We start from the raw sequence: 112,038 nt of genomic DNA, 5'->3' as shown, positions 1-112,038 counted from the left end.
GACGCTGCATGAGCGTCTGGACAAGGAGGGGCTGAGCAGCCAGGTCGGCGGACTGGCCTATCTGGCGGAGCTGGCAAAGAACACCCCGTCCGTGGCCAACATCAAGGCCTACGCTGCGATCATCCGCGAGCGGGCGACCCTGCGCCAGCTGATCAGCATCAGCACTGACATCGCGGACAGTGCCTTCAATCCAGAAGGGCGGAATGCAGCGGAGATCCTCGACGAAGCCGAACGGCAGATTTTCCAGATCGCTGAAGCCCGGCCGAAAACCGGCGGCCCGGTGGGTGTCAAAGACCTGCTGACCATGGCCATCGACCGTATCGATACGCTGTTCAACTCCGACAGCGACATCACCGGTGTTTCTACCGGCTTCACCGACCTGGACGAGAAGACCAGCGGCCTGCAGCCGGCCGACCTGATCATCGTTGCCGGCCGGCCTTCGATGGGCAAGACCACCTTCGCCATGAACCTGGTGGAGAACGCTGTGCTGCGGTCCGAGAAGGCGGTGCTGGTGTTCTCGCTCGAAATGCCAGGTGAGTCGCTGATCATGCGTATGCTGTCGTCGCTCGGCCGCATCGACCAGACCAAGGTGCGATCCGGCCAGCTCGACGATGATGACTGGCCGCGACTGACCTCAGCGGTGAACCTGCTCAACAACCGCAAGCTGTTCATCGATGACACCGCCGGCATCAGCCCCTCGGAAATGCGTGCGCGCACCCGGCGCCTGGCCCGTGAGCACGGCGAGATTGGCATGATCATGGTCGACTACCTGCAGTTGATGCAGATCCCGGGCTCTGCCGGCGACAACCGGACCAATGAGATTTCCGAGATCTCCCGTTCCCTCAAGGCCCTGGCCAAGGAATTCAATTGCCCAGTCATCGCCCTATCGCAGTTGAACCGCTCCCTGGAGCAGCGCCCGAACAAGCGCCCAGTGAACTCCGACTTGCGTGAGTCCGGTGCGATCGAGCAGGACGCCGACGTGATCATGTTCGTTTACCGGGATGAGGTGTATCACCCCGAGACCGAGCACAAGGGCGTAGCTGAGATCATCATCGGCAAGCAGCGTAACGGCCCTATCGGCTTTGTGCGGCTGGCGTTCATCGGCAAGTACACCCGCTTCGAGAACCTCGCGCCGGGCATGTACAACTTCGACGATGATGAGTGATGACTCCATGATCAGTTAGTGCCAGCCGCTATCCCAGCCTCGCCCTCTAACGTGGTCGCTATGATCGCGGTAGGACGGGAGGGGTGCGGCTCATCATGCCCTGCTGCTTTCATGCTCAATGTTGAGCATCTCCTGGATACGAAGCCTACATCCTCCTGGAGATGCCACATGCACAACCTGAACGTATCTGAACTGACCTGGCCCCAACAGGTAGCTCTCGACGACTACGTCCTCTACACGCAGCGCCTTCCTTGCCAAGGTGTCGCAGCTGAGCAGTGGTTGGAGCGGAAGCGAAAAGACTTTATAGAGCACATCATGCACATCAACGAGCAGGCCAGTTACACAGCCTTCCTTGCTCGCCTGATCAAAGAAACTCCCTCGCCCGCCGCCCGCCGAGCTGAACTGGCATCACGCCAATGAAGCCTCGGCTGCAGGTCCTGGTCCTGATCAAAGGAAAACCCCGGCAGACTGATGTCCAGGGTCTTTTCCGCTTAGCCATCACCGCACGCAGCTCTGACGAGTACCCCTGTTGCGTGGTCAGCTTTCAGTAAACGCTTCACCCACCCCGGCCAAGGCTGGGGTTTTTTATGGTTGGCGGTTTCCTCTGGTTACCTGGACTGGAGCCTGGGCGGGCGGTCTGCGCGTGCAGCTGTTTTGTGAAAGCGCAACCCGCGCCGTATGCGATGCGCTTGCACCGGCGTCAACTTAATTTACTAGTATTATGCGTACGTGTTACGCTTCGTTGGATTTCATTTTGCGCGAAGCACTCCGCGCATGCCGATGCCGAGTGACTGAGCGACTTGGTGTCAACGCCCAAAGTCGAAGGGAAAATACCGATGAATGAGTACGCCGATTGGAAGCAGGCGGTCGTGGAAGCTGTAGCAAGTAAGGGTCAGATCCCCCGCGACATCGCAGCGAAGGTTACCGAGGACAATAGCCCTGTCCTCCAGCATGCATGGGGCCTGCAGCTCGATGTCAACGTGGCTGCAGTAAGGATCATCGAATCTGAGGAAAGTGCGGCGATTGAACAGCACAAGGCCAGCCTGACCATGATCTGTCGTGTCGCGCCGTGGGTACTCCTGGCTTCCGGTGGTATGGCTGTGATTGCTAAGACGTTCCATCCGCTGGCCGGCACTCCACTCGCAATGATCGATTCACTGGCAGTTTTTGCGGGAGGCACTGGGGGCCTTTGCGCCCTGTGCTTCTACGCAGCTGCGCGTCTCAAACTGGAAGAGTTTCAGAAGACTGAAGAAAAAACCTAAGGAAGGTCTGAAAAAGACTTCCCGAATCTGGTGAAATACGCCGATCCCGCCAGCCGAGTTTTTCCATGAAGCAGATGACCTTCGCCGACGCCGAGTACGCCGGCAAGCGCAAGCAGACCCGTAAGGAATTGTTCCTGATCGAGATGGATCAGGTGGTGCCGTGGAAGGGATTGATTGCCCTGATCGAGCCACACTACCCAAAGGGTGAAGGTGGTCGTCCAGCCTATCCGCTGATGGCCATGTTACGTATCCATCTGATGCAGAACTGGTTCGGCTACAGCGACCCGGCCATGGAAGAAGCGCTCTACGAGACGACCATCCTGCGTCAGTTCGCCGGGCTGAGCCTGGAGCGCATTCCCGACGAAACCACCATCCTCAACTTCCGTCGTTTGCTGGAGAAACATGAGCTGGCAGCCGGCATCCTCGGCGTAATCAATGGCTACCTGGGGGATCGCGGCCTGTCGCTGCGCCAGGGCACTATCGTCGATGCCACACTGATCCACGCACCCAGCTCGACCAAGAACCAGGACGGCAAGCGCGACCCGGAAATGCACCAGAGCAAGAAAGGGAACCAGTATTACTTTGGCATGAAGGCGCACATCGGCGTGGATGATGAGTCGGGGCTGGTACACAGCGTGGTAGGCACGGCAGCCAACGTGGCGGATATCACCCAGGTCGACAAACTGCTGCACGGTAACGAGAACGTCGTCTGCGCCGATGCCGGCTACACCGGCGTCGAAAAGCGCCCCGAACATGCGGGCCGCGAAGTGATCTGGCAGGTCGCAGCACGCCGCAGCACCTACAAGAAGCTCGATAAACGCAGCGCCCTGTACAAAGCCAAGCGCAAGATCGAGAAGGCCAAGGCACAAGTGCGAGCGAAGGTCGAGCACCCGTTTCGAGTGATCAAGCGCCAGTTCGGTTACGTGAAGGTGCGCTTCCGTGGCCTGGCCAAGAACACCGCTCAGCTGGTGACGCTGTTCGCGCTGTCGAACCTATGGATGGCGCGCCGACATTTGCTGACTACCGCAGGACAGGTGCACCTGTAATGCGGAAAATGGCTGCTGCGAGGTGCTCGCGGCGGCCAAAAACGGAGAACTGAGCGGGTTACCTGGTCGATTTTGATCGACGGCCCGCTTTCAAAAGCAGCAAGGGCTGAAGTCGACCGGAAATACAGGGTTACTTCAGACCTTCCCTAAAGACCTACGATGACCCCGACCATCACCGGAAAGGAACAGTGTGGATGAGTACCCTGAACAACTATTCCGAAGCGGACCTGGACACCGAAATTTCGGTGAAGCTGACCCTGCGCGACTTGCTAATTCTGAGCTGGGGGCACGAGAGCGTTTCCTTCGTGCCTGGGGAAGCGTCCGACAAAGAATTCAAAGCTGCTGAACAGAAGATCGACAATGCCCTCAACCAGCTTCGTGTACAGATCTCCCGGGCAGAGCGGCCAAATCTCATGGTTGATGAGGGGCAGAGAGCGCCGCAACTCAGTGCTGATGCCATCCAAACCGTGTTGAAAACGAACACCAGGAACTGATCACGGTAAACGCTCAGGTGTACCCCAAGCCCCGGCCTGATAAACCGGGACCGAGGCCGTAGAGACAGGTGTGATTTTCGCGCCCGCATAACCATAAGGGACCTGTATGAGAAGAGAAATGGATCCAACCCGTCCAGTGACAAGAAATCGCGTTCTTTCGTTTTTCGGTGCGGCCGTGATCTGGTTCATCCTGATAGCACTTGACAGCCGTTCTGAGCACATCAGTGCGTTACTGTTCTTTGTCTTGGCGTCATATATGGCCCGTAGTATTTCGGGAATTAAATCGAATTGAACCAACTTACTTATGTGCTGCTCGCAGCCGCTGCATTGTATTTTTTCTTTGCAACCCTCCTGAAATCAGCCGGCGCTTTGTCATCAGCAAATTTTAGGATTGGCGGCACGAAGGTGCCTGTGTTACCTGGTATTCTAGTTTTCTGGCTAATTGCCCTTGTCGTTTGGGCGATTTTTGATGCCTTCGGCGTGAGGGTGATTGCCTTTACGGCGCTAGTAGCAATTGAAGCCGTTGCGTTCTTCTCGTTGGAGAGGGGAGAGGCCGCCAGTGATAATGCGTTTCTTTGGCTTCTCAAAGCATTCACGCTTGGCGGTCTGTTCATAGTGGCGCTGACGATGTTCGCGGCGTAACGCTGCCATCAATCACCCCAGATAACGGACAATTCCACTATGCGCCAATCCACGACAGACCCCATTGAAGGCGAAGTATGCGCCGCACTGGCAGCTTACAAATGGGCTTTGGTTCAGACGAGCTACAGAAGCCTCTGGCATCGCCTGTTGTGTAGCGCGGGTGACAAGGCTGCTATCAGCCATTCTGCCGCTCTTGATCGAGCAGAAAAACACGCTCAGCAGGTTGTCAGCAAAACGCCTGAGCATCGTTCGGCATTGGAGCGAATCGTTAGGCAGCAGCCAGAACACGTTGCCAAGAAGGATCGCTTTTTCGACCTGCTCAACACAACGTTTGAACCATAGGGAAGCCATGAAATTGCCGTCAATGCAATTTCGGGGCTCTCAGGCATAAGATAGGCAGCTTTCACCCCTATTTAACCCATTTCAGTGAGGCAGCAGGATGCGGGCGTTAGAAGAGATCGTTACCGAGTTTTTTCAAGGCTGGGACGGCAAACACATCAGCGAGCCAGCTTTTGGAGCCCTACGCGAGCTGGCGAAAGATGGGCGCTTTGATCAAATGACAACCCTGCTGGAGGCCTGCGTTGAGCTGCACGGGCGCGTAGCAATGGGTTTTGTGTTGGATCATCTGCCAGGGGTCCTGCTCAATAATTACGTCTACGGGCAGGCCGAAGCATCTGCGACGATTGTTGAGAACTATTGGCGCGACGAAGATGTTGCCACCACGATCAGAGACGCTGCACTGAAGCCTGGCAAATTATCTGTGGTCGTTCCGAAGATTCTCAGTGACCTTGGTAAAATGGCCGAGTCGAGCCGCTAACCTCACTAGACCCGCTGCTCCTGCCTTGCTCGGCCGTTGGCAGGGCAAGCAGTGTGTAAAGGCGCGGTTATCGCGCCTCATCATTTGACTGCGACAGGAGGCATGCCATGACAGTATCCCCGCAAGCAGATTCTTCGGAGCGCTCGCCAACCGCCGATGAGGCGGCGGGTATGGCATGGTGGAACTGCATGCCCGACGTCGAACGTAGCCAATGGCTAACTGCTTCAGGTACCGGTTCGGTGGCCGACGCATGGGCAGTGCGTAAGGGTGCCCAGGCTCATGAAGCTGCCGACGCTGCGGTCTATTTCAACCATCTGTTTTGGTTCGATCAGCTCGCCCAGCGACGCCTGGCTGTCGACGCAGCCCCTGATAATGCGGAAGCCGCTGCAGCGCTGCAGAGCGTTGAAGAACTGCTGCGGTTGGAAGAGTTGGAGCGCCACTTGCCTCTGCGCGCTTGGTGCATCGGCGACGACTATGTGGTCGTCGCCCGTTCAGTGGAGCAGGCGTTGGCCGTGGTCGAGGCCGAAGGGGGCGAGTTCCCAGGCGGATGGGCCGATCCCAGGCTAGTGGAAGAACACATTCCCGACCCTGCGAGCTCGCGGCGCACAAGCTTTGAGGATGCGCCGGACGTCAAGTTGACGTTCGCTGAAATACTTCCGCGATTTCGGTTCCCCAGGATTATTTGGGTATGCCCCTTTGGCAACGAATGGACCGATCCCGAGTACGATGAATGAGCGGTACCGCACACGGTGAAAGCTCCCGAATCACAGTGGCAGGCGTGGCCGCCGAGACATGAAGGTGAGGCATGAAGCTGGATCGCATCACAGGAAATACTGAGAACTACGGGCATCACCTGCAAGGGTTCTGTACCAATCCGGCGTGTAAACCCGGTGCGCTTGGCCGGCAGGTAGCTGAGCACCCAGAAGGCAGCCAGCAGCTGCCAGACGGTGTGCACCTGTTTGAGTGCTGCAGTTGTAAGCATCGCTTTGAGGTTCAGGAACAGTCATCAGCGCCGGCAGAAGTAGCACCTGTGATTACGTCTGGGCTTTCGAGCCTTACCGTGCCATGTCCATGGTGTGGTCACCGCAACGAATACAAAGCTGAGGTGTGGCCCTTGCTGAATAGCGGCGGCGTATTCGCTATTACACCCATCACAGCGTATGCGGTGGATTGCAGCGAGTGCCATGCCGTCTACACGCTTCGGCCGCAAGCCGAGTAGCGACGGATAACGCCATGTTGAATCTTGTAACTGACCAGCGCCCAGGTGAGCCAGACGTGCTTTCTGCGGTGAAGCATGCAGCTTTTGAAATCCGTTCTCTCGCAGGCGATGTGCTCCTAGCCATTGCCGCACCCCCAACGGGCTGGACGCATCAGCAGCTGATAACCGTTGCGTACGAGCATGTGGCAATAACCCGCGACGGGGCCGATGGCTACCTCGGCGGCGAATGGATTGGCAGTAGCGAAATCTGACCAGAGTCGTTCAATTGAGCAGGAGATCACCATGCAGTCCAATAACCACCCCGCGGCGCCTGACAGCTTTGAGCGTTCCCGTTTGACGGATCTGGTAGCGCTGCATCAAGCAATCGCAGCGCTTGGCCAGGCGCCTGACTTTATGGCGGTAATTGAGCAGCGTTCGGCGCTGTATGACCGTGTGCGCGCTCTTCACCCGACTCTGGTAAGTGCTGAGGAGGTTTCTGCCCTGAACTTGCTAATTGGATCAATGGCCGAAACGCGCAAGGAAACGCTCGGCCTCTAAATTTTGCGCGGGCGCAAGGGCTCGGGCCTACGCCCGCCCACCTGGTTACGCCGCCCCCGGCCCATAGACTGACCCGACCCCCCCATCCATTTTTTATATCGAGGATCCCGCCGTCGCTTTCGCGGCTGCGCCCGACAGGAGAAACGCAACATGGCCAACCTGACCACGCCACAGATTCACGCCATCGGCGATTGGTGCGCCGAGCGCGGAATGTTGCCGCAGCGGATTGATGCCGCTGATATCAAGGCCGCGTGTGCCAGTCTGGGCATTTTCTTGGTCGGAGTGCTGAGTCAATACGAGGTCGAGGCGATTAGTGACGTTTGCGAGGACGCCGCCGGCTGACGGCACAGGGCACTCACTATGCACGTACGTGGTTTCTGTTAAATCCAGGCTCCCAGTTATAGAGCGATGCAAGTCTCATGCGATGCGGCGCCCCATTGATAACTAATTTATCAGGTTGACTAGGAACGTTATGCTTGATTCACCTTTTTCTTGCAGCAATTCAATAGTTTGGTTCTGCGGAATTGCGATATTTATTCTTGTTTTCCAGTTCGTTAGGCCGAAAGTTTGGGCAAAACCTTTCGCAATAGTGGGGATTTGCCTAATGATGGTGAATTTTGCGGCGTTTGGGCAGATACCTTTGCGCTATGCATTCGCTGATAAACTCGAACTCTGCCGGCCTTATGGTCTCTGAGGCGCGTTTCACGGAGCGACAGCATGGTTAAAGACACGAATGCTAGCGAGCGGATCAGCCGGGCTGAAAAGCACGTCAATGAGCAGTTGAGCTACGGCGGGATTTTCCCTGGTACCGGGCCTTTCGGCGGCACGCTTGAATATCGCTATCATGATGGAAATTTGGCAGACGAAATCGGCCAGATGCGCCGCCTTGCTGATGCGTTCAGCCAGCTCGCTGATGCGCTGGAGTCGGACTCCAGGTTGAGTTCATAGAATTCCTTAATATCGGACTGGGACTGACAAATCTGGCTGCACCATCAGCCCGCTCCGTCACGGTTTCTTGCAGTAGCGTGTCTTCCAGCTCTAGGCACATCCTTTCTCTTGCGGCCTAACTGTCAACCCTTTAGGCTCAGTACCCGCCCGCAGTCTGCGCGCTGCGAGCATGTGATCACCAAGAAATAATCAGTTTTATGCTAGGGATTCTGGGGTATGAGGCGGCAAAAAGCAGATCCGCGCAATGCGCATATGGCTAGCTACGAGCAATTTGCCTGGCAGGATGCACTGGCCTTGGCAACTTGGTTGAAGAGTGCCTTCGATCTGGTGCAGGTAAAAGAGGCCTTCGATGCCCTTTCAGTTGAGCAACTTCATGCGTTCGAATCAGAATCCGAAATCTTCATCCGGGAGCTGTTAGCCAAACCTGTGAGTCAGCGTCCAGCCTACTTGCGCAAGGTCGGCAAGAACGTAGGTGCAATGACCCAAGCCATGCTAATTGTCCTGTCGATCATTGCCCAGGTCCGGGTTATGGAGGTAATTGAAATTCGTGACCGGTTTCGCTACTCGCTGTCTCCAGGCAGCGGAAATCGGGCCACCTGCGCCAGCATCTACGCATTTAACAACGAGATGAGGGATGTCACCTTCATGGATTGGCCTACGCGTGTGTTCGAGGTGCTTGCTGAGCAGGAAGCCGAGCACAAGGCTTTCTTGGCGACGCATGGAGACATTCTTGAGCAGTGGGCGGCTGCAGTTCGCCCTCTCCCCCCTGAGGCAGACTGATCGAATACCTCAACGGCTTTTCTTTTGCCTCCAGTCAACAGCTAGTGGCCTGAGGCCAGTGAAACAGACCCACGGTTTTGTGCGGCCTGTTTTCATAGGCAAATCCCCAACCGAAAGTCTGGCACCGGGCGTGTACAACTGCAACGATGATGATAGTGACTCCTAAGGGTGTTGGGTGGGGGGGGATGTCATCAAGTTCAAGAATCATGCTCGGTGTTGAGCATCCCCAGGATACGAAGCCTACTTCCTCCTGGAGATGCCAATATGAATCAGATGCTTGTACCCGAATTGATCGCCGTAAACGACTACACCCACGCAGTTCCTGCCTTGGGCAGTGCTGGTCGCTTTGCCCGGATCGTTGCGCGGGCGGAAGCCTGCATTGCGCGCATCGACCAGATTATCGATCAAGGCTTCACATGTAGCTCAGCGACCTCGTTCGGTAAGGACAGCACGGTTGTGCTGGTACTGATGCTAGAGGCCATCCGGCGCCGTGTCGAAGCCGGATCGTACGTGCCGCCGGCTTTCGTCAGTCATGCCCAGACCACCGTAGAGAACCCAGCAATGGAGACTTACGCCGAGGCGATGATCACTGAGCTGGAGGCGCACTGCACGAGGCTCGGACTGCCAATCACGGTAGTCAAAGTGCAGCCTTCAATGACCTCGACATTCGCTTATGCCACCCTGGGTCGCGGCAAACTGCCGGTTTTCGCTGGCGCCTCTCGAAGCTGCTCGGTCGATTGGAAACTGCGCCCGCAGCAGAAAGCGCTCAAGCAACTGCTCTCCACGCTGCAGTCTCCTGGTGAGCTGGTGACCTTCGTGGGCACTCGTTTGTCAGAGTCGGCAACCCGTGCCGCCAACATGCGCGAACGGGGTGAGGAGGAGGCCGGGCGGCTGGTGCTCAATGAGCATGGCTCGTACAACTGCTCGATCATCGCCGACTGGGAGATGGAGGAGGTGTGGGAGTTCCTCATGGCGTGCGAGGCGAAGCGCGGTGGTCCTTATCGGACCTTCGTCGACAGTTTCGACTGGTGCCTGGAGCTCTACAAGGAAGCTAATGAAGGCACGTGCGCAATCATCACCGGCGATGGTGGTAACAAGGCGGCGTGCGGCTCTCGCTTTGGCTGTGCCTGGTGCACGGTCACCGGAGAGCGTGACAAATCCATGGAAGCAATGATTGCGTCTGCGCCTGACAAGCATGGACACATGTCGGGAATTAACCGCTTCCGGAACCATCTCATCAACACCCGCTGGGACATGGAGCGTCGAGACTGGATCGGGCGCACAACCTCGGACGCCGGCTACATCAACGTCACAGGAACAGCCTACAACGCAGAGATGCGCCGTGAGCTGTTGCGGTACCTGCTGACTTTAGATGTGCTGGAGGAAGAGCGGGCTGAGGAGCACGATGCGCGGATGTTCCGCGGCGAGCTGGAAAGGACGGAGTCCAACGAAATTCTTCGTGGTAGCACCTTCCAATTCATAACGCCGAAAAATCTCCTGGCCATCGACTTTGCCTGGTCACTGAGCTACGGCTTTGACCATGCCTTCCCCGCTTTGTCGGAGTGGTACGAGATCCGTGTCTTAGGGAAGCGCTACCTGATCGATGATGTCGCTCCCACGGAAAAGGGCATCATCCCAGAGCAGCGTTGGTTCAAGTTCGATGACTGGCAGAGCCCGGCGCAGGAGATGGGCTTGCAGGACGCTTAGAGCGCCAGTTAAAGCTGGCGGAGGATAGTCGATGAAAGTTCGATACTGGTAAGAAATGGCGAATCAACCAGACCCCGAGTCATGCATGTTGCACCGTGAGGTGCAGGGTGAAGCGTTGACAGGGGAAACCGATGGGCCAGCCATTGAGCCGCGTAATCAGGAATTCGGGATGCCGATGCTGTTAAGCGAAGCAGAAGGCAATACGGAGCATGGCGTTATACGCCAGTCATGCTCTGATCCCGCGCGGTCGGAGACCCTGTGCACGTCGGGAAGTCCTTCGTACGGAAACTGGGAGATCTCAGCGGCGCCCGGTGCGCAAGCATCGGGCGGAGCAGGAAAGGCCAAAAGCTGTAACCCTGCTGCCTACGCTGCCGAGAAGTCGGATACGTCCGTAGTACCTGAGAAGCCATCGAACAAAGGGCCTGGCCCTGCGGAGATAGTGGAGGAAAGGGACGTAGCCAAGGGAAACACCAACAAGCCTCCCGCGCCCCGGACACTGAGCCGGATCAGTCGCGCGTCGATGGGACTTGAAGGTGTACGTGAAGCAGCCAGAAGAAACAAGGGCATGCAGTTCACGGCTTTGCTGCACCACATCACACCGCAGTTACTGGCGCAGAGTTTCTATGCTCTGCGCCGGGATGCAGCAGTAGGCGTGGACGGCATGTCGTGGCGGGAATACGAGGAAGGTCTTCTCCAGCGGGTAACTGATCTGCACGCAAGGCTCCACGGTGGAGCCTATCGGGCAACGCCATCGCGGCGGGTCTACATTCCCAAAGCCGACGGCAGGCAGCGTCCGCTGGGCATTGCCTCTCTGGAGGACAAGATCGTACAGCAGGCAGTCGTTACCGTTCTGAATGCGATTTATGAAGAGGACTTTCTGGGTTTCTCGTATGGGTTTCGGCCGGGACGTAGCCAGCACGATGCGCTGGATGCGCTGACGGTCGCGCTCAAGGGTCAGAAGGTGAACTGGATATTGGATGCGGATATCACGTCGTTCTTCGATGAGATCGACCATGAATGGATGCTGATGTTTCTGGGACACCGGATTGCAGACCGGCGCCTGCTCGGGCTTATCTGCAAATGGCTTCAGGCGGGTGTTATGGAAGATGGCCGTAGGGTTGCTGCAACCAAGGGGACGCCTCAAGGCGCAGTGATATCGCCATTGCTGGCGAATATCTATCTTCACTACGTGCTGGATCTGTGGGCAAGGCAGTGGCGCCAGCGGCATGCCCGTGGCGATGTAATTATTGTGCGTTATGCGGACGACAGCGTGGTGGGTTTCAGGACGAAAGTGCAGGCTCAGCAGTTTCTGGTGCAGTTGCAGGAACGGTTGGCCAGGTTCGGTTTATCCCTGAACGCCTCGAAGACACGGCTAATTGAGTTCGGTCGTTTTGCTGCGAGAAATCGCAGGAAGCGAGGGTTAGGTAAACCGGAGACGTTTGACTTCCTGGGCTTCACGCACTGTTGTAGTACCAACAGAAGCGGTGGGTTTCAAATACTGCGACTGACGGTCAAGAAGCGAATGCGTGCGATGCTGCTGGCCATGCGGGATGAGCTGAAACACCGACGTCATGAACCCATCTGGGTTCAAGGGCAATGGCTCACACGGGTGGTGAGCGGTTACTTCAATTACCACGCGGTGCCGGGAAACCTGACACGTCTGGGTGGTTTTCGTTCGGCGGTCTGCCGTTTATGGCGGCAAGCCCTCAAACGTCGTAGCCAGCGTAATCGACTTCAATGGTCACGCTATGGACGCCTTGCTGATCTCTACATACCTAGGCCCAGAAATGCACACCCTTACCCTGAGGATCGCTTCGCGTCACATACCCGAGGCAGGAGCCGTATGCGGTAGTCCCGCACGTACGGATCTGTGCGGGGGGCGGCAGGTAACTGCCGTCCCTACCGCGACCCTCGAAGCCACCAACAAGCACCGACACCCTGAACGTCCGGCGCTGCGAACGATCCGAGACCGCTTTGAGGGCAAGGAACGCAATATCGTCTACTACGAAGAAGCCGATGAAATGGAAATCGACCCGGCAGATGCAATGTGCTTGGTCGACTCGTTCGATGAAGCGTTTTACACGTTGGCGAAAAGTCTTTCTCCGACTGACAGCGCCAAGTACTACTTGAACAAAGGCTTGGTCAAACTGGCCAAGGGCAAGGCTGCTGATTACGATGCAATGGCTCGCCGAGCGCAATTCTGGCAACGCATGGAGCGCGATCTAGCTGGTACCGATCTGCGTTCCTACATACGGCATCATTCGATCAGCAACGCCGAGCACGAACAGGTCCTGGAGTCGATGAAGGTTGAGTCCACCAATCAAAATTCGGCGATCTCGGATCTATTTGCTTAACTAATCGAAGGCTACCTCTTGCGAGGTGGCCTTTTTTTTCGACGTCGCTGACGTAGCTCGTATATGGGTTTTCGCGGTCAGGTTGCCAATCTGCTTGTTTCTTAGTTAGCGGTCGCCGCAGGCGTTGTGCCAAACGGCGCCACTTCAGGAGACTATTCAATTGGTGCTAGGTTCTGTACGAAATCCCGAGAAACCCAATTGGCGCCCTTCGGAAGCTGAAATTCTGTAGGGTTCCCGGCCATCTACGGAAAGGAATTCTGTGATGGCAAAGCGTTACGAACTCTCTGACGAGGCCTGGGATGTAGTCTCTGATCTCTTCATCGAAACTCATGGCCGAGGGCGGCCACGCTTAAGCGACCGCCTGATGCTCGATGGCGTGCTCTGGGTGCTCTGCTCGGGCGCTGCATGGCGAGACATGCCGGAGCGCTTCGGCCCATGGTCAACGGTGTATCAACGGTTTCGCGGCTGGCGAAACCAGGGGACGTTCGATCAGATGCTCAAACGCTTACACCTGAGATTGAATGAGCAAGGCTTGATCGATCTGCAAACCTGGATGATCGACTCAACCGCCGTACGTGCAACCCGAGCCTCATCTGGTGCTCGGAAAAAAGGGGGGGCTGACGAACCTGCCGATCACGCTCTAGGCCGCAGTCGCGGTGGCCTGACGACCAAGATCCACATGCTCTGCGACGCTAACGGGATACCGTTGCGCTTCCTCCTCTCTGGCGGTCAAGCCAGTGACATCAGCTACGCCCAACCACTGTTGGACGAAGTCAGCATTCAATCGAACCAACGTGGCCGCCCGCGTAAGCGCTGCAAATGGTTGCTCGCCGACAAGGGCTACGACGCCGAAGCGCTGCGCCGTTACTGCGACCAGTACCGAATGCAACCCGTCATCCCGATGCGCTCAATGAAGCGTAAACCCAAGCCTGGCTTACCCAGACTGTTTGATCGACCCAAATACCGACAGCGCAACATCATTGAGCGCATGTTTGGCTGGCTGAAAGAGAACCGCCGCATCGTGACGCGCTTCGACAAGCTCGCGAAAAGCTATGCAGCCATGGTCTCACTGGCTTGTTCCATGCGGTGTTTGCGACATCTCTTTTCGTACAGAGCCTAGGCTGGTCCAGGTGAGGGCCGACGTAAGCGATCACCATTCTGTCCTCAATGATGTCGAAGTAGATCCGCATCCCTTCCACAGCACCCCACCCGTTGCCGGTTCTTAGTCGGTACTCAAAGAATCGAATCTCGCCCTTGTAATTAAACTCGCGCTGAGCTCTCATCGAAGCGTCTTGAGAAACCGACTGCGACTCTTTTGCCGCGAAGGCTCCTGCGAATAGTTCTCTGCCGACAGTTCCCATAGGTGTGCCAGCACGAACTTGGTCTAGGTAATCGAACACCAGCTTGCAAAGGTGCTCGCTGAGGCGTTCCGGATTAGCGAAGTTCTCAGATTGCCGAGATGACTTCCAGGCAGAGTCGAGTACGAGAAGGCGATCAGGGGCCATGAGGCTGTAAAACCTCAAGAGCTCCTCTGGCTTAAGGCGTTGCCCCTGTACCTGGCGGCGTGCGAGATCCATGAATGACTGATCCAACGTTCCGTTAGAGGTCTCCCCCCGGATTTGAAGTGCCTTGTTTGCAGAGTTGAGACGGAAGATTTCTACCTGCGCGGCCTTGAGTTCAGTTTCGAGGCGAGTATTTGTTTCGAGCAGCTCTGTCTCGATGTCGTTTTTGCTATCTTGTATCGGTGGTGGAGCTTCTTGGATCGAATCAGCACCTTGCAAGTCTGTGGCCGAAGGCGAAATGTTGGACTGTGCAGCCTTAGTGGCATCTATTGCATTGATAAATAACTGAGCTGCTTCTAAGACAGTCTTTGCCTGGCTCAGACCGCGGGAGATCAGTTCGTTCCGTTGTAGGGAGAGATCTGCTCCTTTCTTGCTCAGGCTGCCCAATAATTCAAAGTCGCCATTTCCACCTTTCACTGCTTCCGAAATTTCCTTGTTCACATCCACAAGGGCTCTGGCCACAATCATGGCGTTATCCGCGACAGTCTGATCTTCTAGGACCTCCTTTGTCGCACTTCGAAATGCGCGCGCACGGTCTACCAGGTCTAGATTTATTACCACTGCTGAAAGGGTGCTTTCTGGGATTAGGTCCTGCCCGAAGGTGACGCCAGCCGCCGCAATAGCAGCTTCATCAACATTTAATTCTTCCAGGTCATTGCACAGGTATTCCCACAACTCATTCGCATCCTCAATCACGCTCCAGACCGCGTATCTGGTGAAACGGGATGCTGGCGAGGCCGCCACTGCGAAGCTCTGCAGGGTTTCAAGAACGGAGTCTATACAATCCGCGCTCCTTGTCACTCGCCTTTCCAAAGCGCTAAGTGATGCAGTCAACAGTAACGGTCCCCCCCAATAAATATCCGTCTTAAATATCGGGGAGTAGGGGTTGATCTCTTCGATAAGATCTGAGGAGGCAACATACATTGTTTCGAGCTGTGGGTGGTCCACGAGTATGCAATCTCGGATAAAGCGAACCGGGATCATCTGCAAATAAAGATGAACCACCATCTCAAGACATAACTGAAGCCTCATGCTACTGGCTATAGAACTGTAGTCATTAACAGATCCAAACACCGCCTCAAGCATAAGGGCTGCCGTGGCGATTTCGTGACTGAACCCGCCAACCTCCATCAATTCGCCAAGCTGGGGAATTGCCTTCTCAGTCATCGCCATCAGTTCGCTAGATGAGCTTGAGTAGATTTGTTTCTGGAGATTTTCGTAGAGGTCGTCGCCAATGATTTCTTTGGTTCTGTCTTCAAGCCTGGCCTGCGGCATCAGTTCCCGCACACGCTCTACGCCAAGACTTTTTTCGAGTACTGCGCGTCGGTCATCGTCCAATAGCACAGTCGACAGCAACATGCCATTTGGCATCAGTTTAAGATCACTACGACTGAAACCCTCAAGCCGGATACCCGATTCGATGATCTCGGCCCTTAAATCGGAGACGTTCTCTGTGGCCCCATACCAACTCGACCATGCCTCATCGCACGTAGACGGATGTATAAACTTGGTTGGGGACGTGACGACGGAATGAATCCTCTCATCGCTCATGAGACCAGTCTTGCGGTCTGGTGGTCTTCTGACCTTCTTCTGACGGGCCATCGTTGGTTCCTTGTTATTTGTGTGATGTGGGCCCACTGAGTCCACACCAGAACGCTCTGGGGTTACAGGGTGTCCTCAGATTGTAGAATGCCGTTTCCGCAGACAGGGATTCAACAGATGACCCGCGAGCGAGAGAGGTTACGCCATCAGCCCCTTGACCACTGCCCGACCTTCGGCTGTCTGGGGGCATCAGGTGCCAATACGCAGAAACGCTCGCCAGAAAATCGCCATTCGGGCCTAGGCAAACAGATCATCCGCATTTAGATTATGTCTACGTGTTATGTATCCGAAAACTGAGGTTAAAATGGGCGTGGATCAAAGTACCGATGGATCATCAGCCACGAGCTTAGCTGTAGAGCGCTCTGTGGTGACAAAGCTTGTCATCACGGGAGGTGTAAACCTTGACCCGATCACTGTCTTTCTTGAGGACCTCGGCTGCAGGGTTTCTCCCCGTGATGACGGCCAAGATAGTGTCAGTTGCCAGGGTAACCTCACCGTCCGCTGCGCAGGGGAGAGCTGGACTTCATACTGGGGCGGCATGGGTTCAAGGACGGTGACTGAGTTTGTTGCCAAGTGCAGTGATGAGTACATTCTGAATTGCCTAAGCCGCGGCCTGAGCAGCACTCGATTCAGCGCAAAGGCTCTCAAACAGCTCTCAGCAAGGTGCATCATCGATCGCCGGCGTGAGCGCAGCGGTACCGATTGGGAGCTGGGGTATCTCGACGCTGAAGAGGCTCGTTCGCTTTACGGGCGCCTCGATGAGCTTCGCGATGTTGAGTCGTTGCGGGACTGCTGGAGTCATTCCGAGCTCCTATCTCTTTTGTTCGGTGATGAATGGCATTACCCCGTCGATCGAGCTACTGAACCAAACCCGGACTACATGTACCTGCTGCGCATCGTCCAAGCAGTCCAGCAAGCGCTCACACAACCTGTCGAGGTGGCGGCAGCATGAACAGTTCTGGACAGCTGGCAGGCCTGCCGCCTTTCGCTAACCTGGTCATCCGAAAACTGCAGCGCTTTGACGAATACGCCAGCGATGGCCAAGGCGCTGACATTGGTACCCAGTGGTTTGATGTTCTCACCCAGCTGGGCTTGCTCAAGCGAGTTCAGCGACGCCCGGCCCTATGGCAGGTCACCGATCAAGGGGAGCAGCTCTTGGAGCTCCAGGCAGGCCCCCAGCGCAGCGAGGATGCTGTGCGGGTTGAAGCGGTCGCTGTGACACGGACTGATGAGGAAGGAATGCGGCTTGAGTGGCTGCTTGAGGGCGGCATCGCAGCGCTGGAGCACGCGGACCAAGTCCTACTGATTGCTCATGGCTCGATCACGGACGAGGAGGGCGCTGGCGAGGTCTATCTGAAGGCTCCAGCTGTGCCGTCCGCAGACCAGCGCGACATGGCTCGCGTATACGACGTCATTGGTCTGCACCATGGTCACCCTATGGGCGTGCTGCTGACTAACCTGGGTAACATCAAGCGCTTCTCGGACTACCTGGGAGCAGTGGAGCGCGCATTCTTCATGGTTCCAGGTGAGGCGTCGGAAGAAGCAGAAGATGCAGGCGCACCCATCGACGAAGAGTGCCTGTTGAATAAATTCCCGGCGACCAGTACTGAGCATTACGTTGATCAGTTCCGTGAGGCCTTGATCACGATCGGGGCCTTACCGCGTAATGAGCCTAGTAGCTCGGAAGTCGACGAGCTCAGGTCCGAATGCAGCCTGTTGAGAGCCCAGCTGGCTGAGTTGCCGGCGTACATTGCAGCGCTTGAAAAATTCCAAGCCGAGGATGGCGATTTTGTCCGTCTTGCCGACGTGCTTGCAGCACTTTCCGCCTGTGCCGATCGGACCCAGGCAACTGAATTTCGCCTGTTGGTGCACGGCGAGAAGATGCTTGCTGATGACCAGTTTTTGGCGGATGACGCGACTACCTGGCGCCAGCTTGTAGAAAACCCTGTGTTTATCGGCATGCCCTATTCACGCGGCTTGGTCCCGGTGCGCCGGGTAGCTTCTTCGGCATAAGCAACACCTACCTTCTACCCGGCCTAGCCGGGTTTTTTTATGGGTCGGATCCGGTGCGCAAGCGCGTTCGGTCGATTTTCACTCTCCCGGCACCAGGGCGGGAGGCAGATCTTCATGCTGGGTGTGGTTCATCTCATTGGCACTAGGACAACGTCGAGGTATGCCATGACCTGTTTCATCGCGGTTAGAACCAGCTGCACCATTCCTGAGAAAATGCATGTTCACTCTGTGCTGAATGAGCAAGGCCTTATCGGTAATCGTTACCCCAGGACTATGGAGCAAGTACCTCGCGCAATTCGCGAGTACTTCGAGCAGCTTCCGCTCGGTCCCGAAGCAACGAGTATCTTTTCGAACGAGGTGGAAACTCTGTCTGATCGTAAGGCAGCTGCTGACTCTCTCGGACAGGCGCTTGAAACATTGCCGGATTCGAAAGTACGAGGCCCCGTTAGGACTGCGCGCATTAAATGTAAATTGGCGGCGCAATACGGTAAGTCGCATGTGGACTTGACTGACCGTTACTGCGAAGTGAGCGATCTGCTCCATAAGGGCGGTGTGACAGTCCACTTAAACAAAGGCATGTAAGCGCGCAGCGCTTGATAGGGATCAAACATGAAAGCAGATATCAGCAGTTTCGTTAAGCACGCCCGCCGTGTAAATCGGGTATTAATCCTATTGAAGAAACAGGGTGAATACGACAAAGCAATTGACTGCAAAAGCATTCGTAACCTTTGGATGTCTGAGGCTCGGCGTTCCGCAGTCTGAACAGCTGATTTTCATCAGCGATCGGTCTAACCAATAGGTAACACCATGACCAACTACAATACGGTTAATACTCACATCAACACAATCCGTGCTGGCGATACAGTCCTACACAACGGCGAACTACGCACCGTCTGCAATTCGGACATTAAACGTGGTGGTTTCATGGGTACGTCATTGTTTGGAGACAGCTACCGCTTGGGCACTTTGCCTGTGCAGCTTGTACGCTTCAGCTGTGCCGTATAAACAGGAACTCCAATATGCAATACAAAGTGAACTACCAGCTTGGTGATAAAAAACGTGAAGCCATTATGGCGCAGATAGAACTGGATGAATGCCGAAATCATTGTGAAGTGATTGAGGCGGTAGATCGCAGCTGTCAACAGACGTCTGCCTCGGTTTCTCCCTCAGAGATTCAGGAGGACGATGGTTGGACTGAATTCTCCTATGGCGGTAAGCGCTGGTCGTTCGATTCCGATCAATTGGCACAATGGGATGAGGAGTTAAAGTATTTTGATTTCCTTGATTACCATTTGCTGATTAATCCCACTATTGAGTCAGTCACTGCCTTCATTCATCGTCAAGATTATTAATACCTTCACCCTACCTCGCGAGCGCTTTGTTGCGTGGCGGGATTCCATATCAACGCAATACCCACCCGGCCACAAGGCCGGGTTTTTTGTCCGCGCAATAAAAAGGTACGGTATGACGATATTGACCGAGTGTGCTTGCTAGCGGGTCCAAGCATTAGTAATTTTACTTATCGGCATTGTACTTTCCATAGCTGTTCCCAACTGGTCATGTAGCTGGGACTAAGGAGTGCTCGGCGCATACCCCAATCTGGTGTCAGTGGCACAGCAGCAGTCCGCAAGCAATCATGCCCCCAGCGCCGGTTGATTTTGTCCATGGTAGCCATCAATGCATCTGTGCGCTCCGGTTGGCTGGGGGTGAACAGATCCTGCGTATACTCCCCTCGCTTGCGCAAATCCATTAGAAGGACTTCTGCCTTGCTGTATGCATAGCCCGGCCGGTAGATCCCCTCCAGGGCACGCAGCGCGTAGCGGGTGAGCTGACGGACATCATCTGTTGGGTAGGCTGGGATGATAGTTGCAGCATTGGCGTACTTCGGTCCGTCGCCATGGAATGACGTCTGAATACCGATGCGTAAGGCACCGCAGAGAGAGCGTTGCTTCCGCAGCTTTTCAGCGGCACGGTGAATGTAGGTCGCTAGGGCTTCCTGCAGGCCCTTGCGGGTATGCACGCGTTGACCAAACATCTTGCTGGTGCAGATTGATTGCTTGGGTGGGGCAGATTGCTCCAGGTCCATGCATGATTCGCCCTGCAGCTCTCGGATGGTCCTTTCCAGCACGATGCTGTACTTACGGCCCATTGACCGCGCATCAGCTTGAGAAAGCTCCCACGCGGTGCTGATGCCATCACGAGCAAGGTTGTCGCGCATACGACGACCTATCCCCCATACCTCATCAACCGGCATTCGTCGAAGTAGCCATTCGATTGCCTCAGGCTTGCGCAGGTCTACCACGCCGCCTGTTTTCTCCCTCCACACTTTTGAGGCGTGCTGCGCCGCCTTTGCCAGGGTTTTGGTATGCCCAATGCCGACGCCCACTGGCAGCGCAGTCCATTGCGGATTCCACGCCATCCGGCCACCCAGTCCGCTCTCATCTGGCCAGGCATTCCACGGCCATCTGGCCACCTGTTCCACGGCCATCCGGCCGGGCAGTCGGAGCGCAGCGACGCAGGGGGGGCATTGTTAGTCTGAGGTGCCCGGTGTCGTCAATTTCTTCGTCTGTTTGCGCATCGACTCACCCTTGAGGTTGATCCGATAAGCGTTGTGCACCAGGCGGTCGAGGATGGCGTCGGCCAGAGTCGGATCACCGATCAGTTCGTGCCAGTTGTCCACTGGCATTTGGCTGGTCACGATGGTCGAGCGCTGGCCGTAGCGGTCGTCCAGTAGCTCCAGCATGTCGCGGCGCTGTTCCGCGTTGAACGGGGCCAGACCCCAGTCATCAGGATCAGCAGGTCGGTCTTGGCATAGCCGCTCATCAGCTTGGCGAAGCGCCCGTCGCCGTGGGCTAGGCCCAACTCTTCCAACAGGCGCGGCAAGCGCAGGTAACGCACGCTGTAACCCTCTCGGCAGGCCTGGTGGGCCAGGGCGCAGGCCAGCCAGTCTTACCGACGCCAGTCGGGCCGTTGATAATCAGGTTGAGTCCGTCGCGTAACCACTGACCGCTGCTCAGCTGGAGGATCAGCGCCTTGTCGAGTCCGCGCGGGCTGCGGTAGTCGATGTCTTCGAGGCAGGCGTTGTGCTTGAGCCGGGCCTGACGCAGGCGGCTGCTGAGGCGCTTGTCGTCGCGCTCGGTCAGTTCGCGGTCGACCAACAGGCCGAGGCGTTCCACGAAGCTCAGGCTGTCGATGTCGGGGGTTTTCAGTTGCTCGGCGAGTGCCTTGAGCATGCCGGTCAGGCGCAGGGTCTGGAGCTTGTCCAAGGTCGGATGGGGCAGCATGGTGGGATTCCTTGTGTTCAGTGGTAGTAGCCGGGGCCGCGCAGGTTGGCGTGGTCGTCCGGCAGCAGGGGCAGGTGCTGCTGGGCCAGCGGCAGGTTTTCCAGCCCCTGGCGCAGGATCGATTCGAGGCTCTTGTAGCTGCACGCGCCGAGGCTGAGGGCGCGTCGGCAGGCCAGCTCCAAGCGCACTTCGCCATGGGTCTTGCCCAGGCGCAGGATGCCCAGGCAGGCCCGGTAGCCTTGGGTTGGGTGGATGCGCCGTTCGAGGATGTGGCTGATCACGCCGGCGGTGTGCGGCCCGGTCTGCTCGGCCCAGCGGATCAACCGTTGCGGCGTCCACTCGGCATGCTCGCGATGGCTCTTGGGCATGTGCTCGGTCTGTGTGCTATGCCGGCCCTTGTGTGGCGAGCGCAGGTGGTTGGCCACCCGCTGGTTGGCGTGGAAGCACTCGACGGTGCGCGCCGTCAGCCGTACTTCCAGCTGTTTCTTCACCAACTGGTAGGGCACTGAGTAGTAATGCCCATCGACCTCGACGTGATAGTCGATATGCACGCGCGCCTTCTTCCACTCGGCATAGACGTAGGGCTGCTCCGGCAGTGGGCTCAGCGCTGGACGATCCAGGGCTTCGAAGGCCGAGTGCCGGGAGCCCGGCAGCTTGCGAAACGGTCGTCGGTTGAGCCGCTCCAGCAATAAGGCGATGGCGCTGTTGAGTTCGTCCAGGGAGAAGAACTGGCGGTTCCTCAGCGCGGCGAGGATCCAGCGCTCGACCACCTGCACGCCGACCTCAGCCTTAGCCTTGTCGCGCGGCTTACGCGCCCGCGCCGGCACCACCGCCACGCCATAGTGCTCGGCCAGATCGCGGTAGCTCGGGTTGATGTCCGGCTCGTAGCGATGGCTCTTACTCACCGCGCTTCGCAGGTTGTCCGGCACCACGATTTCCGGCACGCCGCCGAGAAAGGCGAAGCAGCGGACATGGGAGCCCAGCCAGTCCGGTAACTGCTGCGACCAAGTGGCTTCGGCGAAGGTGTAGCTGGACGCGCCAAGCACCGCGACGAACACCTGCGCCTGGCGGATCTCGCCGCTGTGGCGGTCGATCACCGGCACCGTCTGCCCGGCGTAGTCGACAAACAGCTTCTCACCGACGCGATGCTCCTGGCGCATCACCACGTCCAGCTTGCCCTGCCAGGCTCGGTAGTGCTCGCAGAACCAGCTGTACTGAAAGCCTTTCGGCTGGCTCAGGCGATACTCCTGCCAGAGCAGCGCCAAGGTCACGCCCGGCCGGCGTAGCTCGGCATGCACCCAAGACCAATCGGGCAATGGCCGTTGCTCGCTGGGCACCGCAGGGGGCGGTGGGAACAGTTGCTGCTCCAGCTCGGAATCGGACAACGAACAGGGCCAGGCTAGACCGCTGGCGGCAAAGCGGTTGAGGTAATCGCCGACAGTGACACGACCGATCTGCACGCTGACGGCAATCTGGCGAGCCGATAGCCCGACCTCGAACTTGAGACGAAGTACTTCGCGAATCTTACGCATGGATAAACGCTCCACGACGACCTCTCTGCTTCGAAAAAGAGGTCGATGGTAGTGAAGAAATCCTGCGTTACTGCCTGCCCGGTTGAGTGGCCGGATGACCGTGGAATCAGTGGTCGGATACGCGTGGAATGGGTGGCCGGATCACCGTGGAATCGGTGGTCAGATGCTTATGGAATGGGTGGCCAGATGACCGTGGAATCCGCAGTCCATTGCAGGACGCGGGCTTGGATGGCCCGGCCTACCTCAATGATCGGCTCAGGTAGGCCATCGAGCCTGCAGAAGAGCTCATCAATGTAAAGGAAAGATTTCAAGCCATGGACATGGTTCCGTACCTTGCTAACCGGGGATTCAAGGGTAGTCTCATGCTGTCCATGGCAAAACGACATTTTCTGTCGATCTTGCCTAGGTATGTCCATAGATCGTAGTTCCACAGGGCCACACCCACGAGTTGATTTCGTGCAGTCGTTCTGCACGCCAATGAACGCGACGCGATTGCCCTATTGGCGGGCGCTAATTATTTTGTAGGAGTTCAAGATAGATTGGCGAGACGCACATGGAAAATTCGGTCATGACCAGCAACATTGACGAAAAGGATCTCAAGGCTCTAGCCCAACGAGGACTGTCGCTGCTTCGCTTGACTGAGAGCCGCTGGATGGAGCTCGAAGCGTGTCGAAACCACGGTACAAAATTTTCACTTACTTTTCCGCACGTAATTTCCCGTAGTGGTAGACCCAATACTTTGGTTCTGATCGCTACAGATGGAAAAGCTCCCACCTTGCGGTTAGGGCTTATCCGCTCGATTCAAACGATCTCGACGCTCGACTCCCGGGTGATGTTCGATTGTGTCTTGCTGATCGCTCCACAATCACTTAATGCCCTTGTCGCTGGCGTCACTAGCACCACCTTGCGCGGAGCTACCAACAAGCTGAAATCGGAGACCGCCGAGTTTCAACCGGTGTCACAGAAGCTCGGTGAAAAACTGATTGCACTGATTGCGGAAGTACCAGCCAATGTAGCAGTTTTTCATCGTATTCTCGCCGAAGTCGGGCGACCAAAATATTATGAGAATGGCCACGCGCTACAAGTAAATGCCCTTGACCTCGCACTCAAAGCTTTTGGGGTAACGGACGGTGCGACAAGCGTCGCGTTGCCCGGCGGACACACCGCTATTGGCACGGTCCGACTGCAAGAGGACGCGGTCATTGAGCATGACGCACGCTGGATCTCTGGCTGGCACTTGTCCGACAGTGACCTTACCGGCAAAGCCGTATTCACTCGGCGCGGTGAGCAGCTCGAAGTTTTCACCGCCAACAAGCGACCGCTTGAAGAGTTGTTTGGCGTCGACCTTATCTATCTGAACAAGGCACGCGGCTCGTTGGTGATGGTTCAATACAAAATGATGGAGCCAAAAAGCAGTAAGGTGCATCGCATTAAGGCTGACACGCCCGACATTGACCAGCTTGACGCAAAGGAATGGACCGTGCCAATCAATGCTCAGTTCAAGAGTGAGATGGAGCGGATGGAGAAGTTCGACAACGATCTCTCGCCCGAAGGGCCCTATCGACTGAATCCTGGAGCATTCTTCTTTAAGCTTGTCCGCCGCCATTCGGCAATCAAATCTGCGGGAATCATGCTGAGCCTGCAGCATCTGACTGCGGATTCCACGGTCATCTGGCCACCCATTCCATAAGCATCTGACCACCGATTCCACGGTGATCCGGCCACCCATTCCACGCGTATCCGACCACTGATTCCACGGTCATCCGGCCACTCAACCGGGCAGGCAGTAACGCAGGATTTCTTCACTACCATCGACCTCTTTTTCGAAGCAGAGAGGTCGTCGTGGAGCGTTTATCCATGCGTAAGATTCGCGAAGTACTTCGTCTCAAGTTCGAGGTCGGGCTATCGGCTCGCCAGATTGCCGTCAGCGTGCAGATCGGTCGTGTCACTGTCGGCGATTACCTCAACCGCTTTGCCGCCAGCGGTCTAGCCTGGCCCTGTTCGTTGTCCGATTCCGAGCTGGAGCAGCAACTGTTCCCACCGCCCCCTGCGGTGCCCAGCGAGCAACGGCCATTGCCCGATTGGTCTTGGGTGCATGCCGAGCTACGCCGGCCGGGCGTGACCTTGGCGCTGCTCTGGCAGGAGTATCGCCTGAGCCAGCCGAAAGGCTTTCAGTACAGCTGGTTCTGCGAGCACTACCGAGCCTGGCAGGGCAAGCTGGACGTGGTGATGCGCCAGGAGCATCGCGTCGGTGAGAAGCTGTTTGTCGACTACGCCGGGCAGACGGTGCCGGTGATCGACCGCCACAGCGGCGAGATCCGCCAGGCGCAGGTGTTCGTCGCGGTGCTTGGCGCGTCCAGCTACACCTTCGCCGAAGCCACTTGGTCGCAGCAGTTACCGGACTGGCTGGGCTCCCATGTCCGCTGCTTCGCCTTTCTCGGCGGCGTGCCGGAAATCGTGGTGCCGGACAACCTGCGAAGCGCGGTGAGTAAGAGCCATCGCTACGAGCCGGACATCAACCCGAGCTACCGCGATCTGGCCGAGCACTATGGCGTGGCGGTGGTGCCGGCGCGGGCGCGTAAGCCGCGCGACAAGGCTAAGGCTGAGGTCGGCGTGCAGGTGGTCGAGCGCTGGATCCTCGCCGCGCTGAGGAACCGCCAGTTCTTCTCCCTGGACGAACTCAACAGCGCCATCGCCTTATTGCTGGAGCGGCTCAACCGACGACCGTTTCGCAAGCTGCCGGGCTCCCGGCACTCGGCCTTCGAAGCCCTGGATCGTCCAGCGCTGAGCCCACTGCCGGAGCAGCCCTACGTCTATGCCGAGTGGAAGAAGGCGCGCGTGCATATCGACTATCACGTCGAGGTCGATGGGCATTACTACTCAGTGCCCTACCAGTTGGTGAAGAAACAGCTGGAAGTACGGCTGACGGCGCGCACCGTCGAGTGCTTCCACGCCAACCAGCGGGTGGCCAGCCACCTGCGCTCGCCACACAAGGGCCGGCATAGCACACAGACCGAGCACATGCCCAAGAGCCATCGCGAGCATGCCGAGTGGACGCCGCAACGGTTGATCCGCTGGGCCGAGCAGACCGGGCCGCACACCGCCGGCGTGATCAGCCACATCCTCGAACGGCGCATCCACCCAACCCAAGGCTACCGGGCCTGCCTGGGCATCCTGCGCCTGGGCAAGACCCATGGCGAAGTGCGCTTGGAGCTGGCCTGCCGACGCGCCCTCAGCCTCGGCGCGTGCAGCTACAAGAGCCTCGAATCGATCCTGCGCCAGGGGCTGGAAAACCTGCCGCTGGCCCAGCAGCACCTGCCCCTGCTGCCGGACGACCACGCCAACCTGCGCGGCCCCGGCTACTACCACTGAACACAAGGAATCCCACCATGCTGCCCCATCCGACCTTGGACAAGCTCCAGACCCTGCGCCTGACCGGCATGCTCAAGGCACTCGCCGAGCAACTGAAAACCCCCCGACATCGACAGCCTGAGCTTCGTGGAACGCCTCGGCCTGTTGGTCGACCGCGAACTGACCGAGCGCGACGACAAGCGCCTCAGCAGCCGCCTGCGTCAGGCCCGGCTCAAGCACAACGCCTGCCTCGAAGACATCGACTACCGCAGCCCGCGCGGACTCGACAAGGCGCTGATCCTCCAGCTGAGCAGCGGTCAGTGGTTACGCGACGGACTCAACCTGATTATCAACGGCCCGACTGGCGTCGGTAAGACCTGGCTGGCCTGCGCCCTGGCCCACCAGGCCTGCCGAGAGGGTTACAGCGTGCGTTACCTGCGCTTGCCGCGCCTGTTGGAAGAGTTGGGCCTAGCCCACGGCGACGGGCGCTTCGCCAAGCTGATGAGCGGCTATGCCAAGACCGACCTGCTGATCCTTGATGACTGGGGTCTGGCCCCGTTCAACGCGGAACAGCGCCGCGACATGCTGGAGCTACTGGACGACCGCTACGGCCAGCGCTCGACCATCGTGACCAGCCAAATGCCAGTGGACAACTGGCACGAACTGATCGGTGATCCGACTCTGGCCGACGCCATCCTCGACCGCCTGGTGCACAACGCTTATCGGATCAACCTCAAGGGTGAGTCGATGCGCAAACAGACGAAGAAATTGACGACACCGGGCACCTCAGACTAACAATGCCCCCCCTGCGTCGCTGCGCTCCGACTGCCCGGCCGGATGGCCGTGGAACAGGTGGCCAGATGGCCGTGGAATGCCTGGCCAGATGAGAGCGGACTGGGTGGCCGGATGGCGTGGAATCCGCAGAACTGGCTGGCGCCCACTGAAACGGGTGCAATGTTGCGCAGCATGGCGATGGTCACGGGCATGGTTTGCATTGGGTTCTTCCTCAAGGAGTGGGTTGGCCGTATAGCTAGGAATGGCCAACAACACCTGATAAGCCACCCCAGACGGCAGCTCCCGCGGCCGAAGCTGCGGGTATCAGCAGCCGATCGCCGCAGGCTCTTTGAGTTGCCCCTCACTGACATTGCCCTCCTGAGCAGGAAGCGCAGGTGTAAAAAACCCCGAACTGCGTGAGCAGAACGGGGTGGTGCAGCGTTAGGGGATCAGGCCTGTCGGAAGGTACTACCAGTTCGAAGGCCACTGTATAGAATCGTCATCGTCGTAGGGGACAGGCTTCACCTTGAACCCAACAAGCAGAATCTCCAGCAGTTGCTCATCGTCCTGGGGCAAATCAAACCAACCTGCCTTGTAGAAGCGTCTCGCGAAGCTGTAGTCATCCCACAGACGCTCGATATCGTTCTCGCTGGCCATGTAGCCTGCATTCGCCAATGCCGCACGCATGCGGCGAACATCAGCACTGCGTGCCGACGGCGCCGGCGTGTATTGAAGGTATTCCATACTGCTCATCCGCCAATAATCACTTTTTTGCTCGCATTCAAAACGTCACGCAGCGCGTTTGTAGGCCTCGATTCGCTCGTCGGCTGCGGCCAGGTAGCCCTCGACCCTCGCACGCGCTTTGGCCATGTTTTCGACATCATCAGGTTTCGCACGCGAGCACGAAATGTTCGAGACCTCAGTCAAAACCCGTTGGGTCATCTCTTTCCAATGGGAAACTTCATCGGCACTGCAGCAGGCATGGTAGTCATTGACCTTGCGGTGGAGACGGTCGTAGGCACGGCGGTACTCGGCGACAGGGACGGTTTTGTTGCTGCTCATGGGTGGCACTCCTCAGAAGGGAAATCTGGTTGAACTTGCCCATGGATATGGCTCACGCACGCGTGTAACGGATGTGCCGGCGAGCGCCAGCATCCTTGTTCCGCCATGTAACTCATCCCTGAGCACGATGTTCAATTCCCCAGGAGAGAAACCATGACAACACTCGTGAAAGTAGCGACCTGCCTGACCCCGGAGCTTGCACGGACCATCGTCAAGATGGCGTGCATCGTGCGCATCTCCAAGACCGGTGAGGGAGTGGAGATTCGCGACACCAGACCCCTCCTCGATCGCTTGGAGTCCCCAATCGAAGGGCGTGGAGTCGTCCGAACCTTTGGCTCCACGCATTTCATTGTGACCGAGGATCTGGCTCACCGGATCGACGCAAAACACCTACCAGGTGAGCCGACTACAACTTCACCTGTTACCACTGCAGATGACGCCGATGCGCTGAAAACGCTCATAGCTGATCGGTTGGGGTCTCAGGGTTGGCTGATCGTCGACGACCTGAGTTTCAACTGCACCTCTGGTGTGGCCAGAAAGCAGTACCAAACAGCGGTCGGCATCAAAGAGGCAATCGCATACCTGCAAGCCGGGGATGACGGTGCCAGGCGACTGATCGCTGAATACTACAGCGAGGGTAACAATGTGCTGAGCACAACGACTGCGCGCTTCACCCCAGACTGCTCGACTGAGGCAATTGAAGCGGGCACCAGCCGTTTTTCAGCCCAAGTTGACCACGTAGTAAGCGGCACCTATGCAGTGCGGCTGCTTCGCCCTCGCGACCAGGCCGCGGATGATAAATAGCGTCTCCAGGCTCACTTAGGCGAACGCTCCACCACACCCCGGGCTTGCCTGGGGTTTTTTGTTCCCACTGAACGTTATGCCCCGATGTAAGACATCCCACCGTGTAACGAGAACCCTCCAGTTCGAAATCACACAAGGACACCCCATGACTCACCCTATGCAACCAATCATCAAAGACGACAACGGCTCGCTTCGATTCAAGGCGAATGCAATTGTGGTGCACTTGCTGGAACAAGGCGGCATCGACATGAACGCTATTGCCCAGCTAAATGTCAGCGATGAGGACCGTGCTCATTTTGCTCAGCTCATCGGCTACAGCGTCAGCGGCTTCGGAGGCTTGTCGTACGTGAGTAGCGACATGTCTGCGGTGGCTGATCGTATGGCTGATACAGGTGAAACGGAACAGATGGCCAAGATCACGCACTTGCAAGGTGAATTGGCTGCGCTGCGCAGTGCACTACGGGACCCCATAGCCAGGCTCTACGGCTTGCACCCGAACGACCTCCAAGCGGAGTCTGGCTCTGATGAGTAACGCCATCGAAGTGCAATCCCAGAAGGTCCGAGCCGCCTACGCAGTCACGGGCAGCGTCAATCCTGAATACGAGCGCGAGTTCGACATCCTCTCCGATATGCGTCGTGCAAAGATGGCCCAAGAATTCCGCGCAGAGCGTGGCTTGCCTCCCACGGCCGCAACCCCGTATGACTGAGCCACAGCAAACTGCGGCTTGAGCATGCACACCATCGCCCCCGGCTTGCTGGGGGCGTTTTTCGTTGCGCTTCCGGTCAAGTAGAGTGAAGCCGCGAGGCATCTGATTCACCGACCAGGTCATAGTGGCTCCTTCGAAGGGTTGCCACGATAGCCACGTAGGTGTACATCACCGTGTACACGCAAACTTCAAGGTACAGGTATGACTCAACAAACCGACCAGGAGCTGTTTTACGAGCTTCAGATCGCCGCCAATCGCCAGACAATCTGGATACACAGCAGTGACGGCTCAACGGTCGGCCGATTCAGTCCTCGGGGAATTGATCTTCACAATACCGTTACCGAACAGATGTCTGGCTTACCTGAGTGCCGAATGTGTACGCATGGAAGCCCAACACAGGCTGACTGGCTGACCTTCCGCGACCGCTCGCTTGAATGGTGGGGCGTGGATATTCCTCACAATGCAATCGACACGAGTTTTCTGCTGCCTGACTAACGTGCTATGCGCAGCCGGCTGAACCTAAAAGTTCATTTGTGCGGGCTGGCGCTGGCTCAGTAAAGACGGGCCACACACGCCGCTACTTCCCCTTCGATAGTAGAGACGTCCTCTTCGCTCAAAATCCCAAGCGCTCTCAGTTCTTTGAGCCGACCATCAATGAGTCCTTCGTTGTACGCGATGGAATACTCATCTCTCATAGTCTTCATATGCTCGATGAGGGAGCGCAGTTCAGTCATTTTCTCGTCCCGTGCTAGGTCCTGGTCTTCACAAACCTCCAACGGGACTAGACCCTGGCCACTCCGGTACAAGGTGACCTGCAGGCTCCCTGTATCCGAGCTGGCGAGCCGCTCCAGGTCAGCGGGGTCAATCAGGCATGCAGGCATATCGACAACCTCATTTCAGGTGCACGAAATCACATGGTTTTATACGGTATCAGCCCGGCAGCAGGCCCGGCTTAATTGGTTTGTTCGAGCTGTTGCATAACGAAGATAGGCACATGTGCCTACCTAGGGGTGTCTCCAGCTGTCAGCTTCGCGGCTTGCTGCTGCTCTCGACGCTCCATCAATTGCTGCATGTACACAATCCCATCTTGCAAGGCTTTTACCGCCCAGGATGGACAAGGCCGGGATGATTTTTTTGTCGGATCGTTGAGCCAAGAGCGAACAGTTCGAATTGAGCATGGCCGCCGGGTGACGGCATTGATGAGCACCGCACTCTCACCTTGCTTCACGTTAAATTGTTTCAGCAGCGCCAGAAACGCTTGCCGGTTGGCTTCCCGCTGTTCGTCGTTCATCAATCCTCCAAACATCTGAAAATAGGCACATGTGCCTACTTTTGCATTGTAGGCACATGTGCCTACTTGGGACACCAAAATTCGTGTACTGAGCTCATGACTGGACCGACAATGCTGGCGATGGGACCTCACAGGCCGCTCCCATCACCTTAACTTCCAGGGAGGTGAATTCTGCAGCTAGGGCCCTGGTAACCACCTCAAGCTCAATTTCAGTGATCCCCAATGGCCCCGGCCAGATCTTGACCGTTGCCCGTTCGCGCCAGGCCCTGAAGCAGCCATTGTTTCGAGAATCACGCCACGCAACAGCGTGGAGGACATTCTGGAACTCCTCCAAATCAGCCAAGAACCGGGTATCCGATGAGAACGCTCCGGTGAAGGACTCTCCTCCGCCAGTGACAACACTGTTCAGCTTCATCTCAAGCGTGAGTCGCTCCTGGGAGGATGACTTCTTGAGCACCCAAGCAACTAGGAGAGCCATCACCAGGCTCAAGGCGATAATCCATACGATCGACTTCAGGCTTTGTTGGGGAATCCACCCTAGGTATTGCAGGTGCAACTGCAGGCCGCCCCAAACCATCGGGATGACCGGGAAGAAAAGGAGCAGTTTCAGCGGATCCCGCATGGACGTTGATCCCCGCTCTTTCAATGGGCCATGGTTTTGACAACCAGGTAAGCGATCAGCATCAGCCACAGCGCATTCGCCAGAACTCGAACTACCAATGCGGAAATGGTGTTTGTCTTGACCGCATAGAAGCCGGCAAAGACGAAGCCGATTGCCCCACCCAACGTCGACGCCCAGGCTGGCAGCCAGGCCGGGGTAGCATTCATGATCTGCATCAGCGCAGGCCCCAACAGAATCAGGATCGCCGCGAAGAATGGGCGGATCCAAGGCCCGTTGCGATCCATGTAGGTTTCTCGCGGCAGTGCCTGTGACTTGTTCATTCGTGTCTCTCTCTGGTTTTTGAAAGGATTTTGGACTGAGTTGTTACGCGACGACCACCTGTATCTGATCGGTTATGTCGCGGTGGCACTGCACACAGAAGCGGCGAGCGCCGCCTCGAACTCGCACCATATTGCTGGCGTCGAAGGCGTCCCCGTTGGCCTCGAAGATCTGCGTGTACTTGCAAATTCTCTTCTCGTACCAGCCGCTTAGGCTGTTGCACTTTCGACACGGGGTAACTTGTTGAAGGGTTCCTTCCATGCTCGTGAGCACCTATTTGGATCTCGAAAGCCTGAAGCGCAGCCACAGGACAATACATAACACGTATGCATAATACCAAGACATGAACATTATTCAACGTGCTTTAGGGCTTAGGCGGCCGGCGGGGCCCCGATCAGCGGGGCTGTTTCGTAGACGGTTCGTATCCCAGTCGTCGCGTAAGTTGGACCAGGCCTACAATCTGCTGCCGCATGGATTGCCCATGGGACTCCAGTTCTTCTACCTTGCGTTCCAGTTCCCAGGCCCTGCGGTATAGCCGCTGGTTGATAGCGATCACCCGCTGCAAAGCTGAACGCTCGCGGTCGCCGATATCCCCCGAGTCGGCGCCTTTCGCGGCCTGGGCGAGAATGTCGGCGGGCACCTCTGGCAACGGCTCGTCATCCCAAAACATACTGCCCCCTATACTGTATATGCGAACAGTATGCGATGGCTTTGAGCTCAAGCCAATCCCCCGATCTGCAGCGATAGCGCGCAGAATGGGGAGTTCAGAGTTGGAGGGCTGGTTGAACTGATCGTCGCCCCTGGGCGGCGCGATCATCGAGGTGCGGGGTGAGATGCTTGGTTAGGGTTAGAAACGGACCAGCGGCACCAGCGGCACCACGGAGTATTAGCTCCTCACTCATCTGCCGCCCGGGCAGCCAGGATCGCATCCTGGACCGCATCGTCATCGTCAAAGAACCCTTCCTCAGCTAATCCCAGGTGCTCATCGAGCAAGACGCATATGCTCAATGCTGCTTCAGCCGGATCCCCGCTGCTGCGAACAAGCGCCTCGATCTGCTTCCGCAGAAGGCGTACTTCTTCAACTTGGCCAAGGCCTGGCTCGGCGGCAGGGTCAGGCAATGCAAAGGCTAGTTGACCTTCAGCACCTAGATCAATCATCACAGTGTTTCCCGCCAGGTTTCGAAACTCCATCGACATGCAGTTATTCTCCCAAGATGCGTTAGCGGCCTCTATTGGTGGCGGCCGGGGTCTGCCGATCAGACGCTTGATTTGAGATCGTTGAGCCAAGAATGGTCTTTGCAGAAGAAGTGCTCATCGAGAGGATCAGTATCTGGCCAGCGCCTGGAGCAACCTGGCCGCCGGCAACGCACCGCTACCTGGATACGATCGGCGGGTTCTGCATTCACCAGATCCAGAGCCATTCCACACGCAGGTTTCCCATTTTCACCGAGGACGTGAGCCATGATAGCGAAGCGGCCTTGTGAGAGCTGCCCAGGCCGCAAAGCGCGGAATGCCGCTTGCAGTTGCGCCTGTATCACCGGTGGAGTGGTCATGATGGTGTGTCCCTCGATATTCCATCAACATTACAGGAGGAATGTACTTTTTGAAGACCCAACACGAAGCCCAGGAAGTCCTCGGGGGTCAACCACTCCAACTCGGCGAGTTCCTGCTCGATGTGAATCTGGTGCCAAGCAATCCAGTCATCAATGTCTTCCAGGTATTGGTACTCGCCAAGATTTCCGGTGTCCCCGTGCCAGTGGCCACAGCCGCACACTAGATTTTTGTATGCCTTCAGCGTGCCTGATAACAGCTCTTGCCATTCGTTAACCACGGCTGTCCCTGCACAGGCCGGGCACTGACCAGAGGAGGTCACAGGGTTCAGGGGCGTGAAATGATCAGCATCGCGCATCACACACTCGGAAACGAGGTGGAATTCCTTATCGGTAGGGCTCAAGTGCACATCCAAGGCCTCCAAGACCTTCCATTCAACGCAATTTGGGTCGTCAAAGACGCCCACCACAAATCCGGTGCAGACATTGCAATCAGCAGGCCCGGAGACGATACGGGCAAGGCAGCCCCCACTCTCAACACTACTCAGATCGACTATGTCGCCGAAAGCTCTGCGTATGCTCATGGGTTTGGTAATGGTTCCGATCGCCCAGCCATGCGCTCTGTGGCTCCAGACGATTGCGTATCGCCTTCACTTCGCGTATTGCCTCACAGCAGCGCCGGCAGGTAATCGATCGCTTGCCGGCTGGCTCGAACGGCTCCGGCGCCATGCCGAGCTCGACCGCCTCTGGCGCGTCGCCACAAAGCGAGTGCTCTGGTTCTATGGGGTTCGGCGCACATCGGCGCACGGCGAGTACAGGTGCGTCAGTCATGATGGCTTCCTCATTGGCGCCGGCACCGACGTCAGCGGCCAGCTTACGGGTAATTTCCTGGGCAACTCCTCGGCCCTCTTCCCCGCCGCACTGCCAGCTTCTAATGCTGTGCTGCGGGGGCCAGGGTTATCGCTTATTGCCATTCTGAGCCTGCGTTAGCCGAACGTTGAAGTCGTCCAGGGACAAGCTGCCATCGTTCAATTGGAACAGCAGGTTCTGCCCCTGCACCCTCCCCTCCGCGTTGCTCTCGCGTAACACTGCATCGGTGGCGAAGAGGAACTTGCGAAGGGCCTCTTGAAATTCACGGGGGACGGTTGAGATGAAGTCGCAAAGCTGGGTGTCACGGTGACGCACCTCGAAGAAGCCATCACCGCTGTACATCCGGCCCGCACCTCTTTGTACCCAAGGATCAGTCACTTCTCCAGGACTGACTTCTTCGGTGGGGAACGATGCTCGCACAAGTTCAGACAAGGCTTCAGCCATACGCTCGCTACCAGGCAGTTTGTAGCACCCCATTGGCAACGCCAATCGGGCCCCGAAATGCAGGCGTACCGCCGAGCCGCCTGAGGCTTGGTCCACAGTGGCTTTCAGCGATGGGTAATCTCGAAGCTTGATCTCACACTGGTGACAGACATTGCCCGCATAGAACTTCTGTCGCGTCTTGCATCCCGGGCATTCCTTCTCTGTTGCTGATCGCACGTGGACGTTCCCCTCATGAATTTGATTTTCGAACCCAACTCAGCCTTGGGGCTGAGGGCTTAGATAGCGGATAAAGATCCATGCGCACTAATTGATTCTTAACACGTACGCACAATACTGACGAAGGGTTTTCAGATCAATATCGTGGGGAGGGGAGTGCTTGCAGGAGGGAGGTCGCATACTGCCAGCAGCGCCAGGCGGATGCACTGACGCTGGCGCAAGAGCCCCGGCGCCAGTTGGCTAAGTATACTCAGCGTAAGAGCCGGAAATGCATGCACTTATTGCCTTGTGGCCGAAACGACGTAAATGTACTCTTCCCCATTATCGTAAGATTTATATTCGCGCTTACCACCATTGGGAATAATATCGGTTCCTTTATACACGAAGCCATCAGTCTGAGGGAAGTCGACGGCGAGACTACCGAATTTGTCGGCCTTCATTTCATTCAGGCGTACATAGTTGACGTCCATGGTGAGACGGATGTCTCCATCGATAGTGATAACTGGCGTAAAGTAGGCTGTTGTGCCTAGCTCTAGACGTCCGAGCCGAACTTTATTACCAACTAATTCCCTGAACTTCCTGTACTCAACGTTTTTGTAGGGACGCTGGGAGCCGCTGACAGCAACAACATGAGGCTGGGAAACAAGCTCTCCATTGCGATAGAGCTCGGTGCTGATATTGACTGACTCTGCAGCTGCAGCATTAATCGAGAATGTAGCCAAAGCTGCGAAGATAATTGCTTTCATAAAATGCTTGCACACCAAAACTAACCAAGATTCCAACTACCCAGTTTGAGGCCAGGGTAGGAGAAGAAATTGACCACCCGCTTTACTAGCCAAGGCGAGGCAGGTCACGAAGCAAAGCTTTGAGCTCGTGCCATGGATGCTGCGCGCTTTCGATTTCGTTCGAGCACCCTTCCTCATGTGTGAACGATTCGGCCGCCTGATCAACAGCTTGGCTGGAGTGGCAACCCTGGCAGCAGATGATCGAGTACTCGATAGACCATCTTTCGCCGAAAGCCTCCAGATCCTGGTCTAGCTGACTGTAATTCTCGCTCTCGCTCATACCTACCTCACGTTGTGGGCGCGAAGCTCACGCCTCTCCTCAGACCTGGCCTAGCTGCAGCATGAAGTGTAACTGGCCGAGACGGATTTCTCACGACCAGTCAGGGTGATTTTGATCAGTCAACGCCTTGCCGGCGACAACCATCTCTTTTCCCGTGTCGAGCCGGGCTACAACCCAATTTCCTCGGCCTCCGTAGGATGTCGCCTCAATCGTTCGAACAAGGTTTCCACTCTTCACGAAGCGATAGGTGGTGGCCGTTTTGATTTGCATGTGAAGATCCTCAATGATCTGTGTGTCATGCGCCGAAGGAAAAATGGGCTCTGTGAGAGAAGACCTAAAGGCTATAGGCATAAACCCAATTGGGCATGCCCATATAGTGTTCTTTCAGGCCGATACGACAACGCGTAAGGCGCTGAGCGTCATGCAATGTGGATAGATCACGACCCAATTGCCGGCAGCGATCAGCACCTAGTCCCAGGGCGACGGATGTCGCGCCAGTGGTGAAGACATATGCGTCGACGAATTCGCTGTTGAGGACATCAGCGTCCCCGTTTTCACGGATCCATTGAATGATCCACTCATGGCGAGCAGCTGGCTTCATTCGGACTTTAACATTCGTTGAGTCACCTGCTCCGAGCGAACCCCCACCAACCAGTTGATCAGTCCCATATCGCTCAGTCATGGTGCTTCCCTCAAAAAAACCGCTCATGTGCCGGCCGGGGAGTAACTTCCAGCAGATTACGGAAGACGGCTACCATCGCGGCGAATCCATTTAGCAGATCGCACTGCCGCCTGATACTGCCTAATCGAGCGCACCAGCAAGATCAGAGCAATTGCAGCCACTCCGCCCGGCCATAGCGAAGGCCACTCGTAACCGCGGAACGAATCAATTGTGTCAGCTTGCAAGTGGAACAAGTATCCCTGCCAACCGAGCATGACTAATGCAAAGCACAGCAGAAGCTCATGCTGTGTCGTTCGCCGGCGAGGCGGCGTTGGGTGGTTACTCATGTACCATTTCCATAGCAATCAATGCTTATCCTGCAGGCTCAAAGAGCGTTGCAGCCCCAGTCTGTGAGTGCGCTTGATGTTGCGCTACGCCCGACGAAATTTCATCAACAAGCTGAAATGCGCGCTTTGCGAGAAATGCTCAACGCGTTGGCTACAGCTGGCAGGGCCGCCAGGATAAAGGCCAGGATGGCCAGCCCATAGCCGGCTACTGCACCACCGCGGAACTGGTATGAGTCGACCTGATACAACAGGCTGACGGATTTTGGTAGCGTTACACCCTCGGCCGGTGTGCTTGCAGTGTGCAGATGCCATTGATCGTCGAGCCCACCCTCAATCCGCCCTTCAGCCCGGCAGAGGCCATTAACGACGGGAGCACCCGCGGCTTGGCAAATTGACGGGTCGGTGATGAGAGCAACTGCCGGCTCAATGGTTTGCAGAGCGAAACCTACTCGAATCGCACACCAGAGCACCAGCATCAGCCAGGCGATCGAGATCGTGAAGCTTTTCAAAAAGTGATTCTCCGTTGGCTAGAGGCAGAAGCAACAGGTACTGCCACTCAGCACGTGAAAAAGTCAGCTACTGGGTCAGGGTTGAAGTCCGTAGACAGTGAAGGTGGCCCCAACCACAAACAGGCAGGCGGCAATGTACTTCATGACCCGCCGAACACCAGCCGGCACACAGAAAAACGCCGCCAAATAAGCGAGGGCCAGGCCCAGGAAGCCCAGTAAATAAAGTGTATGCTCCGACATTTTGGTCTCTTCCTTTTTGAAATTACGCGCTCTGAAAGCGCTTTTCGATGGGTAGGTCATCGACGTCCACGTAGCAGTGTACGCCTGCTGTATCGGTAATGAGAGTCATGGCAACAGGGGACTCTTGCCCGATGAATAAAGATTATCCTATAGGACAATCTCTAACAATGATTATTTGCCTATACGACAATATTTGCCTCCAAAAGCCTTGCTTCTGTAGCAGGCTCGTCGTCGTCGCCCGAACCACGGCCGGAGAAGTTAGGTGCGTGCCGTCAACACGTTTCCTAGGCCGCCCGGCTGTACCGGCGGTTACCTGGGTTGCCGACACTATTGCCGCTCCACGGCTTGCAGCGCCTCGCTACGCTTGCCCATGTACTCGTCTTCGGTCAGCATCCCTAGGTCAGCCATGAGCATGGCATAGCCGATGGCCACGCTCGACTCGTGTTTTGCATCGTCGATGCTCGTCGCTGCCCGAGCCCGCTCCAGGACACCGGCCAAGTAGGTGTGAGCAATGGCGATGGCCGCCTGGCTGATCTGCTGTATTACCCTTTCAACTGCTGGACCCGGCGCTGGCTCCGCAGTCATCAGCTACATCGGCTCGCCCAGGGCCATCATCTGTGACGGCATTCCACGGTAAACTTACGCTGCACTGGCGCATCTGGGGCATCCCCTGCCTCGCAGCGTTGAATTCACATAACAGGGAGTGAGGCATGCTGACCTTCGAAAACCGGTACGACGCAGCTCGCAACAAGTACTTCGCTGAAAACCCTCAGGCAATGAAAAAAATTGAAGCGGTTAGCGCTGGGGTGATCGAGGCCTGCGGAATGACGGTTGAGGAGTACCGCCAAGTTCAGCGGGTGCGGGTGTTCGCTGAAGCAGCCGAGAGGCGGGGCATTGAGCTGGATGAGTTCGTCATTCAGTTAGTCGCCGAATCCCCACAGCAAGCCCAGGAGTGGCGGATCCAGCGCCATCGGCAAATGGCTGACGCGCTTGGTATCGACTGGTCGGAGTACAGAGCCATGAATCAACTCTGCGAATAGTCGATTCGGTATTGGTTGAAACCGTCCTGCCGGTACTGTAAGTTAGCCCTCGATGCGCGGTGACCTCATGCTGCTGCTCGTAACAGCCGCTTCGTGATCTCGCCCTGCTGCTCCTTCCTTAGCGTTACGGCTAAGAAAGTCAAAAGCCTCGGAACTCCCGGGGCTTTTTTGTGGGCGCCCCAAAGGCGTTCCCCCGCCCCACTCACGTTGATGGTTCGCAGTATGGTGATTGTGCTACACAAGATCGCGCATGACTTCCGTGCATCGCTCGACAAACAGAAAGCCCTGGGCATTCTTCCGCAGCACATGATGGATTTCCCTAGCGCATGCTGCGCAGTGACCTCGGAACTCCTAGGCGATTATCTCAACAGCATTCCAGGCGGCCCGAAGGCCGACACTGTAAACGCCAACCGGAATGGCAAGTCACATATGTGGCTCGTTGTGGATTCGGTGATTGTTGACCTGACGGCAGACCAGTTTCCAGATGGCCGCCCGGCGGTGTATATCGGCCCAGAAGACTCCACCTGGGAAATAGATCTCCGCGGTAAAGCCAGCCATGGGGGAACGGCCACATCATCGGACGAACGAGCGGTGCTTGAACGGTTCATCGAGTACGCGGGGCTGCCCACCTTCGATTAACCTGGTCTGCACACACTCTGCTTCCATGCTGCCCTGCACTACAGGCGCACGCAGGGGCAGAGGAGCGGTCGAGGATCCTCCCTTACGCTCCTCTGCCGAGACATCACTCGTTGGCTGCGTAATTCGCCTTTCGAAGCCACTCGCCTACTGCGGCCGATCGAGATCCTCCCCGGGCGTTGATGTCCCGCCCCCTAAAGGTGCCCCACGCTCGATAACCTCGCCCGTCGACTGCGACCCAGAACGTGACCTGGTCTTCGTCCACCTGCCGATAAATTGCTTCTGGTGCTGCGTTCATGATCGGACCTTCTTTGTTTAGGAGGTCCTAGAATGGCGTCACGACGATCGGCAATGGCGCTGGAACAGCATGGCGTGGCTGACGCCCTGGGCGAGATCTCCTCCCACCACATGCTCAAGGATGGCGTCCCAGCAACCGGGTCGGAGGTGAGCGGTCAACTGAGCAGCAGAGTACTTTTGCTCACTCAGGTTACGACCATCCCGGCGCCAGCACAGGCGCACCCGGGCTTTGACATGCTGGCCATCGGGCGTGTGGAAATCGACAATTTGCTGGGATGCTGAACAAGTGGGGATCCGGCGATCCTCTATAACGTTGAAGCCGCAAGCCTACAAAAATGGGCGCACAGCATCGCGAGAGCGCTGTTCGGCCGCGAGACTTTCTGAGCCTCGAAACTGACGGGGCTGTGAATTGGACAAGGCAACACTCCCTTCTAGCAGGCTGGTCACAGTCCAATTTGACTCCCTGATCGGTTGGTCTGTTCGGAGCTTAAAATGGATAAGCCCCGACCAGGCCGGGGCTTCGTGTAGTCATTTTGCAACCGTAGCAGATCAGCCCTTGAGCTGCGTCTTACCGATCAGCACACCAGGGCCCACTGCCGTATCCAATGGTTTGGCACGTCCCAAGTGATACTCGGCATATTGGCTGCTGCCATCCTGGATCACGCACACTGCCAAGATACACCACCCTTCATCCAGCAGTCGTTGAGCTTGGGTCTGGCCATTCACTTGCGTCAGCTCTGTTACGTCTTCAATCGCCATCGGTGCTGCTCCTCGCGTAGATGATGGCCCAGTGTAGTCACTGACAAAGCTTACTGTCCTCATTAATCTTAGATTTTCTTGTACGCCCCAGCTCGGGCAGACAAAATCCGTGGGTCTTAAGCTTACGCGTCTAGTCGGGTAATAAGCCAACACCCATCGGCTCAAAGTTCAGGCCGGCACCCGTTATCTGCCAGCTTCCGTATCCCACAGTATCTCTATGATCAGGATGCCATGTGTGAATGGCCTCCATCATTCAGCTGAGGAGCCTTCTTTTATTATTTTGGTCCTTCGCTTCTTTTGCCACGTCATTAAAACTTTGGCTCTCTTGCGCCCACATTTCTCCTTGGGCATAGATGTGAGGGCCGAATTTCTTCGCCAGGTCAGTGTGGTTTGGCAGAGAATTTCTGATTTGCATCCACGCCAAAACCATTTCAGTCTTGTCTGGCTTCTCACGATTCATAATTCGGTTGATCACATCCGCGTAATCTTTTGCCCAACGATCCTCTGCATCAGAAAAAAGGCTGATCTCTTCCGGGATAATGAAGATGTGCTCCATCTCATTTTCCAGCTGATAGGCCATATTGGACATTGCGGGATCACAGAATCTAGTGGGCATGAGTTTTATCTGGCCTTCGCAGATGTCACGTCGAAGGTGAAGAAGTTCATGCCCGATAACGGATTCCGTAGCGGTCAATGGGTCACACCAAAGCATAACTCTCTGCTGATGACCATCGATTTCAAACGCCGCTGTTGCCATATCGATGTTAACCAGTGGATCAAGGCAGTCAGCTTTATGCATTACTTCAAGCTCGATGCCGGTTGAGTCATGTATCAGTTTTGGAATCGAGCGAAGGCTTATCGGCAATCGCTCCCACACCTCACGCATATTGAGGGCGTCTAGCTGCTGCTCAAAACGTTGCATTCCGCGCTTCCTGTTTGGATTACGATTCTCAGAGTCCTTCAAGGGCGTTTAAATAACGCCCTTTTTCTACAACCAAACTTATTTGCCTATGCTGTTATCATCAACAGCACCTACTGCTCCGCTACTTCGAAGCGCAGTGATACCTGCCCGCTCGACCTGATCGACCATAATGTGTGCCTCGCGCGCCAATTCGACGCGGAGGTCCGGCGCCATTTGAAAGCGGATTGCAACCGGTGCCAGGCGCAATAGCGCTTGTAAAGAGGTATTCAGATACTCGGGCGAACTGTCTCGGGTCACTTCCAGCAGCAAGGGTGTTGAAATCACAGGTGCCCGACTCATCGCAGCTAGCGCAGTGTTCCAATCGCGATGGCCATGCATGGCCGTTACAGCCTCCAGGCTTTGGCTATGCGTGATAGGCATGTTCTGGCGGGAGAGGTGACCGCACAGCCGCTTGGCCTGCATTTTGAAAGTTTCAATCGTAGACATGATGGTTTCTCGCTGTTCCGGCCGCGGTGCGCGTCGTCCCTCCGTTGGACCTGCCGGTGAGAATCACCATTCGAGTTAAACCTTGCTCACCATGCCATTGAGGCGGAGGGGGCAGGCAGCAAATAGCCCTGCCCCAAAGGCTATTGCAGACCACCGCGACAATCAAGCACAACACTCAGGAAACCTAGCCATAGCCCTCCAGCTCCACAGCACTCGCAGTCGCGGCAGCATCGTCGCCAAGCACCCCTGCTGAATCATTATGCGATCGGTGTGCAACTGTTGACAGTGCGCAGCCGAAAGGCGAAATCAGCTATGGCGTCATCCCGCTGCTCGATCGCCTCTACATTGATGACCTGGCGGCCGCGAAGGGCTCGACCCGCCCAGGATTCGTCCAGGCTGCCCTGTGGCAGCTATGGTGCACCTACGGGCTGCAGCTTACCCCTCTATCACAGGCATTGGGCTTGGGACGGTTTTGAGCCACAGTGCGCGTCGTTGCTACGTTGGCAACCCCTGATACCTGAATCGGGTTTGGACAAGTCCTTCCGCCGCTACTGGGAATGGATCGTGGCCGAACACTCAGCAGGACGTCCAGCGGGACCTTGTGTGCGATGATCGATTGATGCTCAGGGGCCCCTCTGCCGAAGCGGCACCATTCGCCGCCGCTGACTATTTGTCCACCTTCCAGATGGAGCTGACCATGCCCCTGTTTACCCGCTTTCGTCACTTCCTCCAGCGCCGCAACATGACACGCCTTAACGCGCAAGCGATCGGCTTGCAGTTGATCACTCAGCGCAGCGAATCAACACGCGGCCACTTCGTTTTCCTACACGTCCTGAATGAGATTGCGCAGGCGCTCCAGCACGGCGCGAGCGAACTCCGGCGCGGCTGCTTTTGCGTCCTCGATGCTGGCAAATCCACTGCCAATGTGGCCCAAGTAATCCAACTCGAAAGCCCCTGCATCATCGGTGATGGCCATCATTTCCTGACCCGCATAAAGAGCAACCTGCATCACTCCGGGCTATCTCCCCACCAGACCTGTTGCGGTCGATTCAGCGGGAACACGTATCCCTCTCTCACTTTGATTTGCATGCTGTTTTCCGTGACTACTGGACGGGTTTAGGTTGCGTCTGACCCTGTTCGGGTCGCTCAACCTGGTGAGCTGGTGATTGAACGTCGTTTGTCCATTTTTGGGCGATCTGAGCCGAATCACCAAAGAGCCACATAACTCCACTCGCGGAGCGACAGGCTCGCTTGAGAGCTTGGCGAGGCAAGAACCGAACACCCGACGCTTCTTCTAGTTCTCGACGATGATGCTCTGGAGGCCTTGGTGGGCCGGGCCAACGTCTATGATCGTGACTGCTTGCTTCATGATGTTCTCCTTTAACAAATTGGTTGAGGCATCAGGTCAGGCTGACCGCAGCAATTCCACACCATGATCGCTTCATGCCTGTACGTGTAACCGTGGGTAATCGGTTTCACAGCACACCTCTTGAACGAACAGCAGACATGCCATGAGCCATCGCAATCTTGCTCAAGCACAGCCGCAGACTTACACCATGGGCAACTGCGAAGCTCTGGCTCTATCCTCGCCATGGCGTTTGCTTTCCTACGTCGCTGAGGCGCGCATGTACGACGCCATATCGCCCATCTGCTCGACGATGGCGGCTTCGCTTGCTTCATGCGCGGCGCTGATCTTGGCTTTCATTCTCAGGCACAAACCACAATCGACGTGCTCCCAGTTGCTGGCACCGTTACTGGCATCCCCGAGCCAAGTGCCGCATGGCGCCTGCTCGGCTTCATCGTCGTCAGGGCATGGATCAAAGTGCGTGGCCATCGTCGTTTTCCGGTATCAGTTGATTGATTGTCTGTGCTGCTTTCTCGATGCACTCAACGAGCAACTACCCCACAAACTCAATGACAAACCCAGCATGAAAACCGGCGCCATGAACATGCTGAACTCGCTGCGCAGATCTGGCCCGGCGTAGGGATGGTTCCAGATCCAAAAAGCTACTGCCAGGCTGATCGCCAGGCAGCCTAAGCCGCTCAACACCAGGGTCAAATCGGTACGCCGTGTAGCGCGATTAACCTTATCCATGTGGTTTTCCTACCTGTAACGGGATGAAATTACCCACATGCGGTGCTCAATCTTCTCGATCTGCGGCGTGACTTCCTTGGAAATAGGTGGCTTGCCTAGAATGCGCCGTATCCAGGCGTAGGAGGGCAAACTCCAAAAGCCTAATTTATGCTCCAGCTCCAATCGCTGTCGCTGCAACACTACGAGCGCGCCGCTAACCTGTTTTTGCCATGCCGATTCCGCAGCCTTCATCGTCGTTTTCCGTGGTTAGTGCGTGTGACTTTGCTCAGTACGCTGGACGGCTAGTTTATGCATCTGAGCCTCAATTGAGGGGCGTAGGCATAGCATGACCATTGCACAAATTAGGGTCACGCCCATTCCAACCCTTGTTGCTAGGCCAAAGGGGTCAATCAGTGCGCCTCCAGCCATAACCAGTGAAGAGATACAGCTAACCGTCGTGAAAACTGGAGCGACCACAAAGTGCGCTTTGACCTGCTCTTTAAAGGTGGGGGCTGCATCAGATTGTCGGTTCATTCATTCCTCCTGCTGGAACCGGGGAGCGTAAAGGACATTTCTCTACTGCCGCTGCTGCCTGCCCAGCTCGATGGCTGGGCTTGGCGAGAACGGGCGCAGCCATCATTCCCGCTCAGATTGCGGGAAGATGACTATTGCGGCGATTCCGGCGGCGATTACCCCCAAACCAATGAGCAGCAAGGAAGCGTTGGCAGTAAATAGAGCCATTTTTGCCATCAGTGGATAGCTGCCATCAGCGAGATGCATACCGGGCGCTGTTGCGTACAAAGCACACAATGCGGGTATGGCACCAAAAAGGAGTAGGGCAACCATCAGCCCTGCACACTTAGCCGACAGTTTGTTGCCGCTGACCGAAAACTGACCCAGTAGAGGCTGTTCTGCCGACTGAAAACTGACCCAGGTGTTCAACTGCTTCTGCTCAATTTTTGAGCAGGAGAACACAGGGTGATCAGTATGGAAATGATGGGCAAAATCCGCCGGATGTATTTCCGCGACAAGCTGTCGCTGCATGAGATAGCCAAGCGCACCGGGTTGGCGCGCAACACGATTCGCAAGTGGGTCAGAGCACCTGAGGCCAAGCCGCCGGTCTACCAACGCCGCGCGATCTTCAACAAACTCAGCCCTTTTCACGCCACGCTGGAGCAGGCGCTAAAAGCCGATTCGCTGCGGCCCAAGCAACAGCGGCGCAGTGCCAAGGCGCTGTTGGCGCAAATCAAAGCCGAAGGTTATGACGGTGGCTACAGCCAGCTCACCGCGTTTATCCGTGCCTGGCGAGGGGGACAGGGCAAGGCGTCGCAGGCCTTTGTGCCGCTGACCTTTGCTCTTGGCGAGGCGTTTCAGTTTGACTGGAGCGAGGAAGGCTTGCTGGTCGGCGGCATTTACCGGCGTATGCAGGTGGCACATCTGAAGCTGTGTGCCAGCCGTGCGTTCTGGCTTGTGGCGTATCCGAGCCAGGGCCATGAGATGTTATTTGACGCCCATACACGCTCGTTCGGCTCCTTGGGCGGCGTGCCGCGCCGGGGCATCTACGACAACATGAAGACCGCCGTCGACAAGGTCAATAAGGGCAAAGGCCGGGCGGTGAATGCGCGCTTTGCGGTGATGTGCGCGCATTACCTGTTCGATCCGGACTTCTGCAACGTCGCCGCTGGTTGGGAAAAGGGCATCGTTGAAAAGAACGTGCAAGACAGCCGCAGGCGTATCTGGCTAGACGCCCAGGACTGTCAGTTTCACTCCTTCGAGGAACTCAATGCCTGGCTGGGCCAGCGCTGCCGCGCGCTTTGGAACGAGCTGACGCACCCTCAATACAGCGGGCTGAGTGTGGCCGAAGTGCTGGAGTTGGAGCGCGCTGAACTGATGCCTGTGCCAGCGCCATTCGACGGTTACGTCGAGCGGCCTGCGCGGGTCTCCAGCACCTGCCTGGTCAGCGTCGGGCGCAACCGCTACTCGGTGCCGTGTGAGTATGCGGGTAAGTGGGTCAGCAGCCGTTTGTATCCGACGCGAATCGAGGTGGTGGCTGACGACGCGCTGATCGCCAGCCATGTCCGCTTGCTGGATCGCGACCAGGTCAGCTATGACTGGCAGCACTACCTCCCGCTGATCGAACGCAAGCCCGGTGCGCTGCGCAACGGCGCGCCCTTTGCTGATCTGCCGGCGCCGCTGCGTCAGCTTAAGCACGGTCTGGGGCGTCATGCCGGCGGTGACCGGATCATGGCGCAAGTTCTGGCTGCCGTACCGGTCGCCGGGCTCGATGCGGTGCTGGTGGCTGTTGAGCTGGTACTGGAAAGCGGCAGCCTGAGCGCCGAACACATCCTCAATGTCGTGGCGCGCCTGGCCGCGACCGAACCACCACCCAGCGTCGAAACCCACTTGTCGCTCAAGGAAGCCCCCGTCGCTAACACGGCGCGCTACGACCGCCTGCGTGGCCAGACCGAGGAGATCGGTCATGCGTGATTTGATGGCGGAACTCAAGGAGCTGCGCCTGCACGGCATGGCCACGGCCTGGGCGGAGTTGACTGCGCAGGGTGAGTCGAACACAGCCTCGTCCAAGTGGCTGCTCGAACACCTGCTGGAACAAGAGCACACAGATCGCGCCATGCGCTCGGTGAGCCACCAGATGAACATGGCCAAGCTGCCGATGCACCGCGACCTGGCCGGCTTCGACTTCAGCGCCTCCAGCGCAGACGCTCGTTTGATCAGCGAACTGGCCAGTCTGGCCTTTACCGACACCGCGCAGAACGTGGTGCTGATCGGTGGGCCTGGCACCGGTAAAACCCACCTGGCCACTGCGCTGGCCGTGTCCGGCATCACCCGGCACGGCAAGCGCGTGCGCTTCTACTCCACGGTCGATCTGGTCAATCTGCTGGAGCGCGAAAAGCACGACGGCAAAGCCGGGCGGATCGCCCAAGCTCTGCTGCGCATGGATCTGGTCATCCTCGACGAACTGGGTTATCTGCCCTTCAGCCAGGCTGGCGGTGCGTTGCTGTTTCACCTGCTGTCCAAGCTGTACGAACACACCAGCGTGGTGATCACCACCAACCTGAGCTTCGCCGAATGGTCGAGCGTGTTCGGCGACGCCAAGATGACCACCGCCCTGCTGGATCGGCTGACCCACCACTGCCACATCGTCGAAACCGGTAACGAGTCCTATCGACTGCAACACAGTAGCTTGGCGGCCCAGGCCAAGATCAAATCACGGGAGCGAAAGCGTAAGGGCGGCCAAGAACCGGAGGACGATGAGCCGTTCTGATTTCATGGCGACGACGGCCTGCTACATGGCTGCATGTGGCAGGTCTTAAACAACTGAACTGGGCTAACGAAGGAGTGGGGGCAACAGCAGCTGCGCTGGTAGACTTATCCACAGTTGCTGGTAACAAAATCAGCAATCCGCCCTGGGTCAAATTTCAATCGGCAGGGTGGGTCAATTTTCCATCAGCGCCAACAGTTAAGGTAAATGATGCCGTATTGAAATCTAAGATCGGATGATTGGGTGATTTAGGATCCTTTTTTTTGAGATCCGCCCAGCCCACAGTTTTCGCTTTCCAGGACTAACTTTGACTCAACCCGCGCTCAAAGCTCGGCCTCTTGCCATGCCCTAAAATCCCAGCAGTAAGGAAAAGAAATCTTTCCTTTAACCGCTGAAAATACCGATAAGGACAATATTTCTTTACTTACTGCTGTTTGCGGATTGCCGCCTGTCGTCATGGGCTGCAAACGACCCGAAGCGGACAGTCGCAACGTTAAAGTGCGGCGGCATCCCGTTCTTAATCAATCTGAGTGAGTGTGAAGCGAGGTCTTTTTCAGAGGCGCGTCTCTGCCTGCTGGTCGTTGCTCAAACCAGGAAAGAACCGATGTCAAAGGGCACGCGACAGATGCTGGGCAATGGACTCAATGCCACACGGATCTGGTCGTGACGTTGATGAGTACCTGCCAGTCGATGAGGTGCAGGGCCGTTACATTCACTTCGTGGAAGGTAGTCACGCCGGGTTACGCAGAGGAACGACTACATCGTCATCTGCGGCTGATCAGGCAGGCTCTTGGGGCGTTCACCAAGGGCCGCATTCAGCCTGCAATCTGACCGGTTGCGGCTACTGCGATACCGTGCGTTCGCTAGTCGGATTGCACGAGAACTCAGGCTTGTTGACGAGCAACGTGGTGGATATACGTTATGCAAAGCACTGTCAGGGTCATTGCCACATAAGCGACGATCGCGTGTGTTGCCAGTGATGGAGCGCCATAGAACAACATGGACTCATTCCCGCCAGGAATTTTGCAGGCTGCAAATCCCATCGCCGTACCTCCTGCCAGTTTGCGAGAAGCCAGGCGCATTGATAGAGAAGACGCTCTGAATTCGCCACTGTGCCAAGCGGAGAACAAACCTCCGGCGAAAACAGCAAAGGCATAGATGCAGATTGTCGAAATGGGGCTGCCAGCGGATGCCGTTATAGTGCGTGCCGCGAGTCGAACAAGCGCCGCAAGATAAGTCCATTCTCCATTCAACGCGTGCAATGCCCCGCAGCAACCGCCGACGATAATCATCATGGGTAACAGTTCGCCGTTGTTACTGAAGTGCCGGTATTTTGCCGAACGTCGGGGGTGACGGAAAACGTGATGCCTGAGGCCGAAAATCAGGCCAAAGCCGTATAGGCCGGCAGCGAGCGCGAATCCGCTGGGCGATTCAAGGGGTGAAACCGGAGACTGCAGCACTGGCTGTGACCCGTATTGACCCATGATCGATCCGAGAAACATGCCAATCAGCGTACAGCCGTAGTTGATGTCTCCTCTGCACAAGAACGCGACCGTTCCGAGCACGCACGCCTGATTCACCCATGCGCCAATTCCAAACAAGACTGCGCCCGATAGCGTTGCGAGCGTCGTCATATAAGCAGGCGACAGGCTGGTAACACCTGGCATCGACCACGTGATTGATATCAGTGCAATCCCGGAGCAACACATGGCGGTCAGGAAGGCTCGTAGGTGATAACTGTCTTTGTGCTGGACCCACTGATGGACGGCCGCGACCGCACAGATATTGCCGCGCTTTATGGCATATCCCGTGACGAACGCGAGGAAGGCACTGAGGGCAGGTATGAGCATAGGAGGGGCGCTCCATTTTCTGCCTGGTCAAACACGATTGGAGGGGGAACCGCCAAGGCCACTGACGGCTCCCTGATTGTAGTCGCGAAGATGAGGAGTCAATCTCTCTCAGCTACCCGAAACCTTGCTTCGTTCCCGGTGAGCCGCCGCTTTGGCCCGGTTGCCACACACAGCCATGCTGCACCAGCGTCGCTTTTTCCCTCGGGTGTGGTCAATGAACATCAACGTGCAGCCAACCCCCTCACAGCTTTTGATATTCGTGAAGTCTTCTGAGCAAACGAAATCAGCCAGTAATTCCCCAACCGGCAGCAAGAGTGCCTGTGGTGTAGGCCAACGCCTCAGCTGCCGATACTGGAATCGCAAGGGTTCTACCGGATCCGGGACGATAGATGAATACTTGTCGTCTCTCTCCAGCAAATGGTTCAGGGTTGCCAGGTCGCTGAGTGCTTCTGCAACTAGGGGTTTGCCTCTGTATTTAATGACGAACTCGCGAAACCATGCCCTGAGTGCTTGCGCCTGGGACGCGACCATGTCCAGTTCGCCGGGCATGGCTTTGACTTCAATGTTGTGAAGGATCGCTAGATCAACCCATCCTGTTTGTTTCAGCCAGTTGATCCAGCCGGCACCATCGCTGATCCAGTCGATCTCTGTACCGCCAGGACTGGCCACGGAGTTCAAAAAATCTAACGCGGGGGCATCAGCGACAAAAATTGCCGGGCCGTTCTCGGGATGGGTCATGACGATCACTTGGGTCTCTGAGTTGTGAAGTAGAGTAACCACTCAAAATTATTTTGACAAGTTACTAATTCTTGCAGTCTGTCCTGATGCCAGTGCCGGATTTTCGCAGGGCGATTTGAGGTCATTCCTTCCATGAAATGAATCCGCAGAACGAGGCCAATCCTTTGGCCCAGGAGTTCGGCTGACGATCCGGTCTGTTTATGGCGACTGTTATGAATCTCCAGCCAACACTTCAATGATCCGACTGGCGATATGCTGTGCATGTGTTTCCAGCGCAAAGTGCCCAGTGTCCAGCAGTTCTACGATTGCATTGGGATTGTCTTTCTTGAACGCCTCTGCGCCGGGAGGGATAAAGAAAGGGTCATGTTTCCCCCAGATCGCCAGTGTCGGGATTTTCGTGGCGCGCAAAAACGCCTGAAAATCGGGATACAACTTGAGGTTGTTGGCGTAATCGAGAAACAGGTCGAGCTGGATCTCTTTATTGCCGGGACGCTCCAAAAGCATTGCATCCAGCGTATAGGACTCCGGCGCAATGGCGGTTGGGTCGCTCACCCCATGCTCGTACTGCCATTTCGTTCCCGCCAGATGCAGGATTGCATCGGCGATCACTTGCCGGTTGGCTGGCGAAGGCTCGGCCCAATAGGCCCTGATTGGCGCCCATGCATCGCCCAGCCCTTCGAGGTAGGCGTTGCCGTTTTGTGAGATCAGCCCTGTCACTCGCTCTGGATGTTTGACAGCCAGTCTCAGGCCCGTGGGTGCGCCGTAGTCGAATACATACATGGCGTAGCTTTTCAGCCCCACGACGTCGACAAAATCAGCCAGCGTTTTGGCCAGCGCGTCGAACGTGTAGACATACCCACGCTCCGCTGGCACTTCGGTGAAACCGAAACCGGGAAGATCAGGCGCGACAACGTGAAAGTGCTCGCTGAGCAACGGGATCAGCTGGCGAAACTGGTGAGACGAGCTCGGAAAACCATGGAGCAGCAGGAGGGTCGGTAACGAAGGGTCACCTGCTTCACGATAGAAAACACGTACGCCGTCAGCCTCGGCAAATTTCGATTGAGTGGCGGCGATGTTCGAAGCGGGGGCGTGCAGTGCCTCCAGCACCTTTGCCGTGTCGGTGTACATCAAAAAGCTGGTGATTTTGTCACCCTTTACCGTCCACAGGTGGGCAAAGTCCGAGGACATATGTTTGCCGGTTTTCTTGTAGGTTCCGGCATATGTCCCCAGGGAGACGACCCGGGTGTCCTGAACGATGAAGTCGTCGGCGATTGCGGTGAAGTTGTCCCAGTCCGCAGCCAGACGCTTGAGCAGGTTGTCTACAACGGCTTGTGGCCCAACCCAGGTTCCGCTGTAGTAGGGGAATCGTTCGGCCTCAGTCCATTGCACCTGATCATCGAGCAAGGCGATGACGGCGGGAACATCGCCCCGGCCGAGCGCAGCGTAAAAACCGCGCACGACGTCGACCGGGTTGTGGTGCAGGTTTGCTGAATGTTGATCTGACATTTCGTTCTCCAGTGAAAGATGAGCGCGATGCTCAATAATTGAGTGGATCAGAGATGCGTCCGTGCACCGGTGCACGGTTCAGCTATTTGGGAGTCTGTGCAGAAAGGCGGACATAACGGAGGTCTCTTGAGTTGTTGGTAACCTCTACAATCACGATTAAGAGGTTATTCCTCGAAACAGTAACCTGTCAAATGCTTTTTTAGGGGTTATTTATTGTTCCTGAAATTTGGCCCGCCGTCGGCAGATCGTGACTTCCTCGCCATCCACCAATACGTTGCCTTGCCCCCCATAGCGACTGTTTTTGCGTCGGAATAAAAAATGGGCCTTCGACGCATCTGAAGGCCCATTAGCTTGTTGCACTGGCTGACCGTCAGCCCTTGATGCTTTCTCGCTCCAGTGCGGTCAGTGAGGTACCCGCCACGAATATCGACGCGGCCAGAAGCCCCAGATCCTTGAGCAAGAATTGTCCTGGAACCACCGAGATCGCGGGGAAGCCGAGGGTCGGTTCAAATACACCGGGGGTGGTCAGCATGAACGACAGCGTGGTGATGAAGAGGCCCGCGGACAAAACACCTCCCAGCAGAGACAGCTTGGGTGATACAAGACGACCGGCGATGAGCAAGCCTACCGAGACTTCAAGCACGCCCAGGAAATTGGAGAAGCCTTGCATGCTCATGAAGCCATACATCCAGGAAAGCAGTGGGCTGTTGCTGACAAATCCATAAATGCCGTTGGCTTCATACGCAGAAAACTTCATGCCGCCAAACCACAAGTAAATGACGGTCATTGCGAAGTAGAGACTGCCTATGCCGAGTTGGGTAACTTTGTCGCCGAGCCCTTGTTTCAGAAGGCCAGCGGTGGTGTTGCCTTGGTTCACAGTGGAAGTGCTCATGTTGTTTCTCCGGTAACGTCGTCTAAAGGGTTGAGGTTGGCGAGGCGTGATACGTGAGATCGCCATCGACCTTTTTCAGGAGGACGCAAAGTGGGCGACGACGTCTTCAGACGAGGCCAGGGAGTGACTTCCTCCATGGCCAGTTTGACCTGGTGAGACATCCTTCAGTCTCCGGTCGCACCGCGCAGCCCGCGTTGGGTACGGGGCTATACTGCTTCGAGAATTGATCGCTAAGGACGCAAATAGTCAAAGATATGATGCTAATCGTCTAATTCGGTGAATTTATGGATCGATTGTCCACGCTGTTGTCACTGTTCGGGGTACGCGCAAATCTGTTCTATAGCGGAGAGCTCTGTGGCGTAAGTGCGTTCGATGGCAACGATCAGAGAGGGCACATCCATTTGCTGCAGGCAGGTGAGATGAGGCTCGAAATTTCAGGCCAGCCAACGCAGGTGCTGACCGAGCCGAGTCTGATTTTCGTGCCCAGGCCCAGCCGGCACCGGTTGATCAGCGGCGATGCGGGAGTCGCGAATTTGCAGTGTGCGTCCTTGCAATTTGCAGGCGGGGTTAATAATCCCCTGGCAGCCTCCTTGCCGGACCTGATCGTTATGCCCCTGGTTGAACTGCCCATGCTCACCGACACGTTGAATTGGCTGTTCAAGGAGGCAGCAGCCGATCAGTGTGGCCGTCAGGCGGCTCTGGATCGGTTGTTTGAATTGGTGGTGATCCAGTTGTTCCGGCATTTGCTCGATCACCAGCAGCTCAAGTCAGGGTTGATCGCGGGGCTGGCCGATCCTCGTCTGGCTCGGTCGCTGGTGAAGATTCATGAAGACCCGCAGCACCCCTGGTCGATAGCGGAACTGGCTGTGGTGTGCAATATGTCGCGTGCCAGTTACGCCGCTCACTTCAAAAATACCGTGGGCCAGACACCGGCTGAATACCTTTTGAGTTGGCGCATCAGCCTCGCTCAGAAACTGCTGCGCGAAGGTCGCCCCATCGCACTGATTTCCGATCAGGTGGGGTACGAAAGTTCCTCAGCGCTGGCCAGGGCTTTTCGTCGAAGAACGGGGCTCAATCCCCGTGACTGGATGAAATCGGTGAGTGCCGATGGTGTGCCTGCCTGATCAAGCTCCCCACGTATGTTGGCTGGGTGTGCGTGGCCTTGATCAGGCATTGGCCTTGTTCAGCCTGCGCCATTGCGCGGGACTCATTCCGACATATTGTTTAAAGGTCTTTTGAAAAGCGGTGATCGATTGATACCCCACGCGCTCGGCGACCAGTTCCGTCGAGTTTGAAGGGTTTTTAAGCTCGTTGATTGCTCGGGTCATTCGAACGTCTGTCAGCAGATCATTGGTGGTGCAGCCGATGCGCTCCTTGAAATGCCGGGCCAGTGTCGCCCGCGACATGTTGCAAAGCGCGGCCAGGTTTTCCAGTGTCCAGGTATGAGCCGGGTCATGCAGTATCGCGTTCAATGCCGGTGCAAGACGAGGATGGCCCGCCATCGCCAGCAGGCCCGAGGGAGTATTTGCTTCTTCTCTCGCTCGACGCAACGCCAGGGTAAACAACGCCGCAGAGAGTGCACCCAGCATCGCGTGAGCGCCTAGGGTCGGGCTGGCCGATTCATGACGCATCAACCCTACAAGACTCGCCAATTGCCCTGCGGTGGAATGATCGACGGGGAGGGCAGGCGTCGCCCTTACGATCAACCGGGGCGGCAGATACGCACGTAGAAAGCGATCATAAGGCGGTTTCACGATGAAGCGCCCGCAGAGCATTTCCAGCCGTTCTCCGGCCTCGAGGTTTTCACTGATGACGAAGTTCAGCTCCTGCCTGAAAAGTGCCTGCCCTGCCTTTTTTTCACCGCCATCGTGAAGGATATGCGCCGACCCATGGGCGAAAAGGATGATGTCTCCTTCATGGAGTTGCTGCGCCGGGTAATCGCCTTGTGCGTTCACCATCGCAGAGCCGGTCAGGACTATGTGGTAGGGCATCTCGCCCAGAGGTGATGGCTCATAAGTGATCTGCCAGGGCGCACCGTAATAGCATCGTGTGTCCAGTCGGCCGGAAACCGGAATCATCGCCAGCAATTGACTGAGCCAATCCAGAGGGGGATTCATGGAACACTCCTGATTTGAGACGAATGAGGTTGTTTGTGAGTCTTTCCAATCTTATCGGTATCGGATGTATTTCCTAAAGTAGCGTCTCACCCGATACACATCCACCTTGGAGAGACATCATGAGCCGCATTCACACCCCTGCAATCGAAACCGCAACCGGCGCTACCGCTGAACTGTACGGCAACATCAAGAAGGCTGTCGGCATGGTGCCTAACACCTACGCCGCGATCGGTGCCCTGACCCCGGCGGGTCTGGGTGCAATCCTGGGCGCAGACGGTGCACTGGCCGCCGGCACCCTGAGCAAACAGGATCAGGAAGTCATCAAGCTGCTGGTCAGCCATCTGACCGGTTGCGACTACTGCGAAACCGCGCATTTCATGCTCGGCAAAATGACCGGCTTAAGCGTTGAAGTGCTTCAGAATGTGCGTGCTGGCCGTCCGACTGGCGACGTGAAACGCGATGCCCTGATCAGCTTTGTCACCTTGCTGATCAAAACCAGCGGTACCGTGAGCCAACAGGATTTTGCGGCCATCAAGGCTGCGGGTTACACCGACGTGCAGTTGGCGGAAATCAGCCTGGCGATCTCGGTCATCATGTTCACCAACCTGTTCAACCGTGTGAACGACACGACGATCGACTTCCCGGCAATTCCTGCTGCGGTTTGAGTCGTCTCGTCAGGCTTTGGAGGGCAACCTTCAGGTTCGCTCTCTAAAATGAAAACACCAATGGCGCCTGATGGCGCCATTGGTATTTTCGCTGCGCGCATATTGATCCAGCGGATGGTGAGGGCATCTGGAGCGTCCGCTCCTGGCCGTTTTCTGCCTCTCACCACGGGCAGAAAACGGCCAGAAGCGGACGTTCATCAGGCAAACGTGTACTGGCTCGTACGAACCGGGTCGTTGAGCCCTCAACGCAACTGCTCACGAAAGCAGCAAGGAGTCGTGTTGTAGGGCGATGCTGGAACTGGTGTTTGTCATGGGCGCTGTGCGCTCTTGGCTTGAGCCAGCTCAATGCCAGCATCTGAGGTGGATGGGCTGAGGCGTTGCCGGTCGACGGTCAAGACCATGCGGAACTTGACGTCACCTGACTTCATCCGCTGATAAGCCTCATTAGCTTGCTCCAAAGGCATCACCTCAATCTTTGGGCGCACGCCAGCCAGCACACTGAACCCCAGCGTTCTTTCGTTCTCGTAAGGCGTACCAGTGATGGAGCCCAGTACGCTACGCTCTCCTACGACCAGATGGCCGCTGGATACGGGCAGCGGGTCTTTGCCGGCACCCAGGAGTACGAGACGGCCTTGCGGTGTCAGGCCTGGCATTAGCGCGGAGACGGCCGCAGGGACACCGATGGTCGTGACGATGGCATGCGCACCACCCATGGCCTTCAGCTTCTCTGCTGCATCCTCTTCATTGGCGTCGATGTAGATATGGGCACCCAGATCCATCGCGTCCTGCGCGATATCGCTGCCCCGACCAACGCCAATCACGCGAAAGCCCATACGGCGTGCGTACTGCAGAGCCATGTGACCAAGACCACCAATACCGAGAATGGCAACGGTATCGCCGGCCTGTGCTCCGGATTTCTTCAATGCGTTGAACGTGGCAATACCCGCACAGAGAATTGGCGCGGCTTCCTCTGCGTTCAACTCGTCCGGGATCGACACGAGCCCTGAGGCACGGGCAATCATCATTTCGGCATAGCCACCATCGCAGGAGGCACCGACGATGAGCTGGTTCTGGCAGAGCTGGAAAAGCCCTTGGCGGCATTGCGTGCACTCATTGCAGTGTCCGCCCAGACGCCCGATGCCAACCCGTTGGCCGACTCGCCAAATCGAGGGAAGGTGCTCACCTAGTGCAGCAATTCGACCAACCACCTCATGGCCGGGCACACGCGGAGGCTGCAGCGTTGGATCTGCCCCGTCGATGTCACTGGCGTCAGCGCCACAAATGCCGCAGGCCTCAATCTCGATCAGTACTTCCCCGATACCGGGCGTTGGCGTTGCACGCTCCACCAGTTCGAGAACCCCTGGACGGCTGACTTGCATGGCGCGGTAGGTGCTTGTCATGGTCATCACTCCTTAAGTGAAATCAGATCCTGCACGCCCAATCGGGCCGCCTCTACGGCACCGGCGAGGTATCCAGGAAACTGAGAGGACCACTCGCTGGCGATGCCCGTCAGGCAACCATGCCAGGGCCCGCAAGAGGCGCTGGTGGCGGGCACGACTGCATGCTGGGCAATCGCATTCACATCGGCGCTGGTGGCCGTGCAAGAGTCCTGAGCCCAGTCTTTTATGAATTCGGCCTTCGGCATCGCCGCTGCGGGACCGAACATCCGGGCCAGTTGTTCTCGGCAAAGCTCTCGCAGCATTTCGTCAGGGATCTTGCCGCGTGTACTCGCTGGCACACTGATGAAGCCGAACAGTGCCGAGCTGCCGCCTGGCATCGAGGCATCATGGATTTCTCCCAGAGGTCCCCGCATGCTGCGGGCCTCACCGGACAGTCCCTGGTCTCGCCAGAACGGTGTCTCGTAGATTGCAATGTACTTGGCGTGAGGAGCCATCCACGTAGCAGTCGTTCGCCACTGCCTGGCAAGTTCCGCAGGCAAGGATGGCTCGAAGTCGACCGTGCTTTCGAGCAGACGTGGCGGGAGCGCCAGGAACACATGTTCGGCACGCCAGGTCGTCACTACGCCGTTTGCGTTTTGGCTTTCGACTTCGACATAGGAGTCATGCTTACGAAGCAGGTGCACGGTCTGGCCGGAGACTATTTTCTGTGGATTCACTCTGCGGAGCAGAGCCTCGACCAGCGCTCCCATACCGCCGACCAGACGCATGGATGGCGGTGAGTTTACGTAACCGCGCGTGCGCACTGCAGGGCCTTCATACGCACGCTCCACTACCATGTCGCCCGCTTCAAATTGCTCGAATCGCTCAATTCCCAACGCGTCGACAAGCTCATCCAGTTCTTGCTGGTAGCCCGGCCAGAACCAGGTAGGCCCAAGATCGAAACGATCAACGATACTGTTCGTTGAAGTGTGCTGGACTACCTGCCCTTGGGCATTGATTGACGCAATGCGTCCGCCAGGCTGATCCCGAGCTTCCAGAACAACGAAATCACCGATGCCTTGCTGCTGCAGCAGATAGGCCGCATACAGCCCACTCAATCCGGCACCAACAATGACAATACGGGTGGTTTGCGTGGTCATGCTTTCACCTCCGGATGAGCCGGGTGGCCGGTTTTCAGGTAAACGGTGGCTCCCTGTTGGCCACCAACGACATCCAAGTGCCGCCCTGCTGGCATTCGTAACCAAGCGCCGCGCTCACAGGACTGTCTGTCCGCCATTACGCTGCCCTCCAGCACCAGTAACTCGAAGCCGTTCAGCAACTCGTCGTAGAGCAACTCGTTCGCTCCCAGGCGTTGCAGGCTCACCTGTTCTGAATCGTCAGCGAACAACGGGCACAACTCACGCGAGCCCTGGCGCTGCCAGTTGGACGGGTCTCGGGTATTGATACGCACGTGGTGCTGCTCGCAGGCAGGCATCTGCTGCAACTTGACGAAGATGGTGGCCCCCTCGGTGCTGGACGGCCGGTGGCTCGAGCCAGGCGGATTGCGTAGATACCAACCCGCAGGATAGTCCCCCACCTCGTCAGAGAAAGTGCCCGACAGCACCAGGATCTCTTCCCCACCAGGGTGCAGATGACTTGGAAAATAAGAGTTCGGGGCATAGCGCACAATGCTAGTGGCACGCGCTCTCTCTGCACCGACACGATCCAGCATCACGCGGTCGACACCTGTCTGGGGCGAAGCAACCCACTGGTATTCGTGTGGAGCCACAACAGCGGGGCGAGTGAAGTCGGCGTTGATCAACATACGGTTTATCCAAACGGGGATGCGAAGACGCCGATCCCCCCTACAGAGGCGATCGGCCCTCGTCGATACGAGTTATTGCCTGGCCGGTAGCTGCTGGTAAGCCTCGACGACACGCGCCGAGTAGGTCAGTGCTGCACCGGCATTCAGCGCAATGGCCACGCCCAGCGCCTCGGTAATTTCCTCGAGGGAAGCACCGTGCTCAACAGCCTTTTGGGTGTGGACGCTAATGCATCCATCGCAGCGAGTGGTGATCGCCACAGCCAATGCGATCAGCTCATGGATCTTCGGATCCAGATGAGCCGTTTTGACGGCCGCATTGTCGATGGTCATCAGGCCTCGCATAACGTCGGGGCTTTGTTTGGCATAGTCGCCTACGCGCACCAGCAGCGATTCGCGGTAGGCATTCCAGTCTTGCATCATGGTTCTTCTCCAAGTAATGGTTGAGGCCGGAAGTGAGGTCACGGCAGGTCGGGTGGAAACTGGGCGCAGGTCTTAGTTGCGACCAGCCATGACACCGCCGTCAACGTCCCAGATGGCACCGGTAACCCAGCTGGCTTGCTCGGAAAGGAGGAAGGCAACTACACCGGCTACATCTTGCGGGGTGCCAACACGGCCAATCGGATGGAAGCTGTTGAAGCCTTGCAGAGCGCTGTGCACCTCGGCCTTCGGAATAAAGCCCTCGTAAATCGGGGTCTGCACAACTGCCGGGGAAACGGCATTCACGCGAATGTTCTTCGAAGCGAGTTCCATCGCCAGATGCTGAGTCAAGGAGTGCAGGCCGGCTTTCGCCATGGAGTAGGCAGAGGACGGGGTGGCGGCGACTGCCTGCTTGGCCCACATCGAGCCGATGTTCACGATGGCGCCTGGGCGGTTTTGCTCAACCAGGTTGGCGGCAACCTTTTGGGTAATGAAGAAGAACGCCTTGTTCAGCTTCATGTACTGGTCGTAGTCCGCATCCTGGTGTTCCAGGAAGGGTTTCGGGAAGAACACACCTGCAGCGTTCACCAGCATGTCGATATCCGAGTGCTGCTCGCTGAGGGTCTTGATCAGTTTGGCCAGGCCTTCGTCGCTCGTCAGATCTGCAATAAGGGCAGTTACGTTGCCCAGAGCGGAGAGGTCTTTACGAGCCTCTTCAGTTTTTTCCGGACGGTTACCGACTATCACTACGCTGCCGCCTTCGGTGAGAAACTGGCGTGCGGTTTCCAGACCCATGCCACTGGTGCCACCGACGACCAGCAGTTTCTTACCGTTGAATTGATTGCTCATTGGGAGACCTCTTTGCACCTGCCCACGACAGGTGTCTGGCTAACGGGGATTGGGACGAGTCACTTGCCAAAGACGCCGTCACCGGCAGGCAGTTCGTACCCTCTAGGGGCCAGTGCAACGTTGGGTGTCTGGAAGCTGTAGATCAGGAAGAAAAACTTTCCAACACAGCTAAACTCCAAAGACTTTCCGTTGACTTCGGGTGGCTAAGCATCAGCACCCTTGGCCTTGGAACGAATCTTCCTCGCTTCCAAATCCGCCAACAAACGAGATAAAGTGTCTCACCACTAAAGAAATTCTTTATCAATATGAAGGCTCCAGTTCATCTCAACGCGCTACGTGCTTTTGAAGCCAGCGCCCGCCATCAGAGTTTTTCTTCGGCTGCAGCCGAGCTGCACGTTACGCCTGCAGCGGTTGGCCAGCTCGTGCGTACACTGGAGGATTGGCTAGGAACGCCTCTGTTTGTCCGCAGTACCAGCGGTAAAGCACGGCTGATTCCCACGGATGCTGCCGAACGTGCTCTACCGGATATCCGGGCAGGCTTCGACAGACTGACCCTGGGGATGGAGCGGCTTCAGGAAAGTTCGATCCGTGGAGTGCTTACCGTGGCCGTAAGCCCGGCCTTCGCCGCCAAGTGGCTACTGCCCCGAATCGACCGCTTCCAGGTCATCTGCCCTGATACGGACGTGCGACTGGACACCAACCTCAAGCCGGTGGATTTCGTTGCTCAGCAAATCGACATTGGTGTGCGCTACGGCACGGGCAGGTGGCCAGGGCTGGCTGCCGAGAAGCTGATGGAGGAAGAGATTTATCCGGTGTGCTCGCCGCAATTGCTGCGAGAGCACTTGCGCCTGCACAAGCCCGATGACCTGGTGCGGGAGATGTTGATTCACGATCTCTCGATGGATAACCACTCAGGCTTCCCGACCTGGGAAACCTGGATGCGCAAGGCTGGCGTGACGGACACGACCACCCTTCGCGGCATGCAAATCAACAACTCAGCTGCCGTCCTGCAGGCTGCAGTCGAAGGGCATGGTGTCGCGCTAGCCCGCAGCGTAATGGCGCGTGATGACCTGGCGAGCGGCCGCCTGGTTCGACTGTTCCCAGACATTAGCGTTGCTTCAGGGCTGGCTTACTACGTTGTCTACCGACCAGAGTGTGCCAGCTTGCCAAGGCTGGCAACCTTCCGAGAGTGGTTGCTATCCGAGGCAGCGAATACCTGGTAATGAACTTGAGCTTAGGCCGTTTTCTGCCTGACGTAAGGGACGGAAACCGGCCACTTGCAGTCGTTAGCGACCGGCCGCAATGGGTCGGAAAGCGACGGTCTGACCCAGACCGTCGCAGTGGGTAATTACACGTCTGTCTGCTCTGCCATTTCTAGAGCATCGTCTACCTCGATGCCCAAGTACCTGACAGTGCTTTCAAGTTTCGTATGACCAAGCAAGAGTTGAACTGCCCTCAAGTTTTTGGTCCTGCGATAGATCAACGAAGCCTTGGTTCGCCGTAGCGTGTGGGTACCGTACATCGTCGGGTCAAGTCCAATGGCTGTTACCCATGCTTTTACTATTCGAGCGTATTGCCGGGTGGAGAGATGATCTGAGTCATGCAATCGCGTCGGGAACAGAAAGTCCTCACTGCGAAGATGCGCCTGGCGCATCCAAGCCTCCAGAACTGTTCGTGTTTGCTCAGTAATTTCAAACTGCACTGGATGTTGAGTTTTCTGCTGCATCACGATGGCCCGTGACGAAACATGCTCCCCATGCGCAATGTCACGTACTCGTAGCTTGGTTAAGTCACAGGCACGCAGTTTGCTGTCGATGGCCAAGTTGAACAGAGCCAGATCCCGTGTCTTCTCCGCGAGCTGAAGCCTGACCCGAATGGCCCAGATATCTCTGACTCGAAGCGGGGCTTTCTGCCCAACAAGCTTTCCCTTGTTCCAAGGCTGATGGCGATGTAAAGCGATAGTGTTCATGGCTTGTCCTCCGGGTTGAGGAAGGACAAGGGTGGATCAGCAGTCGCATTGTTTGGAGGTCGCTAATCGACCCATTGCTGCCGTTCACGAATGACTGCAAATGTCCGATAGCTGCCATAGCCCTCACGGCGTTCGCCGGTGTAGCGACACTTTGCGTCCCACCTCAAGACTGGCTGTTCAATATCAGTGCTCCTCCACTCTTTGCTTCTGTCCCTTCTTCCGGCTAAAGTCGGCACATGGGCGTTTGCTGCGCCTGCGGTCCGCGCGAAGGGGTCACCCAAGGCATGCTTACCCATTTTTTCATTCCAGCTCCCGGCTTGTCGGCGGACCGAGCCTCATAAGGAGTTGGCATGCCTGCCACTATTGCTTCCCGTCATCACGGTCTACTCGACCTCCCTTCGCTTCGCAAACACGCCAAGCGCCTTTTGAAAGACATCAAGAATAACCAGGCCGCAGATGCCCGTTCCCAGCTACACGCACTGGGTATACCTGGCCCAAACTATCGACTCGCCGATGCGCAGTGGCTGGTGGCTCGCGAGTCGGGTTTCGCCAGTTGGCCTAAACTGATTGCTCACACCGACAGCGTTGCATTCGCGGCACGGCATCCGGGCTTCGCTGCTGCAAACGAATCAACAATCCAGCATTGGCGTTGTGGCAACGATATTGAGCACAGCCTTCGAGTAGCGGGATTCTCGGGTTCATTTCATATGTTCGATGATCCCATGGTGCTGGGGCCGGTTCCCGCTTTAGCGGATGATGATTACTGGTTGGTGCGCGCGAAGTTCGCGGAGCAGGCATTCCAACTCGCTTCCAAGGATATCCAGGAGCGCCAGGCAATTCAGCGCAAGGCGCTAGCGCAACTTAACGAGGACAGTGAACTGGTGCTTTGGTGTGAAGGTGATGCGTACGACCAATTGTTTCTGATTCGATTACTGGCGAGTCTGCCCGTCCTGCCACACAGGCTCGAATTGATTGAGATCAATCGGGTGCCTGGTGTTGAACGATTCTTAGGCATTGGTCAGCTCGCGCCGGATCTGTTGGCCTGGCTCTGGACCCAACGGCGCCCACTTGGTGACGATGCGTTGGCGCTTGCCCGCAAAGCTTGGGATGCCTATACGGCAACGGACCCGGGCGATTGGGCGCAATTGGCAGTGCAGCCGCATCCGGCGTTACCGCTACTTGGGCCAGCCTTGGCAAGGCAACTTCAAGAGCTTCCAGGCGCAGAGGACGGCTTGAGCATGACCCAGCGGCTGATACTGCGGATTCTTGCCGAGCGGGGTGGGTTGGCGGCTGGCAAGGTGTTCGGCCACCTTATGATGAGTTACGAGCCGCTGCCTTATCTAGGCGATCAGATGTTCAATACACTACGAAGGACCATCACCGTTACTCCGTATCCGCTAGTCGAAGAGTTGCCGGGTAGAGAGTGGCAAAAACGCCTCATTCGGATGACTCCTCTTGGAGAGCAAGTGTTACTCGGAAATAAGAACTGGCTCGATTACACACCAGAAGAACGCTGGGTTGGCGGGGTGCGTATTATCGCGGGCCAATCGCCTTGGGTGGTCACTGCTGACGGGCGAGTGTGGCGTCGCTAGGACCCAGGATGGCCACTCAACGTAGATGTTGGAAGCCGTTGCGGGCTTCCAGCAACTGGCCGCTTTCAACCCACAGCAGCCGCTCGGCCTCGATTGAATTTGGTCGCTTGCTGCGTATGGCAAGATTGATTTCGTTGCAAAATGAGACTCACGTGAAAGGATCAGGTTGAACCAGCAACGTCGGCGCCTTCTGTAATGATTGATCTGGCTTTGCCGAGCTACGCATTCGATTGTTAATCGTGATTGCAATATCCTTTGGTAACTGAATGGGACTTGTGCTTGTCTCACTATCGCAGTAGAGGCAGAACTGATTTCCTGGTGGACTAAGTAGCCAGCAAGAGGAGCACTCTACAGCTTTACCACCCCACTCACGGGCTGCTCGGAGAGTCTGGTTAACGATCAGTTCCTCTCGCCGCTTGAGAGCGGGAAGCTCATCCCTCTCAAGGATCCCTGCGGCACGCTGTGCCTCAGCAGTCTCCGATTGGATCTGCCTATGCGCTGCCAATGCAGCTTTATGCTCGGCTACCTTCGCCTCTTGCTCAACTCGTTTCGCGTCCTCGATCACCCGCAGGGGAGCCTGTTCCAGTTCCCATTGGTCGTTGCAGCGAGCAACTTCGGTCGCAAGTTCAGCTTCAGCACGCTTGATTCGCATTTCTCCCCTAAGCGATCGAATCCAAGACCTGGTGGTTGGGTCGAAAAGAACGGCTCGTTCAAACGTTAATGGATCGTTGATCTGGCCCAAATCGAGCTCGCTGAGATCAATCTCAACTGATGAAGCCTCGATGTTAGAGAGCCGCTCGTGCCGCTTTTTTTCGGATCGGGAGAAAACTTTGATTCGAACAAACAGTTGATGGTTGCCGGTGGTAAGAATCGCGTGAGCTGTGACGTCGCCAAGATCCACAAATCGTTCGACCGTCTCAGCTGCAACTGACGTTTCCGGGATACTTACTTCGCGAGACAGGATGCGCCCTGAGCCAGTCATGGCGCTTATCTGACGATGGAAAGACGGAAGAGTAAGGGATCGTTGTGCAGCAATTAGAGCTACAGCCGCCCGTCGCACACCATCTTTGAAGCCGCTCACACAGTTTTCAGAATGGACGTGGCGAAAATGCGGGATGACTTTCTGGCCACCATTCGCAGCATTTAGCGGTTTGTGACAGCCCGGGCAGATACAGCCACAAGCAAGACCATTCTCGACCTCAAAGGCTCGGAAAAGCATTCCCTGACGTTCACCGAACGGAATTTTTGTACCCTGCATCTAACCTCAACCTTTGGCCATTGCACTCTGGATTGCAGCGACAACTGAGCGACCGCCGGTCAAGGCTGCCTCAATAAGTGTCTGCAGATGTTCTGTCGTGCCGCTACGAGTTCCGATGTAGCCAGAGCGTACTAGCTCAATAAACGGGTCACTTCGTAGATAATGGCCGTCCAGTGCTTTGTAACTTATACGTAGGCCCTTTCGAGGTCCGGTAGTACAACCATCCTCGATTAACCGAGTCAGATTGCGGATTCCACGCCATCCGGCCACCCAGTCCGCTCTCATCTGGCCAGGCATTCCACGGCCATCTGGCCACCTGTTCCACGGCCATCCGGCCGGGCAGTCGGAGCGCAGCGACGCAGGGGGGGCATTGTTAGTCTGAGGTGCCCGGTGTCGTCAATTTCTTCGTCTGTTTGCGCATCGACTCACCCTTGAGGTTGATCCGATAAGCGTTGTGCACCAGGCGGTCGAGGATGGCGTCGGCCAGAGTCGGATCACCGATCAGTTCGTGCCAGTTGTCCACTGGCATTTGGCTGGTCACGATGGTCGAGCGCTGGCCGTAGCGGTCGTCCAGTAGCTCCAGCATGTCGCGGCGCTGTTCCGCGTTGAACGGGGCCAGACCCCAGTCATCAAAAGGATCAGCAGGTCGGTCTTGGCATAGCCGCTCATCAGCTTGGCGAAGCGCCCGTCGCCGTGGGCTAGGCCCAACTCTTCCAACAGGCGCGGCAAGCGCAGGTAACGCACGCTGTAACCCTCTCGGCAGGCCTGGTGGGCCAGGGCGCAGGCCAGCCAGGTCTTACCGACGCCAGTCGGGCCGTTGATAATCAGGTTGAGTCCGTCGCGTAACCACTGACCGCTGCTCAGCTGGAGGATCAGCGCCTTGTCGAGTCCGCGCGGGCTGCGGTAGTCGATGTCTTCGAGGCAGGCGTTGTGCTTGAGCCGGGCCTGACGCAGGCGGCTGCTGAGGCGCTTGTCGTCGCGCTCGGTCAGTTCGCGGTCGACCAACAGGCCGAGGCGTTCCACGAAGCTCAGGCTGTCGATGTCGGGGGTTTTCAGTTGCTCGGCGAGTGCCTTGAGCATGCCGGTCAGGCGCAGGGTCTGGAGCTTGTCCAAGGTCGGATGGGGCAGCATGGTGGGATTCCTTGTGTTCAGTGGTAGTAGCCGGGGCCGCGCAGGTTGGCGTGGTCGTCCGGCAGCAGGGGCAGGTGCTGCTGGGCCAGCGGCAGGTTTTCCAGCCCCTGGCGCAGGATCGATTCGAGGCTCTTGTAGCTGCACGCGCCGAGGCTGAGGGCGCGTCGGCAGGCCAGCTCCAAGCGCACTTCGCCATGGGTCTTGCCCAGGCGCAGGATGCCCAGGCAGGCCCGGTAGCCTTGGGTTGGGTGGATGCGCCGTTCGAGGATGTGGCTGATCACGCCGGCGGTGTGCGGCCCGGTCTGCTCGGCCCAGCGGATCAACCGTTGCGGCGTCCACTCGGCATGCTCGCGATGGCTCTTGGGCATGTGCTCGGTCTGTGTGCTATGCCGGCCCTTGTGTGGCGAGCGCAGGTGGCTGGCCACCCGCTGGTTGGCGTGGAAGCACTCGACGGTGCGCGCCGTCAGCCGTACTTCCAGCTGTTTCTTCACCAACTGGTAGGGCACTGAGTAGTAATGCCCATCGACCTCGACGTGATAGTCGATATGCACGCGCGCCTTCTTCCACTCGGCATAGACGTAGGGCTGCTCCGGCAGTGGGCTCAGCGCTGGACGATCCAGGGCTTCGAAGGCCGAGTGCCGGGAGCCCGGCAGCTTGCGAAACGGTCGTCGGTTGAGCCGCTCCAGCAATAAGGCGATGGCGCTGTTGAGTTCGTCCAGGGAGAAGAACTGGCGGTTCCTCAGCGCGGCGAGGATCCAGCGCTCGACCACCTGCACGCCGACCTCAGCCTTAGCCTTGTCGCGCGGCTTACGCGCCCGCGCCGGCACCACCGCCACGCCATAGTGCTCGGCCAGATCGCGGTAGCTCGGGTTGATGTCCGGCTCGTAGCGATGGCTCTTACTCACCGCGCTTCGCAGGTTGTCCGGCACCACGATTTCCGGCACGCCGCCGAGAAAGGCGAAGCAGCGGACATGGGAGCCCAGCCAGTCCGGTAACTGCTGCGACCAAGTGGCTTCGGCGAAGGTGTAGCTGGACGCGCCAAGCACCGCGACGAACACCTGCGCCTGGCGGATCTCGCCGCTGTGGCGGTCGATCACCGGCACCGTCTGCCCGGCGTAGTCGACAAACAGCTTCTCACCGACGCGATGCTCCTGGCGCATCACCACGTCCAGCTTGCCCTGCCAGGCTCGGTAGTGCTCGCAGAACCAGCTGTACTGAAAGCCTTTCGGCTGGCTCAGGCGATACTCCTGCCAGAGCAGCGCCAAGGTCACGCCCGGCCGGCGTAGCTCGGCATGCACCCAAGACCAATCGGGCAATGGCCGTTGCTCGCTGGGCACCGCAGGGGGCGGTGGGAACAGTTGCTGCTCCAGCTCGGAATCGGACAACGAACAGGGCCAGGCTAGACCGCTGGCGGCAAAGCGGTTGAGGTAATCGCCGACAGTGACACGACCGATCTGCACGCTGACGGCAATCTGGCGAGCCGATAGCCCGACCTCGAACTTGAGACGAAGTACTTCGCGAATCTTACGCATGGATAAACGCTCCACGACGACCTCTCTGCTTCGAAAAAGAGGTCGATGGTAGTGAAGAAATCCTGCGTTACTGCCTGCCCGGTTGAGTGGCCGGATGACCGTGGAATCAGTGGTCGGATACGCGTGGAATGGGTGGCCGGATCACCGTGGAATCGGTGGTCAGATGCTTATGGAATGGGTGGCCAGATGACCGTGGAATCCGCAGCCTTGCCCTTCGTGGCGCTGGCGGCTCCCCCGAAAACCGTCACGCTCGACGTGCAGAACATGACGTGCGGACTCTGTCCGATCACGGTCAAGAAGTCGCTGGAGAAGGTGTCCGGCGTGAGTGACGTCCAGGTCAATTTCGACCAGAAGACGGCGACCGTCACCTACGATCCCGATAAGGCCCAGCCCGAGGCACTGACTGAGGCGACCGCGAACGCGGGATACCCCTCCACAGTGCAGAAGTGAGGTCACGATGAGCGCCATTGTCCTTGAGTCCGTGCTGACTTGCCCGCGCTGCGGCTTCGCCAAGCCGGAAACCATGCCCACGGACGCCTGCCAGTTCTATTACGAGTGCAGCAACTGCAAGGCGCTGCTGCGCCCCAACCCAGGGGATTGCTGCGTTTTCTGTTCGTTCGGCTCGGTGAAGTGCCCGCCGATCCAGCAGCAGCTTGGGTGTTGCTCATAGCGTTTAGGGGGATCACAGGTCGTCGTCTGGATTACGCAGTGGCCGCAGCTCGCCGCGCGCAACTTCTTCCGGTACCGCAAAGGAATACCGCCCGAGCATGTTGATGTGCTCGTAGATCAGCGGCGATAGCCGGGCCAAATCCTCTTCCAGCACTGGATAGCCGTGCTGCTTGAGCCGTTCCACGGCCGCCGTCATGTAGAGGGTGTTCCACAGCACGATGATGTTCACCACCAGGCCCAGAGCACCGAGCTGGTCTTCCTGGCCTTCGCGGTAGCGCTGGCGGAGCTCGCCGCGTTTGCCGTGGAACACGGCGCGGGCCAGGCTGTGCCGGCCTTCGCCTCGGTTCAACTGGGTCAGGGTGGCGCGGCGCTTGGACTCGTCGTCGATATAGGTCAACGTGTGCAGAGTCTTTTCGATCCGCCCGAATTCGGCCAGCGCCTGGGCCAGCCGGGTGGGTCTATCTCCCGTTTGCAGCGTGCGCATGATGCCAGTCGCCGGCACCCGGCCGAGTTTGAGCGAGCCGGCCAGGCGCAGCAGGTCGTCCCAGTGCTCGGCGATCAGGTCGAGTTTGACCGACTGGCGGGCCAGCCCGTTGAGCTTGCCGTAGTCCGCGTCCGGGCGCGTGCGCCAGAAGCGGGTACCGCCGACATCGGCCAGCCGCGGACTGAAGTGGTAGCCAAGTAGGCGGAAGAGCCCGAACACCACATCGCTGTAGGCCCCGGTGTCGGTCATGATTTGCGTCGGCTGCAACTCGGTCTGCTGTTCCAGCACGACCGCCAGCAACACCAGGCTGTCGCGCAGCGTGCCGGGCACGGTGATGGCGTTGAGGCCGGAGAATTGGTCGGAAATCAGGTTGTACCAGGTGACACCCCGGCCGGTGCCGAAATACTTCGGATTGGGGCCGGCATGCACGGTGCGCACCGGTACGACGAAGCGCATGCCATCGGCGGAGGCGACCTCGCCGCCACCCCAGACTTGGGCCAGTTCCAGTTGGCTTTGCGCTCCGACCAGGATGGCGTTAGCCGCTGACAGGGTGTCGTCGCGGATATAATTCTGGCTGACCCAGGACAGCCGGTCACGGCGCAGCGCCGGGTTGTCGGTGCGGATCAAGGGCTCCAGGCCGGTGTTGCAGGCCCCGCCCAACAGCACCGCGCAGAGGCTGGTGACCAGGTTGTCGGCGCGTGCATTGCGTTCGGAGACATGGGTGAAGGCCTCGGAAAAGCCAGTGCGGGCGGCGATTTCCAAGAGGATTTCCGGCAGATCGACACGCGGCATCAGGTCAGACACGGCCGCCCGCAGTTGCAGCAACGAGCAGGGCTCGTCCAGCTTGTCCAGCGCCCCGAGCGACAGTTCGGTCTTGCCCTCGGTGTTCTCGCTCAGTTGAATCGCCGGGTTGTCGGGCAGGCGCGCGGCTACTGCCAGCCAGGTTGCATCCAGCTCGACGGACAAGGCGTCCAGGGTGGTTTTGGCGTCGATGGTCAGGCCCAGTGACCGGCAGATGATCGGTCGCGCCGCCAGCCATTCGGCACCGTCGAGCAGGCCAAGACGCGGGTCGGCATAGCGCCAACTGGGCGAGACGAAGACATCGCGGCGGCGCAGGGCCGTGCGCAGCGCATCGAGCGTGCAGAACACATAGGCACCCATGTCGAGGGAGCCATCTTCGCGGGTGATGTGCTTCTGCCAAGCCTTGGCCACGATCTCCTGCGGCGCGTCATCCTCTGGCTTCCGGCGCGGCAGGTTCAGTTGCAGCCACTCCAGACTAGCCGCCACGCCCTTGCCGGCCGGGCTGAAGCCGAAGCGGATGTGCTTGAGCAGGTCGGGCAGGAAGCGGCGCACGCTGCGGTAGCGCGCTTCCAATGCAAGAAAATAGACGTCATCTACCGGGCGGATCAGCGCGTTGACCTCTTCCAGGGCCTTTTCCAGGGTGGTCCTCGGCAGGTCGTTGAACAGCCGGGCGCGCACGTTGTCATCGCTGATCGAGCTGTCCAGCACGACCTTGCACGCGGCGGCGAGCGTCGCGGCCGACCGATCCAGGTCTTTCAGGCTGCGCATGCGGGCTTTCTTGTCGGCCTTCTCCGCGTTGCTGAACAGGTCGCGCAGCAAGGCCTCCAGGACTTCCAGTGCGTCGTCGTGCGCAGTCGCCTCCAGGCAGAGTGCGAAGGCCACCAGTGTCGCCATCCGCCGCGACGCCGGCAGCCGATTAATCGCGGTGACCTTGGCCGTGTTGGCGAAGCGGGCCAGGGCGGCGATACGGCTGGGAGGGATGTGCGCCGCCGCCGGCAAGGTGATGCCGATGCCGCGCACGTCATCGAGCCGGCGCAGTGCCCGAATCAACGCGGGGCCACTGACCATGACCGGGCCGGAGCGCAATTGATCCAGCCGGGAGCTGCGGTTGCCTTCGGCCACCGTCAGCAAGTCTTGCAGTTGCAATCGCTGTTCCTCAGTCACGCTGCGGCCCAGCGTAAACCAGAGGCGTTCTTCGACCCGACTGCGCAACTGGGCGATAAAGCGCTCTAGTTGAGACACACCAGGCAGGAGGACTTTCTGTGTGAACAGCCACGAGGTGGCTCGCTCAAACAGCACTCCCGGCCGGTCGGTGCCCGTCCAGCAGAGGGCATACAGCCAGCGGCTCAAGCGAAAGCCGATGCCCGGATCGGTGAAATGACGATAGCCAAAGCGGTTCTGAATATCGGTGGCATGTATCCAGCGGCGATGATCGCTATAGCGCTGGAGGCAGTCGGGGTCTGGAATCGCCAGTTGTCGGCAAAGCACCTGCAGGACTTCCACCGGCACGGCGGCGGGCTTGTCCGGCAGAACGCCAACGAAGCGGACGGTGGTCAGCAGAACGGCATAACCCAGACGGTTATGGTTACCCCGCAGCACCTGGATGGCTTCACGGTCTTCATCGCTCAGGTGGAAGTAACGTTCCAGCTCTTCACGGCTGGGCGAATCAACATAGCGGCCAAAACCGTCGCGTTGCTCTTGAGTCAGAAAACCGACCGGCATTGATCACAGCACCTCGACGCAGAACACGGCGGGCGTGACGATCCGCGTGCGTTCGATGTGCCCGCGTTGCAGCAGGCCGGCGCGGCGATCACCGGTTACCAGGTAGTCCGCATCGCCCGCCAAGGCCATGGCCAGCAAAAACGAGTCATCCGGATCATCGGCTTCGACCTCAATGGTCAGGCGCTCCAGTACCACAGCCCGTTGCAGGTTATTGATCATGGCGCCCACCTTGGCGGGCTGTAGGATGGCCTGAAGCTTGGGATAGCGGCTGGCTCGACGAATTTCATCGAGTTGCATCCGCGAGGTCACCACCTCGAAACGCGCCGCCCGCCAGGCACGGTAGATCGCATCGGGCGCGCCATGTGGCGAGATCAGGGCGCTGAACAGGATGTTGGTATCCAACACGACCCGCATCAGCGCTTACGTGCCCAGTCGAGCGCTTCGTCAACCGCGTTGGTCAATTCTGCCTCACTCAGATGGGCGTTAGCGGCCTTGGCCTGCTCAGCGCTCAGCTCCAGGATGTGTGCCCGTACCGCTTCTTCGATGAAGCGCGACAGGTCGCCCTTACGGCCGCCGCCCTGGCTGGCCAGAAACATCCGAAGCGACTGGTCGGTGTCGGCCGAGACGGCGACATTCCAGCGAATGGTATTCATAGCGTTCTCCGCTAATAGGTGTTTGTGTGTTTATACGCCAATCACAAAGGGCGATGCAATGGTTCGACAAAACGAAGGTTTTGCCGAACTCTATCGAGGAATGGCTCGGTTCGTTAAGCTCCCCGCGCTACGGTTCAAATAACTGGTACGCTTAATCAAAGTTCAACTATTACTAACGTAGTCGAGTAAACAGTACTTTTGATGAAGATCGGTTATGCGCGAGTGAGCACTCGGGATCAGAAAGCCGACCTACAAGTCGATGCCCTGAAACAGGCCGGGTGCGAACGCATCTACCAAGACATCGCCAGCGGCGCGAAAAGCGCCCGGCCGGAGTTGGACAAACTGCTGGCCAACGTGCGGCCGGGTGATGCCGTGGTGATCTGGAAGCTGGATCGCCTTGGGCGTTCCCTCAAGCACCTGGTCGAGTTGGTCGGCGAGCTGGCAGAGCGCAAGGTCGGCTTACAGAGCCTGAATGACCCCATCGACACCACCCACGCCCAAGGCCGCCTGGTGTTCAACCTGTTCGCCTCGCTGGCGGAGTTCGAGCGCGAGCTGATCCGCGAGCGGACTCAGGCGGGTCTGTCGGCCGCACGGGCGCGTGGCCGGATCGGTGGCCGTCCCAAGGGCCTGCCAGCCAAGGCTGAGGCCACCGCCATGGCGGCCGAAACCCTCTACCGCGAAGGTCGCCTGAGCGTCAGCGCGATCGGCGAGAAGCTGCACATCTCCAAGAGCACGCTGTACAGCTACCTGCGCCACCGTGGTGTCGAGATCGGCGCGTACCAGAAGAGCGCCAGGTCACGCGACCAGCAGCCTTCGGCCGCGTCGCCGGCAGAGCCGCCCGCCGCCGAGCGGGTGGCCACCGTCACCCTGCGCCTCGCGGTGGTGAATAACAGCAAGTTCGTGCGCGGCCGGAAGCGGGCCACGGAGAACATTGAGCGCTACTGCCTGGAGCCCTATGGCATGAAGCGGCTGGATGCCGGCCACTATGAGTTGACCATTCCGTATCGGAGCGACGATGAGCTGGACAAGAGCGTGCATGACCTGCTGACCGAGATCAGCCAGGAGGCCGACATGCGCAACTGTTTTGTCGAGATGGGCGCCTGGGAAGAAGACACCGAAAAGCGTTGGTAGGGCTTACGTTGGTTTTTGGTTCCATTGCTCCCCAAACCCCAATAACGCACCGCGTGGTGCTACTTTAGATGAGGACTTTTTATGGCTAACCGCAAGACATGCACGGACAGTGCATCTAACGAGGCAGCGCTTCTGCAGGTGTTTGCCACCAACACCTTTCGTAAGGTCATCTTTTTTGCTAGCCCAGATACGGGCGGTTCGCGCAAGGATGGCTCCGAAAACAACTGGCCATTGATGGCTGTGTTGGTCGAGGACCAATCAGGCGAGCTCGACGTTTATGATGGGGATTTCCTTACTGCTACTCGTTACCCGCGCTACCTGGAAGTTAAAGCCGTCTTGGATGCGGCCCAGGCTAGTAACGGCAATGTGTTTTATGCCACAGCTCCACTTCCTTTCACTTCGGGCAAAGGAGAGGATGCAGCTGCGTTGGACATGCTCTCAGTTCAAACCGACGTATTTGATCAGTCGACGCGAGCAAATTATTTCAAACTGCTGAGCCGTTTGACCGAAAAGCAGTACGCTCAGACCTACGACTGATCATGGCTCCCTGGCTTTCTTGATGTCAGCCAGGGAGTCATGATCAGAGCCGGCAGCTCGTCAAAGGTCCAGCTGCATCGGCGCCATCGGAATGCCCACCATTACCACGCCTGGCTTAGGCTCGACGGTAGGCAACTTCCCCGCCCGAATCAGCGTGCTCAATTTCAGTTTTGGGTCGTAGACCATCAGGTCTGACTCCAACACGTAATCAAACCCATCTCTTGTCCCACAAATCGGTATTTCTTCCGCTTTTACTGCTGCGCGGATACCCTCTAGCTGCTCAGCAGGGCCTGGCTTTTTCTTCCTTGGTGCAACGAATGCAGTGAAGTTGGCGCCTGCCTCTTCAAGAGCCCTGAGCGCTGCGGATTCGGCAGCAGGGCTTATCCTTTTCGTTGGGGTTGCATCAGGATCAGGTATGGCTACCGCCACAGGTGCCGGCGCCGGTACGCCTAGATCACCATCATTGTGTATGAGCGAAGCGCCCGGCCCTTCTTCTCCTGCAGTTGAATTCACGCTTTGCTCGGCTGTGTCCACGATCGAGGATTCACTGGGCGCGAATGCGCCGAACACATCATCCACATCATCGACGTCATCGCTCCCTGAGTGCCCAGGTTCTATGGCGAGAAAATCTTCCTCCAGTTCCACCTCCTGCCCGGGACCGAACGAGCTAATCGACAAGCTCTGCAGGTCCTCATCTAGCAAGTCGTCATCTGCACCACCACTCATGAGCGGGTCATCATCCTGCGCCGCTAGCGCTTCAGCGGAGATACCGGATTGCGTCCCTGGAACGTCACTTTGCTCGGAATCACCGCTTGCAGCGCCGGCGAGCGCAGATGTTGCGTGCTCGGTTGAGTCGACTGTTGGAGCATTAGGTTGAGGAACACTCGCGGTATCAGCTATGGGTTGACTAAATCCTTCATCAGCCCGAACTTGTGGTGCTGGTGCTGGTGCTGGTGCTGGTGCTGGTGCTGGTGCTGGTGCTGGTGCTGGTTGTGGCTTCACTTCTTGCTTGCCGGCGATGTTCATCTTCGCGGCGATTTCAGCACTGAAACCACGGGCAACGATCTCCCGAAGCGCATCTGCTTCAGTGATTCCCAGATTGTGCGTGAACAATGGGCGCTCGATATCCAGCTTAGTACCCATGTTGGGTAATCCACTGAGGCCCGCAAGCTCGGGGGTGGTGGCAACTGGCACGACAATAATGCAAGGTTCCCAGGTCGTGAGGTGAGCACCCGTTTGTGCGTTGCGCAACGATACCGAGTACATCGGCAAAAATCGGCTCATGTCGGCGTGATTATGTCGCGAGTACAGCAGCCCCTTCTCTTGGAGCGTCGTCATAAGATTGAGGGTCATTCGGTACCGACCATCACCCTCCTCCAACGACCAGCCCATTTTGGCCAAGATGAGAGATCGAAGGTCCTTTTCCCGGATGACGATCAGTCCATCGTGTTTCTGAGCAATCTTCAGCGTGGAATCTTTGGCCTGGTCACCGGTGCCGTTAACTCTGCCGTACTCCGTCATGATCTCGACGAAGCTGTGATAAATGGCATTGGACTCGTCTTCTGAGATCTCGTGATCACTCAGCGTCTCGGTGATGCTCGACTCGACCATGCCGGTCTTTTTGTCAACCAGGATCAGGAACTCCATGAGCGCCGTCATGCGGTCGTCCAGGCTGAGGCCATTGCGGTCAACCGGGAAATCGCTTGGGTGGTGGTAGTGGGCGATGACCAGGTTCACTGCTTGTCGATCGCGTGCAGGTAAGGCCCAGTATTCCGGGAAGCGTGCAAGAATTCTCGCACCCAGGGCATCGTGCTGGATCCGGTTGTCATCCTGCGGTGTGAGCGCTCCAACCTCCTCCTGGGTCTTAACACTGCCGTCGGGTAGGAGCTCATAGGCTTCCAGCTTACCGATGTCATGCGCCAGGCCCAGAATGGGGATCAGCGGATCAGTGGCGTCAAACCGATATTCCTTGTTTTTCAGGTCAATGATTTTGAATTTGGGCTTGCCCCTGGCCTTTACATAAACCCCGTCGAATACGTATGCGCCAGCATCCTCCAGTGCGGTATCTGCCACGGCCAGACAATGCTCCCAAAGCCGACGATTTCCGTGCCCCCCCTTGCGATGCGATGCAGGGAAGTGCGCATGTGCGGAATAGGTGTCCCAAATAGCCCAGAAAAACGCTACATGTGCCGGCCACTTCTTCTCATTGGCAGCAACCCAAGCCAGCACTTTTTCACTGCCGATGGGGAGACGCTTTGACGCTACCTCGATGCGAGGTAGCGCTGAGGTGGGCATGGGAACCTTGCCGAGCGTCGATCGGGCGCCGTTGAGGATGTTTCCTTTCTTGCCGGCGTATAGCTTGTTCAGTGCTGACAACCTGGTGAACCAGATAAACCAGACACCGATGATCAGACCGGAAACAACGCCCAGGATCCAGTGTGAGACGTTATAGCCCACCAGAGGCCAGTTCTCTAAAAACTCCATGGGAGAACCGCCAAAGGCTCGGGCCGTAAGCAGAAGCCACCAGAAACCGAACACGATGGCCGTTGCGCGAATGACCTTGTTGTTGGCGTTCACAGGAAAGCTCCGCTGTCTGTTTGGACCGTAGGTGACGGCGCCCCGTCTGAACTGGCTGGTTGTTCCTTCGGAACCGGGGCCCCGTTATTGTCCTTTAATGTGTTGGAGCACCCACCGCCCCCCTTCACAAAGCCACTGCAACCCCAGAAAGGAGACTTTTCAGCGTTCCGCAGGTACATGGGTTTGCCGCAGAGGTCACATGGAAATGACTTCGGCCGCTCCACTGGGTCGCCGTCGCGATCGTTCATGGTGTGATTGCACTGCTCTCGATCAACGCAGGCCCAGAAGTGCCCTTTGGGGACTTTGATTTTGCGCATGCCGCCTTGGCATTTCGGGCAGGAAACGACATTACCTTTGGAGTCCCGGGTATTCGCCGTCGGGTCGAAGTAAAACTCGACCTTGCCTGTGTCGAGCAGCTTCAGCCCGGCCTCGAACTTGGTGGATTTCTTCGGATTGACAAAGCCCTTGAGCCCAAGCACTACCTTGTCCCGGAGCAAGGTTTCTGCTTCCGATACTTTCAGCATGCGACTGGCAATCTCCCGCCATATGGAAAATCCGCACTGCCGCTCGCACATGAACGTTCGGGCCTGGATCTCAACTGCGCCGCCGCAGGTGGGGCAGAGAGCGCCAAGCTTCTTGACCTGGACACCTGCGTATTTTTTCTTGATGGAGTCGAGGATTTCCGTGGTCAACTCTGCAAGCTCGGATTTGAAAGCGTCACGCTTGTACGCCCCCTTTTCCATCTGACGGAGCTTGTGCTCCCATTCCCCGGTGAGAACTGGCGACGTAAGGGCATCGATGCCGTTGTCGACCAGGAAACGGTAGACAGTCATCCCCTTTGCGCTGGGAGCAAAGTACTTCTTCTGCTGGATGAGATAGGGCTCTTTTTTTCGGCCTGCGCCGTCCTTGGTGGATTGGAGCGATTCGATCATTGCAGAGCGCGTGACCGGTGTACCCAGCCCCCGCTCCTTCATCGCCTCACGAAGGTCCTCATCCTCTACCAGGCGCCCTGCCGTCTCCATCGCGCCCAGCAACGTGTCCTCGGTGTACCGTTCTGGAGGCTTGGTTTTGAGCATCTTCAGCTCCATGCCCAGCGGAGTGACTGACTCTCCTTTGACGTACCGTGCGAGCTCTTTCTTGTCGTCGGAGTCACCATTTTGATCGGTTACGTCCTCGACGATCCCGGCTCCGTAAACCACCATCCAACCTGGGGACACAAGCACACGACCTGTCGACCTGAAGAGCTCGTCAGCCACCGTCGTAAGCCGGACAGTCACCGAATACTCAGCTGCTGGATGGAACACGGCAATGAAGCGCTTGACGATCATGTCATAGATTTTTTGAACGTCCGGCTCCAGGTCCCCAGCTCGCTTTCCGGTTGGAATGATAGCGAAGTGGTCCGACACCTTCGTCGAGTCAAAAATCTTCTTGTTGGGTCGTACCCAGCCTTCATCGAGCACGCGCTGCGCGTGATCTGCATAGGGGGTTCCAGCAAACATTCCCATGACCTTCTTCGTGTCGTTGATTGCGTCATCGGGAAGGTAGGCAGAGTCAGTCCGCGGGTAAGTAGTGAGGCTGAGCTCCAGGTAAAGTTTCTGGGCAATCTCCAGTGTGTATGCTGCAGAAAACCCAAGCTTGCGGTTCGCCTCTCGCTGCAGCGAGGTGAGGTCGTACAGCTTGCCAGGGCCCGTCTGGGCCGGCTTGACTTCATCCACCACACTGCTCGGTGCGACTCCAGAGCACTTGCTGATCAAAGCATCGGCTTTTGCTCGATCCATGATCCGGTGCTGGGAGCCACCCTTCTGCTCAGTCGTCTGTGGTGCCAACCACTTGCCGGTGTATTTACCAGCAGCAACCCCAAAGCTCCCGTGAACCTCCCAATAGGGCATGGGCCGGAAGGTCAAAATTGCCAGCTCCAAAGCACAAACCAAGGACAGCGTTGGGGTCTGCACGCGGCCAAGCGGGAATATCTCGGCTTTAGCAGTCTCTCGCTCATAGAGGCGTGAGATACCCCGGCTCGCGTTGATGCCGACGATAAAGTCGCCTTCGCTTCTGATCTCTGCTGCCATGGCGAGGTTGTCGAAATCTGCGCCTGGCTGCATGTTCTTGTACGCCTGCCGGATAGCGTCATCGACCATGGATCTCATCCACATCCGAAGCATTGGCTTTGTGCATCCAGCCATTTTGTAGATGAGCCTGAATATGAGCTCGCCCTCGCGGCCGGCATCGCACGCGTTCGCAACAGCGGTGACGTCAGGCCGACGCATTAGGCGTTGCAGCACGTTATAGAACTTGGCCTTTGGCTCAATGACCCTCAGGTCGAATTGATCTGGGATCACAGGCAGATTGCCGATGTCCCGCCCTCCCTTGGCCATTTCCTCTGAATGGATTTCAACCAGGTGGCCGGCAGCGGGGGCAAGAATAGCGTTCTCGCTCTCCAGCCATGATTCCACCTTGCTGAATCCTCCGACCGCTTGCGCGATTGAGACCGCTACGGTTGCTTTTTCAGTGATGATCAGTGTCTTGCCCATGCGGACTAGCCTTCCAGTGCAGAATTACATTTCTTCCAAGCTGCCGGCCTAGCCAGACGGCTGCTGGGTGAGAAACAAAAAAGCCATCGACTCCAGTGCTGGATCTCGATGGCTTCACAGAACGAGGTGAGGCGGCCGCTGCTATGCGTCTTGTTGCTCACCTGGAGTTGCAGGCGTGCTTGCCGAGTCGGAACCAAAGGCCGAGGCGAACATGGCGCTGCGCTCTGCATCTCCTTGTTTCGGCTGCGGCGCCTGGGTACCGTGGCCCTTGAAGAGCTCAGCCGCCCAGCTTGGCACGATCTTGATGTGGCCAGAGTCCGGGAGCACAGGGCCTGGCATGTCCTTGGCCTGAATGAACGGAATTTTGGACACTTCGGCGATCCCTGTTTCACCATCCGGCAGGGAGATTGCCTTTACGTCCATACGGAATTCGCCGTTGACGATGATAGGCATGCCGCGGGCGAGTTTCTCAGACAGCGGCTGCAGATTACGGCCGTACCAACGAACAGGGATGCAGGCATCGGTGTCCTTCGACTGCCGAATCAGCACGACCAGGCGGTCGTTGATTGGAGTACCGTCTACGGGATGTTTGCGGTTGCGTTCCAGCGACTTGGCTTGAATGAAGCCTGCGATACGGATCTGGTTCGAGGCGTTCTTGTTGAGATCCATTGCCTTCCAATCGAACGAGTTGAGACGGTCTTCTGTGCCAGCGCTGGGTAGACTCTCCAGCTGTGCCACAGAATCCGGAGTACCGGAGTCCTTTGCCGCTGCGTGCACGGCTACATCCCATTTCCGCATGAAGTCGTCTCGAAAACGCCCTCCAAGGTGCATCAGGTTTGGAGCTTCGAATCGGATGCTCTTCACCCGTGCAATACGGTTATCACCCTCGATGGCGCCATCGGTGTGAACGAACGCCATGATGAGGTCCCACTCCTTGATGTCCTTGGGGATCGGCGACTTCTTGGGATCGTAGTGGATGGGAAGCATGTGGTTTTCCGCCCGGGTCTGCTGGATGTAGCAGATCCCCTTGACCGGATCATTCAACCGCAGGACGCCGGCGATGTAGCCAGAGTTGAGCATCCCGTTTGGATACGAATAGGAGTCAGGCTTCCGCTTTGCGTCCTGGGGCAGCATTGAGTACCTCGATACGTGAATGGCTTGGTTTTCTCAAGAATACGCAACACGTACCAATAATACAAGGCGAATCAAAATGCACTTGTCGCGTGCTTGGCGGTCACAGAGCTACCTGCAAGGGGGCACATCCAGCCCAAAAGTCTCTTTTTCCACCGGAACAAGAGATTTGAATCTTGTTGTTAACTGTGTAGAATCTTTTTTAAATTTATACTGGATTTCTCTGCTTTATTTGTTTAGGGAGCGTCCTGAATCGTGTTAGACGCCGCGACCAACCTGGAGCCGCACAATGCCCAAAGCTAGCGACAAGACCGCAAGTGAATCGACAGGACGGCGGTCTCAAGCGCCCGCCAAAGCACCAGCAAAACCAGCTGCAAAAGCTGCGGCGAAGCCGGTAGCTAAAAAGCCTACTGCAAAAACGCAAGCCCCTCAGGCTGCTACGCCTAAGAGGCCTCGTGCTTCTGCCAAGGCCAAAACAGCAGTACCAGAAGATAAGGGACATGCAGCAGTCGAAACTCGGAACACTATGCCGGGCTCTCGCCTCGTCAAGATGATCAAAAAGGTGATCATCGATCGTGGACTACCTGATCGTGCAATTGCCGATGTCATGGGTATCACGGTCATCTACTGGAACTCCCTGGCTAACGGGAACCGCCAGATACGATCGCTGGGTAAGGAAAAGCTGCAAATGGTGGCTGAATTCCTTGGCCTCCCCCTCATCCAGGTTTACAACCTGGCTGATTTCTTCACGCCAGAAGATTTTGTGTACAAGAAAGATCTTGATGAGCAGCTCTGGCTGTCGATCGAGAAGATGGGTAGTGATCCTACCTGGGCGGGCTATATCCCGAAGCCGGATGAATGGGCGCAAACGCCTCTCTCCGTTCGCATGACCATGGTGTTGCTGTATGAGCAGCTCTCTGGGCGCCAGCTGTTGGCTAAGGCCGAAATCGAGCTGCCTGGTGTGCAACCGCCGCCGGTGGCTTAATTTGCGGGAATAAAGAAACCCCGGTCATTGACCGGGGTTTTTTTTGGGTTAGAAGATGAACGGAGCCGATGGTGGCTGCGAGGTGGTGTCCGATGGCACAACCTTTTCAGGCTCTACCAGGGTTTTTTCAGGTTCAGCCGCAAAGAAGAGGTTCTCCTCTGTCTTGCGACCAGTTGGAAGTGGCGGAATCACAGAGACCTCAGGAACGATGGTAACTTCATTTTGTTCTGCTTGAGGATGAATAGTTGCAGATGCTGAGCTACTGAAGAAGACGTTATCGTCAGCAACAGCCGGCGCTGAATCAGAAGCCGATACATTCAAAGGATCAAACTCGGTGGCATGTTCTCCAAGGATTTTTTCAGGATCCATGCAGAAGGACAACAAGCCAGATACTTGGATGTAAGCAACCCCTTCAATGCTCGGTCCGCTCGGAACAGCAGCCAACACCGATGCACACATTTTCTCCAAGTTAGAGAATTTGCTTGAAAGAACGCTCATAGCTTCAGCTTTGTCCTGAACCCGACGGATCAAACCCAGGATTCTCGACGTCGTTTTGCCGTTGCCCTTGCGAGTCCAGGAGCGATTTACATCTTCCGCGATCTCCAAAGCGGCCTGGCCGACTAAGCCTTTAACTTCCGTTTGAAGTGCATCTTCTTCGCCAAAGTAGCTGGTGTTGCTGATACGAATCGCCGAAGTGTCAAAGGTCAACAGTCTTTCGAGCACTTGTGCCTGTGGAGCATGCTGGCGGATCAAATCTGCACGGGATTTACCACCTGGTGTTGTAACCGCGTTTGCAGGAGAGCTAGCCCACTTCTCCACCAGGTCCGGTAAAGTGTTTAGGAAGGAAGCCTTTTCAACCAGATATTTTCCTTTGATCGCATGCAGCACTTTTGCAAGCTCGTCTGCGTGTTGGGTGGGTACAAAGTATCCGCGGATACGATTGTTTACCTTTCGAGAAACCCCTACTTTAAGGATTTCTCGCTTGGCTTCCGATCGGTATTTGTTAACCCAAGCGAATGCGCCCGACGGCAGCATGCGCCCGACCTCGCGGATGAAGTCATCCCCATCTACAGTTTTCTCACCGGTGCTTCCACCAATGATGACGTCAAAAAGCACTACATCCTGAAGGATGCTGATGCCCAATTCATCGGTTTGCTTGGTAGTGCTCATGGTGGTTCTCCTGAAATTGAAAGAGCGGGTCCCTTGCGAAAGACCCAGTGACAGGAGATGCCTCACAGGCACCCATAAACGAAAAAACCCCGGCGAGCCGGGGTATGGTGAAGCGTTAGACTTTTCCGACGATCGTCGACCAGGTGCTCAGGATCGCAGCAGCCTCATCGTGCGGTGCGAAGTCCAGAACTGTCACTTGCAGAGCAAGCTTCTGGCTTTCTTCAGTCGTTTTGCCCATCTGCATGAGGAGCTTGTAGTTCATCGCCCAGTTCAGCACATTACGGGTTGTAATGGTGAAGTTGAAGGCCATCCCCCCTGCCCCAGCATCCTCGTTGAGAGCGATGAAGTTCGCCCGAACTTTGGCTGCCAGGGTTGCCATGGATTTTGCAACCAGTGGATCAGTATTCGTCTGGTCTACAATGAGGTTGGCTTCACGACCCTCCTCCATGTAGGTGCAGAACATCGAATTGAAGCGGTCCATCGTCGCGATGTTCATTTTCTTGGTACCCCTGTAGCCAGTAGCGCTACCGCCTTTGCCGCCAGCAGACCCTTGGCCGTTTGTGTTGCCAGTAGCAGCGATCAAGCATCCAGGAGCAATCGGGATCACTTCGTTGGTCTGATCAAGAAAGATCGGCTTGCCATCCAGAATACCGTTGAGACCCATCTGGATCTGTGGTGGTAACTGATCGAACTCATCCAAGAGCAGGATGGAGTTGGGGGTTTTAGCCCATTGGCACACCTTCCCATAGATCCACTTCATGCCTTCGGGGCCGCACAATTTCCAACTGCCGAAGAGGTCAGAAAGAGTGGTTTCCTCGGAACATTGAACGGTGAAAACCGACCTGCCCGTACGGGACGCAAAGGCCTCGACTAACGTGGTTTTGCCGGCGCCGGTTGGCCCGTAGATGTAGGTCGCTTTCTTGATGGATGCCTTGAAAAAGTCCTGTGGAAGTCCTGCTGAAGCTGCCCAAAGGATCAGGCGCGTAAGCAATTCATCGTCGAAGCTGTAAGGTACGATTTTTGGTGTGAAGCGTGTTTCAGCAAAGATCTTGGTCTGCATTCCATTGAAAAATGGTGCTGTTGTACCGAAAACCTCTGGTGCTAAACGGACTTCAATTGGATTGAGGGTGTCGATTCCAGCGTCGAGTTGCGGGTCGTTGATGTGTTGGAAAGCAGTCATGGTCAAATCCCCAGTAGGCAATGGATGGCCTCTTGCGAAGGCCTGGTACAAGGGGATGCCTAACACGCGAGTAGAAACATAAAAAACCGGACTCCAAGGAGTCCGGCTGGTCTTTCGTTTTGGCTCTATACGATACCCTGCTTCAACGCTGCAAAAACGGCTGTCGCGAGGTCTTTGTCGGATTGTGCCACTCCACAGGCCAAACCCAGGTCAGCGTAGCGTTTATGGTACCCATCACCGATCAGGACGAAGCGTACTTCGATGCCCATCAGCATTGCTTCATCAACGGCTGAACGCAGCACATCGCTATTCCCAGGATCCCCGTCAGTAACCACAATCAGAATTCTGCGGGCCTCCGGTCGATCGATGAGTTTCTTGAGCGCCCAGACCACAGCAAGGTGAGTTTTCGTACCATTTTTGGGCTCAGGGCTGTACCGTTGCAATGTACCGGCCCAGCTCTCTTCAAACCCATGCCATTCACGAACTACTGTGTTGTAGGTAGCAATTCCAAATGGAATGGCCGAGTTATTCAAAACTTCACCTACTGCCACCGAAACCCGGTTGCAAGCTTCCTGTGCTGAGATCCGATCGTCACTCTCATCCTTCTTTGGAATTGGTCCAAATTTATTGTCCATGGAAGAGCTTTCGTCACCCAAAAGGTAGAAACAGGTGTCAATCTCCTCCGCTTGCTTTCTTCTGGTGCAGATTAGGTCGTCTCCCACTGCGTATCGCCAAAGTTTTCGAGTGTTGAGCCTTCCTTCACTTGCAGCCCATACTTCATTTTGGGTGATTGTTTCTATGAGTTCCTCGAAAGTCGCTGAGAGTATTGCAGCTGTCTTCTGAGCGCCAGCCCGAAGAAGGCTACGATTTTCAAATGAGCCACCAGACTTTGAAAGACTCAATTCCTTCATCTCGTTTGAGGCGTCTGGCTGATAGCCTCCCAACCGATTCTGACTCACGCCAGGCAGGCTGGAACAGATGACATCTTCTAACCCTTTTGCATAGCTTCCACAATCAATCTGGCTCGCGTTCAGCACTTGGTTTATGGCGTCGGAGATGTTACCGGGAGTACTGGGTTGGCCATTACTACCTGGTTGCCCCGGAGAACCAGGTTCACCTTGCGGGTTGTGGCTACCAGATCCTTGTTGCGGGGGGCTCTTCTGTTGGTCCTTAGTCAGTTGGAGTAGATCCACAATCTCATTCGCTGCAAGGTTCGCACCCTGAGTGTCTGATGCATTGCAGCCCTTTACAGCAATCGCCTTCACTTGCTCAACCAAAGGTGCACCGAACGTTGCAATAGCCAGTGCGCGATACGCGATAGCGAAGTCCTTCAGACAGGTTTGTTCAAGGAGCTCACTACGAAGCTCAGTGACCAACCAGGCAACGAGAATTGACTGAGGTGTTTCTTGGCCAGCGACTGGACCGTGAAAAACTCCTCTTTTCACCAGGATCTTTAAGGTGTTGTGAATATTCGCGTTGGCACCACGAAAGCGGGGCTTTGCCAATAGCTCGCCGCGGGGATCCTCTAGAACGTTCAGCAGTGTTCCGGAGATATCTGGCTTCATCAAAACAGAAAAGTCCGTGTGCAGGCCGTGGCAGAGAATTTCATGGTCGAGTAGACCTTGGATCAATTCGAGATCTTCATCAGTACCCATGGCAGCGGTCAGAGGCAAGGTCAGAAGTAACCCACCAGCAACCTTTTGATCCGGGCCAATCGAAGCAGTTTTAATGTTGGCCCAGATGACACGCACCCGTCGCCCCAGCTTGTTCGCTTCCGCGATCAGCAGATGGGTATAGAGGTAAATGTGACGCATCGAGACTTTGGACGTTGCAGGAAGCTGCGCTTGAGCGAGACCCATGGATATCCCCTTCTATTGAGTGACGGCATCGGCGATGCCTTTGCCTTACGAAGGGGAATGCTTGACACGTGATTAGAAAATCAATCGTCACCCTGTGGCAGTTCGATACCATGCTTTTGCAATTGCTCACGAAGAGCGCACTGCAGGTCCTTCATGAGAGCTTTGCCATCGAGGGCTGGGGCTGCAGGCTCAACTGGCGCCGGCGTCTGTGATTGGTGGACCAAGGTGGGTGGTAGGGGCCGGCCGTTGGCTTTGTACCGGGCAATGTAGTCCTCAACAATGTCACGTAGGAGTGCCGACGATGTAAGGCCTGGGTGGGATGACTGCGACATCTCAGCTACGATCGCTTGAAAATCTTCTTCAGTTGTACGGCTTACGCGGGTCGACAATGGCTGATCAGCGCTCTCCCGGCTTGCGAAGTTGATTTTCTCAGCCTGGCCCAGGTAGGGCTCCAGGATCGGGGCCATCAGGTCTCGTACTACCTCGTCATCCACATACTGGTAGCACTGGATTTTAACGGTGCGGCTTAAGAAGCCCACCAGGATGGGAGAGCTCTCGACCGCTTCAAGCAGGCGCAGCTCCGCAACCGCATCATTAGCGTACTTCAAAACGGTTGGCATACTGATGACATACATGCGGCCGACGTCGCGGGCTATGTCCCCGGAGAGTAGTCGCTGGTAAATCGCTACCTTGACAGCGAGCGGTGTTGATTTCGCGGCCAATTTGTCCCCCTGTCCTATTCCTGAGCCGGTATGAGGCCCGCTTTGACTGCGCCAGCCATGATTTCACCATGACTTAGCCGTAAACCGAAGAACAACGGTCGATTGGCACCAGATTGCTTTTCACCCTCTAGGCTCAGATCACCATAGCCGCGACTCTCCGCATCTTTCTCGGCGAGCACGAACCCATCATTGCAGGCTGTCAAAAGTCGCAAGCGCGATGACGCTGACTGTTTGATGGGGCTCGGCAGATACATGATGAAAAACCCACGCCCCCCCTTACGAGCTACCCGACCACGGAGCTGGTGCAACTGAGCCACACCAAAGTGCTCGGGGCTCACTGCAACTAGCAAAGTCAGACCGGGGAAGGTAACGCCTACCTCGATCACAGTGGAGGCGACCAAAAGTTTCAGTTGCCCGGCCTTCATCTTGTTTATGACGTCAGTCTTTTCGTCATCCGTCATTCCCCCATGGACCCGGCCTACGTCGTCTCCCAAGCTCCTCCTGAATCGCTCGTAGGCGGCTTCCACGGCATTGCGAGTTTCAGCCTCACCATTGACGACGGGATAGACGAACGCTGCTTGTCCGCCCTGCTTGATGATCTGCATAACGAGATCATGCAACTTCTGCCTAGCGTTGTGCGTGATGATCCTTGTTACGATCTCCCGCGGTACCGGCGTGGTCCTCAGAATTGAGATTGGCAGGCCTCCGAGCTTGACCAGTGCAACCGTTCTGGGAATCGCGGTTGCCGTTGATTCAAGGAAGTTGGTATGGGGCGCGATGAGCTTCTGCCGTTGCGCCACAGAGAATCGTTGCTGCTCGTCAGCGATGACCAGGTCGAAGACTATCCCCGCTTTTTTGGCGGCAGAAAGCACAGCAGTGGTGCCGACAACGATTCCCGCAGACAGGTCAATATTGGTCTTGCCCACCGGACCGACAACAGTGACAACGGGGATTTCGTAGAAGAGGCTGCTCAACTCGGCCGCCAGTTGCTGCGCCAAGATTTGCCCGGGCGCGATGATGGCAACCTTTGCCCCCGCGAGGTAGCTTGCCGCAGCTGGAACCATGAACGTGAATGACTTGCCCGTACTGACATCACCCGACAGGACACGCTGCATCGGATAGGGCGACCTGAGGTCTGACACGATCTCGTCGATGGCTTGAAGCTGGTCGGCAGACGGCGAGAAAGGAGCACGCCTGATTAAATCAGCAACCTGGACTCGGTCGATTCGGAGGAGGGCTCCTTTCACTGCTGGTCGGTTGCGATGAGCCTCAACGCGATTAACAAGCGCCTGTATGCATACGGCCTTGGCAATCCTCACCGCCTCGTCTCCCTCACGCACTGACAAAGGCGTGTGCAGGTTACGCAGCAAGTCAGCAGGGTCGACAAGGCCTGTCAGCTTCCGGAAGTCATCTTCGTGCATCAGGGCCTGTTCTAGGAGCAGGCAGGCTGCCTCGTTGATGTGTGCCATCGCTGCGGTGATGGCCTCACCAAGAACTTCAGCACTCACCTGATTCTGCTTTCCCTGATAGACGGGCATCACCCGTCCAATCATCGCAGGGGGTATGACCATTGGGTTGGACATGGAGGGACGGCCCTCATAGGTGACCACCTCGCCGTAGGTGTGCACCGTCGCGCCAAAGTCGTACGCCATCCAGGGTTCGATCGAAGGCTTACCAATCAAGCTGATGTGCAGACGCTGACCTCGCCCGTCGACCACTTTGACGAATCCGCGGAACGCCCCTTTGGCCTCTTGCAAGGGCGCACCGGTGCGATCGTAGATCGATCGCTCGATTAGGGTGAGCGCCATGTACGAGGCTTCGCCAGTGTCAGGCAAGGGAAGCACCACAATGGGGTCGTGAAAATCCCTGTATTCCTTCGGTACCGTCAGAAGGCACTCGGGCAGCGATGTGAACCCCAGGCGTGTGAGGCGGCCTATGTCATGCATAATCTGATTTCGCGGTTGATGATCGAATATGAATAGTCACGCGTAACTATAACTCAAGAGAATCAAATAGCACTCGCTTGGTTCCGGTGCCGGCACAAAAAAGCCCTAGACGAATGATGTCGTCTAGGGCTGGGTGGAACATTAGTGGCTGACCCGAGAGTCGCCGGTTTGGCCTGTGATCAAGCGAACCGAATCACCAGGGGCGAAGGTTTCAGCTGGATCTTTTGCCTGGGTGACCGCCTGCAAGCTACCGTCACTGGTCATTTTAACGGTGATCTCGACCCCATCAGCATCGTGGGCTTTTTTGTCGACCGCAGCACCAATGGCGGCGCCAACTGCACCTGCGACGACCATCACGGCCAGTTGTCCCAGACCACCACCGCCATTGCTGCCGGCGATAGCGCCCAAGGCACCACCAGCCATGCCGCCGATTGGCGAGGGCTTCCCATTGATTTTGACATCACGAACAGAGTCGACGACACCGAGTTCAACCTTCATCTTCTGCATGGCAGTTGCTTGGGAGTAATCCCGGTTCGTCATGTTCGAGGCGCAACCAGACATTGCAGCAGTAGTGACGATCAGCAGAGATGCGATAATTTTATTCATAATTTTTATCCTTAAGTCAGTTGTTCGCTTTAATAGTGCGAATTAGAAAGAGCACAGGACGGCGACGGCCGAGACGGTGTGATCCAATCCTGAATGGGTCTTGGGTTAGCTTTACACTCACGGGATGTGCCACACGGGTTTGTAAACGGCGGCGAAAAAAACTGATTGGCAGTTATAGGTCCGTGTAAATCATCTCTTAAGCCCCATTCTCTTTTCCTTCACAAGGCCGTGTATTAATCGGTTGCCCGGACACACCCAGCCAAAAAAAAGCCCCGCTAATTTGCGGGGCTCTAGAGGGTTTCCGTTTTAGTTGTATGTGTTGTCGCTGGCTTTTTGTGAGATGTCATCCTGAATGTTTTTGACCTCAGGAAGAACGGTTGCATTCATGACATCATCTACGAACTCGGAGAGGTCGAGTGCTGAGAAGTCAATTTGCTGGAACTCCTCCACTGTAAATCCGCCACAACTAGGGCTTTCGGGTGTTCCCCAGCCCTTCCCTATCTGTGGCTTGCCCTGTTCGTTGATGATTTTTGCAAGCACAGAGTTGTAGCAGCAGTACGCCTCAGTGGTTTCGAGGCATGCACCAAAGACTTTTTTAGAGCAGTAGCTACCGACCAGGTGACACAGGTTTGCGCCACGATGCATCCCAAGTTGCTGCTCCTCTGGCTCGCAGGACTTGAGCTCCATTACTACTTGAATTGCGACAGCAATCGCAAAGCTGTACGGGTCGAAGTAAAAGCCGCCGCCAAGGCCATAAACAGGGCCACCAAGCATACCTGTGGCAGGGATGGTTCCACCGACGGCATAGCTCAAGCCGTAGACACTGAAGCTAAGTGTTGGCGCAGATGGCGCCGCCGCCCCCAAAGCAGAAGCACCTTGTTTTACCCACTCGACGTTGTTGTACGCAAAGTCATACATGTATTTCGAGCCATAGCTAGCTAGGCCTCCTCCGACAGTAGAGACTGCCTGGCCCATAATGGAGAAGTTGGTTTCAGCTCCGCTACTTTTACCGCAGCAGTTTTTAATACCACCGTACCCTTTTCGGCAGGATTCATCTTCACCGCCAAACAGTTCGCCGTCCGAACCATACACACCGGCTTCACGAGCTGCCTCTTTAGCTGCAACAGCTTTGGCGAAATCGCTATCAGATGGATAGCTGGTGTCCCAGCAGACACCCTCGTAGCAGGAGACTTTCGTGCTGCAATCCTCGGTGGTGGTCGTCTCACCCTTTTTGGTAATACAACTATAGGTGATCTGGGACATAACGCAGCCGATCGGATCGGTACTCTCGATGCACGTCTGGACGATTTTCTTACAGCCCTTGTCCTCGTATTGCTGGCAGTCGTTCTTTTTGTCAGGGTTGATGCAGGAATAGTCGTCCTTGTATTTCCAGCATGCCTTATAGACCGGCAACCCGTTGATGACCCGGGTTTCCGGTCCCTCAACGCACGTGTGCGACGCGATATAGCACAGCGGGTTTGTAGCGAGTGGGTCGCACTGGCTGGTGTCGAGCTCGTCGCGGATAATCGTATGGGTGTCGTCCAACTGTATGGTGTCGGACGGCTTTGGTGTGGCCGGATTGTCGCAACGATAAGTTCGCTGCTCGACCAGGCACGTGCCGTTCCAAGCGGTGGAAATGCAGGATGTTGAGGTTTGATAACAGCCAGCGACCTTCGAAATGGCGGCACAATAATCAACAGAGTCAGGCTTCACGCATTCGTATGTAGATCTATATCGCCAACAAGCCTTGTAGATTAAGTTGCCCGCAATATTTCGGGTTTCGGCGCCCTCTACGCATGTTTCCCCTGTTTTACGGCAGTCAGCCGCATGGGAGAAGGTTGCAAAAAAAACTAACACCATTAGCGGAATCAGTTTCTTCCAAACGTTTCTAATACTCATCCGTTATAACCCCTACTGAGCGCGAGCATTCAGCGCGCTACATTGATCAGTCCATGTTTCGGTGCAGGGGCCGTTGCACAGCATCCGAGCGTACATTGTGATGTAAGTTTCGCCTCCGCCACCTACAGCTGTGATCGTTTCAAGCTTGTTGACACCAGCCACCAGGTAAGGAATCAGATTGATGTTTGGTTTCGCCCCCCAGCTTTTACCAAGCTCCCGGTTGCGCTGTACTCCATCACCGATGTTAACTTTGCCGTTGCTGAAAAGGGACAGCTCAGTACCGCCATAAGGACCACTGAACAAATAAGTACCGTTGATTTTGATCAGGATGTAGTCGTCGTAGTACACGGATGCGAGCGTAAACTCGGTGAGCATTGTCGGGTCTTTGACTTCGAACTCAAGCGAACGCGGATAAATACCATCGCGCCAGTAGTTGTCACCGATGGAGCCGAACTGAAGCGCATAGGTACCGTTAGAGTTGGCCAGCTTCCAGGAAGTGTACATGTCGGATTGTGTGGTTCCTGGCACAATACCTCCGTTGTCGCATCCTACAATAGGCGGCTCGCAGGCCATGGTGAGGTAACGGTCACACGTGACGTTCTCGATAGCGTTGTGTGTCACATTGCACTGAAAATTTGCCTTTGTGTCGACATCAACGACTTGACCCATTGAGCAATATTTTGCTTCGCTCAAGTTGTACTCGTTGCATACCTCCGTCGAGTAGATGTCCGGGGTGGTTGTGGTTTTGGTACCGCAGTTTTCAGTGATATCGCCTGGCTTGGCATTGTTGATGATTTCACCGATCCCGCTGATGATCGGGTCGTTCTCGTCGACATCAACTTTGACTCGTTCGTAGGGATTCTTTGCCAAGAAGTTGACAGCATCGCATTCTTGGTTCGCGATCTGGTCGGGGCCGTCTGGCTCTGTCTTGCACGTGTTTATCCGTGCGGTACCGACGTTGAATAGTGATGTGCTGCCGAACTGTGAAGACTGCGATGGCGTGTCTGTGTAGAAAGGCATCGCCTTCGCATTGGATGAGCTCACGTTGGAGGAAAGTTTACTGAGGTTTGCCTTGCCGAGCTCTGTCCCCTCAGAGTGTGGATCAGCCACAACTGTGGTTGACAGCACGAGAGCCGCGGCCAAGGTCAGCAGGCCATTGATTCTGGATTTCATTTGGACTGGACCTTGTTGACCTTGGTCGCCGATTGCGGTTCTTGAGTGAACAAACTCGGGTCTGCCGGTGGCGCTCCGTCCTCACAGACGTTCATCCCCCAGCCAACTTCAAGTGGTCCGGACCCCCCATTGACTTTCGGTACCATCTGCTGGGTGAACTGAATGGCTACGCGAGCACAGCCTGGCTGCTTCAACTGCTCTACGACTTTGGCTTCCACCATGATCGGTTCACGGGAATGGGTTTGAGCCATCCAGACGTCAGCCTGGTCACCGGTTAGCTCAGCGGATGCATGTCCGGATTTCACAGCTTCGATCAGAATTTCTTTTGAGGTGTCGGCGTGCGCTGCGAATGGGGCGGCGGCGAGGACGATGAAGGAGGTGCACAGGGACAACAGCTTGGCTCTGAAATGCATTTCGGCTTCCCGGATACTGACAGTATTTTACACGTAAATGTAAGGCACTTTGGTATCGAAATCAATCTGGCAGATTGGAGGCCGGCTGAACGCCACTAGCCATCGGGAACGTATCCGCAAGTGATCTGGCGCCGGTTACGCTCAAAGAAGCCCTCAGTTCAGATGATCTGCGGGCTTCTGATTCATAAGCATACGTTTGGTCGGGTTACATGCGCTGATACGCGGGGTAGTTCAGTGGTGAGGGTTTATAGCGAACGTTGTTCATACGATGAGCACTGATCAACCCAAGTTTCCTCGCATTCTGGAGGGCACTGTTGGTGCGCTGTGATATAAACCATCCCATAGCCTGGGCCTTTACCATTGAGAACTTTAATATTTATAACGTTCGAGCCTTCTCGCAAATATGGAATCAAGTCGATATGCTCGCTTGTTTTGAGATTATTGCCAGTCTCTGCTTTGTAGTGGTCGGCGGGATTGTCACTCCACCGAGCATGAGGAGGGCTGTAATTGGTGTCTTGAACCAGCTTAGTGGCATTCGCGTTCCAGCCTCCAAATGCACGGCCGTGTACACCAATAAAGATGCCATTGACTGCAATGCCTACATAGTTGTCGGAATGTATGGCGTTGATGAAGAACTCATCGACACGGTCAAGCCCTGCGATGGAAAAGTTAAAGTCTGCTTCTGTCACTTCATTGATGGCCGTGACGTTATTGACGATCGTCAGGGCAGAGCCGACCAGAGTAAACTGATAGGCGCCATTACTGATCGTTGCGGAGTTTACGGCGATGCCTGATCCTGTGCAGCCTGCGATTGGGGGTTGGCAGGACAGCACAAGGTACTTGTCGCACGATACCGTTTCTAGTGCGTTCTGGGTGACATTGCATTGGAAGTTGGCCTTTGTGTCAACGTCCACAACCTGGCCCATTGAACAGATTTTTTGATCGCTGAGGTTGTACTCGTTGCACACTTCTGTTGAGTAAATGTCTGGCGTAGTAGTCGTCTTCGTGCCGCAGCTCTCAGTGATCTCATCGGGTTTTGCATTATTGATGATTTCGCCAATGCCACTGATTATCGGATCATTTTCGTCGACATCAACTTTAACGCGTTCATATGGGTTCTTTGCTAGGAAGTTTACTGCATCACACTCTTGATTCGCGATCGCATCAGGGCCGTCAGCTTCAGTTTTACAACTATTGATGCGGCTTGTACCAACAGTGAAAAGTGAGCTGCTGCCAAATTGAGAGGATTGCGATGGTGTGTCAGTGTAAAAAGGCATCGATTTAGCGTTAGCTGAAGTCACATTAGAGGAGAGTTTACCTAAAGTTGATTTTCCAAGTTCGGTACCTTCCGAGTGCGGGTCGGCTAAAGCACCAACGGCTACGGCCAATAACCCCGCCAGAGTTAGCACCCGTTGTTTTCCTTTTTTCATCCCATTCACCTTGCTATCGGATGCTGGATGGTGAGGACTTCCTTTCCAGCATGACTGCGACAATGCGGACCCAACAGGCCATCTCGTACCAATTCGCTACCCCTGCCCACGGCCCGGTTGAGATTGCTTGGCCTCTTCATGTACCGCACTTGATTCAATGTCAGATCGGCCTGAGCATTGTCGAAATTTAGAAACGCCGATCGCATGACACATGGTTGCGTACATCGTCTGCGCATGACACATAAGCATAATACTGTCAGTATTGAAAGCGCTTTTCATGGGATTTCATTAGCGCGAGGGATGATGGATGGTTATGGAGCGATACAGTGCTCTGGAGAATTTTTTGCTGGCAAGCCCTGGGGGTTACCTGGTGCCAATGCTTGTGATGGCATTTGTCGTGCGAATGCTGCCACCTCGATCCCTTGCAGCGTCTCTGCTCAGGGCGGTTGGTGTTTTCAGCCATGAACTCTTCCATTTCGCGGTGGGCTACCTCACAAGGGCTAGGCCCATTGGAATGACCCTGATACCTCGGCGAGAAGGAAATCAAATTATCCTTGGGTCCGTGGAGTTCGAGCGCCTGACATGGGCGAATGCTTGGGCTACCGCTCTTGCACCCTTGTTAGCTCTGCCAGTCCTCTATGCGCTCGCCTCATGGCGCACCACGAATCAGGTAGGGGGACTGGCTTTTGAGGACCTGGCCTGGTGGATTCTCGCAGGTCCCATTGTCTTGCACTGCTGGCCATCGAGGGCAGACTGGCGGATAGCCCTCATCTCGTGGCCGATAGTGGGGCTAGGTCTGCTATCTACAGCTCTGTACGTATGGACTCACGACTTGTCGTTTCTGTTGGCCTGGAGCAGCGTGGCGTCGTAGTCAGGACGCTTCATGTGTTTGTGTGTCAATAGCCAGTTGGTTGCGAAGCTGGTTGCGTCATTCTGTTCTTTGGCGGTCAGTCCGAAGGACGACATTCCCGCTGAGTTCATGCCCGGTTTTCCCTTGTTCAGACCGACGTAGATCATCCACCAGGATGCGGCCATCTTCACGTTTTGATTCATCCCCTGGCCATTTTTGTACATCGCAGAGAGGATGGCGGGTGCATTCGGTTCGCTTGCTTGCGCTGCCTTCGTCAGCCAGTTGTATGCCTCTTGGTACCCCCCGCGTTCGTAGAGCATCCGCCCAAGTAGGTAGTAGGCTGTCACGTTGCCACGGTTGGCGCCCTCATTTGCCCATGTCCAGGCTTTGTCATGGTCGCCTTTGTTGAGGTAGTAGAGCGACAGGCGGACAGCTGCAAGATCGACAGACGCGTCCTTTACTGACGACTCAAACATCTCCATCGCCTTGGTCTCGTCCTTCGGTACACCGCGGCCAAGCAAAGTAAGTACTGCCAGGTTGTACCGAGCAAGGGGGTAGTCAGAGCTGGCGGCAGAGAAATATGCTGCAGCGGCGGCGCTGTCTTTTTTGACCCCTTCACCGTGATCCAGCAGATAGCCCACTACGTTCTGTGCTCGGCTATTCCCGCCTTGGGCGAGCTCGAAGAGCTTCGGCAGTGCAGCTTTGTCCCCAGCTTTGTAGGCTGCCCAAGTCCGAAGTACTTCGCCACCCTCCCGGGCGGTTGAAAGGAGGCCCTTCATAGCAGTGGAGATGTCTGGGAGGTCGGCGCCCCCTGCTGCTGCTTCGTTGCTGAAGTATGCAGCTGCTGACGTGTCTTGGGCGCTGCTTGCAGCACAGGTGAGGCTCACGAACGCTAGAGGGAGCGCCAACAGGATCGGCAGTCGATTCAGTGAATGCATTATCGGATACACCTTGTTTATTGGTACGCGTAATGTATTCTCTAGCGCATGAAAAAACTATCCCTCCCTTTTCTCCTGATAGGTGCATTGGCCTGGCTTCCTACGACCTCCCACGCGGACTGCTTCGCCGAGGCGGCTGCGCGATATAGGGTCAGCGAGAAGCTACTCCGCGCCATTCAGGTCACCGAGAACCGACCGGGCAAAGCAGACGTAGTGAGCCAAAAAAATAGCGATGGGACCTGGGATATCGGATTGATGCAGATCAATTCCTCTTGGCTTCCAAAGCTATCGAAATACGGTATTGGTGAGAAGGAGCTGTTAGATCGCTGTGTTAGCGCGAATGTCGGCGCCTGGATCCTAGCAAGTAACATCGCTTCACACGGCCATGTTTGGAAAGCGGTTGGCGCATACAACAGCCCTAATGAGAAAAGTCAGCGGATTTACATTCAGAAAGTCATGAATAACTACGGTGGTTTGTAAATGAAACAGCTATTCAGCAGTTTTTTTGCTGTTCTTCTATTTGGCTGGATTTTGTACACGGTATCCCCGGAGGAACCGTGTGAACGCGTCGAGCGTGGCGCTTTACCGGTCCGAGTTGTTTTTGATGCAGTTCGTTGGGCAGGTACGAACTACCTTAGTACAGATTCGCGTATTGACTTGTTGATTTGGAGCATTGCGGCTGATAAATCCGTGCAAAGTTTCATTTCGCGCTTGTTCTATGGCCCAGAACTCAACTGCACTACCGGCCAGGCTAAATAGGAGCTGACTGTGGCAAAGGAACCAGATCTTTTTATTTACAACTCCCCGGCAGATAAACCGGCGGCAACCTATTTGAACGACTTGTTCAGGATGGCCGCCGAGAATAAAGTCCCGGACATTCACTTCCAGTGGGTTCAAGGTCACGTGCATATTCAGCTACGGCAAGACGGTCAGCTGAGGCATTTTGAAACCGTAGAGCCTGCTATGGGAAAAATGATCGATACGAAAATTCGATCGCGGGCCACCATGGACCTCTCGCAGCATCAAATCCCCCTCGATGGTCGTATCGGATTGCGATACCCGGGACTGGAGTTGGAGGTCCGTGTGAGCTTGGTTCCAAGTCACAATGGGCAAAAAATCGTATGCCGGTTGCTCGACCAAGAAAACGCGTCGATGAGCCTTGACCGAATTCGAATGCCGCCTCTGGTCGAGCACGCATTCCGCGAGATGATCAACGAACCTCAAGGGCTGATCCTTGTCACCGGCCCAACCGGCTCAGGTAAAACCACGACACTGTACGCAGCACTCAATGCCATCAACGACGGTACGCTCAACATCTGTACTATCGAGCATCCGGTTGAGTATGTAGTTAAGGGCTTTGTCCAAATCAACGTAACGCCCCAGCTCAGTTTCGCATTGGGTCTACGGGCCCTGTTGCGTCAGGATCCGGACGTTATTCTGATTGGTGAGATTCGTGACCAGGAAACCGCACAGATTGCCATTCAGGCTGCAAACACCGGCCACTTGGTCTTTGCCACATTGCACTCCAATAGTGCAGCACAAGCTGTACCTCGCATCGTTGATCTTGGGGTCGATGCCCAAACACTTGCGTCTGTACTCATTGGTGTGATTGCTCAGCGACTTGTGCAGACTCTTCGGACTGATATAGAACACGAATGGCTACCTATTAATGACGTAGAGCGCATGTGGTTGAAAAAGAATGGGCTGCCGCCTGTCACAGGCAATATTCCATTTGCGCCTTCGAAAGATTCGTTTTCAGGTAAATGCCCCATCATTGAGCTTATTAGATCAGACAGATCAGTGCGTGCAGCCATTATCGGTGGCGGTGGAGAGATGGCTGTGTTGAACGCTGCTGCACGGCAGAGCCAATTCGACACATTAGGCCAATCCGCTGTGCGGATGGTAACTGATGGCTTGACAACCTTGGGACGGGTACGGACCTTAATTAAAGATGATTCTGTGAAGCCAGCGGTTAGGCGCATCGGTGATGTTCTAATCGCTCAGGGCCTCATTACCTTTACGCAGGCAAATCAGGCAGCTGAACTTCAGCTGCGGTGTACGATTGAAGGCAAGGTCAAAAAGTTCGGGCAAGCCCTCATTGATCTGGCGCTTGTGTCACAAGATGACGTGGTGAACGCTCTTGGTTACACCGAGGGGGCGGTGGAATTTTTGAATGAGTTGGCCGCGACCCGGAAAATCAACTTCAGGGCACTGAAGGATACTGTCGAGCTGTGGCGCACTGAGCGAAATCAAGAGTCAATCTTCGACATGCTCATCGAGCAGAACCTCATCAGCAAGGAAAGTTTATATGAAGAAGTTTATTGCGCGGATGGCTATGGCAGCCCTGCTGGCAACTCCAGTCCTCTCCTTAGCACAGGAGTCGCTGCCGTCGCTGCCGTATAGAGAGGTTGCGGCCCAGGCTGAAGACAGTCACAAGGTCATCGTGTTCTTTTCCTTTGCGTGTCCAGTCTGTGCTTCATACGATCAGACCTTGGCTCGGTGGGCCAAAACGATGCCGCCTGGCTGGTCCGCTGAGTTCCTTCCCGTAGCGGTCCCCGACAAAGCCAATTACATTGCTGCTCGTGCATTTTTTGCTGTCCAGGATGCAGATCCAGCCCGACTCGACGCATTCATGTCGGCGGCCTATACGTTGATCCAGCAGAATGGCATGCCGATGGAGAGCCCTGATACATGGACGAAAGCTGTAGCGATCTCGAACGTTCAGGGGTTCAACGAAGCCTGGCACAACGTCACTCAGCAGCGGCTGGAGAAGGCTTTTGCCAAGCTCCTCACATATGGAGTTGATGCCACACCTTCCATGGTCATCAATGGGAAGTACGTGATCACACCTGACGATGTTTCCGGCGATAGTGCGCTCTACATGAACCTGGCCAACGGCATGATTTCCAAGGTGATGCTGGAGCAATAACCCAGCCCACGGTTGGTTCTGCCAGGAAAGATTGTCAAAACAGGAAACCCCCGTACCCACGGGGGTTTTGCATTTTGGCGGCCAGCCCGGTGCCAGGGATCCTATCTACAAAGAAGAGCTGTACAGTCCGAAGGCGGGCAGCGTTACAAAAAAGAAAGCCCGGCATAGTCGGGCTTTCTTTTTCAGCTGTAGTTAGCTTTTGCCCCCTCTCGTCGTCGGCGGCTTGGCGTCGTCATCACCCTTGTCTTCCGGGGTAACAACGGTGTTTTCCAGGGTCATCACTCGCGTAACGGGTGCCGGCTTCCCTCCTCCACTGAACGGCGACTCGTAAGCATCCGCAGCTCCCATCATGCCTTCACCGTATGGGCTACCTGACCCATTATCTGAGCCGGACAGTTGTGGCTCACCTGCTGAGAGCCCAGCGCTAGCCTGCGATTGGGCACCAGCAGTCATCAAACCAGCACCCGATGCCGTCATCATTTCGCCCGCTTGTAGTTCAGTGTGGGACTCGGCCATGGCTGGTTGCGAACCCATATGGAGTTGACCGGTGTGAGCGGCGGTGGACGCGTGACCAATGGGCTCCATCAGGTTCTGACTAGTCCCCGCGGTCATGAGCCCCTCACCTGGGGCCGCTCTAAGCTCCCCTGCGTGACCTGTGATCGGTGCAGCCTCGACGCCGGTCAGCGCTGCGGCCGCGACGGGCTGGCTGGCTTGTACAGGTGCAGCGTCCTGACGGATTGGTGCCTGTGCCTCGGCGCTGGTCAGCGCTGCGGCCGCCACGGGCTGGCTGGCTTGAACAGGTGCAGCGTCTTGGCGGATCGGTGCGTTGCCCTCCCCCCCGGCGAGCGCTGCCGCTGCTACAGGCTGACTGCTCTGTGCATGGGGCGCCTCCTGTCGTATTGGAGCTGGTGCTGGGGCAGGCGCTTCAGCGTTTGCATTAATTGGTGTGACCAGTGGCTGGCCATGGGCTGCAGCTTGCGTATTTTCGCCCGGGGCAGCCATCAAGTTGCCTGCGTGTCCGCCCAGGGGAGCAAGAGCGTCGGCGCGCGCCGGCATTGGGGTCACAAGCGGCTGACCACTCTGTGCTTGAGGGCCAGGTGTGGCGCCATCACTCTGGAGCATTGAGCGCACACTTGAGCCGGGCTCAAAGCGCTCAGGCTTGCCGTTGGCGGCCACATCAGCATTGTAGTTGTCTGCCATGTGATCGGAAGCGATCATCATCCCTGGAACAACCGAAACGTTGCCAGCAAGCTTGGTGGCGGCTGCGGCCTCGCGGCCAGCAGTCTTCGCAGTAGCTGCAGCGGCTTTCGCAGTTTCAGCAGCTTCTGCCACATGTTCGGCGTTCACGACCCGCGAAGCCTGGCCTTGGCCACGAAGCAGCGCAGGTACCTCGTGCCCAGCTGCATTGACCACGCGTGCAGCCTGAGCAACTTCGGTACCGGCTTCAGCTGCTTTCAAGGCAGTTTCAGCGCTGCGTGCTGCCAGAACCGCTCTTGTCGCTTGAGTCCCTTTGATAGCTGCTCCACCCCATCCTGCGCCTGGCACAAACATAGTCGCTGCCGTAACGGCCATCGCAGTTTTAGGGTTTTCTTGCTCCCATTGCTGCTCGGCCTGGCCTACGCCGACCATGGTGTTCGTGATTGGCTTGACCGACATTGTGTCGCGGATCTGCTCAGGGGAAAGGGTAGTGTCCGCATTTTCGAGTGCTGTTTTACCCGCCCGCATCTGCTCTTGAGCTTTGGCATGGCTGCTTGGCATTTGCGACGATACATAGGTCTCGCGGTCCTCGTAGGAACGGTATGGATCCATTCCAGATGCGACTTCCCTGAGCTCTTGTGGTTGTGGAGCACCAGTAGGGCCGACCTGATTCGGATTGACCCCGGGAACATTGGTCGACGGGTTGCCGATGTTAGCGCGAGAAACCTGACCGGCTGGGTTGTCACTGACCTGGGCTGCTCGCCCACCTACGCCTTGGAATTTGGCCGCATCACCTTCGCTCGGCCCACCCACAACGTTTCCAGTCATAGCCGAAATGACATTCGCGAACTCTGTGTCCGCCCCAATGGACTTGAGGGCCCACAGCTGGGCTGACTCACGAGCGCCAACCATGCCAGTGGATTGCTGGGCATAGCGGGTTTCAAGCTCGGGGAATTTCTTGTTGAATTCACTGCGCTGCGAATCGCTGAGCCCGGCGATTGCCTGATTGAGCGCCTGCATCCCCTGCTGCGATCGGGTGAGATTCCCGCCGGTGGTCTCCTCACTGATCTTCGCGTTTGCGGAAACGCCGGCCTCCGCTGATGTAGCTTGCTGGAAGCGATTGAACGACGATTGGGTGTCGGCGGTGGTTGCACTCAGACGTCGACCCAAGGCGTTTTCAGTTGCGGCTTCTCTGCCAGTGCTATGAGAGAACGTATCAGCAACTGAGGCCTTCCACCCGGACATGTCACTTTCATTTTTGGAGATCTCTGAACCAAACTGGGATGCAATGGTTGAGGCCTGAGACTTGGTCATATCTTTCCCAGTGGCGTTCTGAATGCCAGCAGAAACACCGCCGAAGATACCGCTGAAACCCACCTTCGCGTCGAACGCCTCTTTGAAGGAATTCATCTCCTTCCCAGTGAACCCCAAGGCCTGACCAATGCTATCCCCCAGCTTCATCGCCTGCTGGGAAATATTGCTGTGCTGGCGATCGAGCGATTGCATGCGCTGATCTGTCCAGCTGTCACCGGATTTGTAGGAGGACATTTGGCGCAGTGAGGCCTCGACAGCTGAGGAGCTCTCGCTGCGCTTAGAATGGTCGGAACCGAAGGCACTCTGGGTGGAAGTGCTTAGCGTGTTTTTTAGATCCGCCGTGTTCCAGTTGGCGCCATTGAGTGACAGACCGTTATTTACACTGCCGGAATGTTCTGACTGGTACTGGTTACGGCTTGCCACATCGACATGTGCCCCATTTTTTACAAGATCAGGAGACTGAAGTTTCTCGTCATTGTGGTCGCGCCCCGACCAGCGGCTGGCAAGGCTTACCATGCCGTAAGCAGTCAAGCCAAGCATTGCTGCAGAAATGAGTGGTGTGGCGGCCAGCATATCCGATGCGATACCCAGCCTAGTTGCAAGAACATCGTAATAGACCGCCTTCATGTTGCTCGGTACTAGGCCAGCTTCTGTGAACTCAGTCAGTTTCTCTGCGACATCGTTTTGGATGTACATCTGAATCACAGCGGAAAATGGCAGCCAGGAAGTAGTCCATATCCCGAACCCCAGAAACTTTACATACATCATCAGCGATCCAGCCCCTTTAAACAGGCTGTAAATGATGACGATGGGCGCGAAGCCGAAGAAGAGAATCTGAAGGAAGACCATTGTCGGTGTCATGATCTTTGCAAAGAAACTGCCAGACGCCGCAGCATCGGAGCGGAACTGCTCGTCTTGCTGAGTCAACGATGTCATACAAAGATTGAAGCTGTTTTGATCGGAAACGCTATCTAGACAGTTGTATGTCCCTACTACAGAGTTGTAGAACAGCGCGTTCACCATGAAATCATCAGCGCTTTGAGCGGCAGACCACAGCGAAGGCACCAGGTTGGTAATTGCAGCACTAACATCGTCAGGCGTGTAAGCACTGCCCGAAGGGCTCTTAACCTTCATGCCGGCATTGATCATTTGTTTCGCGGCTGCGGAGGATGGGAACGCATCAACCTTGAGTGCTATCTTGGTCTGTGCTTCCTGGCAAGAAAGAGCGGAGCCTCCAATATTGACGTTATCCCAATAGGTGGTAAGGCCCGTGCCGCGGGAATGGCCTAATACATAAGAAACAATATTTGTGGATTTTTGGAAATCCGCAATGCTGAATGTCGTTGAGCCAGGAACACAGTCGATAATGTATTGTTTCAAGCTGGCCACAAGGTACGGGTCAACATTCTCCACACCCTTGCGCAGTGTAAGAAGCAGTTTCAACGGAGTGACAAAGCCATTCTGAGTGACGGCCATGTAACTCCCTGAGGTGCTTTGGTAGGCTGTGTTGATTTTTTCAAACAGTCCGTACATTGTCGTTGTGAACAAGCTGGCTGGTGCCGCGATTACAAGGGGGACGTTATCAACCTTGTTGACCGTCCCTGTGTAGATATCCTCGATCTTCACATCGGCCTTAATGGTGCAACACGCAACCATCATGGCGAAGCCAAACAGGCCACCCACAGGTCCGTTTGCAGGGATGAACTGTTCCGAAGCGCCTTTCTGAATTACAAACATAATTCCTGAGATCAGCGCAATGAACCCACCAACGAGGTACACGCCAGTCATGAAACCCTTGGCGTTGAATATCATCGCTACGCTGTTGAGCGTATTGTAAAAAGTCGAAACATCACCTAGTACAAATACAGTGAAGTCCATAATATATCCCTAGAGGCCCGGCTTAACAAAGATCGCTGGGTTGCTGGTTAAAATCATCTTAATCCACTGCTCGGTAGCAACAACCCTTGGTTGGAAGTTTGCGTCCTCCGCCCTGATGGCTGCGAGCTCCTGAACGAGCTTGTTAATGTTCTGGTCAACAAAGTCAGGTTTGATGCCTTTAACTCCGTTGAATGTCTGGTTCGCTGCATACAGAGCAGCCTCACCATATTTCAGGGCCAGTTCATTTGCGATGATTGGCGCCATTTGTTCCGCAACACCCTGAATTGCCCCAGGGAATTGCTGTACCTTTCTAATCAAGGCAAGCGCAGGTGTTTTGACAGAGTTGATGAACTGTTTTTGTGCTGCAGTGAAGTCGCAAGAGTTACTGGTGCAGTTTGTAAGCTTGCCTACAATCGAAGTGCTAGCTGTACCACTTGTCGCGCCTTGTGCGTAGCCGAACAGCATTTTGTTGGTGTAGCCCAAGGTGCCATCAAAGCTCAATGTCTTATTGGGGTTGATGCTAGTGCACTTGTTGCGGTCGTACCCGTTGTCGCAATGCAGGAGTTTAAGCGGCGTACTGTTGGAACTTGAGCCGTTTTTGAAATTCATCAGTGTCAAGGTTGGGCTATAAATTTGACCAACCTTAGGCTTTTCAGAACCGTCAGAGTTTTTCGAGGAGCTGTCCGGCGCAGTCATAACTACTGCGCCAATCATGCTCATCACAACTTCGTTAGCGAGATTGCTGTCAGCTTCGCCAGTGTCGGGGTTACCCAGGTATTGGCCTGATGAGGTGTCGGTAAGGGCTTTCCAAACAGGGTTGCCGCACTCCTCGCAGCTTCCGTCATTGGTGCCTTTGTCAGAACTGCTGTTCGGAGAGCTGAATAGATCTGTCAAACCAGCGAACAGATCAGAGAAGGAGCCAGTTGCTGCCGAGGCCGCCGTCGATGCCTGGTCAACCATCTCTTTTCGAGCTGATGGATCTGTGAACGACTTGACGATGGAGTTCGCCACAGCGCATGTGTTCTTCATCATCTGGTTCAGGGCTTGCAGCTTATTCTGGAAGTCCTGCATCAGCTTGCCCAGAGCCGGGTTGATAGCGTCAATGGCGGCTTTGAACGCAACCCCAACAGCGTTCGCTGCGATTTGGCGGAACAATGCAACCAGGGCGTCTGCGTTGATGAACGAGAATGACCCCGCGAACATATCAATCCCGCCGCAACCGGCCGAGAATCGAGGCGGGTCGAAAGCAACCAGGTTAATGTTACGAACCGGGCTTCGAAGGGCTGCGCCACCGCCTACCATGCCGCCGCGGCTTTGGCTTGTGAAGGCGCCCGCGCTGGTGCTGTTCGACATGAACATGCCGTCAAGCGCATCAGCAAGTCCAGCTGATGCAGGTGCTGAAACCATGGTAAGTGTTGCCACCAGTAATAACGATACCAGCTGTTTCAATATATTCCACATTATTGTTGCCCCCCTTCGTAGCGGCCTTCCAGTTTGTCCTTCAGGTATTTAACCCACTGCTTTGGATCATCACTCGCACCCTTTTGAGTGTCTTCGTTGGTCAAGACGCCTCGATCATATGTATTGATTTTCTGTGCAATGTCTTTCGGCAATAGATTGTTGCTGTCAGCTGCAATGATGATCCGCTCTGCGAGCTGGTCTTGGGCCATCATCCCTTGCGATACGATGTAGTAGTTGTTCGGAGGAACAACGAGAACTGTAGTTGGCGTGATGCGCAGGTTCAGAATGCTCGCTTGCCCGGTGTTTTTCTCAAATTCCGTTACATTCGGTAGAGGTTTGCCATCCATGGAAATGAATTTCGTGACAAATCCATACTCCTTGGCCAGTTTCTGAACGGTGTTCACTTGAGGTCGGCAGAATTCACACTTCGAATCGAAGAAAACCCACAAGCCGCCCACGGTCGCGACATGTTTTAGTGCCTCAGTTACACCGGCCTGAGCATTCCTCAGGAAGAATGGTTTCGTGTAAGTTGCGATAGGGACTCGGTTGTTCTCGTCCAGGAATGGATCGGCGGCCACAACACGGGTTGTCATCTCTGCATAGCGCTGGGACTTGTCCATGGCCACGCGCTGCGCGTAGAGATACGCCTCAACGTTTTCCTTGCTAGGGTCGTCGATCGCGGCGTCCAACAGCTTCGGCATGTTTTCGCGCAGCCACGAAACAGAAAACGGGTGAACTGTCGGTTCTTTGGAGTCAGGTTTTTCGCTGGGAGCTTTGGGCTCTTGACGGATTAATGGCGGAGGCGGTGCAGTCTCTTTTGGATCTTTGTAGAAAAACCACCCCTCAGCTTTGCGCTCGATGAACCTCGGAGATCCGCTGTCGACATCCGCATAGACAACACTGGGCAAGGCGGCGATAGACAATAGCGCCGATACTAGAATGTTTTTTAGTAATCCTTCACGCGTACGCATACGCTTGAGTCGTTCGAATGGAGCTTTCATCAGATGATGGGCCCTACCTTGCCAATGATCAGCTTCGAATCTAGGAAGCCCCAGTAGCGGCCGTCATAGCTCCTTGGCTCAGTCCCAATGACCAGAATCTTGCCGGCCGGTACTGTCATGACACGGTCGAAATCGCCGGACTTCTTGCCCAGCTTTTCGATAAGGTCCAGCTCACCGATCAGTCGATCGCCGATGTAGGCGACGTTGTTCTTCACGACCAGCTTGTCACCCGGGAGGCCTGCGACCATCTTTCCAACGGTCTTCCCTTCGAAGTGCTCGCCCATGAGGCCGCCTTTCGGCACGAATGCGACGAAATCACCCCGTTTGAGGTCAGCAGGCTGGCCATAAGTGATCATGTACAGGCGCCAGGGCAGGCAACGGACTGACGCAAGATCAACACCGATCCGGTAGTCCTGGCGAAACGTCGTAACGGCCGCAATTGCAACGATGAACGCAGCGGCGATACCTATGAGCGAGTTTCGAAGAAATCGAAGCCGTGCTTTGTCTGTCCGAAGGGTTTTGAGCGGGGACACCAGTCGAGACGCCAGTGCTTTAGAGTTCATGCGATCACTCCAGCTCAAGGCCAAGGTGCTGTGCAACCTGGCCGGTAACGTTCAGCCCCGCGGGTGCGTTTAGGGCTACCGATGAGTTGATCACCAGCACCCCTGAATCTGTGTACCCCTTCAGTACATTTTGAAGTTCTGTCACGAATGCAAGGCCGTCGGCTTGCGCTTGCTCAGGGCTTAAGCCGGCCTTATCGAGAGTACGCTTCATCTGCGCATTGGCGAGCTTGGTGCCATCAACCAGCACTACCTGTGCTCCCGAACTGAGGTTCTGCCCGGCGAAGTGATAAGCCATGAAGCTGGTGAAGCCGGATACAGCGAGAGCCACGAAGGCGCATGTCAGAAAGGAAACCCCTGCAGGTGCTTGCTGGGCTTTGCCACCCTGTGCTGGCTTAGTCCTTACCTGGTCATCATCAGGGCGGATTTGCTCCCCTGGCTGTTGTTGTTGGCTATTCGCTGTATCAGTCATCGTGGCGTTCCCTAGTAGCGGTGGAAAGAGGTAGCGCTCAATGCGCAGTTATTTTTGCAAGCATAACACGTAGCACTACGACAACAGTATCAGTTTGCCGCAATAAAAAGCCCGGCGCATGGCCGGGCTTTTTATTGCAGTGGTGGTGATGGTGCAGGTGCTGACTGCTTGCTGGCCTGATTACGCCGCAGAGCTCTGGCGGGCCATGTAATTGTTCACTGCCTCTACCGCATCGACCCCACGGTCAAGATCATCAAGAATCTCGTTGCGGGCTGCCCCTTTCGAGGAGAACGTCACGTTGTGGAACTCATCCACAACAAGGCGCACGATGCCCCAATCGGTTTCGCTACGCTTGACCATAATCTCGCTGTACTTGCCGGGCATGGTGTGTACCGTCTTCAGCATGTGAGCCCCGTAAGGTTCGATCTTGAACTGCTTGCTGTCGATGGCCGAGTCGATCGATTCGGACTTCTGCTGCAGGATGAACTGCCAGGCCGAGTTTGCGGCGATTGCCTCGGTGTTTTTCGACGCATAGACGTCGCCAATAGCCTGCGTTACTACCAGCACCGCACCATCTTCTTTCCGCGCTTTGCGGTAAGCAGCAACCATGGCCTTGGCCATCATTGGATCGTCGAGCATCTCCCAGGCCTCATCGACGATGAGGATTTTCTTCCGGCCTCGCTCACCCAGCTGCGCCTTGTACATGTCGTGGTTGATGCGCGAGATCAACTGCAGGAGGACCACCTGCTGAAGAGCTGGGCGCCCCTTCAGATCGCTCAGCTCCATGCAGATGAACGCGTTGCTCATGTCCAGGTTGTTCTCACCATCGAACCATTTGGTGTACTGACCACCGGCAAACGGGAACAGCTGGCGGCCCAAGCGCCGGCACTCTTCGTCATCCGATTGATTGATGAACCAGTCTGCAACAGCGGTGATATTTGCGGCGTTGCCGAACTTCTCCCAGGTACTGGTAATGGCCTGCTCGACACGGGACAGCTGGTAATCGTTAAGCGTGTCCTCCGGTGCGGCCATTTTGGCGATGGTGGCTTTGAGGATGTCCATTTCCTCGTGCAAGTCTTCAACATGCGTGAACGGGTTCAGGCATACATCCGACTCAGGCTTGAACTCGATGAATTCGCCACCAACCATCTTGCACAGCTTCAGGTAACTCCGGCCGGCGTCGATCACCCACAATTTTGCGCCTGCAGCGAGGTAGTCGGCGGCGATTTTCTGTGTGAAGAACGACTTGCCAGCGCCGGCCTCAGCAAAAATGATCCCGCTGTAGTTGGTACTCGACTCGTACAGATCAACCAAAGCAGGCTGGCCACGGCGCGTGAGCAGCAGCATTGCCCCACCCATGCCGCTACCTGTCCATTCGCCGAGTATCGGTAGGAACTGACAGGCATGTCGCACTGCCATCGTATGGAAGCGATAGAGGTTCTTGACGCCTTCATTGGACGTATTGAGTGGCAGCAGGTTGTTCCAGAGAGCTTCAAGGATGCGCCTGTCTTCCCGGAGCTCGAAAGCCAGAGAGGTGTAGTAAGCCTGCAGGCCCGCGGACAACTTGTTCAGGCGCTGCTTGTCACGCGAGAACAGGAAAATCGTAAAGTTCACCTCAACGATGATCGCACCCTTGCCGTCGATCTCATGAACCAGGGTGTCGATGCCCTTTTTCTTGTAGCTGAGGATGGGTATCAGGTGAGCTGTGGGCCCAAAGACCTGGTGGTTGATGATCGAGGACGTTTGCTTGACTTCGTCCTTCTTCACGACCTGGTCAGGGTAGTGGATGGTCAGCACCATGTAGTACGGGTCGGTGATCTGGTTCGAAAGCCCGTTCGGGTCGCCGATCATGTGGTTCATGATTGCGAGGCTGGTTTTCTGAGGGAAGTGTTTGACACTCAGCGCTTTCGCATAGTGGGCGCCGTCATTGAAATTGATGGTCGACGGGTCATCGTAGTTGATGGAGTCGCCAGGGTAGTAGACCTGGTCCTTGATCAGTTGATCTTCATCGTAGTGCGACCGAGGAGCATCCCACAGCTTCGTGAGGATTCGCATGAGCACCAGATAGCCAACTGCATCGAGCTGGAACAGATTCAGCGACGCTGCTTTGAGCGCTTCCGTGACCCGGTCGGCCGATTCTTTCGTCGCCGCGATGTCTGCGTCATCGGGGCTATCGGTGCGGCAAGGGAACTTCACGGTCACGATGACGCGCTGACGATTCAGCATCACACCACTCCGCTGAACCAGCGGATTATCAACGCCACCGTTAATCAGGTTGGCGTGCTGGCGTGAGAGAGCCTTGAGAATCGGGTTCAGCGCTGGCTTGCTGTTCAAATAGGCATCGATGTATTCGCCGACATCGGGGCTTTCAAGCATTGCGATCTGAATGTAGGTGCCTGCCGCGAAGTTCATGCTCAGGGCAGACTGAAGCTTGTCGACGGTCGAGGAGCTGGCGCCTGTCAGGGCGTCAGATACAAAACATGCCCCGAGGTAATGTTCATTCCCGTCGGAGCAAAAGAATACTTTTGAGTCGGGGTCGATAGCCCTGACATTGAGTTTTTTTTGAGGGGTGGATGTTCTATCCCCTTTGAGCGTCGCTTTCGAAGCTGCCATTTCACTGTTCGCCATATGTGGTGGTTGAGTAGGCTTGGAAGGCCTGGAGGGCAACCCGCAGGCAGAGCCAGTTGAAAAGGCGCACTAGCGACCTAGTGCGCCTTGAGGGGCGTTACAGCGTTGCGGTGAAGATGTTGGTCAGTACGCCTGGGCCAACGCTTGCAGAGAGCGCTACGGCTACGCCGGTCACAACGGCCATGACCGATTGCTTGACCACGCCGATTGCCAGGCCGGTACCGAGGGCACCCAGGGCAAAGACCTTACCGAGGGAGCCGGTCATCCAACCGTCGAGGCTGATGACGATCTCGTTGAAGGTGGAGTCGGCGCCGGCGGTCACGTCGACGGCGACAGCCAGACCGACCACAGCCATGCTCACCAGGGCACGTTTGTCGATTTTCTTGAATGGAGCAGCGGCTACTGCGGTGGTTTCGATTTGTGCGATTTGTGCGGTCATTGTGTAGCTCCCAGTGTTATCAGTTCAGATTGATGTCAGTTGTGGATGGGATTGCGGACGACGTAACTTGCGGTCCGTAATTGGTTGGTTCTGCAGCAACGTTTTCCGATTTAGGGGCGGCAACATTGACTGGCGGTACAGCGGTTAACTCAAGGTGAGGAACAACCATGCCTTGGCCTGAGTATTCGGATTTTCCGAACGACCAAGTGCGTGGCTGAATCTCGGTAAAGAGGTAGGACGGAAAGTGCAAATCGTCCTTGCTGTCGATCCACGGAGCGATCCAGATGCGCATGACTTGGGCTGGAACTCGAACCGGTCGAGCAAGATCCGCAACAGCTGGCCCTGGCACACCATTGGATACCTTGAGGTTATGCTCAGAGCCGGCAGTCTTTCCCATGTCGTCACCGTACTTTACGTTCGGTGCCTTCTGACCAATTGGCATATCGCTGTCGGTCAGCGCTGGGCTCTGTTCTGTGGACTTGTAAACAGCCATTGGCGACTTACAAATGATGCCTTGCGGCATGCCTGGGCATGAGAACTCGTCATCGCCGGCGGTATTCAACCAGGACGAACAACCACTCAGAAGAGCAATAGGCAACAGCGCTGCGACTAATGCAGTACGTTTCATATGATTACCTTTCATCATTTCAGTTCGATCCCTTTCACCAGCATGATCGTAACTTTGCGGCCGGCGTCGATCTCAACTACCGGAGTCATTTCGCGAGCCATCTCCATGTAGAATTTGGCAATTTCATTCGCGGAAGTAGAGAACCCTTTAGCAACACCAGTTTGCAGAATGGTCGATGTGTCAGCGCTTTGGGTTTGAGTGGTGCTGCTGTCACCCAGGCTCAACTGCGGGATTGTTTGTGGTGTCATGCCCTGTGCGAGGCCCGAGAGACCGCCGGCAACCAAAGTTTTGGCAATCATCTGGCCCTGCTTGGACACGAGTCGACCACGCATACCGACCCGCCCGTCCTCGCCAACGATGTAACCTTCCATCTTCCCTTCGATGATCTTTCCGTCTTTGCGTACGCAAGAGAAAGATTCTGTCCGGAGCATAGCGCGCTCACTGGAAAGAACACCGTAGCCAGAAGCGAGCGCAAAACATTCTTTAACATCGACGCTGTACTTGTTTGGCAGTACGGCGTCAGACTTGATTCGCATGGTCGTCGGCACAGGGTTTTTCTGCGTTGTGGAGCTGGTTGGCGCGTCCATACCGTTCAGCAGCACACCTTCGAAGAACGAACCGGCTGGCATCGCCGGGGTCGGCTTCTCTGCCTGCTTCGGGGCCTCATTCCGGGCCGTTTGGGTACCGCCAGTGACCCGCAGGGTTGCTACCTTCGGTTTCGGCTCTTGCAGGGCTTCACCAGTGCCAGCTGCGCTTTCATAGCCTGGCAACGCAGCATTCAGAGCTGGAGCGGTACCGCCCTTGCTAAGCTCCAGTTTGTCCATCCGATCACCCAAGCGCTTCAGCTCGCGAAGCGTGTCCTGGGTAACAGGGTCAGGCCGTTGCCCCCGCAGTCGTTCTTCTTCAAGGGCGCGTAGGCGATCATCTTTGCGATCTTGCTCCATCTGCTTGAGCGATTGGCCGATCTCTTTAAAACGTTTGTCCTGTAAAGCCAATTTAGCCATGATCTGCTCAGGAGTATTATTATCTCCACGAGGCAAGAGCAGCTTGGTGTCGGAAGTGCCTTCGGTTTTCGTATTGTTCTTGGGCTTGTCATTGCCAACAATTACAGAGCCGACAATCATCAAGAAGCCTAAAAGGCCAATAATTGCAATTGTCGATCGAACGCCTGGGCTAAGATCTTGCCACTTATCTTTCAGCTGGTCTTTGATAGCCATGCTTAATTCCCCGTAGCCGACTTATCAGAGACGATGAACACATCAGTGGTCATGCCGGCACGTAGGGTGGCTGTCGGGAAGAAAGACACAGCGCGGACACCATCGCTGTAGAACGTACCTTCATCAAGATCGACGTCGGTTTTGGACGTTCCTTGCAGGCTGTAACGATAAATATCGTACTCTGGGCCGGAGTAACGAACTTTTGGATAGGCAATTACGTTGCCAATGTTCGCGGCCGACGCAGGCAACAGACCTTCACTGAAGCCTTCAGGGGTTTTGCCGAGAGCTGCTTCTCGCAACACGTAACGAATAGTATCGGTGTAGTTGTTGCTGTCGGGCGCCTGGTTCTCGGACGCATGACCGCCAGTTTCCACCATCGGCTTGTCCAGTTGCAGCGTAATGGTCTGCTGTGGGAGCTCCTTCGGAATCAGGGTCAAAGAAATGACCGGGTCGTTTGGATTAGAACCAGTCACGTACAGTGCGACTGGCTTATCCTTCGTCTTCATCGTCGCATAAAGCGATTGACCGATCGTACTGATATCCAAATCATCAGGTTGCTGGTCGACTGCTTTAGGCGAAGCGAACGGAGTGGAAATCCGGTTCGGCAAGATGTTCGAAACGTAAATAACTTCGTTACGGTCCGAGCTCACGCGAACTACCTGGGTGCGCGAATCAGATTCGGCGCCAGGCATAACGCCCAAGCCAGGCAGAGGCTGCGCTTCGACAGGTTTGACTCGTTTTGCTGCCGTAGGAACAGGCGGCAATTTTACTTCCGCCATCCCATCAGCCCATGAGATGGATGCATGGATGGTGGCCAGCACGATTAGAGCAATGGCTGAGCGTTTCACTGAAGCGCCTCCTTGGTTGGTTCTGCTGGCTTAGGCGGGTGAGACTGAAGCCACTTGAGTGTTTTTGGGGTGCTGCCTGGGTAGTGGTCCATACCCGTGATCCAAGGGCGGCCCGCACGCATCTCGATGACGTACTCGACCACTTGGTAGTCCGGTTTGGGCTTGCCGGTTGCGCTGCGAGACTCCATCGAACCGAGAATGAAAACCTTCTTCGTCTCCTTCTCGTAGCTGATGTCAGTGGCGTTCCAGGACACAGAACCAGCATTCGTTGCGAACACGGGGTCGTTGGCCAACACGAACATCTTCTTGCGCACGTCTGCGTAGATCTTCGGATCAACGAAGGCGCTAACAGAGTCGGCAATGAAATTCACGTTCTTGGGCGTGACATTGCCCATCAAAGTCGAGGCATAAAGGCCAAAGGACTTGATGTACTCGTCGTCCGCGTTGTTCCAGCCAACCTTCACGGCCTTGTCCAGGTTCGGCGGCACCAAACGTGTGGTTTCGTGCTGCCCCATTTGGTTGAAAGTGAGCAGCAGAACCGATACCGAAAGGCACGCGATCGACAAGGTCTGGAAGTTTCTGAGACTTTTCAGCCCTTCCATCGTGTTCTGCATTTTCTTGATCTTCATTGCGGCCTCAAAGCGCTATCGAATACATAACGCGTACAAATAAAGTCGTTCGAAAGCTTTAGTAGAAGTAGTCGCGCTTCGAAGAGTCGTCGTAGTGTTTATTCAGCCCCATGACGCCTGCCTCGTAGCAGAGGTGATGCAGAATGCCGTCCAGTGCACCGCTCTTGAAACGCTTAAACCGCTTTACTGCGTACCAGCCGCCGGCGAGGGAAGCGATGGTTGCCCAGCCCCCCAGTGCGATACCTGCGCCCAGGCAGCCAATGAAGATCGCAGCCTCATCGATTTCCCAAAAAAGTAATTGCGTCTGACTGTCAACGTAGCGCGGGATATCGATCTCCTTCACAGAGGTTTCCCCGCAGCTTTAACGATGTCGACCTCGACCCGACGGTTCATCGAGCTATCGGAGCTAGATACAGGGTCA

Annotated in this window: 114 protein-coding genes and 4 pseudogenes (2 of these 118 running past the window's edge); 46 read left to right on the top strand and 72 right to left on the bottom strand. The window is 56.2% G+C overall.

Features of this window, described 5'->3' with window-relative positions:
• The 6 genes from dnaB to K8374_RS25510 all read left to right on the top strand — a co-directional run.
• Positions 1-1,165 carry the 3' portion of a replicative DNA helicase gene (gene dnaB, locus K8374_RS25535; RefSeq protein WP_023383613.1) on the top strand. 233 nt of this gene lie to the left of the window's left edge, so only the last 1,165 of its 1,398 coding nucleotides appear in the window; the start codon falls outside the window, past its left edge; it ends in the stop codon at positions 1,163-1,165.
• Positions 1,166-1,333: 168 nt separating this feature from the next.
• Entirely contained in the window at positions 1,334-1,585 is a 252-nt protein-coding gene (locus K8374_RS25530; protein WP_023383614.1) for a hypothetical protein, read from the top strand.
• Between the two features lie 416 nt (positions 1,586-2,001).
• A complete protein-coding gene (locus K8374_RS25525; protein WP_023383615.1) occupies positions 2,002-2,427 on the top strand; it encodes a hypothetical protein in 426 nt (141 codons plus the stop codon).
• A 65-nt stretch (positions 2,428-2,492) separates the two neighbouring features.
• Positions 2,493-3,473: an IS5-like element ISPa16 family transposase gene (locus K8374_RS25520; protein WP_038410028.1), complete on the top strand. Its 981-nt coding sequence runs from the start codon at positions 2,493-2,495 to the stop codon at positions 3,471-3,473.
• Positions 3,474-3,667: 194 nt separating this feature from the next.
• A complete protein-coding gene (locus tag K8374_RS25515; RefSeq protein WP_023383616.1) occupies positions 3,668-3,967 on the top strand; it encodes a hypothetical protein in 300 nt (99 codons plus the stop codon).
• A gap of 288 nt (positions 3,968-4,255) precedes the next feature.
• Positions 4,256-4,609, top strand: a complete 354-nt coding sequence (locus K8374_RS25510; protein WP_060495099.1) for a hypothetical protein — start codon at positions 4,256-4,258, stop codon at positions 4,607-4,609.
• 12 nt (positions 4,610-4,621) lie between these two features.
• Here the strand turns inward: K8374_RS25510 and K8374_RS25505 are convergent, their stop codons facing one another.
• The gene (locus K8374_RS25505) at positions 4,622-4,960 is read right to left on the bottom strand and encodes a hypothetical protein (protein WP_143133189.1); all 339 of its coding nucleotides are present in this window, start codon (positions 4,958-4,960) and stop codon (positions 4,622-4,624) included.
• An 88-nt stretch (positions 4,961-5,048) separates the two neighbouring features.
• Between K8374_RS25505 and K8374_RS25500 the strand changes: the two genes are divergently transcribed.
• The 14 genes from K8374_RS25500 (at position 5,049) to K8374_RS25435 (ending at position 19,500) form a co-directional block, all read left to right on the top strand.
• Entirely contained in the window at positions 5,049-5,426 is a 378-nt protein-coding gene (locus K8374_RS25500; RefSeq protein WP_054894506.1) for a hypothetical protein, read from the top strand.
• A gap of 107 nt (positions 5,427-5,533) precedes the next feature.
• Positions 5,534-6,160, top strand: a complete 627-nt coding sequence (locus tag K8374_RS25495) for a hypothetical protein (protein ID WP_054894507.1) — start codon at positions 5,534-5,536, stop codon at positions 6,158-6,160.
• A 499-nt stretch (positions 6,161-6,659) separates the two neighbouring features.
• Entirely contained in the window at positions 6,660-6,896 is a 237-nt protein-coding gene (locus tag K8374_RS25490; protein WP_054894508.1) for a hypothetical protein, read from the top strand.
• Between the two features lie 31 nt (positions 6,897-6,927).
• On the top strand, positions 6,928-7,182 hold the full coding sequence (locus tag K8374_RS25485; protein ID WP_054894509.1) for a hypothetical protein: 255 nt from the start codon (positions 6,928-6,930) through the stop codon (positions 7,180-7,182).
• Positions 7,183-7,332: 150 nt separating this feature from the next.
• Positions 7,333-7,524 (top strand): hypothetical protein, encoded by a 192-nt coding sequence (locus K8374_RS25480; RefSeq protein ID WP_054894510.1) that lies wholly within the window; start codon positions 7,333-7,335, stop codon positions 7,522-7,524.
• 375 nt (positions 7,525-7,899) lie between these two features.
• Entirely contained in the window at positions 7,900-8,130 is a 231-nt protein-coding gene (locus K8374_RS25475) for a hypothetical protein (protein WP_054894511.1), read from the top strand.
• A gap of 216 nt (positions 8,131-8,346) precedes the next feature.
• A complete protein-coding gene (locus tag K8374_RS25470) occupies positions 8,347-8,910 on the top strand; it encodes a hypothetical protein (protein WP_176483557.1) in 564 nt (187 codons plus the stop codon).
• A 264-nt stretch (positions 8,911-9,174) separates the two neighbouring features.
• Positions 9,175-10,617, top strand: a complete 1,443-nt coding sequence (locus tag K8374_RS25465; protein ID WP_176483556.1) for a phosphoadenosine phosphosulfate reductase family protein — start codon at positions 9,175-9,177, stop codon at positions 10,615-10,617.
• Between the two features lie 55 nt (positions 10,618-10,672).
• A complete protein-coding gene (gene ltrA / locus K8374_RS25460; RefSeq protein ID WP_047595462.1) occupies positions 10,673-12,469 on the top strand; it encodes a group II intron reverse transcriptase/maturase in 1,797 nt (598 codons plus the stop codon).
• Positions 12,470-12,638: 169 nt separating this feature from the next.
• Complete coding sequence (locus K8374_RS25455) at positions 12,639-12,971, top strand: hypothetical protein (protein ID WP_182388349.1); 333 nt, start codon at positions 12,639-12,641, stop codon at positions 12,969-12,971.
• A gap of 262 nt (positions 12,972-13,233) precedes the next feature.
• Positions 13,234-14,091, top strand: a complete 858-nt coding sequence (locus K8374_RS25450; protein WP_082412256.1) for an IS5 family transposase — start codon at positions 13,234-13,236, stop codon at positions 14,089-14,091.
• Positions 14,092-16,439: 2,348 nt separating this feature from the next.
• The gene (locus K8374_RS25445; protein ID WP_054894515.1) at positions 16,440-17,087 is read left to right on the top strand and encodes a hypothetical protein; all 648 of its coding nucleotides are present in this window, start codon (positions 16,440-16,442) and stop codon (positions 17,085-17,087) included.
• Complete coding sequence (locus K8374_RS25440) at positions 17,084-18,148, top strand: hypothetical protein (protein WP_054894516.1); 1,065 nt, start codon at positions 17,084-17,086, stop codon at positions 18,146-18,148. The genes K8374_RS25445 and K8374_RS25440 overlap by 4 nt, the downstream gene beginning before the upstream one ends.
• 1,019 nt (positions 18,149-19,167) lie before the next feature.
• Complete coding sequence (locus tag K8374_RS25435; RefSeq protein ID WP_224459405.1) at positions 19,168-19,500, top strand: hypothetical protein; 333 nt, start codon at positions 19,168-19,170, stop codon at positions 19,498-19,500.
• 167 nt (positions 19,501-19,667) lie between these two features.
• Here K8374_RS25435 and K8374_RS25430 read toward each other — a convergent pair whose 3' ends face one another.
• The 3 genes and pseudogenes from K8374_RS25430 to istA (K8374_RS25420) form a co-directional block, all read right to left on the bottom strand.
• Positions 19,668-20,567 (bottom strand): Y-family DNA polymerase, encoded by a 900-nt coding sequence (locus tag K8374_RS25430; RefSeq protein WP_224459404.1) that lies wholly within the window; start codon positions 20,565-20,567, stop codon positions 19,668-19,670.
• 111 nt (positions 20,568-20,678) lie between these two features.
• Positions 20,679-21,432 (bottom strand): annotated as a pseudogene (gene istB / locus K8374_RS25425) (IS21-like element ISPpu23 family helper ATPase IstB).
• A 17-nt stretch (positions 21,433-21,449) separates the two neighbouring features.
• Positions 21,450-22,964, bottom strand: a complete 1,515-nt coding sequence (istA, locus tag K8374_RS25420; protein ID WP_224459403.1) for an IS21-like element ISPpu23 family transposase — start codon at positions 22,962-22,964, stop codon at positions 21,450-21,452.
• A gap of 568 nt (positions 22,965-23,532) precedes the next feature.
• Between istA (K8374_RS25420) and K8374_RS25415 the strand changes: the two genes are divergently transcribed.
• The 3 genes and pseudogenes from K8374_RS25415 (at position 23,533) to istB (K8374_RS25405) (ending at position 27,110) form a co-directional block, all read left to right on the top strand.
• Positions 23,533-24,654 (top strand): hypothetical protein, encoded by a 1,122-nt coding sequence (locus tag K8374_RS25415; RefSeq protein ID WP_224459402.1) that lies wholly within the window; start codon positions 23,533-23,535, stop codon positions 24,652-24,654.
• Positions 24,655-24,821: 167 nt separating this feature from the next.
• Positions 24,822-26,336, top strand: coding sequence for an IS21-like element ISPpu23 family transposase (istA, locus tag K8374_RS25410; RefSeq protein ID WP_058167704.1), 1,515 nt, complete (start codon positions 24,822-24,824; stop codon positions 26,334-26,336).
• Between the two features lie 17 nt (positions 26,337-26,353).
• Positions 26,354-27,110 (top strand): annotated as a pseudogene (istB, locus tag K8374_RS25405) (IS21-like element ISPpu23 family helper ATPase IstB).
• A 447-nt stretch (positions 27,111-27,557) separates the two neighbouring features.
• On the opposite strand, the gene K8374_RS25400 reads toward istB (K8374_RS25405), so the two are convergent.
• Positions 27,558-27,833 carry a hypothetical protein gene (locus tag K8374_RS25400; RefSeq protein ID WP_023383697.1) on the bottom strand — a complete coding sequence of 92 codons (276 nt, stop codon included), beginning with the start codon at positions 27,831-27,833 and terminating at the stop codon, positions 27,558-27,560.
• Between the two features lie 45 nt (positions 27,834-27,878).
• Positions 27,879-28,151: a hypothetical protein gene (locus K8374_RS25395; RefSeq protein ID WP_023383696.1), complete on the bottom strand. Its 273-nt coding sequence runs from the start codon at positions 28,149-28,151 to the stop codon at positions 27,879-27,881.
• Positions 28,152-28,304: 153 nt separating this feature from the next.
• Here K8374_RS25395 and K8374_RS25390 point away from each other — a divergent pair, with 153 nt between their 5' ends.
• From K8374_RS25390 to K8374_RS25375, 4 genes are all read left to right on the top strand, one after another.
• The gene (locus K8374_RS25390; protein ID WP_023383695.1) at positions 28,305-28,955 is read left to right on the top strand and encodes a hypothetical protein; all 651 of its coding nucleotides are present in this window, start codon (positions 28,305-28,307) and stop codon (positions 28,953-28,955) included.
• Between the two features lie 157 nt (positions 28,956-29,112).
• Positions 29,113-29,487: a hypothetical protein gene (locus tag K8374_RS25385; protein WP_023383694.1), complete on the top strand. Its 375-nt coding sequence runs from the start codon at positions 29,113-29,115 to the stop codon at positions 29,485-29,487.
• Complete coding sequence (locus K8374_RS25380; RefSeq protein WP_023383693.1) at positions 29,480-29,662, top strand: hypothetical protein; 183 nt, start codon at positions 29,480-29,482, stop codon at positions 29,660-29,662. Before K8374_RS25385 ends, K8374_RS25380 begins: the two co-directional genes overlap by 8 nt.
• Positions 29,663-29,863: 201 nt before the next feature.
• Positions 29,864-30,157 carry a hypothetical protein gene (locus tag K8374_RS25375; protein WP_023383692.1) on the top strand — a complete coding sequence of 98 codons (294 nt, stop codon included), beginning with the start codon at positions 29,864-29,866 and terminating at the stop codon, positions 30,155-30,157.
• Between the two features lie 56 nt (positions 30,158-30,213).
• Here K8374_RS25375 and K8374_RS25370 read toward each other — a convergent pair whose 3' ends face one another.
• The 14 genes from K8374_RS25370 to K8374_RS25305 form a co-directional block, all read right to left on the bottom strand.
• Positions 30,214-30,396 carry a hypothetical protein gene (locus K8374_RS25370; RefSeq protein WP_135002422.1) on the bottom strand — a complete coding sequence of 61 codons (183 nt, stop codon included), beginning with the start codon at positions 30,394-30,396 and terminating at the stop codon, positions 30,214-30,216.
• A 266-nt stretch (positions 30,397-30,662) separates the two neighbouring features.
• Entirely contained in the window at positions 30,663-30,953 is a 291-nt protein-coding gene (locus tag K8374_RS25365; protein ID WP_041925792.1) for a hypothetical protein, read from the bottom strand.
• A gap of 94 nt (positions 30,954-31,047) precedes the next feature.
• A complete protein-coding gene (locus K8374_RS25360; RefSeq protein WP_023383690.1) occupies positions 31,048-31,575 on the bottom strand; it encodes a hypothetical protein in 528 nt (175 codons plus the stop codon).
• A gap of 20 nt (positions 31,576-31,595) precedes the next feature.
• A complete protein-coding gene (locus tag K8374_RS25355) occupies positions 31,596-31,895 on the bottom strand; it encodes a hypothetical protein (protein WP_023383689.1) in 300 nt (99 codons plus the stop codon).
• A 392-nt stretch (positions 31,896-32,287) separates the two neighbouring features.
• Entirely contained in the window at positions 32,288-32,563 is a 276-nt protein-coding gene (locus K8374_RS25350; protein WP_041925829.1) for a hypothetical protein, read from the bottom strand.
• 224 nt (positions 32,564-32,787) lie between these two features.
• Positions 32,788-33,090, bottom strand: a complete 303-nt coding sequence (locus tag K8374_RS25345; protein ID WP_023383686.1) for a hypothetical protein — start codon at positions 33,088-33,090, stop codon at positions 32,788-32,790.
• Between the two features lie 352 nt (positions 33,091-33,442).
• Positions 33,443-34,027 carry a hypothetical protein gene (locus tag K8374_RS25340; protein ID WP_023383684.1) on the bottom strand — a complete coding sequence of 195 codons (585 nt, stop codon included), beginning with the start codon at positions 34,025-34,027 and terminating at the stop codon, positions 33,443-33,445.
• Positions 34,028-34,400: 373 nt separating this feature from the next.
• Complete coding sequence (locus K8374_RS25335) at positions 34,401-34,757, bottom strand: hypothetical protein (RefSeq protein WP_139139836.1); 357 nt, start codon at positions 34,755-34,757, stop codon at positions 34,401-34,403.
• A gap of 494 nt (positions 34,758-35,251) precedes the next feature.
• The gene (locus tag K8374_RS25330; RefSeq protein WP_023383682.1) at positions 35,252-35,719 is read right to left on the bottom strand and encodes a hypothetical protein; all 468 of its coding nucleotides are present in this window, start codon (positions 35,717-35,719) and stop codon (positions 35,252-35,254) included.
• Positions 35,720-36,128: 409 nt separating this feature from the next.
• Positions 36,129-36,308 carry a hypothetical protein gene (locus tag K8374_RS25325; protein WP_122227898.1) on the bottom strand — a complete coding sequence of 60 codons (180 nt, stop codon included), beginning with the start codon at positions 36,306-36,308 and terminating at the stop codon, positions 36,129-36,131.
• A gap of 64 nt (positions 36,309-36,372) precedes the next feature.
• On the bottom strand, positions 36,373-36,720 hold the full coding sequence (locus K8374_RS25320; RefSeq protein ID WP_135002592.1) for a hypothetical protein: 348 nt from the start codon (positions 36,718-36,720) through the stop codon (positions 36,373-36,375).
• Between the two features lie 430 nt (positions 36,721-37,150).
• Positions 37,151-37,555, bottom strand: a complete 405-nt coding sequence (locus tag K8374_RS25315) for a hypothetical protein (RefSeq protein WP_023383680.1) — start codon at positions 37,553-37,555, stop codon at positions 37,151-37,153.
• A gap of 75 nt (positions 37,556-37,630) precedes the next feature.
• Positions 37,631-37,855: a hypothetical protein gene (locus K8374_RS25310; protein WP_135002593.1), complete on the bottom strand. Its 225-nt coding sequence runs from the start codon at positions 37,853-37,855 to the stop codon at positions 37,631-37,633.
• A gap of 267 nt (positions 37,856-38,122) precedes the next feature.
• Positions 38,123-38,380, bottom strand: coding sequence for a hypothetical protein (locus K8374_RS25305; protein ID WP_023383679.1), 258 nt, complete (start codon positions 38,378-38,380; stop codon positions 38,123-38,125).
• Between the two features lie 125 nt (positions 38,381-38,505).
• Here K8374_RS25305 and K8374_RS25300 point away from each other — a divergent pair, with 125 nt between their 5' ends.
• The 3 genes from K8374_RS25300 (at position 38,506) to K8374_RS25290 (ending at position 40,050) form a co-directional block, all read left to right on the top strand.
• Positions 38,506-38,835, top strand: coding sequence for a DUF6388 family protein (locus tag K8374_RS25300; protein WP_023383678.1), 330 nt, complete (start codon positions 38,506-38,508; stop codon positions 38,833-38,835).
• Between the two features lie 222 nt (positions 38,836-39,057).
• Positions 39,058-39,474: a hypothetical protein gene (locus K8374_RS25295; protein WP_054895174.1), complete on the top strand. Its 417-nt coding sequence runs from the start codon at positions 39,058-39,060 to the stop codon at positions 39,472-39,474.
• Between the two features lie 327 nt (positions 39,475-39,801).
• Positions 39,802-40,050, top strand: coding sequence for a hypothetical protein (locus K8374_RS25290; RefSeq protein WP_023383676.1), 249 nt, complete (start codon positions 39,802-39,804; stop codon positions 40,048-40,050).
• A 267-nt stretch (positions 40,051-40,317) separates the two neighbouring features.
• On the opposite strand, the gene K8374_RS25285 is transcribed toward K8374_RS25290, so the two are convergent.
• The 3 genes from K8374_RS25285 to K8374_RS25275 all read right to left on the bottom strand — a co-directional run bounded on the left by K8374_RS25285 (position 40,318) and on the right by K8374_RS25275 (position 41,935).
• The gene (locus K8374_RS25285) at positions 40,318-40,527 is read right to left on the bottom strand and encodes a hypothetical protein (protein WP_023383675.1); all 210 of its coding nucleotides are present in this window, start codon (positions 40,525-40,527) and stop codon (positions 40,318-40,320) included.
• Positions 40,528-40,780: 253 nt separating this feature from the next.
• Complete coding sequence (locus K8374_RS25280) at positions 40,781-41,449, bottom strand: hypothetical protein (RefSeq protein WP_224459401.1); 669 nt, start codon at positions 41,447-41,449, stop codon at positions 40,781-40,783.
• Between the two features lie 78 nt (positions 41,450-41,527).
• Positions 41,528-41,935: a glyoxalase superfamily protein gene (locus K8374_RS25275; protein ID WP_023383673.1), complete on the bottom strand. Its 408-nt coding sequence runs from the start codon at positions 41,933-41,935 to the stop codon at positions 41,528-41,530.
• 697 nt (positions 41,936-42,632) lie between these two features.
• On the opposite strand from K8374_RS25275, the gene K8374_RS25270 reads away from it, so the two are divergent.
• On the top strand, positions 42,633-43,055 hold the full coding sequence (locus tag K8374_RS25270; protein ID WP_224459400.1) for a hypothetical protein: 423 nt from the start codon (positions 42,633-42,635) through the stop codon (positions 43,053-43,055).
• 486 nt (positions 43,056-43,541) lie between these two features.
• Here K8374_RS25270 and K8374_RS25265 read toward each other — a convergent pair whose 3' ends face one another.
• The 4 genes from K8374_RS25265 to K8374_RS25250 form a co-directional block, all read right to left on the bottom strand.
• Positions 43,542-43,769, bottom strand: a complete 228-nt coding sequence (locus K8374_RS25265; protein ID WP_023383671.1) for a hypothetical protein — start codon at positions 43,767-43,769, stop codon at positions 43,542-43,544.
• A gap of 15 nt (positions 43,770-43,784) precedes the next feature.
• Positions 43,785-44,030, bottom strand: coding sequence for a hypothetical protein (locus K8374_RS25260; protein ID WP_023383670.1), 246 nt, complete (start codon positions 44,028-44,030; stop codon positions 43,785-43,787).
• A gap of 9 nt (positions 44,031-44,039) precedes the next feature.
• Entirely contained in the window at positions 44,040-44,261 is a 222-nt protein-coding gene (locus tag K8374_RS25255) for a hypothetical protein (RefSeq protein ID WP_023383669.1), read from the bottom strand.
• Between the two features lie 384 nt (positions 44,262-44,645).
• Positions 44,646-44,951, bottom strand: coding sequence for a hypothetical protein (locus K8374_RS25250; RefSeq protein WP_224459399.1), 306 nt, complete (start codon positions 44,949-44,951; stop codon positions 44,646-44,648).
• A gap of 45 nt (positions 44,952-44,996) precedes the next feature.
• Between K8374_RS25250 and istA (K8374_RS25245) the strand changes: the two genes are divergently transcribed.
• Positions 44,997-46,496 (top strand): IS21-like element ISPst3 family transposase, encoded by a 1,500-nt coding sequence (gene istA / locus K8374_RS25245; RefSeq protein WP_024012635.1) that lies wholly within the window; start codon positions 44,997-44,999, stop codon positions 46,494-46,496.
• Entirely contained in the window at positions 46,489-47,292 is an 804-nt protein-coding gene (gene istB, locus K8374_RS25240; RefSeq protein WP_010454871.1) for an IS21-like element ISPst3 family helper ATPase IstB, read from the top strand. The genes istA (K8374_RS25245) and istB (K8374_RS25240) overlap by 8 nt, the downstream gene beginning before the upstream one ends.
• 881 nt (positions 47,293-48,173) lie before the next feature.
• Here istB (K8374_RS25240) and K8374_RS25235 read toward each other — a convergent pair.
• The 5 genes and pseudogenes from K8374_RS25235 to K8374_RS25215 form a co-directional block, all read right to left on the bottom strand.
• Positions 48,174-49,139 carry a YeeE/YedE thiosulfate transporter family protein gene (locus K8374_RS25235; protein ID WP_054894532.1) on the bottom strand — a complete coding sequence of 322 codons (966 nt, stop codon included), beginning with the start codon at positions 49,137-49,139 and terminating at the stop codon, positions 48,174-48,176.
• Between the two features lie 108 nt (positions 49,140-49,247).
• Positions 49,248-49,877 carry a CGNR zinc finger domain-containing protein gene (locus K8374_RS25230; protein WP_054894531.1) on the bottom strand — a complete coding sequence of 210 codons (630 nt, stop codon included), beginning with the start codon at positions 49,875-49,877 and terminating at the stop codon, positions 49,248-49,250.
• A 210-nt stretch (positions 49,878-50,087) separates the two neighbouring features.
• Positions 50,088-50,951, bottom strand: a complete 864-nt coding sequence (locus K8374_RS25225) for an alpha/beta fold hydrolase (protein ID WP_224459427.1) — start codon at positions 50,949-50,951, stop codon at positions 50,088-50,090.
• 120 nt (positions 50,952-51,071) lie between these two features.
• Positions 51,072-51,383, bottom strand: a pseudogene (locus K8374_RS25220) (nuclear transport factor 2 family protein); the annotation flags it as partial.
• Positions 51,384-51,753: 370 nt separating this feature from the next.
• Positions 51,754-52,275 (bottom strand): YkgB family protein, encoded by a 522-nt coding sequence (locus K8374_RS25215; protein ID WP_054894530.1) that lies wholly within the window; start codon positions 52,273-52,275, stop codon positions 51,754-51,756.
• A gap of 284 nt (positions 52,276-52,559) precedes the next feature.
• On the opposite strand from K8374_RS25215, the gene K8374_RS25210 reads away from it, so the two are divergent.
• Positions 52,560-53,399 carry an AraC family transcriptional regulator gene (locus K8374_RS25210; RefSeq protein WP_054894529.1) on the top strand — a complete coding sequence of 280 codons (840 nt, stop codon included), beginning with the start codon at positions 52,560-52,562 and terminating at the stop codon, positions 53,397-53,399.
• 42 nt (positions 53,400-53,441) lie between these two features.
• On the opposite strand, the gene K8374_RS25205 is transcribed toward K8374_RS25210, so the two are convergent.
• Positions 53,442-54,392, bottom strand: a complete 951-nt coding sequence (locus tag K8374_RS25205) for an AraC family transcriptional regulator (protein ID WP_054894528.1) — start codon at positions 54,390-54,392, stop codon at positions 53,442-53,444.
• 119 nt (positions 54,393-54,511) lie between these two features.
• Here K8374_RS25205 and K8374_RS25200 point away from each other — a divergent pair, with 119 nt between their 5' ends.
• A complete protein-coding gene (locus tag K8374_RS25200) occupies positions 54,512-55,057 on the top strand; it encodes a carboxymuconolactone decarboxylase family protein (protein WP_054894527.1) in 546 nt (181 codons plus the stop codon).
• A gap of 308 nt (positions 55,058-55,365) precedes the next feature.
• Here the strand turns inward: K8374_RS25200 and K8374_RS25195 are convergent, their stop codons facing one another.
• From K8374_RS25195 to K8374_RS25175, 5 genes are all read right to left on the bottom strand, one after another.
• Positions 55,366-56,457 (bottom strand): alcohol dehydrogenase, encoded by a 1,092-nt coding sequence (locus tag K8374_RS25195; protein WP_082412231.1) that lies wholly within the window; start codon positions 56,455-56,457, stop codon positions 55,366-55,368.
• A 5-nt stretch (positions 56,458-56,462) separates the two neighbouring features.
• Entirely contained in the window at positions 56,463-57,596 is a 1,134-nt protein-coding gene (locus K8374_RS25190; RefSeq protein WP_054894526.1) for a flavin monoamine oxidase family protein, read from the bottom strand.
• Entirely contained in the window at positions 57,593-58,261 is a 669-nt protein-coding gene (locus K8374_RS25185; protein ID WP_054894525.1) for a cupin domain-containing protein, read from the bottom strand. Before K8374_RS25185 ends, K8374_RS25190 begins: the two co-directional genes overlap by 4 nt.
• Positions 58,262-58,333: 72 nt before the next feature.
• On the bottom strand, positions 58,334-58,681 hold the full coding sequence (locus K8374_RS25180; RefSeq protein WP_054894524.1) for a carboxymuconolactone decarboxylase family protein: 348 nt from the start codon (positions 58,679-58,681) through the stop codon (positions 58,334-58,336).
• Between the two features lie 72 nt (positions 58,682-58,753).
• A complete protein-coding gene (locus K8374_RS25175) occupies positions 58,754-59,527 on the bottom strand; it encodes an SDR family NAD(P)-dependent oxidoreductase (protein WP_054894523.1) in 774 nt (257 codons plus the stop codon).
• 305 nt (positions 59,528-59,832) lie between these two features.
• On the opposite strand from K8374_RS25175, the gene gcvA reads away from it, so the two are divergent.
• Positions 59,833-60,750 (top strand): transcriptional regulator GcvA, encoded by a 918-nt coding sequence (gene gcvA, locus K8374_RS25170; RefSeq protein WP_054894522.1) that lies wholly within the window; start codon positions 59,833-59,835, stop codon positions 60,748-60,750.
• A 125-nt stretch (positions 60,751-60,875) separates the two neighbouring features.
• Here the strand turns inward: gcvA and K8374_RS25165 are convergent, their stop codons facing one another.
• Positions 60,876-61,496, bottom strand: coding sequence for a tyrosine-type recombinase/integrase (locus K8374_RS25165; protein WP_008060324.1), 621 nt, complete (start codon positions 61,494-61,496; stop codon positions 60,876-60,878).
• Between the two features lie 350 nt (positions 61,497-61,846).
• Between K8374_RS25165 and K8374_RS25160 the strand changes: the two genes are divergently transcribed.
• The gene (locus K8374_RS25160) at positions 61,847-63,088 is read left to right on the top strand and encodes a DUF1835 domain-containing protein (protein ID WP_054894521.1); all 1,242 of its coding nucleotides are present in this window, start codon (positions 61,847-61,849) and stop codon (positions 63,086-63,088) included.
• Between the two features lie 148 nt (positions 63,089-63,236).
• Here K8374_RS25160 and K8374_RS25155 read toward each other — a convergent pair whose 3' ends face one another.
• The 3 genes and pseudogenes from K8374_RS25155 to istA (K8374_RS25145) all read right to left on the bottom strand — a co-directional run bounded on the left by K8374_RS25155 (position 63,237) and on the right by istA (K8374_RS25145) (position 67,009).
• Positions 63,237-64,346 (bottom strand): hypothetical protein, encoded by a 1,110-nt coding sequence (locus K8374_RS25155; protein WP_143133171.1) that lies wholly within the window; start codon positions 64,344-64,346, stop codon positions 63,237-63,239.
• 373 nt (positions 64,347-64,719) lie between these two features.
• Positions 64,720-65,477 (bottom strand): annotated as a pseudogene (istB, locus tag K8374_RS25150) (IS21-like element ISPpu23 family helper ATPase IstB).
• A gap of 17 nt (positions 65,478-65,494) precedes the next feature.
• Positions 65,495-67,009, bottom strand: a complete 1,515-nt coding sequence (istA, locus tag K8374_RS25145) for an IS21-like element ISPpu23 family transposase (protein ID WP_058167704.1) — start codon at positions 67,007-67,009, stop codon at positions 65,495-65,497.
• 186 nt (positions 67,010-67,195) lie between these two features.
• On the opposite strand from istA (K8374_RS25145), the gene merP reads away from it, so the two are divergent.
• Positions 67,196-67,459: a mercury resistance system periplasmic binding protein MerP gene (gene merP, locus K8374_RS25140; RefSeq protein ID WP_224459425.1), complete on the top strand. Its 264-nt coding sequence runs from the start codon at positions 67,196-67,198 to the stop codon at positions 67,457-67,459.
• Positions 67,460-67,466: 7 nt separating this feature from the next.
• Positions 67,467-67,679, top strand: coding sequence for a GDCCVxC domain-containing (seleno)protein (locus tag K8374_RS25135; RefSeq protein WP_003089113.1), 213 nt, complete (start codon positions 67,467-67,469; stop codon positions 67,677-67,679).
• Positions 67,680-67,691: 12 nt separating this feature from the next.
• Here the strand turns inward: K8374_RS25135 and K8374_RS25130 are convergent, their stop codons facing one another.
• The 3 genes from K8374_RS25130 to K8374_RS25120 are packed head-to-tail and all read right to left on the bottom strand — an operon-like array spanning position 67,692 to position 71,338.
• Positions 67,692-70,685, bottom strand: a complete 2,994-nt coding sequence (locus K8374_RS25130) for a Tn3 family transposase (protein WP_003299771.1) — start codon at positions 70,683-70,685, stop codon at positions 67,692-67,694.
• 3 nt (positions 70,686-70,688) lie between these two features.
• Entirely contained in the window at positions 70,689-71,099 is a 411-nt protein-coding gene (locus tag K8374_RS25125; RefSeq protein ID WP_003150546.1) for a putative toxin-antitoxin system toxin component, PIN family, read from the bottom strand.
• Positions 71,099-71,338 (bottom strand): ribbon-helix-helix domain-containing protein, encoded by a 240-nt coding sequence (locus K8374_RS25120; RefSeq protein WP_003089107.1) that lies wholly within the window; start codon positions 71,336-71,338, stop codon positions 71,099-71,101. Before K8374_RS25120 ends, K8374_RS25125 begins: the two co-directional genes overlap by 1 nt.
• A gap of 201 nt (positions 71,339-71,539) precedes the next feature.
• Between K8374_RS25120 and K8374_RS25115 the strand changes: the two genes are divergently transcribed.
• The gene (locus K8374_RS25115; protein WP_003150544.1) at positions 71,540-72,469 is read left to right on the top strand and encodes a recombinase family protein; all 930 of its coding nucleotides are present in this window, start codon (positions 71,540-71,542) and stop codon (positions 72,467-72,469) included.
• Between the two features lie 81 nt (positions 72,470-72,550).
• Positions 72,551-73,006: a hypothetical protein gene (locus K8374_RS25110; RefSeq protein WP_023383814.1), complete on the top strand. Its 456-nt coding sequence runs from the start codon at positions 72,551-72,553 to the stop codon at positions 73,004-73,006.
• A gap of 60 nt (positions 73,007-73,066) precedes the next feature.
• Here the strand turns inward: K8374_RS25110 and K8374_RS25105 are convergent, their stop codons facing one another.
• From K8374_RS25105 to K8374_RS25095, 3 genes are all read right to left on the bottom strand, one after another.
• Positions 73,067-75,583 (bottom strand): hypothetical protein, encoded by a 2,517-nt coding sequence (locus K8374_RS25105; protein WP_224459424.1) that lies wholly within the window; start codon positions 75,581-75,583, stop codon positions 73,067-73,069.
• Positions 75,580-78,114 (bottom strand): DNA topoisomerase, encoded by a 2,535-nt coding sequence (locus tag K8374_RS25100; protein ID WP_023383812.1) that lies wholly within the window; start codon positions 78,112-78,114, stop codon positions 75,580-75,582. Before K8374_RS25100 ends, K8374_RS25105 begins: the two co-directional genes overlap by 4 nt.
• 141 nt (positions 78,115-78,255) lie before the next feature.
• A complete protein-coding gene (locus K8374_RS25095) occupies positions 78,256-79,248 on the bottom strand; it encodes a hypothetical protein (RefSeq protein WP_004574787.1) in 993 nt (330 codons plus the stop codon).
• Between the two features lie 286 nt (positions 79,249-79,534).
• On the opposite strand from K8374_RS25095, the gene K8374_RS25090 reads away from it, so the two are divergent.
• Positions 79,535-80,230: an XRE family transcriptional regulator gene (locus K8374_RS25090; protein WP_224459423.1), complete on the top strand. Its 696-nt coding sequence runs from the start codon at positions 79,535-79,537 to the stop codon at positions 80,228-80,230.
• Positions 80,231-80,278: 48 nt separating this feature from the next.
• Here K8374_RS25090 and K8374_RS25085 read toward each other — a convergent pair whose 3' ends face one another.
• The 11 genes from K8374_RS25085 to K8374_RS25035 form a co-directional block, all read right to left on the bottom strand.
• On the bottom strand, positions 80,279-81,400 hold the full coding sequence (locus K8374_RS25085) for a DUF3150 domain-containing protein (RefSeq protein ID WP_023383811.1): 1,122 nt from the start codon (positions 81,398-81,400) through the stop codon (positions 80,279-80,281).
• Between the two features lie 115 nt (positions 81,401-81,515).
• Positions 81,516-82,580, bottom strand: a complete 1,065-nt coding sequence (locus K8374_RS25080; RefSeq protein ID WP_023383810.1) for an AAA family ATPase — start codon at positions 82,578-82,580, stop codon at positions 81,516-81,518.
• A 125-nt stretch (positions 82,581-82,705) separates the two neighbouring features.
• Positions 82,706-84,439, bottom strand: coding sequence for a VWA domain-containing protein (locus tag K8374_RS25075; RefSeq protein ID WP_023383809.1), 1,734 nt, complete (start codon positions 84,437-84,439; stop codon positions 82,706-82,708).
• Between the two features lie 80 nt (positions 84,440-84,519).
• The gene (locus K8374_RS25070) at positions 84,520-85,161 is read right to left on the bottom strand and encodes a hypothetical protein (protein WP_023383808.1); all 642 of its coding nucleotides are present in this window, start codon (positions 85,159-85,161) and stop codon (positions 84,520-84,522) included.
• A 14-nt stretch (positions 85,162-85,175) separates the two neighbouring features.
• Entirely contained in the window at positions 85,176-86,969 is a 1,794-nt protein-coding gene (locus K8374_RS25065; RefSeq protein WP_224459422.1) for a helicase-related protein, read from the bottom strand.
• Positions 86,970-87,248: 279 nt separating this feature from the next.
• Positions 87,249-87,713 carry a membrane protein gene (locus K8374_RS25060; protein ID WP_041925804.1) on the bottom strand — a complete coding sequence of 155 codons (465 nt, stop codon included), beginning with the start codon at positions 87,711-87,713 and terminating at the stop codon, positions 87,249-87,251.
• Positions 87,714-88,019: 306 nt separating this feature from the next.
• Positions 88,020-89,612 carry a conjugal transfer protein TraN gene (locus tag K8374_RS25055; protein WP_217989949.1) on the bottom strand — a complete coding sequence of 531 codons (1,593 nt, stop codon included), beginning with the start codon at positions 89,610-89,612 and terminating at the stop codon, positions 88,020-88,022.
• A gap of 12 nt (positions 89,613-89,624) precedes the next feature.
• Positions 89,625-90,785 (bottom strand): hypothetical protein, encoded by a 1,161-nt coding sequence (locus K8374_RS25050; protein WP_041925803.1) that lies wholly within the window; start codon positions 90,783-90,785, stop codon positions 89,625-89,627.
• Positions 90,782-91,198, bottom strand: a complete 417-nt coding sequence (locus K8374_RS25045; RefSeq protein WP_023383803.1) for a hypothetical protein — start codon at positions 91,196-91,198, stop codon at positions 90,782-90,784. The genes K8374_RS25050 and K8374_RS25045 overlap by 4 nt, the downstream gene beginning before the upstream one ends.
• Positions 91,199-91,443: 245 nt before the next feature.
• Positions 91,444-92,628: a hypothetical protein gene (locus K8374_RS25040; RefSeq protein WP_175442732.1), complete on the bottom strand. Its 1,185-nt coding sequence runs from the start codon at positions 92,626-92,628 to the stop codon at positions 91,444-91,446.
• An 825-nt stretch (positions 92,629-93,453) separates the two neighbouring features.
• Complete coding sequence (locus K8374_RS25035; RefSeq protein ID WP_023383801.1) at positions 93,454-94,416, bottom strand: tetratricopeptide repeat protein; 963 nt, start codon at positions 94,414-94,416, stop codon at positions 93,454-93,456.
• Positions 94,417-94,464: 48 nt separating this feature from the next.
• On the opposite strand from K8374_RS25035, the gene K8374_RS25030 reads away from it, so the two are divergent.
• From K8374_RS25030 to K8374_RS25015, 4 genes are read left to right on the top strand one after another with little or no spacing between them, the layout of a single operon-like run.
• Positions 94,465-94,896, top strand: a complete 432-nt coding sequence (locus K8374_RS25030) for a lytic transglycosylase domain-containing protein (RefSeq protein WP_023383800.1) — start codon at positions 94,465-94,467, stop codon at positions 94,894-94,896.
• Positions 94,897-95,175: a hypothetical protein gene (locus K8374_RS25025; RefSeq protein WP_023383799.1), complete on the top strand. Its 279-nt coding sequence runs from the start codon at positions 94,897-94,899 to the stop codon at positions 95,173-95,175.
• A gap of 9 nt (positions 95,176-95,184) precedes the next feature.
• Positions 95,185-96,819 carry a GspE/PulE family protein gene (locus K8374_RS25020; RefSeq protein ID WP_023383798.1) on the top strand — a complete coding sequence of 545 codons (1,635 nt, stop codon included), beginning with the start codon at positions 95,185-95,187 and terminating at the stop codon, positions 96,817-96,819.
• Positions 96,725-97,345, top strand: a complete 621-nt coding sequence (locus K8374_RS25015) for a thiol:disulfide interchange protein DsbA/DsbL (RefSeq protein ID WP_224459421.1) — start codon at positions 96,725-96,727, stop codon at positions 97,343-97,345. The genes K8374_RS25020 and K8374_RS25015 overlap by 95 nt, the downstream gene beginning before the upstream one ends.
• A 192-nt stretch (positions 97,346-97,537) precedes the next feature.
• Here K8374_RS25015 and K8374_RS25010 read toward each other — a convergent pair whose 3' ends face one another.
• The 13 genes from K8374_RS25010 to K8374_RS24950 all read right to left on the bottom strand — a co-directional run.
• Positions 97,538-101,734, bottom strand: a complete 4,197-nt coding sequence (locus tag K8374_RS25010; RefSeq protein WP_023383796.1) for a conjugal transfer protein TraG N-terminal domain-containing protein — start codon at positions 101,732-101,734, stop codon at positions 97,538-97,540.
• Between the two features lie 9 nt (positions 101,735-101,743).
• Positions 101,744-103,183, bottom strand: a complete 1,440-nt coding sequence (locus K8374_RS25005) for a conjugal transfer protein TraH (protein WP_224459420.1) — start codon at positions 103,181-103,183, stop codon at positions 101,744-101,746.
• Between the two features lie 11 nt (positions 103,184-103,194).
• Complete coding sequence (gene traF / locus K8374_RS25000) at positions 103,195-104,166, bottom strand: conjugal transfer protein TraF (protein ID WP_082412208.1); 972 nt, start codon at positions 104,164-104,166, stop codon at positions 103,195-103,197.
• A 29-nt stretch (positions 104,167-104,195) separates the two neighbouring features.
• On the bottom strand, positions 104,196-104,759 hold the full coding sequence (locus K8374_RS24995) for a S26 family signal peptidase (protein ID WP_041925802.1): 564 nt from the start codon (positions 104,757-104,759) through the stop codon (positions 104,196-104,198).
• Between the two features lie 4 nt (positions 104,760-104,763).
• Positions 104,764-105,228 (bottom strand): hypothetical protein, encoded by a 465-nt coding sequence (locus K8374_RS24990; protein ID WP_023383792.1) that lies wholly within the window; start codon positions 105,226-105,228, stop codon positions 104,764-104,766.
• A gap of 180 nt (positions 105,229-105,408) precedes the next feature.
• On the bottom strand, positions 105,409-107,841 hold the full coding sequence (gene traC, locus K8374_RS24985; protein ID WP_054893906.1) for a type IV secretion system protein TraC: 2,433 nt from the start codon (positions 107,839-107,841) through the stop codon (positions 105,409-105,411).
• Between the two features lie 112 nt (positions 107,842-107,953).
• The gene (gene traA / locus K8374_RS24980) at positions 107,954-108,295 is read right to left on the bottom strand and encodes a TraA family conjugative transfer protein (RefSeq protein ID WP_054893907.1); all 342 of its coding nucleotides are present in this window, start codon (positions 108,293-108,295) and stop codon (positions 107,954-107,956) included.
• A gap of 19 nt (positions 108,296-108,314) precedes the next feature.
• The gene (gene traV, locus K8374_RS24975; protein WP_082412207.1) at positions 108,315-108,923 is read right to left on the bottom strand and encodes a type IV conjugative transfer system lipoprotein TraV; all 609 of its coding nucleotides are present in this window, start codon (positions 108,921-108,923) and stop codon (positions 108,315-108,317) included.
• A gap of 14 nt (positions 108,924-108,937) precedes the next feature.
• Positions 108,938-110,140, bottom strand: coding sequence for a TraB/VirB10 family protein (locus K8374_RS24970; RefSeq protein WP_054893908.1), 1,203 nt, complete (start codon positions 110,138-110,140; stop codon positions 108,938-108,940).
• Between the two features lie 2 nt (positions 110,141-110,142).
• Positions 110,143-110,988, bottom strand: a complete 846-nt coding sequence (locus tag K8374_RS24965) for a type-F conjugative transfer system secretin TraK (protein WP_054893909.1) — start codon at positions 110,986-110,988, stop codon at positions 110,143-110,145.
• Positions 110,985-111,617: a TraE/TraK family type IV conjugative transfer system protein gene (locus tag K8374_RS24960; protein WP_023383786.1), complete on the bottom strand. Its 633-nt coding sequence runs from the start codon at positions 111,615-111,617 to the stop codon at positions 110,985-110,987. The genes K8374_RS24965 and K8374_RS24960 overlap by 4 nt, the downstream gene beginning before the upstream one ends.
• 58 nt (positions 111,618-111,675) lie before the next feature.
• The gene (gene traL, locus K8374_RS24955) at positions 111,676-111,960 is read right to left on the bottom strand and encodes a type IV conjugative transfer system protein TraL (RefSeq protein WP_054893910.1); all 285 of its coding nucleotides are present in this window, start codon (positions 111,958-111,960) and stop codon (positions 111,676-111,678) included.
• Positions 111,957-112,038, bottom strand: partial view of an OmpA family protein gene (locus K8374_RS24950; RefSeq protein ID WP_054893911.1) — the 3' portion only. The gene runs 530 nt beyond the window's last position; 82 of the gene's 612 nt are visible here — the last part of the coding sequence; its start codon lies beyond the right edge, outside the window; its stop codon occupies positions 111,957-111,959. Before K8374_RS24950 ends, traL begins: the two co-directional genes overlap by 4 nt.

It is taken from the genome of Pseudomonas sp. p1(2021b) (assembly GCF_020151015.1).
GTDB lineage: Bacteria > Pseudomonadota > Gammaproteobacteria > Pseudomonadales > Pseudomonadaceae > Aquipseudomonas > Aquipseudomonas putida_K.
The sequence above is the reverse complement of the archived record's forward strand: the minus strand, read 5'-3'. Positions and strand labels throughout refer to the sequence as shown.

What these genes read in the sequence shown, in the direction of transcription:
- K8374_RS25530 (WP_023383614.1), top strand. Translation starts at nt 1,334, where the DNA reads ATGCACAACCTGAACGTATCTGAACTGACCTGGCCCCAACAGGTAGCT.
- K8374_RS25525 (WP_023383615.1), top strand. Translation starts at nt 2,002, where the DNA reads ATGAATGAGTACGCCGATTGGAAGCAGGCGGTCGTGGAAGCTGTAGCA.
- K8374_RS25520 (WP_038410028.1), top strand. Translation starts at nt 2,493, where the DNA reads ATGAAGCAGATGACCTTCGCCGACGCCGAGTACGCCGGCAAGCGCAAG.
- K8374_RS25515 (WP_023383616.1), top strand. Translation starts at nt 3,668, where the DNA reads ATGAGTACCCTGAACAACTATTCCGAAGCGGACCTGGACACCGAAATT.
- K8374_RS25505 (WP_143133189.1), bottom strand. Translation starts at nt 4,960, where the DNA reads ATGGCTTCCCTATGGTTCAAACGTTGTGTTGAGCAGGTCGAAAAAGCG.
- K8374_RS25500 (WP_054894506.1), top strand. Translation starts at nt 5,049, where the DNA reads ATGCGGGCGTTAGAAGAGATCGTTACCGAGTTTTTTCAAGGCTGGGAC.
- K8374_RS25495 (WP_054894507.1), top strand. Translation starts at nt 5,534, where the DNA reads ATGACAGTATCCCCGCAAGCAGATTCTTCGGAGCGCTCGCCAACCGCC.
- K8374_RS25490 (WP_054894508.1), top strand. Translation starts at nt 6,660, where the DNA reads ATGTTGAATCTTGTAACTGACCAGCGCCCAGGTGAGCCAGACGTGCTT.
- K8374_RS25485 (WP_054894509.1), top strand. Translation starts at nt 6,928, where the DNA reads ATGCAGTCCAATAACCACCCCGCGGCGCCTGACAGCTTTGAGCGTTCC.
- K8374_RS25480 (WP_054894510.1), top strand. Translation starts at nt 7,333, where the DNA reads ATGGCCAACCTGACCACGCCACAGATTCACGCCATCGGCGATTGGTGC.
- K8374_RS25475 (WP_054894511.1), top strand. Translation starts at nt 7,900, where the DNA reads ATGGTTAAAGACACGAATGCTAGCGAGCGGATCAGCCGGGCTGAAAAG.
- K8374_RS25470 (WP_176483557.1), top strand. Translation starts at nt 8,347, where the DNA reads ATGAGGCGGCAAAAAGCAGATCCGCGCAATGCGCATATGGCTAGCTAC.
- K8374_RS25465 (WP_176483556.1), top strand. Translation starts at nt 9,175, where the DNA reads ATGAATCAGATGCTTGTACCCGAATTGATCGCCGTAAACGACTACACC.
- ltrA (WP_047595462.1), top strand. Translation starts at nt 10,673, where the DNA reads ATGGCGAATCAACCAGACCCCGAGTCATGCATGTTGCACCGTGAGGTG.
- K8374_RS25455 (WP_182388349.1), top strand. Translation starts at nt 12,639, where the DNA reads ATGGAAATCGACCCGGCAGATGCAATGTGCTTGGTCGACTCGTTCGAT.
- K8374_RS25450 (WP_082412256.1), top strand. Translation starts at nt 13,234, where the DNA reads ATGGCAAAGCGTTACGAACTCTCTGACGAGGCCTGGGATGTAGTCTCT.
- K8374_RS25445 (WP_054894515.1), top strand. Translation starts at nt 16,440, where the DNA reads ATGGGCGTGGATCAAAGTACCGATGGATCATCAGCCACGAGCTTAGCT.
- K8374_RS25440 (WP_054894516.1), top strand. Translation starts at nt 17,084, where the DNA reads ATGAACAGTTCTGGACAGCTGGCAGGCCTGCCGCCTTTCGCTAACCTG.
- K8374_RS25435 (WP_224459405.1), top strand. Translation starts at nt 19,168, where the DNA reads ATGCAATACAAAGTGAACTACCAGCTTGGTGATAAAAAACGTGAAGCC.
- K8374_RS25430 (WP_224459404.1), bottom strand. Translation starts at nt 20,567, where the DNA reads ATGGCGTGGAATCCGCAATGGACTGCGCTGCCAGTGGGCGTCGGCATT.
- istA (WP_224459403.1), bottom strand. Translation starts at nt 22,964, where the DNA reads ATGCGTAAGATTCGCGAAGTACTTCGTCTCAAGTTCGAGGTCGGGCTA.
- K8374_RS25415 (WP_224459402.1), top strand. Translation starts at nt 23,533, where the DNA reads ATGACCAGCAACATTGACGAAAAGGATCTCAAGGCTCTAGCCCAACGA.
- istA (WP_058167704.1), top strand. Translation starts at nt 24,822, where the DNA reads ATGCGTAAGATTCGCGAAGTACTTCGTCTCAAGTTCGAGGTCGGGCTA.
- K8374_RS25400 (WP_023383697.1), bottom strand. Translation starts at nt 27,833, where the DNA reads ATGGAATACCTTCAATACACGCCGGCGCCGTCGGCACGCAGTGCTGAT.
- K8374_RS25395 (WP_023383696.1), bottom strand. Translation starts at nt 28,151, where the DNA reads ATGAGCAGCAACAAAACCGTCCCTGTCGCCGAGTACCGCCGTGCCTAC.
- K8374_RS25390 (WP_023383695.1), top strand. Translation starts at nt 28,305, where the DNA reads ATGACAACACTCGTGAAAGTAGCGACCTGCCTGACCCCGGAGCTTGCA.
- K8374_RS25385 (WP_023383694.1), top strand. Translation starts at nt 29,113, where the DNA reads ATGCAACCAATCATCAAAGACGACAACGGCTCGCTTCGATTCAAGGCG.
- K8374_RS25380 (WP_023383693.1), top strand. Translation starts at nt 29,480, where the DNA reads ATGAGTAACGCCATCGAAGTGCAATCCCAGAAGGTCCGAGCCGCCTAC.
- K8374_RS25375 (WP_023383692.1), top strand. Translation starts at nt 29,864, where the DNA reads ATGACTCAACAAACCGACCAGGAGCTGTTTTACGAGCTTCAGATCGCC.
- K8374_RS25370 (WP_135002422.1), bottom strand. Translation starts at nt 30,396, where the DNA reads ATGACTGAACTGCGCTCCCTCATCGAGCATATGAAGACTATGAGAGAT.
- K8374_RS25365 (WP_041925792.1), bottom strand. Translation starts at nt 30,953, where the DNA reads ATGAACGACGAACAGCGGGAAGCCAACCGGCAAGCGTTTCTGGCGCTG.
- K8374_RS25360 (WP_023383690.1), bottom strand. Translation starts at nt 31,575, where the DNA reads ATGCGGGATCCGCTGAAACTGCTCCTTTTCTTCCCGGTCATCCCGATG.
- K8374_RS25355 (WP_023383689.1), bottom strand. Translation starts at nt 31,895, where the DNA reads ATGAACAAGTCACAGGCACTGCCGCGAGAAACCTACATGGATCGCAAC.
- K8374_RS25350 (WP_041925829.1), bottom strand. Translation starts at nt 32,563, where the DNA reads ATGTTTTGGGATGACGAGCCGTTGCCAGAGGTGCCCGCCGACATTCTC.
- K8374_RS25345 (WP_023383686.1), bottom strand. Translation starts at nt 33,090, where the DNA reads ATGTCGATGGAGTTTCGAAACCTGGCGGGAAACACTGTGATGATTGAT.
- K8374_RS25340 (WP_023383684.1), bottom strand. Translation starts at nt 34,027, where the DNA reads ATGAGCATACGCAGAGCTTTCGGCGACATAGTCGATCTGAGTAGTGTT.
- K8374_RS25335 (WP_139139836.1), bottom strand. Translation starts at nt 34,757, where the DNA reads ATGGCTGAAGCCTTGTCTGAACTTGTGCGAGCATCGTTCCCCACCGAA.
- K8374_RS25330 (WP_023383682.1), bottom strand. Translation starts at nt 35,719, where the DNA reads ATGAAAGCAATTATCTTCGCAGCTTTGGCTACATTCTCGATTAATGCT.
- K8374_RS25325 (WP_122227898.1), bottom strand. Translation starts at nt 36,308, where the DNA reads ATGCAAATCAAAACGGCCACCACCTATCGCTTCGTGAAGAGTGGAAAC.
- K8374_RS25320 (WP_135002592.1), bottom strand. Translation starts at nt 36,720, where the DNA reads ATGACTGAGCGATATGGGACTGATCAACTGGTTGGTGGGGGTTCGCTC.
- K8374_RS25310 (WP_135002593.1), bottom strand. Translation starts at nt 37,855, where the DNA reads ATGACCTACCCATCGAAAAGCGCTTTCAGAGCGCGTAATTTCAAAAAG.
- K8374_RS25305 (WP_023383679.1), bottom strand. Translation starts at nt 38,380, where the DNA reads ATGACTGCGGAGCCAGCGCCGGGTCCAGCAGTTGAAAGGGTAATACAG.
- K8374_RS25300 (WP_023383678.1), top strand. Translation starts at nt 38,506, where the DNA reads ATGCTGACCTTCGAAAACCGGTACGACGCAGCTCGCAACAAGTACTTC.
- K8374_RS25295 (WP_054895174.1), top strand. Translation starts at nt 39,058, where the DNA reads ATGGTGATTGTGCTACACAAGATCGCGCATGACTTCCGTGCATCGCTC.
- K8374_RS25290 (WP_023383676.1), top strand. Translation starts at nt 39,802, where the DNA reads ATGGCGTCACGACGATCGGCAATGGCGCTGGAACAGCATGGCGTGGCT.
- K8374_RS25285 (WP_023383675.1), bottom strand. Translation starts at nt 40,527, where the DNA reads ATGGCGATTGAAGACGTAACAGAGCTGACGCAAGTGAATGGCCAGACC.
- K8374_RS25280 (WP_224459401.1), bottom strand. Translation starts at nt 41,449, where the DNA reads ATGCAACGTTTTGAGCAGCAGCTAGACGCCCTCAATATGCGTGAGGTG.
- K8374_RS25275 (WP_023383673.1), bottom strand. Translation starts at nt 41,935, where the DNA reads ATGTCTACGATTGAAACTTTCAAAATGCAGGCCAAGCGGCTGTGCGGT.
- K8374_RS25270 (WP_224459400.1), top strand. Translation starts at nt 42,633, where the DNA reads ATGCCCCTGTTTACCCGCTTTCGTCACTTCCTCCAGCGCCGCAACATG.
- K8374_RS25265 (WP_023383671.1), bottom strand. Translation starts at nt 43,769, where the DNA reads ATGGCCACGCACTTTGATCCATGCCCTGACGACGATGAAGCCGAGCAG.
- K8374_RS25260 (WP_023383670.1), bottom strand. Translation starts at nt 44,030, where the DNA reads ATGGATAAGGTTAATCGCGCTACACGGCGTACCGATTTGACCCTGGTG.
- K8374_RS25255 (WP_023383669.1), bottom strand. Translation starts at nt 44,261, where the DNA reads ATGAAGGCTGCGGAATCGGCATGGCAAAAACAGGTTAGCGGCGCGCTC.
- istA (WP_024012635.1), top strand. Translation starts at nt 44,997, where the DNA reads ATGGAAATGATGGGCAAAATCCGCCGGATGTATTTCCGCGACAAGCTG.
- istB (WP_010454871.1), top strand. Translation starts at nt 46,489, where the DNA reads ATGCGTGATTTGATGGCGGAACTCAAGGAGCTGCGCCTGCACGGCATG.
- K8374_RS25235 (WP_054894532.1), bottom strand. Translation starts at nt 49,139, where the DNA reads ATGCTCATACCTGCCCTCAGTGCCTTCCTCGCGTTCGTCACGGGATAT.
- K8374_RS25230 (WP_054894531.1), bottom strand. Translation starts at nt 49,877, where the DNA reads ATGACCCATCCCGAGAACGGCCCGGCAATTTTTGTCGCTGATGCCCCC.
- K8374_RS25215 (WP_054894530.1), bottom strand. Translation starts at nt 52,275, where the DNA reads ATGAGCACTTCCACTGTGAACCAAGGCAACACCACCGCTGGCCTTCTG.
- K8374_RS25210 (WP_054894529.1), top strand. Translation starts at nt 52,560, where the DNA reads ATGGATCGATTGTCCACGCTGTTGTCACTGTTCGGGGTACGCGCAAAT.
- K8374_RS25205 (WP_054894528.1), bottom strand. Translation starts at nt 54,392, where the DNA reads ATGAATCCCCCTCTGGATTGGCTCAGTCAATTGCTGGCGATGATTCCG.
- K8374_RS25200 (WP_054894527.1), top strand. Translation starts at nt 54,512, where the DNA reads ATGAGCCGCATTCACACCCCTGCAATCGAAACCGCAACCGGCGCTACC.
- K8374_RS25195 (WP_082412231.1), bottom strand. Translation starts at nt 56,457, where the DNA reads ATGACAAGCACCTACCGCGCCATGCAAGTCAGCCGTCCAGGGGTTCTC.
- K8374_RS25190 (WP_054894526.1), bottom strand. Translation starts at nt 57,596, where the DNA reads ATGACCACGCAAACCACCCGTATTGTCATTGTTGGTGCCGGATTGAGT.
- K8374_RS25185 (WP_054894525.1), bottom strand. Translation starts at nt 58,261, where the DNA reads ATGTTGATCAACGCCGACTTCACTCGCCCCGCTGTTGTGGCTCCACAC.
- K8374_RS25180 (WP_054894524.1), bottom strand. Translation starts at nt 58,681, where the DNA reads ATGATGCAAGACTGGAATGCCTACCGCGAATCGCTGCTGGTGCGCGTA.
- K8374_RS25175 (WP_054894523.1), bottom strand. Translation starts at nt 59,527, where the DNA reads ATGAGCAATCAATTCAACGGTAAGAAACTGCTGGTCGTCGGTGGCACC.
- gcvA (WP_054894522.1), top strand. Translation starts at nt 59,833, where the DNA reads ATGAAGGCTCCAGTTCATCTCAACGCGCTACGTGCTTTTGAAGCCAGC.
- K8374_RS25165 (WP_008060324.1), bottom strand. Translation starts at nt 61,496, where the DNA reads ATGAACACTATCGCTTTACATCGCCATCAGCCTTGGAACAAGGGAAAG.
- K8374_RS25160 (WP_054894521.1), top strand. Translation starts at nt 61,847, where the DNA reads ATGCCTGCCACTATTGCTTCCCGTCATCACGGTCTACTCGACCTCCCT.
- K8374_RS25155 (WP_143133171.1), bottom strand. Translation starts at nt 64,346, where the DNA reads ATGCAGGGTACAAAAATTCCGTTCGGTGAACGTCAGGGAATGCTTTTC.
- istA (WP_058167704.1), bottom strand. Translation starts at nt 67,009, where the DNA reads ATGCGTAAGATTCGCGAAGTACTTCGTCTCAAGTTCGAGGTCGGGCTA.
- merP (WP_224459425.1), top strand. Translation starts at nt 67,196, where the DNA reads ATGACCGTGGAATCCGCAGCCTTGCCCTTCGTGGCGCTGGCGGCTCCC.
- K8374_RS25135 (WP_003089113.1), top strand. Translation starts at nt 67,467, where the DNA reads ATGAGCGCCATTGTCCTTGAGTCCGTGCTGACTTGCCCGCGCTGCGGC.
- K8374_RS25130 (WP_003299771.1), bottom strand. Translation starts at nt 70,685, where the DNA reads ATGCCGGTCGGTTTTCTGACTCAAGAGCAACGCGACGGTTTTGGCCGC.
- K8374_RS25125 (WP_003150546.1), bottom strand. Translation starts at nt 71,099, where the DNA reads ATGCGGGTCGTGTTGGATACCAACATCCTGTTCAGCGCCCTGATCTCG.
- K8374_RS25120 (WP_003089107.1), bottom strand. Translation starts at nt 71,338, where the DNA reads ATGAATACCATTCGCTGGAATGTCGCCGTCTCGGCCGACACCGACCAG.
- K8374_RS25115 (WP_003150544.1), top strand. Translation starts at nt 71,540, where the DNA reads ATGAAGATCGGTTATGCGCGAGTGAGCACTCGGGATCAGAAAGCCGAC.
- K8374_RS25110 (WP_023383814.1), top strand. Translation starts at nt 72,551, where the DNA reads ATGGCTAACCGCAAGACATGCACGGACAGTGCATCTAACGAGGCAGCG.
- K8374_RS25100 (WP_023383812.1), bottom strand. Translation starts at nt 78,114, where the DNA reads ATGGGCAAGACACTGATCATCACTGAAAAAGCAACCGTAGCGGTCTCA.
- K8374_RS25095 (WP_004574787.1), bottom strand. Translation starts at nt 79,248, where the DNA reads ATGCTGCCCCAGGACGCAAAGCGGAAGCCTGACTCCTATTCGTATCCA.
- K8374_RS25090 (WP_224459423.1), top strand. Translation starts at nt 79,535, where the DNA reads ATGCCCAAAGCTAGCGACAAGACCGCAAGTGAATCGACAGGACGGCGG.
- K8374_RS25085 (WP_023383811.1), bottom strand. Translation starts at nt 81,400, where the DNA reads ATGAGCACTACCAAGCAAACCGATGAATTGGGCATCAGCATCCTTCAG.
- K8374_RS25080 (WP_023383810.1), bottom strand. Translation starts at nt 82,580, where the DNA reads ATGACTGCTTTCCAACACATCAACGACCCGCAACTCGACGCTGGAATC.
- K8374_RS25075 (WP_023383809.1), bottom strand. Translation starts at nt 84,439, where the DNA reads ATGGGTCTCGCTCAAGCGCAGCTTCCTGCAACGTCCAAAGTCTCGATG.
- K8374_RS25065 (WP_224459422.1), bottom strand. Translation starts at nt 86,969, where the DNA reads ATGGCGCTCACCCTAATCGAGCGATCGATCTACGATCGCACCGGTGCG.
- K8374_RS25060 (WP_041925804.1), bottom strand. Translation starts at nt 87,713, where the DNA reads ATGAATAAAATTATCGCATCTCTGCTGATCGTCACTACTGCTGCAATG.
- K8374_RS25055 (WP_217989949.1), bottom strand. Translation starts at nt 89,612, where the DNA reads ATGAGTATTAGAAACGTTTGGAAGAAACTGATTCCGCTAATGGTGTTA.
- K8374_RS25050 (WP_041925803.1), bottom strand. Translation starts at nt 90,785, where the DNA reads ATGAAATCCAGAATCAATGGCCTGCTGACCTTGGCCGCGGCTCTCGTG.
- K8374_RS25045 (WP_023383803.1), bottom strand. Translation starts at nt 91,198, where the DNA reads ATGCATTTCAGAGCCAAGCTGTTGTCCCTGTGCACCTCCTTCATCGTC.
- K8374_RS25040 (WP_175442732.1), bottom strand. Translation starts at nt 92,628, where the DNA reads ATGAAAAAAGGAAAACAACGGGTGCTAACTCTGGCGGGGTTATTGGCC.
- K8374_RS25035 (WP_023383801.1), bottom strand. Translation starts at nt 94,416, where the DNA reads ATGCATTCACTGAATCGACTGCCGATCCTGTTGGCGCTCCCTCTAGCG.
- K8374_RS25030 (WP_023383800.1), top strand. Translation starts at nt 94,465, where the DNA reads ATGAAAAAACTATCCCTCCCTTTTCTCCTGATAGGTGCATTGGCCTGG.
- K8374_RS25025 (WP_023383799.1), top strand. Translation starts at nt 94,897, where the DNA reads ATGAAACAGCTATTCAGCAGTTTTTTTGCTGTTCTTCTATTTGGCTGG.
- K8374_RS25015 (WP_224459421.1), top strand. Translation starts at nt 96,725, where the DNA reads ATGAAGAAGTTTATTGCGCGGATGGCTATGGCAGCCCTGCTGGCAACT.
- K8374_RS25010 (WP_023383796.1), bottom strand. Translation starts at nt 101,734, where the DNA reads ATGGACTTCACTGTATTTGTACTAGGTGATGTTTCGACTTTTTACAAT.
- traF (WP_082412208.1), bottom strand. Translation starts at nt 104,166, where the DNA reads ATGCGTACGCGTGAAGGATTACTAAAAAACATTCTAGTATCGGCGCTA.
- K8374_RS24995 (WP_041925802.1), bottom strand. Translation starts at nt 104,759, where the DNA reads ATGAACTCTAAAGCACTGGCGTCTCGACTGGTGTCCCCGCTCAAAACC.
- K8374_RS24990 (WP_023383792.1), bottom strand. Translation starts at nt 105,228, where the DNA reads ATGACTGATACAGCGAATAGCCAACAACAACAGCCAGGGGAGCAAATC.
- traC (WP_054893906.1), bottom strand. Translation starts at nt 107,841, where the DNA reads ATGGCAGCTTCGAAAGCGACGCTCAAAGGGGATAGAACATCCACCCCT.
- traA (WP_054893907.1), bottom strand. Translation starts at nt 108,295, where the DNA reads ATGACCGCACAAATCGCACAAATCGAAACCACCGCAGTAGCCGCTGCT.
- traV (WP_082412207.1), bottom strand. Translation starts at nt 108,923, where the DNA reads ATGAAACGTACTGCATTAGTCGCAGCGCTGTTGCCTATTGCTCTTCTG.
- K8374_RS24970 (WP_054893908.1), bottom strand. Translation starts at nt 110,140, where the DNA reads ATGGCTATCAAAGACCAGCTGAAAGATAAGTGGCAAGATCTTAGCCCA.
- K8374_RS24960 (WP_023383786.1), bottom strand. Translation starts at nt 111,617, where the DNA reads ATGAAGATCAAGAAAATGCAGAACACGATGGAAGGGCTGAAAAGTCTC.